Source organism: Pseudomonas sp. LF-5, from assembly GCF_037626295.1.
In the GTDB taxonomy this organism is placed as follows: Bacteria; Pseudomonadota; Gammaproteobacteria; order Pseudomonadales; family Pseudomonadaceae; genus Aquipseudomonas; species Aquipseudomonas monsensis.
Window position 1 is genome coordinate 285,437 of the sequence record NZ_JARKMT010000001.1, and the last position, 111,188, is coordinate 396,624.

Consider the following 111,188-nt stretch of genomic DNA (forward strand, 5'->3'; position numbering starts at 1 on the left):
TCATACCAGAGACCGCCAAACAGGCGCAGCAGGTAGCGACACGAGCCGACCACATAGCCTCGCGTACCCGTGGTGCTGGTGGTGCTGGTTTTGAATGACATGGTGAAGTCAGCGTCCGGTGTCGGCCACTCCAGCAGGTTTGCGTTGATCTGTTCAATTTTTTCCAGTTCGGCGTCGGCAAAAAACCAGCCCGCCTGATACTCGTAAACGGTCGACGGGGTCAGGCTGGAGATGGCGAACACACCGGTCATGTCGAAGTTCGGCGACAGTTTGTTGAAGAGCGGATCCGACCATTTCTGGCCGCCGAGCTTGCGCCAGCGTACAACGCCGAAAGCGCGCCGCAGACCGTGCGCGTCCCGCTCGAGTTCGCCACGCAGAAACAAACGTGTCTGACTGGGGTCGGTGAATCCGACGATAGGCCCCACGGTGGGCAGGTTGATTTTCATTTTTCACGCTCGCTGATAGTGATTGTCGAGAGTTTCAATCAGGCACAGGAAATCGCGGGGGAACCCCAAAACGTTGGCAGCAGGGCTGAGGGCGATAGGGAACAGTGGTTCCAGCAAAGGCGTCCATGGGTGCTGCGCTCCAGTGAGCTGACTGGCGGGTTTTGCGCACACACTCTCATCCTTGCAACGCTGTGAAGAGCGTTATTCCGGACTGCTGACGACCACGGAGAATGGGGAGAGGTACGGTTTAAGCTAGCCCGGATTCCTGCCGTTGCCAGTGGCAAGGGCAGAAAATTTCATCGCTGGCCGGTACCTCTCGCTGATTCAGAAACGCGCAAGCCTGTAGGGCGAGAGGGCGGGTAAATCATTCACCTGATTCAGCGCTGTCGATAACGCCATCTCGACGACCATCTCCGCCGTCACCGCCGCCTGCGTCAGCCCCAAATGCTGATGCCCGAACGCAAGCAACACTTTGCCATCGCAGACCTGGTCAATTACCGGCAGCGAATCCGGCAGCGACGGTCGAAAGCCCATCCACGGCGTGGCGGCTTCAGCGCTCAGATCCTTGCGAAACAAGCCCTGACTCAAGCGATGCAACTGCCACGCACGGGCCATGCTCGCCGGGCGTTCCAGGCCGGCGAACTCGACGGTGCCGGCCAGCCGCAAGCCTTCGGATATCGGCGTCATGATGAACTTGCGTTCCAGCGAGGTGACCGCGAAGGGCAGTCGATTGTGCTCCGTCGGCAGCATCAGGTGGTAGCCGCGTTCGGTGTCCAGTGGCACTGTCCTGCCTGTCAACGCGGCGGTGAGTTTCGCCGAGTGTGCACCGCAGGCAATCAATACGCGGCGCGCGCTCAGGCTACCCGATGCGGTGGCCAGCGATACACCGTGTTCCAGCACAGCGCCGCCCTGTACCTGTTGTTTGACGAAACTCACGCCGCAGGCTTTCGCTGCTTCGACCAGTTCGCCCACCACCCGATACGGATCGATAAAGTGGCCGGTGCGCGGGAAGAATAAACCGCCCTGAATCTGTTCGCTAAGCTGCGGCGCCGCGTCCTGAATCGCGCCGGCGTGCCAGAAATCCACCGGCACTTGCTGCTGACGCAGGCGCGCCTGAAGCGCTTCGATGGCCTGGCGTGATTCACCTCGTTCGAATACCAGCAAGGAACCGTCGACTTTCAGCAGGTCGGGGCGCTCGATCTCCGTGAGCAAGCGTTGCCAGGCATCGAGGCTGGACTCATTGAGCGCACGCAATCCAGCGACGGTTCGCCGAAACGGCTCCGGGCGCAGATTCAGCAGCAGTCGCGTGAACCACGGCAGCGCACGCGGCAGGTATTTCCAGTCCAGCCGCAGCGGCCCCATCGGGTCCATCAACATGGCCGGCAAGCGTTTGAGGATCGACACATCGGCAATCGGAAACACCTGCTCGGTGGCCAGATGCCCGGCATTGCCGAACGAGGCACCGTGACCGGGTTCCTGTTGGTCGATGACCACCACGCGCTGGCCCTGGCGCGCCAGACGCAGGGCGCAGGTGACGCCGATGATGCCGGCGCCGACCACGGCGATGTCATGGGAGACGTTATTCGGCATGGATTGGCGCTTCCCTTTGGCCATCGAACAGCCGACGCAGATGCAGCGGATTGGCCTGTTTCAATGCGCTCGGCAACAGGCTGTCGGGGAAGTCCTGGTAACACACCGGACGCAGGAAACGCAGGATTGCCGCGGTGCCCACCGAGGTTGTGCGCGCGTCGGAGGTGGCCGGAAACGGGCCGCCATGCACCATCGCATCGCAGACTTCCACGCCGGTCGGCCAGCCGTTGACCAGCAGGCGGCCGGCCTTGCGTTCCAGGGTCGGCAGCAGTGAACGGGCGAGTTCAAGGTCGTCGTCATCCAGCTGCAGGGTCGTTGTCAATTGGCCTTCCAGATGTTCGATCACTCGGCGAATTTCAGCGTCACTGGCGCACTGCACAATCAACGACGCCGCGCCGAACACTTCCGCTTGCAGAGTGTGATCGGTGAGGAAATCGGCAGCATCGGTGACAAATACATGGGCCTGACACCCGTTCGGGCCACCGGCGATCTGACCGCTGGCGGCGATCCGGGCGCGACTGTTTTGCGCCAGTGCATTCACGCCAGCCTTGTACGCACTGCAGATGTCCGGTGTGAGCATGGTCTGTGCCGGGCTGTGCTGAAGGCGCTCGGCAACGCGGCCAACGAAGGCATCCAGCGCCGGCCCCTGGCGCGCAATCACCAGCCCGGGGTTGGTGCAGAACTGTCCGGCACCCAGGGTCAGCGAGGCGACAAAGCCTTCGGCCAAGGCCTGCGTGCGCTGGTGCAAGGCCGCCGGAAACAGCAGCACCGGGTTGATCGAACTCATTTCCGCATACACCGGAATCGGCTCGGGCCGTGCCTGCGCAGCCTGAATCAAGGCCAGACCGCCGCTGCGCGAACCGGTGAAGCCGACCGCTTTGATTCGTCGATCACTGACCAGCGCAATGCCCAATTCGCGACCGGAGCCGTATACCAACGAAAACACGCCTTCGGGCAGATCACACGCTTTAACCGCCCGAGCCACGGCGCGGCCAACCAGTTCGCTGGTGCCGGGATGCGCGCCGTGCGCCTTGACAATTACCGGGCAACCGGCCGCCAGCGCCGACGCCGTGTCCCCGCCGGCTACCGAGAATGCCAGCGGGAAGTTGCTCGCGCCGAACACCGCCACCGGTCCCAACGGGATCTGGCGCTGGCGCAGGTCCGAACGCGGCAACGGTTGACGCTGCGGCTGAGCCGGATCGACCCGCACATCGAGCCATTCACCGGCACGTACGGTGCGGGCGAACATCCGCAACTGCTGACAGGTGCGAGCGCGTTCGCCCAGCAACCGTGCACGCGGCAGACCGGTTTCGCTGCTGGCGCGGTCGATCAGTTCATCGCCCAGGCCTTCGATTTCCTCGGCGATGCGCTCAAGAAATTCGCCACGGGCACTCAGGGTCGTCTCGCGATAACGGTCCAGTGCGGCCCAGGCCAGTGCGCAAGCCTGTTCGACATGCTCGGCTGAACCGCCGAAATATGCCGGTTCCAGCGCGGTATCGGTGGCCGGGTCGAGGCCGCGAATGGCGTCGCGATTGCCCGCGACGGTGTGTTGCCCGATCAACATGTGGCCCGTCAGAGTCATGGTGTCTTCCTGATGAATAAGGTGAGGCCTGCCGTGAGGCGCAAGGCGTCACGGCAGGCGAGGGCGCCAGGTCAGGCGAAATGCTGCTCGGCCGACCAGTTCTCGTACCAGTGGCGGAACAGCGAATACTGGTTTTCCGCGTAACGCCGCTGGGCGTCGCTCAACGTGTCGGTCTCGTTGAAGTGCAGGGTGTATTCCTTGTCACCGTTGAGCACCATCAGGTGTTTGTAATACAGCACCAGATCGCAGCCCTCATCGAACGAGGACAGCACCGCCAGCGCCGATTCCAGCTCGCGTGCCTGGCGCCGCGCCTTGGCGTCACCCTTGGCCGCTTGCTTGCTCAGGGCGACCAGTTGCAGCACTTCACGGGGCAAGGCGTTGCCGATACCGGTGATCGCGCCCGTGGCGTTGCAGTTGACGAAACCGTGCACCACCTGGGTATCGACACCGACCATCAGGGTTACGTCGTCATCCTTGGAGGTGATGTTTTCGGCGGCATACCGCAGGTCGGCGCCGCCGCCGAACTCTTTGAAGCCGATCAGGTTCGGGTACTCGCGGCGCAGTTCGAAGAACAGCTCGGCGCGGGTGGCGAAGCCGTAGTAAGGGCTGTTGTAGATCACCGCCGGCAGGTTTGGCGCAGCTTGCAGGATTGCCGCGAAGTGGGCTTTTTGCGCCGCGGCCGAAGCACCACGGGACAGCACCCGCGGAATCACCATCAAGCCTTGTGCGCCGACGTTCGCCGCGTGGGCGGCGTGGGACACCGCTTCGCGAGTGTTCACCGCACCGGTGCCGACGATGGTCGGAATTCCTGCCGCGACCAGGCGTGCCACGCCCTCCTGACGCTCGGCTTCGGTGAGCAGCGGCCAGTCGCCCATCGAACCGCAATAGACCACGGCGCTCATGCCGATATCGATCAGCTCGCGACCTTTGGCCACCAGCTTGTCGAAGTCCGGTTTGCGCTGGGCGGTGCACGGGGTCATCAGGGCCGGCATGCAACCGGTGAAGATGTTGTCACTCATTGTTTTAACTCCTTGGCACATCATTCAAAGGGAGGTGAATAGTCAACGCGGCGGCTCAGATGCCCCACGCGAACGGGTCTTGTTCGTCGATCAGCAGGGTGCTGTCAGCGGTTATAAAAGCGCGGCCGGTGATGAACGGGCGGATGCGTTCGCCTTCCCATTCGAAGCGGCCTTCGAACTGGCTGCCGGTGATGCTGGCCTGCACCCAGCGTGCGCCGGGTTGCAGCTTGTCGTCGGCGGCCAGGCAGGCGAGTTTGGCGCTGGTGCCGGTGCCGCAGGGCGAGCGGTCGTAGGCCTTGCCCGGGCACATGACAAAGTTGCGGCTGTCGGCGTGGGCATCGTCAGCGAACAGTTCGATGTGGTCGATGACCGCACCGTCTTCGCCGTGAATGCCTTGTTCTTCGAGGGCTTTGAGCATCGCCCAGGTGTAGGCGGTGAGGTGCTCGACGTTGTCCATGCTCAGGGTCTGGCCATGCTCGGAGACGAGGAAGAACCAATTGCCGCCATAGGCAATATCACCGCACACGCGGCCGAAACCGGGCACGTCCACCGATACCTGTTTGCGGTAGCGGTAGGCGGGCACGTTGCCCAGGGTCACGTTGCCGTCGTCATGCAACGTGGCGCTGACCGGGCCGACCGGTGTGTCGATCTTGTGCACGCCAGGCTTGATGTGCCCCAGAAACTGCAACGAGTTGATCAGGCCGATGGTGCCGTGGCCGCACATGCCGAGGTAACCGGCGTTGTTGAAGAAAATCACTCCGCACGTGGCGTCCGCCGACACCGGCTCGCAATACAGTGCGCCGACCAGCACGTCGTTGCCGCGGGGTTCGAGCAGGCAGGCGCGGCGCCAGGCATCGTGCTGAGTGCGCAGAGCCTCGCGTTTCTCCACCATGGTGTCGCCGGACAGGGCGGGGAAACCGTGCATCACCAGACGCGTGGGCTCACCGCCGGTGTGGGAATCAATGACGTGTATGCGTTTCATGAAGGTGTCCCGTTGAGTGATTTCAGTAGGCGCCGGCAGGGCGCGCATGCACGGTGGAAGCGGTGTCGGCGACTTCACTTTCCTCGTCGTCCGCTTCAAGGCGCAGCAAGTGGGCCGGTACGCCGGTGGCGGCGCCCCAGTAGTAAATGCCGGTGGCGCAAACGGCGACGACGAGGGTGTCGAAAGGGTGGGCGAGGATGCCCAGGCCGCCGAAGGTGCCGAGTTTCGACAGCACGATGGTCACCGCGTAGAAGGCGATCAGCCACGCCGACGAGCGCACCTGACGGCTCAGGCTCAGGTGCGCGGTTGGCACGAAACGAGCGCACAGCAAGTAGACGACGAACATCAGAATCTGCAGGCCGAGCAGCCACGACACGGTGTTCCAGCCGGACCAGTAGACGATCAGCGCGGCGATGATGAACGACACCGGCCCGAGCACGCCCATGCACTTGACCCGGAAGGGACGCGGCATGTCCGGCGCGCTGCGGCGTAACGCGGCGACCGACACCGGGGCCACGGCGTAGCTCAACACCAGGGCAGCGGAAACCACGTTGATCAGCGCTTCCCACGACGGGAACGGCAGGGTCCAGAACACCGACAGGGCGAAGGTCAGCCACAGCGCCGGACGCGGGATGCCGGACTTCTCGTCGATGTGGGTGAAGACCTTGAAGAAGGTGCCGGTCTGCGCCCAGCCGTAGATCACGCGCGGGGTAGCGTTCATATAAATGTTGCCGCAACCGCTCGGCGAGATCACCGCGTCGGCCACCACCAGATACGCCAGCCAGCCCACACCCAGTGCCAGGGCGATGTCGCGGTATGGCAGGGCGAATGCCTTGTTGATGCCGGCCCAGCCGTCGGCGAGCATTTCCGTTGGAATGCCGCCGAGGAACGCGGTTTGCAGCAATACGTAAATGGCGGTCGACAACAGCACCGAGAGGATCAGTGCAATCGGAATGGTGCGTTGGGGATTCTTCACTTCGCTGGCCACCGAGATGATCGGTGTCAGGCCCAGGTAAGCAAAGATCACCCCGCCTGCCGACACCGCCATCTCGATGCCCGACAGGCCGAACGGCGCGAAACCCTGAATCTGAAAGTTTTCCGGTTTGAAGAAGGTGAACAGCACCCCGATCACCAGCAGCGGCACGATGAATTTGAACACGCTGACCAGGTTGTTGGCCTTGGCGAAGGTCTTCACGCTGCGGTAGTTGAGCAGGAAAAACACGCAGAGCAGGGCGAACTGCACCAGCCAACCGAGGATCGTCGGATCGCCGCTGCCCGCTTTGGTCAGGCCGGGAAACCACGCCGCGGCGTATTGGCGCGAGGCAACCACTTCAATCGCCACCAGACTGGAAAACGCGATCAGGGTGATGAAACCCATCAGGTAACCGAGCAGTGGCCCGTGGGAGTAAACCGGGTAGCGCACCACACCGCCGGCTCGGGGTAATGCCGCGCCCAGTTCGCAGTAAACGATACCCAGCAACAACACGGCGAACCCGCCCAGCAGCCAGGAAAAAATCCCCGCCGGGCCGGCAATGGCCGACACATGACTGGCCGCGAACAACCAGCCGGAACCGAAGATCGCACCGAGCCCGATAAATGTGAGGTCGATCAATGAAAGCTGTTTTTTGAACTTGCCTTGGCCTGACATGGCATCGCCTTCTTGTGAGTTATTGGATAGGCAGTTGTGTCACTGGGACGGCCAGACTTTGAACTGATCGACCTTGCGGCGATTGATGTTTTGCACCGGGTTGGATGACGAAATCGGCACAGTCGCGCAGAGCAACGCTGCTGCTCGACAGGCTTTCGGCGATGCTGCAATCTGCGTGCGAACGCCTTGGGCGAGCACTGGCCTGAAGCACCAACGGGGGAGAACTCTTCGATGCAGAGTGCGTTTTCGATGTTGTCGCAAGGCCGCCCGCAAACCTTGGAAGAACTGGTAGCCGGCGCCGCGCTGCTGTTGCCGATGCTCGACGTGATCCCCAGTGCGGCGATTTTCATCAAGGATCTGCAGGCGCGTTATGTCCTCGCCAATCGCACATTGGTGCAGCGCTGTGGCTTGAAGGATTTACGCCCGTTGCTGGGAAAAACCAGCGCGCAGGTGTTCCCCGCGCAACTCGGGCCGGGGTACACCGAGCAGGATCGCAAGGTGCTGGAGGAGGGCTTTGTGCTGGAGGATCAGCTGGAACTGCACCTGTACGGCAGTCGTGAACCGGGTTGGTGCCTGACCCACAAGCACCCGTTGTACAACCGCGACGGGCTGATCATCGGGCTGGCGGGTATCTCGGTCGATCTGCAATCGGCCAGTGAAACGCATCCGGCATTCGAACGCCTGGCCGCAGTCGACGAGCATATACGCAGCCACTTCAATCGCCGCGTCACGTTGGGCGAACTGACGCGAATCGCCGGTATTTCGGTGGCGCAACTGGAGCGCTACTGCAAGCGCGTCTTTCACCTGACGCCACGACAGATGATTCAGAAGGTGCGCCTGGAACACGCCCATCGCTTGCTGCACACCGATTTGCCGATCACCGACGTGGCGCTGCAATGCGGTTACACCGACCACAGTGCCTTCACCCGCCAGTTCAAGGCCTCCACCGGCTTCACCCCCCGCGAATATCGCCAGGCGACATCGCGCTGAAATCACCGCCTGCATTCCCATGCAGCCCCAACCGTAAGAAATCCAACCTGTGGTGAGGGGGTTTCTCCCCGCTGGGCTGCGCAGCAGCCCCAAAACCTGCCCACTCATTCCTTCAGGCATACCGAGTATTCAGATTTACGACTGCTGCGCAGCCGAACGGGGATAAATCCCTCGCCACAGGTGCTTGCCTGACTTCAGGTCAGCCCGCTCAGAGCAGGACCGTCAGCCAGGCGGAAAGCAGCAGCAACAGCGCCAATACCGCATTCATGCGCTTGAACGCCTGTGGGCTGCCGAACAGCCGTGCACTGCCGACGCCAAGCAGCGCCCAGAACGTCATGCACGGCAACGACACCAGCAGAAATGCCAGCGACAGCACCAGCAAGCGCACGGTCTTGTCACCACCACCGACAAACACACTGACCACTGCCACGGCCATCATCCACACCTTGGGATTGACCAGTTGCAACATCGCCGCACCGAGTACGCTGAACCCTTCATCCTGTGCTTCGGTCGAGTCCAGGGCCGGGGGCGCACTGCGGAAGATCTGCCACGCCAGCCAGCTCAACCAGAGCACGCCCGCCCAGGCCATGGCTTGTTGGACGCGGGGCAAACGCGACAGGGTTTCGCCGGCGCCGAGCCCGACCACCAACACGATCAATGCCGCCGCCGCGCAGGCCCCGAAAATGATCGGCAATGTCGCGCCCAGTCCCCGACGCGAACTGTGGCTCAACACCAGAATATTGGTCGGCCCCGGAGTAATCGAAGCCACGAAAGCAAACAGTAGAAAGGGCAGCAATGACGCCATGATTCGGATTCCTGAATGTGAACACAGGTCTCCATGATCGTCAGCTGGCGTGCGTCAGTCTGGAAGGTTTGAGCAGCGCTTGCGGTAGTCCGCTGGCGTCAGTTGGTAGGCGCGCTTGAACCAGCGGCCCAGGTGGCTTTGATCGGCAAAGCCGAGCACGCTGGCGACCTGCGCCGGCGACTCGCCACGGGCCAGCAACTGACGCGCCTTGGCCAGGCGCAACTGGATCAGATAAGCGTGGGGCGCCAGCCCAAAAGCGGCCTTGAAGGCGCGGGTCAAACGGAAGCGATCGACCTTGCAGGCGTCGGCCAGTTGATCCAGGCCGATGTCATCAAAGGCGTGGGCATGCAGGTAATCCCGGGCCACTTGGGCCACCAGCGGCAGGCGCGGATCGAAATCCTGGCGCTTGCGCCAGTCGAGATGGCGGGTGAGCGAAGCCAACAGGCTGTCGATGGCTGTCTGGCGGACGATGCGCAAGTCGCCGTCATGCAGGGCGTGGAAGGCCTGATTGATCGCCGTGGACAGGCGCGGGTCCTGGCTCAAGGTATCGGCAAAACCGGGTTGAGTGTTGGCCGGGGCGTCTTCGAACAACGCGTGCAGTTCGCGCTCCAGCCAGTGCGGATCAAGGTACAGCATCGAGTAGGTGAACCCGTCGTCCGTGGGGGCCTGACCGTCGTGGATTTCCCCCGGTTCCAGCAAAAAGACCTGGCCCGGCGTACTGCGGTGGCGCACGCGGCGGCAATTGAATTGCTGCACACCTTGCTCGGTCACGCCGACCAGAAAACTGTCATGCCAGTGCGGGTCATAGGCATGCCCCTGAAAATGGGCACGAATCGATTCAATCCCGGTGTCGACATCCTGGGACAGCTCGATCCAGTTGCGTTTATCCACGGCAGGCTCCAGAGATCAGCATGAACGGTGCGGCCCGATAAAATACCGCGCAATGACGACCGGCGTTTAGAAGATTTGTGCAGGTCGACAACGGCGAACGGCTAGACTCGGCAGACTGACGACCTCCTTGCGACAGGTAAAACGCAATGCGCAAAACACGTTTGCCCCGATGCCGCGGGTGGGTCTTGCCGACCCTGATCATCGTCAGCCTGGCGCTGGGCACGGGGTGTTCCAGCCGCAAACACTATCCACCTTCGGGCATCGGCGACAGTTGCTACGCCAAAGCGGTGCCGACGGTGGGCGAAGGCGGTCTGGCGTGGGGTTCGAGCCTAAATATGGCGCGGCAGAAGTCGATGAACAATTGCATCCGGTATGCCGGGCGTTCCGGTGGCACACCGGACACCTGTCGGGTGGTGCTGGCCAAGTGCAGGTAGGGCATTGACATGATTGCTAAAGGCAAATATATAGTTGCCTTAGGCAATCATTCGAGCATGGGTCATGTCCAGCACCGATCTGTTCCAGCACGCCGACATCGTGCGCAGTTTCAACCGCTTCTATACCCAGCAGATCGGCGTGCTGCAGGAGCATCTGCTGCAGAGCGAATACTCGCTGACCGAGCTGCGCATCCTTTATGAACTGGCTTCGCGTGGTGACCTGACCAGCGCCGACCTGCGCCAGATGCTGAGCCTGGATGCCGGCTACATGAGCCGCCTGATCAGCGGTTTCGAGAAGAAGGGCCTGATCCAGAAAGTCCCTTCGCCCACCGATGCCCGCGCAGCTCTACTGCACCTCACCGAGCTGGGCCGTGAAATCCTCGTCCCCCTCGAACAAGCCTCCCGCGAACAAGTGGTCGCCATGCTTGAGCGCCTGACCGAGCCGCAGCAACAACAATTGCTCGGCGCCATGACACTGATCCAGACGCTTTTGCAGAACCACCCGGACTCGACCTACGTGCTGCGTGATCCGCAACCCGGCGACATGGGCACGGTCATGCAGCAGCAGGCCGCCCTCTATAGCCGTGAGTACGGCTGGAACTCGGAATTCGAAGCGTTGGTGGCCGAGGTCATCGCGAAATACCTGCGTGACTTCGACCCGGCTTGCGAGCGCTGCTGGATCGCCGAGAAGGACGGCAAGGTCATCGGTTCGGTATTCGTCGTGCGACAGGATGAAACCACCGCGAAACTGCGCATGCTCTACGTTGACGCCAGTGCCAGGGGACTGGGCATCGGCCGTCGCCTGGTTGATGAGTGCCTGCGCTTTGCCCGGCAGATCGGTTACACACGAATGACCCTGTGGACCACCAGCAACCTGACGGCGGCGCGCCAGATTTATCAGAAGGCGGGGTTTGAATTGGTGGAAGAGGAGGCGATCAACCGTTTCGGCAAGGCACTGGTCAGCCAGACGTGGGCACGTGATTTGTAGGGGCCGATGGCAAACAGCCTGACCGTTCAGGTCGCTTGCGCGACGATGGCCATGTCCGGTTTCAAGCGACGATGGCCGTACAGCGCAACGCCGAGCACGATCAGGCCGGCGACCAGCGCGACGATCGCCCCCTGGCGGGCGCCGAATTCATCCACGACTTGACCTGTTGCCGCTGCGCCCAGCGCGACGCCCACGCCAAGCCCTGAAATCAACCAGGTCAATGCTTCGGTCAGACGCTCGGGCGCAACCATCTGTTCGGCAAGGGTCATTGCCACGATCAGGGTCGGGGCAAAAAACACCCCCGCAACCAGTACGGCCAGTGACAACCCGAGCACATTGCTGGCCCATAACAACGGCACAGTCGTGATGGCCGTCGCCAGCCCGCACAGCAAAAACAGGCGCGATAAAGGCACTTGCAATTTCATCGCCCCGAACGTCAGGCCGGCGACGCAGGAGCCCAGGGCATATGCCGACAACACGATACTGGCGGCGACGGGCTGGCCTTGAGACTGGGCAAAGGCCACGCTGACCACATCAATGGTGCCAACAATCATGCCCATGGCCACCATCAACAGTGCAAGGATGCGAATGCCACCCACGCGAATCATCGACGTCTGTGGCGCCCCGGAGGTCGCCCGAACGGGTGGTTCGCTACCCCGCTGACTGACGAAGGCATACACCCCGATGGCCAGCAACAACGCCGTCACCAGTGGTCCAGCCTCGGGGAACAGCGCCACACTCAGACCCACCGCCAGTGGCGGGCCGACAATAAAAGTGACTTCGTCCAGCACCGATTCCAGGGCGTAGGCAGTGTTCAGTTTCGCTGTGCCGCGGTAAATCAGTGTCCAGCGCGCCCGGGACATCGCGGACATGCTGGGCATGAAGCCCGACATTACGGCACCCACGAACAGGGTCCAGTCCGGCAACTGCCAGTAGGCACAGGCCGGCAGTGCAAGCAGGCCGGTGCAACTGATTGCCGCAGCGCCCGGGAGTACCTGGCGTTGCCCGAAGCGGTCGACCAGCCGCGAGATCTGTGGCGCCAGCACCGCGAGCGTCAGGGCGAACGTGGCCGCCACGGCGCCGGCCAGCGCGTAATTGTCCCGCATCATCGCCAGCATGGTGATGATGCCGATACCGGCCATGGCCAGCGGAAAACGGGCCACCAGACCCGCCAGGGCAAAACCGTGAGTGCCAGGTTGGGTGAACAGTTCACGGTAAGACTTGACCATCAGCGCACACTCTCCTGGGCCGATTGACTTGCCTGCAATGGCTTCAGCGCTGAAAATGCATACGCTGCGTATGTGAGGGAATTTATTGACGTACGCGACGTATGTCAAATGATTTGAGGAGTGCCTGATGGTTCGTCGAAACCGTGCCGAAATGATCGAAGATACCCGTGCCAGGTTGCTTGCGGCCGGCCGCGAGGCCTTTACGCGGCTGGGTTACGCCCAGGCGTCGATGGATGATTTCACGGCCGGAGCCGGACTGACGCGGGGGGCGCTTTATCACCACTTCGGTGACAAAAAAGGCTTGCTGGCGGCGGTGGTGGAGCAGATCGATGCCGAGATGGAGGCGCGCCTCTCGGCGATTTCCGATGCCGCGCCCGATCAATGGGAAGGTTTTTGGGGGCGCTGCCGGGCGTTTCTGCAAATGGCCCAGGAAAAAGATATTCAGCGCATCGTCTTACAGGAAGCGCCCGCCGTGCTTGGGGCGGTGTCGGTGGAAGAGCAACAGCATTGCATCGCTTCGATGCGCGACATTCTGCGACGCTTGCAACTCAAGGGCGTGGTGCGCGAGTTGGACGCGGAGGCGTTGGCACGCCTGGTTTACGGTGCGCTGACCGAGGCTTCGCTGTGGATTGCGAGGGCCGAAGAGGGGACCGAACGCCTGACCCAGTCACTGCAGACACTGGAGTTGATGTTGCAAGGGGTTCGTGTCGATCCCGACCGCTAACGGGCGGTACTGCCAGAACCGATCCTCTCGATGTGACGCAAGGTCACTCGAGAGAGAAAACACTTCCCTGACCTCCGTCATCAGGCTGACAAGTCTGTCGGCCCTTCGCCAAACCCTTCGCTCATTTGCCTGACGGCCGTCACTGCCGAGTACGACTGTGGGTGAGTCGATAGAGCAATTGCGCTGCTGCACCCCGAGGGGTGATTGTTTTAACGAAAGTTCTGGAGTTTATTCGGCGGGCGAAGTATGAGCGCGCGCGAACATTATTGGGCGAGTGCGGAAACAAATTTAGTTACATGTTGGAAATAAAAAGAAATATTTGTTTTTTAGCGAAAATGAAATTTTGTGCTTCTGCGTAATGTAATAATTTGAAATAACTACAGATTGGACAATAATCCTGCTCGCCATTAACTTCGCCGCGACTTCGAAGTTCACTAAGTTGTATGAAAAGTGTGGAAATCACGATGTCGATGCCGCGGGCTTTAATGCTCGATTTTGTACCGGATAGTTAAACTAACCGCTTCGTTAATCGAGCGTTTTGTTGCAGTAAATATTTGGTCGATAGCCTCGTTGTTAAAGGTGGCAGGACAATTTAGTTGCTCTCTTAGTCTTTTGCGTCGAACTTTGATAAGGAATATCAGGCATGACGAAAGCTCCCATCCAAGGTGTCCTACCGGTCGCCATTCTTCCCTACAACACTGACCTTTCTCTGGACACTTCGGCCCTGCGTCTGCAAATCGAACACATCTTGCACACGGGGTGCGACGGCGTGGTCATCGGGCAGATTTCCGAGGTCTCGCGCCTGACGGCCGGCGAGCGTTTCAAACTCGCAGAATTGATCGCTGAACAAACCGGTGATAAAGGCTTGGCAATCATGAGCACGGGGGGCGAAAGTATCGCCCAGGCCGTGGAATATTCGCGCCAGGCCGAGCAGGCGGGTTGTGATGCACTGCTGGTCATGCACCCGTCAATGTGGGCGCTCGATGACGAACAGATGTATGTGTATTTCGCCAATGTGATCGAAAGCGTGCGCATTCCGGTGCTGGTGCATCATGCCAAGTCGCTGGCCAAACGGCCGATGTCGATCGCGGTTCAGGCGCGTTTGCTCGAGACCTTCGGCCCGCAAAAAGTGCAGTTCAAGCCGGAGTCTGCGCCAACCGCCCCGAAAGTGTCGCTGCTGCGTGACGCGACTGCGGGTCAGGCACGTATTTTCGAAGGCGACGGCGGCATGATGCTCGTCGACACCTATCAACGCGGGCTGGCGGGCGTGATTCCGGCCACGGAAATCGCCGAAATCACCGTGGCGCTGTGGAACGCATTGAAAGTTGGCGATGACAAACTCGCCAGAGCCATAGGCTACCCGCTGTCCTATTTGATGTGCCATATGATGGCCAGTATCGACTGTTACTTGCAGTTGTCGAAGCACCTGCTCAAACGTCGTCGATTGATGAGTAACACATTGATCCGCCCACCAGTGGATTTCAGCATGGACCCGGAAACCCTTCGCGAAGTCGAAAAGGTTTATGACCAATTACTTGAATTCGTCACCCAGTAATAAGGAAGTTACTCATGAAGCGTTTTGGTTTTTCCATTCAGTTGACCAGTAAAGAAGCCGTTGAGTTGTATAAGAAGTTGCATCGTCAAGTACCGGAGCAAATTGCCGGCGACCACGGTGTACTTCGCGAAATTGGTTTGCAACGCATGTCGATTTACCTGTTGCCGCCGAACACACTGTTCATGCAGGTTGAAGCCCACGAGCAATTCGACCCGCTGCGTGACTTCAGCCATGCCTTGTCTTTCCACCCGGCGGTGCAGGCATGGGATGACCAGATGCACGGCGAACAGAATCCGCTGTTGAAGCGCATTGCCGGTAACGACACCGAACTCAACTGGTGGCGTCTGGAGCAGGTCTACGACTGGACCGTCGATACGGCAGGCAACCAAAAATGACCGATCGGAGACAGTCATTCGCGTTAATGGATTGCACCTTCCGTGACGGCGGGTTCCAGACCGACTGGCGGTTTTCCGATGCCATGGCCCGGCAGTACTTCGGTACTTGCCTGGCCACCGGCGTGGACATCGTCGAACTGGGTTACCTGAACCTCGATCCGGGTGCCACTACCTCATGTACCGGTTCTTACAAGGCGTTGCCCGAGTCTTTGACGGCGCAGCAACGCGAACTGATCAACCCCGGCGCGATGAAAGTGACGGTGATGATCGACGCCGGGCAAATCGTCGGACAATCGCCACAGGCGGCTGCCCGGCTGATAGTGGCGGCCGTTCGGCGCACGCCGTTCCGCATTGATATTTTGCGCATCGCCGCCAAGAGCAATGAGGTGCAAGCGAGTCTGGCGCTGGCGCAGGCGCTGGCCGGGCATGGACTGGAAGTGATGCTCAATCTGATGCAGATCGGTGAGTTGCCGGCGGATGAGCTGGCGCGGATCCTGCGCCGTCTCGACGGCGAGCCGCTTGCCGCGCTGTATTTTGCCGACAGTTTCGGGCGCCTGTTGCCGGATCAGGTTCACCGCTTGTTCCGGCAGGCGGCAGAGATGACGGCTTTGCCACTGGGCTTTCACGCCCATGACAACTACGGGCTGGCCGTGGCGAACACGCACGCAGCGCTCGGGGCAGGGGCCAGGTTTGCCGACGGCACCTTCGCCGGTTTGGGCCGGGGTGCAGGGAACGCGCCTACCGAGACCCTGGCACTGCTCAAGTCTGAAGCGCACGCGATGGACGCCTGCGAGCGTTTTCTGGCCGAGCATATCGAGCCGTTGCGAGCGGTGGCGAACTGGGGGTATTCACCGACCTATCGCTGCCAGGCGCGCCACAATGTTCATCCGACTTATGCGCAGAAACTGTTCGAAGGCGCGCCACTGACGTGCCTCGAACGCAACGACATCATCGGCAGGATTGCCGGGCATGTCGGCTCGCACAAATTCGATCTGAACATTCTCAACCAATACACGTGAGCACAGGACAGGCTTATGACCACGTTCAAGCTTGGCGATGTGATGGCGGGCAAGAAGCTGGTGTTCTTCGATTGCGACGGCGTATTGCTCGACTCCAATGGCGTGAAGCTGGCGGCTGTCGATCATGCGCTGGCGCATTATCCGCAGGCGCTGCGCGACCGCTGCAAGGAAAGCTTCAGGCTCAACTTCGGGCGTGCGCGACACTGGCACTTCGAGGCGTTCGAGCGCCTGATCGCCCCTCGCGGGCCGGCCGCCAGAGACTTCGTGGCCGCGAGCATTGCACGTTATGAAGACTACTTGCGCAGCCATTACCGCTGTTCTGCGGTGGTCGCCGGAGCACCGCAGTTATTGGCGTTGCTGCAAGAGCAGGGCGTGACCTGTTTCGTAGTGAGCGGCGGCAAGGAAGAGGAAATTACCGAGGCGTTGGGTGTCAGTGGGATTGATCGCTACATGGCGCGCATTATCGGTTCGCCGACCGCCAAGATAGCCGCGATCAACGCCTTGCTCGAACAGCATGATTGCGCGGCAGCGCAGGCAGTGTTTCTCGGCGACGCGATCGCTGATGCCGAGGCCGCCATCGCCTGCAAAGTGCCTTTCATCTTTGTCAGCGGTCATGCCCTGGTTGACCGTTCTACCCTGAGTGCCCGATGGCCTGCGGGTCATTGGGCGGTTGAGGTGCCTGATCTGCGGCCGGACAACCCGGTTGTGCATTTCGGTGCAGCCTGTCAGACAGTCAAGGAGGATTATTGAATATGAACACCCGCAAACCGTTAAGGATCGCCATCACTGGCGTCAGTCGAGGATTGGGCAAAGCCCTGAGTCATGCGCTGGCTTCACGCGGGCATCAGGTCTACGGATGCCAGTTGGCCGTTGACGCAACAACCGGCGCACAGGGCAATCCGGTGCTGTTCAACGCGTCGGTCACCGAGCCAGGCGAGATGCAGCAGTTCGCCCACGCGGTCGGTCGCGAAGGCCCGGTGGACATCGTTGTCTGCAACGCCGGCGTGATCACCGAGCGCAAGCCGGCATGGGAAATCGCCGTGGAAGACTGGCAGCGCGTAATGGACGTCAATGTGCTCGGCGTGGTGAATACCCTGCACGCGTTCCTGCCTGCGATGCTCGACCGCCGGCAGGGTCTGTTTATCGCCATCAGTTCGGGTTGGGGACGCTCGGCCTCCTGGGGTCTGGGCCCGTACTGTGCCAGCAAATTCGCGGTTGAAGGGCTGATCGGCTCGCTCATCGCCGACATGCCCGAAGGGGTGGGCGCCGTTGCCCTCGATCCGGGCAATGGGGTGAACACCCAGATGCTGTCCATGTGTCTGCCGGATGAACACGAGCAATACATCTCGCCAGAAAACTGGGCAGAACATGCGGCCGATTACATCGTCGAGCATCTGTATCGGAAGAACATTTCCGGCAGCTGCACGGTTCCGCATCCAGGCCTCTGACGGCCGGCTTCTTACAGGTACGTAGATCATGCTGAACAAAAAACGGGTTGTTGTAACCGGTGGCGGTCGCGATTTCGGCCAGGCCGTGTCGGTCTGGCTGGCGCGTGAAGGTGCTCATGTCGATTTGTGTGCGCGCCAGTTGGCCAGCGCTCAGGCAACGTGCGAGATCATTCAGGGCGAGGGCGGTTCTGCCCGCGCCTACCAGTGTGATATCGCCGACGCGGCATCGGTACGCGCCTTCGCCCAGAGCCTGCAGGTAGACGAGCGTCCGATCGACATCCTCGTGCTCAGTGCGGCGCAGTGGCTCGAAGGGATGCTGGGCGAGGCTGACAGCGACGAAGAAATCACCTCGACCATCAACTCCGGCCTGACCGGCTCGATCACCCTGACCCGGGCGCTGTTACCGAGCCTGCGGCGCTCGGATGCCGCTGACATCATGGCAATGGTGTCGGTCTGTGGCGTCCCGCAATTCACCCAGTCCATCGCCCACCCGGCGTTCTTTGCCGCCAAGCATGGCCTGAGCGGTTTTTGCCAGAACATGGCGCATCATCTGGCCAGCGAGCAGATCCGCGTTACCGGGTTCTATCCGCCGGATTTTGAAGTGACCGGGCTGGATGAAACGGTCGACCCTCGCGGCAAGTTGCTCAACGGCCGTTCGATCTGGGAAACCATGCGCTTTGTGCTGACCCAGCCGCGCAGCTGTCACATCGACGCGGTGCATTTCCGCGGCCCGACCCGAGAGAGCCTGCAATGATGCGCATGGTCCCAGCGCGCAGGCAGGCAGCGACGGGTTATCGCCTGGCCGTCGATGACGCGCAACTGCAGCAGACGATGCCAGCCAACATCGCCGCCGGCTTTTTTGCGGCGCACTGCCACCCGGCGGCGTTCTACGATAAATGCGTGCAGCATCTGGCGGTCAGCAGCCTGGCCCCGGATCTGGCGTTCGATGGGCGGCAACTGGCTTCACTCAATCAGTTGCCGGCCGACGACGGGCGCGGCTGGGTGGTGCGCCCGGCAGTGTCGCCGTGCTCGCGGGGCTCGGCGGTGCTGGTGTGGGGCGAGGGCATCAGTGCCAGCGAGGCGGCTGCACTGTTGCGCGAGTCGCCGGGGCCGTTCCAGATTCATGTGCACGAACAGGGTTACCCGGTATTCATCAACGGTGTGTTCGACGCTGGCCGGTTCGAGGTCAGTGATGTCTGGCGCTGCCACACCCAGGACCTGGACGGGCGGCGGCACCTCACCGCCGTCACCAGCCTGAGCCTGGCGGCATTACCCGTCGAGCTGGTGCCGCGCCTGGCAACGCTGGCCAGTCAATTGGGTCTGGTGCACGGGCCGTTGCACGCCGAAGTGCTGATCACACCCGCCGGCCCGCGCCTGGTCAAGCTGTCGCCACGCCTGGCGAGCACCCCCTTGCCAGAGCTGTGCCGTCTGGGTGGCTGGCCCAGCCAGGAGGAGGTGTGGCAACAATGGCCGGGGCATCGGCAGGCAACTCAGTCGCCGGCAGCGGCGGTGGCGGATTACTCGTTTCTGATTACCCGCCCAGGGCGCATCAAGGCCCTGCGCTTCGATCGCGAAGTCCGTGCGCTGGCGAGTTTCAGTCACTACTTCGCCGAGCCGTTGCTGGGGCAGCACGTGGCGATGACCACCGACGGCACCACTTACGGCTGTACGGTGTTTTTACGCAATCCTGACGCCGCCGCGCTCGACGAAGACATCGCCAGGCTTCAGGCGCTCAACCGCCAGGGTGCCTTTGAGTTCGAGTAACACTTAGCCGAACCGGCAATACCTATAAAAAACGCCCAGGGGCTGTCGTCGTGTGATGACCTTCCTGCGGCCTCGCTCAGCCTGAAATTCTGTAGAAAGGGAGTTCACATGAGTTTTGCAACCGATTTGACCAGAAGCCCTTGCAAACAAAAAATCCATGACGTGGTGGGCATCGGTTTCGGCCCCTCGAACATTTCGCTCGCCATTGCCTTGCTGGAAATGGCCCCAGAACTGGAGGTCGCTTTCGTCGACAGTGCGCCCGGATTCGGTTGGCACAAGGGCATGCTGTTCAAGAACGCGACCATGCAGGTGTCCTTTCTCAAGGATCTTGCCAGTTTTCGCAATCCGCGCAGCCATTTCACCTTCGTCAATTACTTGCACACCAAGGGACGCATCGCTGCATTCTCGAATAAAAAAGACTTCTTTCCGGGGCGCCTGGAGTTCCACGATTACCTGAGCTGGTGCGCAGCAGAGTTCAGCGATCAGGTGTTCTACGGCCACCGGGTGGTCAATATCAGTGAAGGTGGGGTGGACGGCGACGGTTCACCGTTGTTCAGGGTCGAGATGCAGGTCGGCGACACCACGACTTCGCTACTCGCGCGTTCGCTGGTGCATTCGCTGGGCCTTGAGCCACAGTTGCCGGGTAACGTTCAGGCCGGTGAGCGCATCACCCACGTTCATCATTTGCTGGCGCACCTGCAAGACACACCGCTGAAACCCGACGGCCACTGCGTTGTGGTGGGCGGAGGGCAGAGCGCGGCTGAAGCGGTGGAATATCTGCTGGAGACGCATCCGGCAATGCGCGTGACGGCGATCATGGCGCGCTACGGTTATACGCCGGCCGATGACAGCCCGTTCGTCAACGAAATCTTCAATGCCGACGTGGTCGATGATTTCCATGCGGCCGCGCCGCATGTACGCAAACATATTCTGCGCACGCACGCATCCACCAATTACTCCGCCGTGGACATGGCGCTGATCGAAAAGCTCTACCGCAACTGGTATGACGATGAGGTCAGCGGCCAGCAGCGCCTGGTGCTCGAACGCATGAGCCGGCTGCAGTCGGCGCAGGTCCAGGACACGCAGGTGCAGGTGACGTTTGCCCGGCAGATGAGTAACGAGGTGCAGACCCTCGCTTGCGATTACCTGGTGTGCGCCACGGGGTTTCGGCCACGCAGCATTGCCAGCGTGTTGAGCCCGGCACTGGCGGCCCGGTTGATCCGCGATGAGGGCATGACCCGCGTTTCGCGTCATTACCGCCTGGCCTTTCAGGGCGACGCCGCGCCGCTGCTGTACTCCACCGGCGTTGCCGAAGACTCCCATGGGCTGAGCGCCACGCTGATTTCCAACATGGCCATTCGGGCCGGAGAGATCGTTGACGACCTCAAAGTCGCGCTGAAGCGGAGGCACTATGAGCAAGCCATTTGATGTGATCATCGTCGGTGCCGGCATCATCGGGGCGACGTGCTTCCAGGTCCTGAGCCAGGCCGGCCAGCGCTGTCTGTTGCTTGATGACAGGCAACTGGGCAGCGGCGTGACAGGGGCGTCCGGTTGCATCGTGCGGGTGGCGCACGCCTCGTTGCAGGCGACCCGTGCTGCAGCGCAGGGTTACCACTTTTACCGGCGTCTGGCACAGGACTCCCAAGGCCAGGTGCCCTTTGCGCAGACCGGTTATCTGCACTTCGCCGAGCCGCATGCCCTGGCGCAAATGCAAGGCTGGCTCGAGCAGGAAGACATTGAAGCGCAACTGCTCGATGCTGCGGCCCTGGCAAAGCGCTATCCGGACTTGCCGATCGCCGCCGGGCAGGCCTTGTTCGAACCCCGGTCTGGCTATATGGAAGCCAGGCCAACGCTGCACTATCTGGTGCGCTCGGCCATCGAGCAGGGCGGCGTGTACCACGATGCGGTGCAGGTTCAGGCAATCCGCGTCGACGCTGCGAGCCGGCGGGCTGTCGGTGTACTGACCTCCAATGGCAACTACGATGCGACCCGGGTCATCGTCGCGATGGGCAATGGCACCAGCGAGTTTCTCATCCGCCAGTTCGGTCATTCGTTCGGCCTCTGGAACCAGCACATCCAGGTCACCCGCTTCAAGGGCGCGGCCGCGCTGCCGACGGCGCCCTGTTTCATCGACGACACCCACCAGCTCAACGGGCGCTGGTGCCCGCTGACCGGAGGCTTCTATGTCGGTTACCCCACCGGGCAGCGAGTGCCGGCCAGTCAGGGCTATGCGGCGCTGGACCAGCGTCACGCGCAATTGACCCGCGAGCAGGGCCAATCCCGGTTCCCCTGGTTGCAGACGGCGTCGGTGGCCGGCGCGTTATGTCACAGCGACTGCTACAGCGAACAACCGATCGGATTGATTGGCGAGCAACCTGGCCTGCCAGGCGGCGTACTGGTGGCCTCCGGCTTCAGTGGCGGTGGTTTCAAGATGGCCCCTTACGTCGCCATGCAACTGGCCGACGCCATTACTCAGGGATAGAGAGACAGCACAATGAAAAAAATCAATATGTTTTCCCCGGCCAAGCGTTTCTACAACGTTGATTCGCGCGTCGTCGAGTTGCCGGGAACCGCGCTCAATCTGATGGGCTGCACATTGGCCCCGGGCCAGGAAAGCCAGCCGCACAACCATTTTGAAGATGAACTGTTCATCTTCACCGAAGGGCACGGTCTGGTCCGGACCGCGCAGGAAACCCTTGAGGTCAACGCCGGCGATGCGGTGCATTGCGCGCGATTCGAGTCGCACACCATCCGCAACCTGAGTGATCGCCAGCCGCTGCACTTTCACTCGCTGTATTGGGACGCGGGACAGTTGCAACCGAGCGAAGCGGAGCCGCCTGTGGACACCCTGATTTTTTCCACGCCGCCCACGCCCAACGGGGATTTGCATCTGGGCCACCTGTCGGGGCCTTACATCGCCGGCGATGTGCTCAAGCGCGTGTTGAGCAACAGCGGCGCCAAGGTCTTTTATGGCAGTGGCCGTGACGACAATCAGACGTACGTGCTGACGTGCGCAGCCAAGGAAAACACCTCGCCCAAGGCCTGCGCCGACCATTATGCCCAGGCGATTCGCGAGACCTGGCAGGGCTTTGGCATCGACATGGACCTGTTCATCACACCGGACAACCAAGGCGAATACGCCGACTTTGCGCATCATTACTTGCAGCGCCTGCACGATCAGGGCCTGATTTACGCCAAGGACACCCCGGTGTTCGTCGATGACCAGGGCAATGCGCTGCACGAAGCCTTTCTCAACGGCGGCTGCCCGCACTGTGGCGAAAGCAGCGACGGTAATGCCTGCGAAGCCTGCGGCCAGCCGAACCAATGCACCGACCTGACCCAGCCACGGGTCAAACGCGACGGTCGTCAGCCACAGTTGCGCATTGAGACACGCTTGTTTTTCCGCCTGAGTGCCTTTGCTGACGATCTGTCCAAGTACGTGCAGACAGCGAATATGCCGGCGCACGTCTATCAGCTCTGTCACACCATGTTGACCCAGGGGCTGCCGGATATCTGCATCAGCCATCGCAGTGACTGGGGCATTCGCCACCGCTTGCCGTCGATGCAGGATCAGGTGATGTACGTCTGGTTCGAAATGGCCTTCGGGTATCTTTGGGGAGCCAGTGATCTGCCGGTCGCCGGTGCCGATCGCTTCGCCAGAGCGGCCCATTGTTATTCGGGCAGCATGGACATCGTCCACTGCTATGGCTTCGACAACGCTTACTACCACACGCTGTTGTTCCCGGCGGTCTATCTGGCACTGGGCCTGACGCCACCGCGCCACCATGTGGTCAACGAACTGCTGGACCTCGACGGCAGCAAGTTTTCCACCAGCCGGCGCCACCTCATCTGGGGCAAGGATTTTCTCGCCGAAACCGGTAGCGACTACGCGCGCATGGCCTTGATGCTCACCCGTCCTGAAGGCATGCGCAGCAATTTCACCGTGGCCCGGATCTGCGCCCGGATCAATGAGTTGTTCCCGGAAAAACTGAGTGCCTGGATGCAGCGTCTGCAAGCACGCCTGGCCGAGCACGGCGGCAAGATCCCCGAGCCTGGTGCCTGGCTGAGCGACCAGAAAAACTACCATGACGAGCTGCGCCAATGGATCGAGGGCTACCGGCAAGCAGCCTCGACGTCGACCTTTTCGCCACTGCGGATGGCCGAGCAGGTCGCGCAGGTCATCGACCGGGTCTCGCGTTTCAGTGCCGCGCAGGATTATCTGCTGAGTGCACCCGGGCAACCGCTGTCCAACCATGCCCGCACGTCGTTGGCATTGCAGGCGCTGACCGCGCGTTGGCTGGCCTATGCCACCTATCCGTTGATGCCGGGCCTCAGCGAGCAACTGACTGACCTGCTCAATCTGGCCGAGCGCGAGTGCGATCCACAGCAGGCGAGTGCATTCTTCGCCGCAGGCCATGCGCCGGCGCTGCATCTACGGCTTGAACTGCCGCGATTGTCGGCAGAAGCCTTGGCGCGACTGATGCCGGGCCAGACTGGATGAGCCGCGTCATTGCACCACGGCCGGTCGGTATCGTCGGCCCGCTCACCGGGCCGCGTGCGGCCTACGGCGAGTGGTTGCGCCGGGCGGCGCAGGGTAGTGCGCTGCCATTGGTGTGGGCGGACGATGCGGCCGATCCGGTTGCTGCGGTCGATGCGGCGCATCGTCTGCTGGCCGCCGGTGCCGAGGTGGTCATCGGCCATTTCAACAGCGAATGTGCCCGGGCGGCGGGGGCGCTTTACCGCGCCGCCGGGGTTCCATTGCTGCTGCCGGCAGCCACTGCTGCTGATCTGTGCCAGAGCGTGGGGGCATTCCGCCTGTGCGCCAGCGAGGCGCGCCAGGTGATCGTCATGCGCGATTATCTGATGCGCCATTCTCTGCGCATCGCCGACATCTGGAGCGACGGTTCGGCCTACGGCGAACGTCTGGCGGCGGCGTTACGCCCGCACTCGACGCCCGCCACAGCAGAGGTGGCCATCTGCGCGTTGATGGGCTCGCATGTCGCGGTCGCAGGCGAGATCCGTCGACGCGCACGGCCGGGAGCGCTTTACCTGGTGCCCGACGATTGCGTGGTCGACGAGTTCGACGCACTGCTTGCCGGCACCGGGGCGAGCACCTTGTGCCCGCATGCCACCCCGGATTTTGGCCAGTGCGTGGGCCTGGCGCTGGAGCTTGTCGCGGCTGCCTTTTCACGTGGCGAGCCAGTGGCCGCGTACCTGGACAGGCACGCCGATTTTGCTCACCGACAATACCGACCCGCCGACTACACGCTGGTCCGGCGTCATTACCCCGCACTCTGCGAAAACGATACAAGGACGTAATCATGGCTCTGCAATTTTCTGGCGCTGCGCCTGGACTGCCCGGCATCGGCGAGGGCGCTATGGCCCCCGACGATCTCGACCTCATGTTGGCGGCACTGCGCCAGGCCTTGACCCGACCACGGGGAGCGCTGGCCGCGCCCGCCGAGGCGGAACAGATTGCCGAGGCCGCCGAACGAGCGGTGGGGCAGTCGATCTGTGAGGCCGGGATTGGTCTGTCTCAAGCGCTTGATGTGTATGCCGGTCTGCTCAGCCAGCAAGGCGTTGCCACTGACCATCCGGGTTATCTGGCCTACATCGGGGCTGCGCCGACCCCGGCCGCCGCGTTGATGGACGGCTTGCTGTCGGCCAGCGGCATGATCGGTTCGGGATGGCTCGGCGGGGCGGGGCTGATCTGGGCGGAAAACCAGGCATTGCGCTGGCTGTCCGATCTGGCCGGTCTGCCGGCCGCCGCCTCGGGCTGTTTTGTCAGCGGCGGCACCGCCGGCAATTTTTCCGCATTGGTGGCGGCGCGGCAGCGTTATCGAGATCGCGTGGGCATGCGTCCGGGGCTGTTGCTGGTGGCGGACGGTGCTCACTCGTCAATCATCGTCAGTGCCCGCTTACTCGATCTGCACGTCGTGGTTGTCGCCTCCGATGAGACGGGCCGTCTGACGGCGACGGCGTTGGCGCGCACGTTGGCAGAGCTTGAAGCCGACGACCGACTGCAACAGGTGGTGGCGGTGGTGGCGGTGGCCGGTTCGACCAATGCGGGGCTGATCGACGACCTGGCCGGGGTCGGCCAGCTCGCCCGGCGGCACGACATTTGGTTCCATGTCGATGCGGCCTACGGCGGCGCGTTTCTGTGCGTCCCGAGTGTGCGAGCGACATTTGCCGGCATCGAACTGGCCGACTCGCTGATCATCGACCCACACAAGGGCCTGTTCGTGCCGTATGACTGTTGTGCGCTGCTCTATGCCAATCCGGGCCCGGTCACAGCGGCGTTTACCCAGGACGCGTCGTATCTGGAGCAGATCAACCAATCGCAGCAATGCAATCCGATGCACTACGCCTTTCACCTGTCGCGCCGGGCGCGGGGCGTGCCGCTGTGGTTTTCGCTGGCGGTGTATGGCAGCGGCGCCTACCGGCACACCCTGGAGCAAATACTCGACCTGAGTGACCGTCTGCGCACGCGAATTGCCTGTCACCCAAGGCTGACGCTGATTCCGGCGTGCGGGTTGAGCGTGATCCTGTTCCGGCGCGAGGGCTGGCAGGCGCGCGATTACGATGACTGGGCGCAGCGCTGTCTGCGTGATGGCATTGCGCTGGTGGTGCCTTCAAGCTGGCAAGGCGAAACGGTGATGCGCCTCTGCATCATGAACACCCGGCTGGATGAGCAACGCTGCGAGGCGTTACTCGCCGACCTGTGAAAGCGGTCGAGGTGATCAGGTCGAACGTTGCATTGATGGCGTCAATAACAACCATTAATTCAATGAAGTTCTCATATGAAGAGCGCAGCGTAAGATCGGCTCCACACCCAACCACTGCAACGGAGCACATGATCATGAAACGCCAAACCCTGCTTGGCATCGCTTTCTCGCTTTTCGCACTGAACGCGTTCGCCGCTACCGAAACCGATCCACTGTTCAGCGATGCAGTAGCCGCTGCGACCCAAACCGACCCGCTGTTCAGCGATGCCGTCGCCGCCGATGGTTCGGATCATCTGCAGGGCAACCGCGTAGCGGAAGGTGGCGCAGACCGTCTGCTCGAACGCCGCTCGAATGTCTGAGTCGATCGCTGTAACCAACAAAACCCGGCCTCGACAACCGGGTTTTTTTACGCCTGCTCGCGCCACCTATGGCTTCTAGCGGGGGACGTGCCTTAAACAGCAGGCGACGGGACGCCCGTGCGGGTCTGATGGCGCCGTCCGGTTAATCGCTGGTGTCCATGTTGACCATGGTAGCCATGAGCGTCGGGTATTGGCCGGCCTGCTGTTTGCCGATGTACTTCATGGCTGAGCGCAGGTCCTTGTTGCCTTCGACCCGACCCTCTCGTGTGTGATCCTTCATCGACTGCCCGTAAGTCTTGTCGCGTGACATCGCCATCAAGCCATTGACGACAATGTCATTGTCGTCGTGCTTGTGCTTTGACGTCTCTTGACTGGGGTAAGGGAAGTGCCAGAACACCGGCGTGTTATCCAACAGAATGTCGTTCAAAAACGGACTGCAGGTGCCGCACGGTTGCCGCTCGGTATAAACCGCGTGGATCACGGTGCCATCGAGTGCCTGGGCCTGTGCGGGGGTCAGCCGGGCCAATCCCGCTGCGTTGCCCTGGCCGACCATCCAGTTGGGGATACTGAAACGGTTTAACGACTGAACGCCGCGTATCGCGATCCACACTTGTTTTTCCGAGTGGCACGCGGCGCTCGGCTGCGTGATGATGAACGGGCCCGGAATGCCGCCGTTAAAGGGGTTGGGGACAGTAAAAAAGAAGGTCGCGTAATTGACCAGGGTGAAGTCGGCATTCGCCCCGCGCATGGCGCGCGCGGCCGCCGACCAAGGACTGTTGAGATACGCCTGCACCAGACTTGGGTATCCGTCATAACCGAGCCAAACCGAATTGAAGGCCAAGGTGAATTCCTTTTCACTAACGGGTAACAGGGCACCATCGCTCCGCTCCAGCTAAGTCGAGGAATCTTGAGCTGTCAATCAGGCCCCGTTCATTGCGAAAGGGTTGCCGACGTTTTCATTCGCCCACCGGTTGCCTAGGTACTCTCCGCCGGCTTCGCCAGCGCAATCCCCGCCGCCCCCAGTCGCTTCAGCACCTCGAACAGCAGATCGCTTTTGGTCACCCCGACAATCCTCGGGCTGGCGACGTACCCGGTCACCGTCAAGGTGATGCCGTCCGGCGTCAGCTTGCTGAAGCGCACAAACGGCGCCGGTTTTTCGAGGACGGTTTCGTTCTCGCAGTAGGCGTTGAGCAGCAGGTCCTTCACCTCTTCCGGGTCGATATCCAGCGGAAACACCAACTCCAGAGACGCCACGCCCTGGGCACTGCCACCGAGCGTGACGTTGCGCAGGTTCTGCGAGATCAGTTGCGAGTTCGGCACGATCACGATCGAGCGGTCACTGAGCTGGATTTCCGTGGCGCGCACGTTGATGCGGCGGATGTCGCCCTCGACGCCGCTGATGCTGATCAGATCGCCGACTTTCACCGGCCGCTCGGTCAGCAGAATCAGGCCCGACACGAAGTTCTTCACGATCTCCTGCAAACCGAAACCGATGCCCACCGACAGCGCACTGACGATCCACGCCAGGTTGGTCCACTTCACGCCCAGCGACGACAGGGTCAGCAGGATCACGAAGGCATAACCGATGTTGGAAAACAGCGTGCTCAGCGACGCACACATGCCGGGGTCCATGTCGGTCTTGGGCAGAAATTCGTTGTCGAGCCAGCGGCGCAGGGCGCGGATCAGCCAGATGCCGATCATCAGCGCCAGCACCGCGTTGAGCAAATGGCCGGGAACGATGTTCAGCTTGCGCAACCCGGCGCCGCCAAGAATCGCCATGATATTGCTCGCCAGCTGCCCCAGCGTGGTGCCGATGCCGCCGACAAACAGCGCGATCACCGCCAGCAGCAACAGCCCGGCACGACTGAAACCGGACAACAGAATCGACATCTGATCGAGGCGTCGATCACCTACCCCGAGCAACTGTTTCAGCGCTTTGCCGCTGGCGTGTCTGGGCGAAAATACATGCTCGCAGGCGTCCTTGATCACCTGGATCAACAGGTAGAACCCGGACAGGACGATATACGACCACACCAGTTCATAGGTGATGAACCGCGCCAGCGACACGTACCCGGTGAGCAGCGCCATCGCCGCCACGAAAATCGACAGACTGGCGACGGTGAAAATCACACCGGAGAACGTGCTGCCCGCCGCCGACGCATCATTGGCGGCGATCATCGCCTTGCGTGCCTTGCTCACCTGCAACAGCATCGTCACCACAATCGCCAGCACCACCATGGCAATCACGCCGCGCCCGGCGAGCACAATCTGACTGCTCATGCCCGTGGCATTGCTGACTTGCACCAGCGTCACCAGCACCAGCAACGCGCAGGACAGAATCCGTGGGAACGGCTTCAGCGCCAGCGCCACCGGATCGGCAATCGCCGGCAGGCGCCACGACGGATGTTGCGTCGACAGCAAGGCTCGGCTCAGCCCGGTGATCAGCACGCAGGCATACACGACTTTTTCGAACTCATCGGAAAACGTCGCCAGCACCGGCGTCAGCGGCGCGTGGCGGGTGAGGGCGTAAAACAGCACATGCAGGGCGATGGCGGTGGTGGCAATGGTCGCAAGGGCTGAAGCGAACGCCAGCGCGCTGCGGCGCAGACGCCCCTCCGGCATGCGATGAATGCAGACCCAGGTCAGCCCGCGTTCGGCCAACCGCCTTCCGTACGTCCAGATCAGCAGCGCCAGCATCACCAACAGCACCGTATAAACGTGCTGCCCTGGCGCCCACACCGTGGCCCAGGTTTCTTCGATCTGCTGCACGAAAAAGCTTAGCCTTTGGCGATCATCCGGCGAAGGGTTGATCAGCGGCGACCAGAAATCCGGGTTCAGCACACTGTCCGTACCCAGGGTCAGCTCGCTCTCCAGCAGCGTGCGCCGGATACCGGCAATCTGCGTGATCAGATCCGCCGCACTCTGCTTCAACGCCGCGAGGCTCTTGAGCGTCGCATCGACCTTGTTCTTCTGCTCCGTCAGCGACGCCCGCTGCGCGATGATATCCGCCTGCTCCGAGGCAATTCCGGTATCCGGCGCCGCCCCCAACACCCCCAGTTGCACCGTCAGTTGCGCCTGCTGCGGCAACAACGCCGTCGACAACTTATCGACATCCAGAATGAACGCCTGCACGCGATCCTGCGGGCCCTCAAGCTGGTTGTAATTGTTCGCGGCAGAAATCTGCTGTTTCAGTGCATCGAGGCGTTGTTGCAGGGCTTGCAGATCACTCTGGGAAATCACCGGCAGCGGCGCGGCGGTGGTCGCCGACGGCGCCGGCAACTCCGCCGCCCACAGCGACGGACTGCCGGGGATGAGCAGGATCAGTACGGTCAACCACAAACACTGCAATGCGTTGCGCATGGGGGCGACGGGCTCGAATGGAACACACAGCCTATGAGGTTAGGTGATTGGGGGAGATGGGGAGGAAAAGTTTCACGGCAGAAGGTGGATCAACTCGGGTTCAAGCGCGGTGCGGCTGGCGTCGAGCAAGGCAAGCGTGACCGGGAGTTTGAAGCGGCGGCGTCCGGCACTGCCGGGGTTCAGGTAGAGACAGTTTCCGCGCCATTCGATCAGCGGCTTGTGGGAGTGGCCGGTGATCACCAGTTTGATGGCGCTGGTGAGCAGGGCGGGCACGTCGGCGATGTCGTGGGTCAGCAGGGTTGGCCAGCCGTTGAGGTCGAAACTGAGGTGGTCGGGCAGGGCGGCGGCCCAGGGCAGGTCGAGGTCGTTGTTGCCGCGCACGGCGTGCAGTGGGGCAATGGCGGCGAGCTGGCTGAGGATTTCCGGGGCGCCGATGTCGCCGGCGTGGATGATCAGGTCGCTGCCCTCAAGGGCGGCGAGGGCTTCGGGGCGTAGCAGGCCGTGGGTGTCGGAGATAATGGCGGTTTTCATGAGGGGGAGCGTAGCAGGCGCGGTTCGGTTTGGGTTGAGGGCCTGCGTTCGGGCAGACACACCGTGTTGCGCTGCGCTGACGATCTTTGGCGTCAGATCGACTCCGGCAGGCCTTGCTGCGCTTTGGCCCGGGCGATGGAAAACGCCTTCGGCAGGCTGGCGCCATTCTTCGCTGCAAGAATCTCGGCCATCACACTGACGGCGATTTCTGCCGGCGTCTTGCTGCCGATGTAGAGGCCGATCGGCCCGTGCAGACGCTCAAGTGACGCTTGAGTCTCACCAAAATGCTCGATCAGCCGTTCGCGGCGCAGCTGGCTGTTGCGCCGCGAGCCGATGGCGCCGATGTAGAACGCCGGGCTGTGGAGCGCTTCGAGCAGAGCCAGATCGTCGAGTTTGGGGTCATGGCTCAAGGCGACGATGCAGGTGCGCAGATCGACCGCGAAGTCGCGGACCACGTCATCGGGCATGCCGACGATACGTTCCACGCCGTCCACCGCCCAGGTCTCGATGTACTCGGGACGCGGATCGCACACCGCCACCTTGAACCCGTTGAACAACGCCATGGTCGCGAGGTACTCGGCCAGCGCCCCGGCACCGATCATGAGCATTCGATAGCCCGGCCCCAGGGTGTTGAGCATCTGCGTGCCATCGAAGCTGAATTGTTCGGGCGTCGCCGTGGCTTCGAGCGTGACCTGGCCGGAGGCCAACGCCAGGCGCCGGCGAACCAGTTGCCCGGCGTCCAGTTGCACCAGCAATGCATCGAGTGACTGCCACGCCGGGTTGAATTCGAGGATCAGCTCAAGCGTGCCACCGCAGGGCAAGCCGAAGCGATGCGCCTCGTCGGCGCTGACGCCATAGCGCACCACTTGCGCTGCGCTGTCATTGAAAGCGTTGCCGCCGTGGGCCGTGGTATAGCGGTGGATCAGGTCATCCTCGATGCAGCCGCCGGACACGCTGCCCACCACACGACCGTCGTCGCGCAGGGCCATCATCGAACCTGTCGGGCGCGGTGAAGAACCCCAGGTGCGCGCCACCGTGGCGAGCAACACCCGCTCGCCGGCGGCGAGCCAGTCCCGCGCGGTGCGCAGGACCAGCAAGTCGATGCTTTCCATCAGCGTCTCCTCTTAGCGCATCTGCAGGATGATCGGGCTGCTGCTGGCCGGGTCGGTGTGCTCGCGCAGTTTGCCAACTGCTTGCGCATCCACGGCACCGCCCTGATTGCCCCAAGTGGTGCGCATGAAGGTCAGCACGTCGGCGATCTGCTGATCCGACAATTGCTCACGGAAGGCCGGCATGCGATAGGCGTCCGGGACACCGGCCGCCACGACCCGCTGCGAACCGTTGAGGGTGATGTTGATCGCCGAGGCGCTTTCCCTGGCCAGTGCGGAGGTGGCACCGGCCAGTGGCGGCATCCATTCGGCCTGGCCCTTGCCGTCCAGGCCGTGGCACGAGGCGCAGCGTGTCACGTAGGTATGCGCACCGGGTGCGTCCAGACGCGTCGCAGCCGAAACCGCTTGATACTGCCAGGGCTGGCCGTCGCGCTGGGGATCGCCCGGCAACGACTTGAGGTAACGGGCAATCGCCGTCAGATCGTCGTCGGTCATGAACTGCGTGGAGTTGTTGAAGGCCTCGGTCATCGAACCGTAGACCACCGCGTGTTTATTGCGACCGGTCTTGAGGAACTGCACGATTTCCGCTTCGCTCCAGCGCCCAAGCCCGGTGTTGTGGTCATCGCGCAGGCTCGGTGCGTACCAGCCGTCGAGCAAGGCGCCGGCGAGGTACGGCTTGCCGGACTCATCCAGTGCCTTCTCGTTGAACGCCAAGCCTCGGGGTGAATGGCAACTGCCGCAGTGCCCGGCGCCCTGGACGAGATACGCGCCGCGGTTCCACACCTCATCCTGCGAGGCTTTGGCCGCGTAAGGTTCGGCGTCGACAAACACACCGTTCCACAGTGCAATCGGCCAGCGCAGATTCAACGGAAAGGGAATTGCACTCGGGATGTTCGCCTGTTTCACCGGCGCCACGCCTTTCATGAAAAACGCATACAGCGCACGCACGTCGTCATCACTGAGCTTGGCGTAAGACGGGTAGGGCATCGCCGGATACAGACGGCGACTGTCGGGTGCCACGCCGTGGCGCACCGCTCGGTCGAAGTCTGCAAGGCTGTAGTGGCCGATGCCGGTTTCGGTGTCCGGGGTGATATTGGTTGCGTGGATTGAGCCCAGCGGCGTGGCCATTTCCAGGCCGCCGGCGAACGGCGCGCCGCCCGGCACGCTGTGACAGGCCACGCAATCGCTGAGCCGGGCGACGTATTCACCACGGGCGACCAGCGCCGGGTCGATGTCGGCCACGGCGATTTGATGGGTTTCAAGGCGCGAGACGGGCTCGCGTGTGACATACCAGGCCAGCAGGCCTGCCGCGACCAGGCACGGCACTGCCAGCCAGCCAGCGGTTCTTGCGAATCGGCTGTTATTCATGGACGCTCCGGCGCTGATCAAGTGAAGGTGTGTCGGCTCATGGGCAGGCTGCGCACCCGTTGCCCGGTCAGCGTTGCCACTGCATTGGCGACGGCCGGCGCGACGGCGGGCAGCGGCGGTTCACCGATGCCGCCCATTTTTTCTCCGCTCTCGATGACACGCACGTGAACCCGTGCCATCCGCGCCGGCGGCAGGATCGGGTACAGGTCGTAGTTGCGCGCCCGGGGCTTGCCATTCACCCACACAGCCTCTTCCACCAGCGTCTGCGACAGCCCCAGCGCCACCGCGCCATTGACCTGAGCCTCGACAATTGCCGGGTTGACGATGCTGCCCGGGTCAATCGCCTGCCAAATGTCGTGGACCTTGACCTGGCCGTGCTCGATGGACACCTCGGCGATCACCGCCGTCTCGGTACCGAACGGCGAAGCCATGGCCACGCCGCGCGCACGTTTGCTGCCGTCCTCGGCGGTAAACGGCCCGCGCTTCCAGCCGCCCGAGAGTTCACCCACCGCCTGCAGCAGCGTGGTCAGCCGTTGATTGTCGCGCAGCAGATGCAGGCGCAGTTCGAACGGGTCCTTGCCACCCTTGTCCGCCAGTTCGTCGAGGAACGATTCATAGAAAAAGTCGTTGAGCGAATTGCCCACCGAACGCCAGTAACCGAGCATCGCCGGACCTTTGGCGTAGATCTGCGCGATCCGCTTGTTGGCGATCGCGTAGGACTTGCCCGACAACCCTTCAAGCGCCGTCGGGTCGAGTTTCTCGCCTTGCTTGCCGGCGAGGGCTTCGGTCGGGCCTTCGGTGGCGCTGACCGCTTCGATTGCCAGCGGCCAGCCGTCGTTGTCCAGCGCCGCGCGGAAATTCACCGCCGCCACCGGACGCAGCACGTCACGCAGGAACTCCTCCTCACGGCTCCAGATCAATTTGACCGGGCGGCCAACCGCTTTGGCCAGCGCGATTGCCTGGGGATACGGACTGGCCGAGTCGTAGAGGAAGTGCCGACCGAAGAACCCGCCCAGCAATGGCGAATGCAGCGTGATGCGCGACGGATCCAGCCCCGTGCGTTTGGCGATGTCCGCGCGGAACATGTCCGGCGCCTGGTTGGGCAGCCAGACCTCCAGCGAACCGTCCGGATTGAATCGGGCCAGCGCAGAAGGTGGCTCGAGTTGCCCGTGGTTCAGGTATTGGTTGTGGTAAGTGGCGTCGATCCGGTTTTTCGCACTCGCTAGAATGCCGGCTACGTCCCCTTGGTTTTCATCATCCCTGGCGGGGCCTTTGTCTTCAGCCAGTCGCTTGAACCAGGCATCGCTGGAAAAGTCGGCGGGCATCGGTCGCACCTGGCTGTCTGCGGCAGGTTCCTGCCAGTCGACCTGGATGGCTTCCACTGCACGTTTTGCGTGCCACCAACGCTCGGCGACCACCGCCACGGCACCCGGCAGGCGATGCACGGAATGCACGCCTTTCATGGCCTTGACCTGATCCTCGTTGCGCAGGTTGCCCACGGTCATCCCCAGGCGCGGTGCATGCTGGACGGCGGCATGCAGCATGTCGTCGACCTTCAGATCAATGCTGTAGAGCGCTTTACCCGTGGACTTGTCATAGGCATCGAGGCGCTTCACGGGTTTGCCGATCCAGCGGAACTGACTCGGGTCACGCAGCTTCACAGAGGCCGGATCGGGAACCGGCAGATCCATCGCCTGCCCGGCCAGTTCACCGTAGGCCAGCGAGCGGCCCGACTTGGCGTGCACAACCTTGCCAGGCTCGGTGCTCAATTCGCTCACCGGCACTCCCAGCTTTTGTGCGCCGGCCTGCAACAGCATGGCGCGGGCGAGGGCGCCGAGGCGGCGCATGACCGGGTAACTCAGGCGCACCGACATGCTGCCGCCGGTGATGCGCATGCCGTTTTCCAACACCACGTAGGCTTCGCCGGGCGGTGCGGCTTCGACCAGGAAGGTCGACGGGTCGGCATCCAGCTCTTCACCGACAATCTGTGCCATCGCGGTGAACGTACCTTGCCCGCCCTCCATGAACGGGCAGAGCAGGCGCACGCGATTGTCCGGGCGAATTTCGAGAAACGCCGGGACCTGCGTGCCGCGTTCGGCGGTCGCCGCCGCTGCCGCCGCTTGCACGCGGGTGGCACCCAGCGGCAGGCCGAAGCCGAGCACCAGGGCACCGACGGCGGTGCCGGTGAGGAAACGTCGGCGCGACAGATTGACCGGATCGTGCAGAGCCAGGGCCGATGCTTCCAGGGACGGATCAATACGAACGGTCATCAGGCGTCTCCCTTGCCGGCCAGCTCATGCACGGCGGCATGAATGGCGTTGTAGGTACCGCAACGGCACAGATTGACCATCGCCGCTTCGATCTGTGCGTCACTCGGCCTGGGGTTCTGTTTGAGCAGTGCGGTGGCGGCCATCACCTGCCCGGACTGGCAATAGCCGCACTGGGCGACCTGCAGATCGACCCAGGTCGAGACGACCCGTTTGCCCACTTCATCGGCCTCGATGGCCTCAATGGTGGTGACCTCGCGGCCGACCACGCCGGCCACCGGTGTGACGCACGAGCGCACCACATTGCCGTCCACCAGCACCGAACAGGCGCCGCATTGCGCCAGGCCGCAGCCGTACTTGGTGCCGGTCATGCCCAGGTCATCGCGGATCACCCACAGCAAGGGCGTATCGGCGTCGGCATCGACCTGATAGGTCTTCTGGTTGATTCGTAGTTCCATGGCTCACCCGCTTGATCATCGGTTGACGTGCGTTGTTATAAGCAGTGACACGCAGCGAGGCGTATCACCGGAAAAGTGTGTCGTTCGCTCAACTCGCCGCACTGCCGAGCGTCTCCGCCTCGAAAGGCTGGCCACGCAGCAACGAGATGTCACGGCTGGGCGCGGTGCCGAACAAGCGGCCGTATTCGCGGCTGAACTGCGAGGGGCTTTCATACCCGACGGCAAACGCTGCGCGCGACACGTCCAGACGCTCCATCAACATCAGCCGCCGGGCCTCGTTGAGCCGCAGCCATTTCTGGTATTGCAGCGGACTCATACCGGTGAGCTGGCGGAAATGATGGTGAAAGGTGGGTGCGCTCATTTGCACCCGCGCCGCCAGTTCATCAATGCGCAGGGCAGCGCTGAAGTTGACCTTGAGCCAGTCGATGGCCTTGGCAATGCGATAACCCTGGCCATCGACGGCGGTGATCTGCCGCAGCCGTGCGCCTTGGTCGGTGTGGAGCAGCCGATAGTGGATCTCCCGCAGGATCAGTGGCGCCAGCACCGGGATCGCCTCGGGTTCATCGAGCAATGCCAGTAAGCGATCGAGCGCACCTTCCAGGGTGGATGACATGTTGCCAATCGCGGCGCCTGACGCTGTGGAGGGCTGCCGCTTCGCCGGCAAGCCCACCTTGGTGATGACCTCGGCGAGCATGCTGACATCCAGTTTCAGCACCAGCCCGACGCAGGGCTGTGCAGGGCTGGCACGCAGCACTTCGGAGTTGGCGGGCAAGTCCAGCGAGGTGACCAGAAACCGCGAATGGTCGTAGCAATAGCCCTCGCCACCGACCCACAAACGCTTTTCCCCGCGACCCACCAGGATCAGGCTCGGTTCGACCATGCACACGACCGGGGGCGCCGGCTGATCACGACGAAACAGCGACAGCCCGGGGATGGCCGTGGCGAAGTCGCCCGGTGCGCTCACGCGCGGGTCAATGTTCAACGCCAATGGAGATTCATGGCGCAGCGGTGTGTCGATCATGGCGGCTCACTCCTGTTGAGCGAACTGTAATCCGCTGCCGAGGCGTTTCCTATCCATCACCCTGCATCCTCAGAGGATCAGGCAAGCATTCAAGAGGAATGCACTAGGGCAGAGGTGGATCGACCGGGAGAATGTGTCGAACTGTTACGGGGGAAGTGCTCATGTGAGCGATCAATTGCTCGCCCCCTGCGCATCACCCCCTCATGTTTTTTGCACCACAGGTAGTTCCCATGACTGTTCTCTCTACAGAAAAACGCGGCTGGAGCGCCGTGCTGGCGATGTCGCTGGCCGCATTCGCCCTGGTCGCTTCCGAGTTCATGCCCGTCAGCCTGCTAACGCCGATTGCCGCTGAACTGCACATCACGGAAGGCCAGGCCGGGCAGGGTATTTCCGTGTCCGGAGCATTTGCCCTGATCACCAGCCTGGTGATTGCCGCAGTCGCCGCGCGTGTCGAGCGCAAGAAGCTGTTGCTGTCCCTGACCTTGTTGATGATCGTCTCGGGGACGATCGTCGCGTTCGCGCCGGGCTACCCCTCATTCATGTTCGGGCGTGCCCTGATCGGCATCGCCATCGGCGGTTTCTGGTCACTGTCGGCGGCGACCGCGATGCGCCTGGTGCCGTCCGATCAGGTGTCCCGCGCGCTGGCCATTGTCAATGGCGGTAACGCGCTGGCGACGGTCATCGCCGCACCTGCCGGCAGCTTCCTCGGCTCGTTGATAGGCTGGCGCGGCGCATTTTTCTGCGTGGTTCCGGTCGCCGCGCTGGCGGCCGTGTGGCTGCTGATCAGCCTTCCGTCTTTCAAGGCCGAGCGCCAGGCCGGCAGCGGTAACGCCCTGCGCCTGATGACACGGTTGCCGGTGGCGCTGGGAATGATCGCCGTCAGCGTATTTTTCATGGGCCAGTTCATGCTGTTCACTTACCTGCGTCCGTTTCTTGAAGGAGTCACCGGCGTCAGTGTTTCAACCTTGTCGTTAATGCTGTTGGGGCTGGGACTGGCGGGCTTCATCGGGACCTTTGTGATCGAAAGGTTCATCGGCAACGGCCTCTATCGCACACTGACGATCATCCCGCTGATCATGGCGGCCATCGCACTGGCGCTGGTGAACTTCGGCGCATCGCCGTTGCTGACCGCCGTCCTCCTCGGACTGTGGGGGCTGGTCGCGACTGCCGCGCCGGTTGGATGGTGGACATGGCTGGCGCAAACGCTCCCGGATGATGCCGAAGCCGGCGGCGGCTTGCTCGTGGCCATCGTGCAACTGGCGATCGCCGCCGGGGCAATCATCGGCGGCCTGGCCTTTGATCTGAGCGGCTACAAAGCCACCTTCGAACTCAGCGCAACCGTATTGGTCGCCGCCGCCGTATTCGCCTGGCTGGCGGGGCGCAGCGCCACTGAAGTGCATCTGCCCGAATCGAACGCGACAGCCTGAGGCGATCAGCCTCGCTCAGCGGTTCGGCCGGAAGCCGCCGTGCGCGGTTTCGCGCTGTATGCGCCACGGGGCAATCCGGTGGTGTACTACCGAAACTTACAGCGCTCAGGGGAGCTTGTTCACTCGCGGCGGTTTGTTTCAGAGAGCGAGCGACGGGCGGCGGTGGAAGGGGAGGTTGAGGCGTCTGCAGGCACGCGAGTGATGGTGCGACACCGCCCTTATTGAGCCAATGAGCGAAGCTTGTACGATCAGCTAATCTTTGAGCACTGTCGGCGCTTATGGCGATTCAAGTGAATGAAAATGAGCTTCAGGGATGACCTCGTCTGTTCAATGGTTTTGGTGGCGCTTGTTCTGGCATACGCCTCAGGTGCCGGGAACACGCTCCACTTAGGCTACTGGTACCTCACGCTGGTGCCAGTGGTGACCTTGCTTCCAGGCCTGATTCTACGTGCCCGGGCCCTGTTCCTAGCGGGAGCGACAGCCGCAGCGGCTGTTACGCTTCTGGTCTATATGGAGATCATATCCAGCTCGGGCCGTGATGGCGGCCTCGTTGGGCTGGGGCATTTGTTTTCTGTCCCGGGACTGGTCGTCGGCACCAGTGTATCTGCTTGGTTATTGAGATTCCGTGTGAATGCGACATTGCCATGGGTCGTCGCGGGCATCGCATTTTTGGGAGCCGGCTTCGGTTTCATCATTGCCCAAACTATTGTGTGCACCACCGCTGTAGACTGCGGTGCATTGTCGATGAGGGTGTGGAATTAGGAAGGGGGCTCCAAAGAGTGGCTTTCAGAGAGCGAAGATTTTGCACTCTCGGCCTGTTTAGATCCTCATTTTCCGGGTTTGGTGTTCTTGCACGTCTACTTGGGTTCAACGTCAGATGACGACTGCGACTGGCAAATAAATGGATCTTTGTTGGTCCTCCCTAGCCAGGTTGAGCGCTTTGCAAAAGACTTGTCCGCAATTTAACGGTGCGGTCGGACTCAAGTCGTTGAACCGCAAATCTACAAACGGGCGTGTGGGTTGCTAGCGTTTTTTAGCGGCAGTTTTCGGCCGAGGCTGTGTAAAAACGTTTTTCAGCGCGACAGGTACTCAAGCCCGGACTGAGAATCGCGCTTCTACGTAAAATCCGCACCTGCTGACGTGCCGATAAATTTCAGATTCGACGTAAACGCGCACACTCCAATTTTGGCGACGCGTTTTTACACACTCTGGGCCAGAAGCAGTCGTACGCACAGGTATAGGTATATTTCAGGTACCAGATTGCGGGAGCATCAACTGCCAACGGATTGGAGGGGGGCGTTTTACAAGTCGTCCCCACGACTAATCCACAATGAACAACTTCGCCCCGATCGTGGTGAATGAACGATGTCCCTCAGCATTATTGCCTACCTGATAGCTCATACCTGGCGTCAGTGAGAACTGACGACCATCTTCCAGTTCTGTATGCAACTGACCCTCCAGGCACAACAGTATGTGCCCCCTCCAACACCAGTGATCAGCCAAATATCCGGGGCTGTATTCGACCATCCGCACACGCGTTGATCCAAACTGGCAGGTACGCCAATAGGCTGTGCCTGTCTGACCGGCATGTGCCACCGGCTCTATCGTTGACCAATCGGTGATACCAAATGGGATTGCAGTGAGATCCATTTTTGCCTCGTCGATATGCAATAAATGCAGACCGTATCATTCGGGCGATGCTGCCGACAGATACAGACGGCCCGCATTTATGGGATACAGGGAGGGGGAAACTGCCTTGGGATAGAAGGGAACGGATTTGATTTCTCGACTCAAAACGTCCGCTCTTGCCGATAGCGTACGCCCACTTAAGTCTGCTTCCGGCCAGAAGCAGACGATCGCAGGAACGCTCCAGGCTTGATGCTTTTCCGATCATGCTGAAATGAGCATCGTCTCTGTGCAGGAGGAGCGGTGGAGGCTCGATACGTCTTAGGATGTCGCTGCTTTGAGGTCTGAATCCCTCCCGACCTTTCAATAACACTCGATGCGGTTGCGCCCGGCACGCTTTGCGCAATAGAGCGCCTTGTCGCTGCGTGAGAGGCTAGCCTCAGCGCTGACATCGGTTGAATGGAGGGAGGCGATACCTACACTCACCGCCAAGGTTAGACTTTCGTCTCCGTGGTCCAGTGGCGCGCTGGCCAGCTCATCCTGGACTCGTTGGGCGAATATTTTGGCTTCGTTGACGGAAGCATCGCTCAACACCACGGCGAACTCTTCGCCGCCCATGCGACCGGCGGCATCGGTTCTGCGCAGCTGCCTGCAGAGAATGGCCGAGAAGTGCTGCAGCGCGAGATCACCTACCGAATGGCCCCAGCGATCATTAATGGCTTTGAAGTGGTCAAGGTCGAACATCAGGATTACCGCAGGGTAGCCGGCAGAGCGCTGCACCCGCGCCAACTCGCTTTCGAGGTGCTGCATGAAATGGCGACGATTGGAGAGTTGCGTCAGGGAATCCGTGCTGGCGAGCACATGCAGCTCGGCTTCGATTAGCTTGCGCTCGGTGATATTGGTGATGATGCCGTGCCAGAGCACGCTGCCGTCCGCCAGTGCCCTGGGACGCGCAGCACCATGACGCCAAGCGGCGCCCCCACCGGGCAGCACTACCCGGTATTCAAGGCTCCAGGGCTTGAGATCCCTCGCGGACGCCTCCAGGGATCCGAGGTAGGCAGACAGATCGTCCGGGTGGATGATCAGGTGCAGAATGTCGGCATCCTGCATCAGTTGCTCCGGCGTCACTCCGTAAATGTCGCGGGCCCCGATGCTGACGAAGGAAAAACTGTACTGTCCATGCACCTGCCGCAGATTCTGGAAAACCATGCCGGGGACTTCGTTGGTCAAGTCGGTCAGCAGCGCGGCCTTCAGCTGTATCTGTTCCGACAGGGCGTACATGGCAGTGACGTCGGTGGTGGCTCCGACCATGCGCACGGGGTTGCCGGCGCCGTCATATTCCACCACCTTGCCGCGACTGCAGACCCACTTGTAACTGCCGTCCCGGCAGCGTAGTCGGTGCTCCACTTCGAAAATCTCGGTGCGCCCGTCGATGGCCTCCTGGTAGACAGCCAGCACGTAGGCGAAGTCGGCGGGATGGATGCGGGTGTAGGCCTCCGCGACGTCGTCGCCGACCTCGTTGTTGGTGTACCCCAGCATGGCCTTCCAACTATCGGAATAGTTGACTTTGCCGGTGAGCATGTTTCGGTCCCAAACACCGGTGCCGCTGGTGACGATGGCCAGCGCTTTACGTCGCTCGCTTTCGCTAGGAAGCTCAAACTCCGCTCGATCCGACTCCTTCAGCAGCAGCGCCCCTGCTGCCAATTGAGCGAACTCCTGCAACCCTTTCTGTTGTTCGGCATCGAGCTCGCGGGGTTGGTCGTGAAGCAGGCAGAGCAGGCCGAGTTGCCCTCCATCTGGCGCCTGCAAAGGGCAGGCAGCGAGAAAGCGCAGCGAGGGAAACGTTTTTGTCAGCTGGTGATTGCGCAGATGCTCGTCGCGGCTGATATCCGGCACCAGCAGCAATGTATGGCCATTGGCATCGGAGGGAAGCGGCATGCGGAGGTCTGGCAGTGTGTCGCGCACAATCGGGCCGGCGCCAGCGCAAAAACGCTGGAGATCCTGGGCGCCGGTTGTCAGCAGGACGGCCAAGACACCGAACTGCCTCCTAACCATATGGAGCAGGCCGTCGAAGCGCTCGTCTCGGGACCCTGCTGGCGACGTGGATTTGCTGGACAACATTCGGATTTTTCCACTCCGGGTTGCGAGTTGTGCCTCTTGGTGCTTATCGGCTTGGATGTGAAAAACTTAATAATAATAGCTTTCTGCCGTCACAATTTCGTTACGCGTACTGTTCCACCGTGACGAACTGGCTGACAGCCACTACCGTTGCCCCGTGGGAATCGAAAGGGGACGGACTCGAGTCACCCATATTGGCAGGCGATGGCCAGCCCCCATGTGGTGAATAAATAGCTCTGATGTACCTAACTTCCGTCAACCTGACTCGTGCCATAGACGGCCATCTGCTGATTACAGACTTATGTTTACGATTTGATTGACTGCTGCTGGAGGTAATGGGCCGAGTCGAATACGACGGGTATCTATTAGCCGTTTTCTGCCTCATGCGACGGGCAGCTTTGGGTCGAAAGCGGTCAGTCGCGACCGTCCGCTTCTGGCCGATAGCAGTCCTTAGGAAGTGCGGGCGCTGGACAAGCATGCGGGTACCACTATGGCCAAGCTACTTCGCAATGATCAGATCCGGTCCGTTGTTCCGAGCGTTCCCAGCGGCATTGTCGACCTGAACGACTCGAGCACCTCTGACTGCTCACTTTGGTGAAGCATCATCTGCTCCGCGAGCTCCTTTGGCGTGGCCGGGTTAAACCATTCCTTTGTGGCTGTATGTTGCAAAAATGTTCATGGCTTATCCTCCGCGTTGAGTGAGAGCGAGGCTGGATAAGTGCGAAGCGGGCTTGCGCTGGTTCCGCGTTTTCATTGCTCGATGGGTTGATTGTATCGATCCTGGATGCGCTCCAGCTCGCCCGAGTGGCGCAGTTGCTCCAGGGCGTGGGCCCAGGAGGCTACCAATTCGTCGTCACAGTCGCGGCTGAAGGCGATGTACAGCGATGAGCGATAGAGCTCGATGGGAATCTGCCGCAGCGTGCCGGGGGCGATGTTCAACTGGCGGCTGTAGTAAGCCACCCCCGCATCGGTGTCGCCGATGATGATATCGGTGCGCCCGGCTAGCAGCATGCGATAGAGTTGCAGGCTCTCGGTTGCAGTTTTTTCGAGGTTGTTGAAGCCCCGCGACTGCAGAGTCTCGGGTATCAGGCCGGCATGTCTCGTCGTAATTTTGGGGGCGTGCAGTAGCTGCTCCAAGGAATTCAAAGGCTGCTGCGCATTGGCTAACTGATAGGGGTGAATGGACTCTTCCACGATCGGTCCGACCCACTTGTATAACGATTCTCGCTCTGCCGTGCGAAATAGTGAATACATGATGGTCTTGGGCCGGGTCTTCAATGCACGGGCGCTTCGCATACTGGGCAGCAGCACCACCTCAAAGTCATCCCCGGTCAGCGCCATTATGCCTCGAACGATCTCCGTGGCCATGCCGGTGAGCTGATTGTTCTCCCGGTAGTTGTACGGCGCCCACTCTTCAGTAACGACCTGATACTGCTCGGCCCTGACGGGAGTGCCAAGTAATAGGCAGAGCAGCGCGACAGTAAGTGTCGAATGTTTCACGTGTTCTGCCTGGTGGGCTGTGCGGTGATCAAGGGTGGATCTGATTAAAAGGGCGAAATTAGTATAGACCCTGACACACGTCAAACGCCTGATGCAGTCCCGTAAACCGTCACCACGGCGATTGATACATACGAACCAGTACGCATGGCGCAGGTTTCTCAAGAGCGTTTAGCGGATTGCCTCTTATCGGTATCGGTTGGGACACGTAGTGACCGTCCGGTTCTGGCCGAAAGCAGTCACTCGCAAGTGCCTTCCTGCTCATGCTGAAACCTTTTTGATTAGCACCTGCCGCAGATAATGGGCAATCACCACAACGGTGGCCAGGCCCTCTTAAGCATCAGTCATGCACGGGCGTTCCCTGTTCGAAGAAGTGGTTCGAATGCATCGACCAGAGAATCAGGCAATGGTAGACAGATCCGGGGGGCTTAGTTTAGACGCCGCGAAAAAAGCCCCCACACCGTGGCCAGGTGTGGGAGCCGATTGAACATAGGTTGAAAATTGCCGCACAGATACTGGCGGTTTGCTTCAATGACCGGCGCTTTGGCCTCCATCGACGTGCAGGATTTCGCCAGTGACGAAGTTGGCGCTGTCCAAGTACAGCACCGCTGCGACGATGTCTTGCACTTCGCCCATGTGGCCGACCGGATGCAGGCTGCCTAGAGCGGCGTGGCTTTCCTCTCCATGCATCGGGGTCTTGATGATGCCTGGCGATACAGCGTTAACGCGAATACCGCGCTTGGCGTACTCGATCGCCAGGGATTTGGTCGCGGCGTTCATGCCGCCTTTGGTAAGCGATGCGAGCACCGATGGCACGCCCTCGATAGCGTGATCGACCAGCGTAGTGGTGATGCTGACCACATGCCCACCCTCACCTTGTTTCTCCATCTGGGCAATCGCCTGTTGCGACATATGGAAGAAGCTGCCCATGTTGGTGGCCACGGTGTTTACATACTCTTCACGGGTATAGGCCGTGAAAGGTTTGGCCAGGAAGATCCCGGCGTTGTTCACCAGAGTGTCAATGCGGCCGAAACGCGCTACGCCTTCGCGGATGATTTTCTCGGCAGTAGCCGGATCGGCAATGTCACCTGCGACGGTCAGGATGTCCGGGTCCGATGACGGTTTGATGGAGCGAGAAGTCGCAACCACTTGATAGCCGAGTTTACGAAAACCTTCGACGATTCCTGCGCCCAGACCTTGGGATGCGCCAGTAACCACAACGACTTTTTTTGAATGGCTCATGATAATTCCTCGATAGTTTATGAAAGTTGTTTCAATAGATAAGTAGGGCCATCAGGCTGGCGCCGACTCTCGCGCCATTTGTCTGAGGATCTGTTCGTATTCCTCGACTGACTGCGATCCGGACACCAGATGACCACCGTTCAGCACCATGGCCGGGACCGAGTTGATACCGCGTTGAAGGTAAAAATCTTCTAGCTCACGGATTTCCGTGGCGAACTCGTCGGTGTCCAGTATCTGCCGGGCGCGAGCGGTGCAAAGTCCCGCTTCACCGGCCAGGCGCACCAGCGTTTCGGGGGCACTGGGGTTCTGGCCGTCGGTGAAATACGCCTTGAACAGGATGTTCTTCAGCGCGAGCTGTTGACCGTCTTGCGCCGCCCAGAACAGCAGCCTGTGAGCATCGAAGGTGTTGTAGAAATGGCTGCGTTTTGCCAGGTCAAACTCAAAACCGATGGCTTTGCCACGAACGATCACTGAGTCATTGCGCGAGGCAATTTGCTCGGCGCTGCGGCCATACTTGCGCATCATGTGCCTGACTGCGTGTTCACCCTCGGCGGGCATGCCCGGGTTGAGTTCGAAGGGTTTGAACGTCAGCACGACGACAACTTCGTCGGTCACATTGGCAATGGCCTGTTGCAAGGCCGTGGCGCCAAGCGCACACCAGGGGCACACGACATCCGACACAAAGTCGACTCTGATGAGCCTCATTACTTGGGCTCCACCAGCGACTTGCGGTACTCGGTTGTGGTTATTCCAGCGTAGCCCCAGTTATCGGTATCCACTTCCTCGATCACGATATGCGTCAGGTGCGGATCCTTGTTGAGCACCGTCTCCATGGTTTTGGTGATCTCGGCGATGACCTGAGCTTTCTGTTCTTTGGTAACACCGTCACGGGTAATACGAACGCTGATGAAAGGCATGGGAGAGTCTCCAGTTCGCTCCCCATCGATATGATGAGGCGGCAAGTGGAATGAACTCTAGAAGGTTGCCTTGGATGAATAAATGCGGGTCTGGTCACTTCATTTATGACACAGTGTAATGAATTGAGTCGTTGCCAACCCTTGCAGACCATGACTCGGGCATTCCACTGTTCGGAGGCTGATTCACTAGCATCCACCTCTGCTTCATAAAACGATTCCGGTGGAACAGCTCCCTGAAATCAACTGCTCGCCACTGCATGATCGACATCGGTATGCTTTCGCGACGTTGCCCAATACTCAGTGTGATTAATATGAAGCGCCATTTTGATGACCTGCAGCTAGGAAGCATCGAGCTATTTTGCCTCGCCTCGGAAACGGGCAGTTTTACTGCAGCAGCGCAAGTAGCAGGTGTGACGCCTGCGGCAGTAAGCCGCTCGATTTTGCGACTTGAGGAGCGTTTGGGATCACGCCTGTTCGTGAGAACCACGCGCAGCATCCGGATGACTGAGCCGGGGCGAGTGTTCTACGAACAATGCCGACAAGCCCTGACTCAACTGGTGGAAGCGCAGCAAGAAGTCATGGGCGCTCAATCGACACCTTCAGGGCGGCTGCGTATCAGTCTTCCGACCACCTACGGGCATCACCGGATCTTGCCGCTTCTGCCGAAGTTTCGAGCGCTTTATCCAGACGTCAGCGTGGATATCCACTTGGGTAACCGAAATATCGACTTTGTAGCGGAGGGCTATGATCTGGCGATTCGGGTCCGGGCTCAACCTGACTCGACGCTGATTGCCCGCTTGCTCGAAGACGCACAACTGGTCGTGGTCGCGACACCTGAATACCTGACCAAAACCGGCACCCCAACGACGCTGGATGACCTTGTCGCTCACGAGTGCATTCAATTTGAACTGCCCAGCAGCGGTCGAAGCATCTCATGGCTGTTCGACGTCGAGGGGAAACACCGTGAGATCTTCACTGAGGGTAGATATTGCTGTTCAGATGATGTGCTGGGCGGCGTTACCCTGGCCAAACACAGTGCTGGTCTGTTCCAGACTTACAAATTCATTGTCGAGCGCGAATTGGCCGATGGAAGCCTCGTCGAGGTGCTCCAGCCCTACAACGGACGCTCCAGGCCCTACACCCTTCTGTACCCCCATGGACGCTACGTTCCTCAGCGGGTCAGGGCATTCGTCGACTTTCTGCTGCAGTATCGAGCCGACTGGGCGGCGAATTGAACGATGGAGTGTCAGCCTGCGCTGCCGATTGATCGACCATCTGGCTTGATCACTGGTGATATCGAGGGGTTCAAGCAAACCGAATTTCAAACGCGTGATTCCTGGCAGATCGCCCAAATTGATTGCGAGGATCGTTGTTTGTCGGGATGTTCATCACCTGCTCGGACAGCCGTGTTGTGCCCGAACTCCTGACGCAGCGCGAACCCGGCGAACTGTTCGTGATTCGCAACGCCGGCAACATTGTGCCGGCGTAAGGCCCTGAACCGGGCGGCGTCTCGGCCAGCGTCGAATATGCGGTCGCAGTGTTCGGCGTATAGGACATCGTGATCTGCGGTCACTCGGACTGCGAGGCGATGGGCGCGATTTCACGCTGCACCCGCTTGGATCATCTTCGGCGGTAGCCAGTTGGCTACGGCACTCAGACGCCGCGAAAGAGATTAACGCCGCCCACAACCTTAGAAATGCAGGTATAAAAAAGCCCGTCAAGGGGGGACGGGCTGTGAAAAGTCATGAGATACGGTAAAAAGTTTATACCACCACAAGCATTCTGCTTGGAAACCGACACCAAAGTTCACGCATAACGGGCTTCAGTTAAAGGAGCGTTTGGTCGGTACTCTTCAGATAACGAATTACCAACTCAGACTCAACTGGGACAGCCGGTGCCCATGACTTGATATTGCAGAACGTGGCGCTCGCCATGGAAATCTTCTTAGGTCATCTGCACCGGTACAGGGGCACATTCGTTGGCCAGTTCGGTGATAAAGGTAACGTGTTCGATATCCATATTTGTCGAAGAGCTGTAGGTCTCGACCGGGAGATTCGCCGCGTCCGACTTATCGGCATAAGCGTGCGCACCGAAACTGCCCAACAGTAAATCCGGTGCAATTTTCTTAAAGTTCATAATGTTCACCGTCTCGTTGAGAACCGTATTTGTTCGCGGGTTGGAGACGATGCTAAGGGTAGGAGCGGCGAGGAAATATCGGCGGGCTGGACAAATACTGTTGCTTAATCTCGTATGAATCAGAGTAATGGATGTCCTTGGCGCTTAACGATGCGTATCCCACGCCAGATGCTCATTCCCTGCAGGAATGTAGCCTATAAAATTACGCCATTTTCCTTATCTCTGCCCCCGGGGTAGCGTGCTCCCAAGACAAGGAGAATCGCCATGCCCTCGACCCCGACCCAATCCGCAGACAAATTCGACACTTCCCGCGCCAACGAATACGCCAGACAAAGTCGCATCGCCCTGGCCGGTTACGATGCCTGTCACGATCTGGCTGCGTGCATGTTGGCGGCCACTTTGGGGCCGTTGCGTGGCGCCAAGGTGTTGGTGGTTGGCGCGGGCGGTACGGCGCAGGAAATCATCGCAATGGCCGCGCTTGAGCCGGACTGGCGTTTCACTGCGGTCGATCCTTCGGCACCGATGTTGGAGGCTGCGACGCAGCAGTTGCAGGCCAATGATTTGCTCGGCAGGACAGACGTGCATCTCGGGCATGTCGAGGACTTGCCGGCGCAGGCATCGTTCGACGCGGCCACATTGATCGGTGTGCTGCACCACTTGAATGGCGATGACGCCAAGCGACAGATCCTGCGCTCGGTTCAGGCGCGGCTGAAACCGGGTGCGCCGCTGATTGTGGCGGGCAATCACTACGCCTATGCCAGCCAGCCGTTATTGCTGCAAGCCTGGGGGCAGCGTTGGCGGCAGCAGGGCGCGAGTGCCGAGGAGGTGAGGGCGAAACTCGGGAAGATTTTGCAGGGCGCCGATCCGCCGCATTCCGAGGCGGCGGTTCAGGCGTTGTTGCACGAGGCCGGATTTGGTGAGGCGACGCGGTTCTTCAGCAGCCTTTTCTGGGGCGCGTGGCTGGCGTGTAAAACGCGCTGAGCGGGTTGTGTTCGATCCAGTGAACGTCTTGCAAAACCTGCGATCAGGGCTTGTCAGTCGAACTTGACCAGGTCCTTGAAGATCAGTGGCCCCCAGCTTTTTTCTCGCGGCGGCACCAGCCCACACAAATCCAACTACGATCAAGCAACGACAGGCAAGGCGGTCGCTTTTCATCATGGCGAAGTCACTGGAGCGTTAGTGTTATGGACTTCATCGCTGACTTCTTGATCAACGAGCTGGCTCATCGGGTCGGTGTTTGCGTGCTGCGCCTGCTCAGTGGCGGCCGCTTCAAGGGCGAAAGCGGTTTTGCCTGGGGCTGGGCCGTCGCCGTCGGTGGCCTGGTGCTGTTCGCCCCTGTTGTGGCTTTCATCGCCTGGTTGATCTACTCCGGGGGCTGATGAGGGGCGGGCGCTTATGAAGATACCTCTGCGGCAGACCCGACAGGGATCGTAATGTCAGCGATTTAATATACCCATGACAATTCTTTGATTGTATTGATTTGCCAGTCCTACGATGAGCCTCGACCATCCGCACCGAGGCTCATCATGCACGTCGCCATCCTGACCTTTGAAGGGTTCAACGAACTCGATTCGCTCATCGCCTTCGGCATCCTCAATCGGGTGCCCGGCTGGCGCGTGTCGATTGCCAGCCCCACGGACAAGGTGCGGTCAATGAACGGACTTACCGTCGAGGCGCAGGTGTCGCTGGAGGAGGCCGGGGTCGCGGTGCTCAATCAACCGTTCGCGGCCAACGGCAATGTCGCCACCGCCGGCGGATGTCTGGCTTCGCAGTATCTGGCAGCCTGGTTTATCGCGCGCCTTGCCGGTGTGGACGCCGCGTGCGATGCGTTGCGGTACGTGGTGCCGGTGGGGGAGCAGGAGCTCTACATCACGCGGGCGCTGGCGAACATTTCGCCATTTCTATAAAACTGGCCGGGATCAGCTCTCGGTAGTTTCAACCGGTTCTACCGGCGCCTCGGCGGCCATCTTCAAGCGATCGGCCTTGCTGATGTACTTGGGCTTTTTCGGCGCCAGTTTGGCGCTGGCCTTTTTGGCCTTTTCCTTGAACAACTGCTGAAGTTTCTTTTGACGATTCATGGGGCTACCCGGCTTGTAGGTTTAAATATCGACTAGCGAAGGGCGTAGACGTGCCACGTTTGCCCTTGCGCTGAAAAAGGGTGGGATCCTGACGTATACGGCGGGTTCAGGCAATGTCGAATCCTCACCGAATCCAATCGTGTGTCAATCACCCCCGACAATGCAGTGGCTTGCAGAATCAAACCACTCGAAAGGATCCATCCGCACATTGCGCAGGCCCACTGTTTGCAGATGCGCGGCGTACAGCGGTTCGGCAAAGTAATTGATCAGGATGGAACGTCGGCGCAAGCCCGCCACGTTGCGGCTGCCAGCATGCAGCAGGTCCACGTCGAACAGCAGAATATCTCCGGCGCTGCCGGAAAGCTGCACGGCTTTCGACTCATCGTTAGCGTCGAGTGGCGGTTCTCCAGGCAGGGGGCGATGGCTGGCGGGGACGATGCGCGTAGCACCGTTCTGTGGGCCGTAATCGTCGAAAAACGCCAGGGCAACCACGCTGTCGCCGGGTCGTTGCGCCGACAGGTCGCGGTGCAAGGGTTGATGTCCGCCACCCGGAAGGGGTTCACGACCCTCCACCTGCGCAAGGAAGAAGCGTTCGCCGATCAGTTCGCCTACCACTTCCAGCACCTGTGGCAAACGGCACACCGCGCGCACCGTCGGGTCATCATCGAGCAGCGAGTGACGCCAGTCCTGACCGCGGGGCACCGGCCACTGATCGGACGGCAGGACACCTGCATCGAACACACGGCGCAACTCATCCAGCCATTCGGCGGGTATGGCGTGGCGGAGCAGGGCGTAGCCATTAAACAGGGATGCCTGTGCAGGCGGCGATCTTTTGCTCTGAACACGGCGGCGGTCGGTCATGGCGTCCTCGATGCTGTGCAATCGTCCGGGGTGGTACCAATGTGGATCATGGCGGCACTTACCGTGTGGTCGTTGCCATAGGCCCAATCAAGGGGCCCGCCATACGCCACCAGATCATAGATCTCGCTCTCACCCAGTACGCGGCCATTACGAAGGTCATACAGGCGAAAAAACGCCGGGCTCTCCCAGGAGACAAACCAGCTGCGCTCCATCGCATCGTCCGGCGGCGTCTGTGGATGAAGAAAACCCGGCAACACCCAGAACGGCCGAAACGTCTGGACCTGAAAGCAACCGTCGGGGCTGATGCTAGCGGTACCGTAGGGCTTGGCCAGCGCCTTCTCCCACCACTCGGAGGCTGTCCACAGTGCTGCGTAGAAGACCAGCAGGCCGAGGACAATCGAGACGATTCGCTGTTGACGTGTCATGACAAGCGCATACCCATTTCTACCGCACGGCGCTCGAAACCAAACTCCGCGTACATCCGTGCCGCCCGTTCATTGAACGGCCAGACCGTCAGGCGCAAGTCCTGCGCATCGTGCGCAAGGGCCCAGTCCTTGATGCGCTGGATCAGTGCGCGGCCAATGCCTTTACCCCAGAACCGTTCGGCGACACACACGGAGCCGATGCGCACGACATTCTGCGGCTGCATTAACGGCCCGACACTGGCCGACAGGCTGGCGGTAATGAACGCCACGACCTGGTCGCCCGCGCTGGCGAGCCACACGACCTGGCCCGGCTTCTCGAAAACGCCGGACCAGTGCGGCAAGTCGCGAGAGAAATCTTCGGTCGCAGCCGCGTAAATGTCCGGGCGAGCGGCGTGGTGCACGGCGTTGAGCAGTTGGCCCAGTTCGCACATCGCCAGGGCATCGTCAGCCGTGGCGGTGCGGTAGGTGATGGTTGCTTCCATGATGGTTGAACGCTCCTTGTGTGGGGGACGTGTAGTGCTGATGACTTCCGTTTCGAGTTGCGAATGCTGAAAGCTGAAAATGAATGCCTGGAGAATTGGACTGCCGCGCCCATCAGAATCGGCCGGGGCGGCAGTTGCCAAGGTCGACTGAGGCAATGCCGCTGACAATCTCTTCACTGGCGAGGCGCCCGACGATCGCCGCCAGGGTCACTCCGGGATGCATTGCGCAAACATACACTCCGCCCACCGTCGGTAGATAGCCGACAACGGGGACGCCGTCGACAGGCACGGGCCGCAAGCCGACGCATGCGCTTTGCAGTTCAATGGAGGTTACCCCGTGCAGTTCGTGTTGAATGACTTGTGCGGTTCGCCGTGCGATCTCGTCCGGTTGATTGTGCGGGGCATTTCCCAAGTAGTCTTCCGCTGCCAACAACGTCCCGTCTGCATTTTGCCGCACTTCCATCTCGGAGCTGGAGATGATGCCGTTCAACCGATCCGGTTGAGTCTTGAAACGGATGAAAATGGCCGGGGAGGCGTCTATTGGCAGTGAAACGTCGAGCATCTCTGCCAGCTGCACGGTGCCCGTTCCGGCTGCCAGAACGATCACGTCAGCAGCCAAGGGCCCCGCCGTCGTCTCAATGCCCGTAACGTCTGCGCCGCTGAAGGTGAAGCCGCTTACGCGTGTCTGCGTGAACACTGTTGCGCCGTGGGCCTGTGCCCCGACAACCAATGCGCGGGTGGTCTGTACCGCATCGAGGGCGCCTTCTTCGGCGTTATACGATGCTTGGCGTGGAGGGTGGCGCAGGTTCGGCTCGCGTTCGAGGATCTCGGCGCGTGACAGCCATGTCGGCGAAGAGGGCTCGTCCTCTGCGCCGGTACCCCAGGACAATGCCCCTGACCAGCGTATCTGCAATTCAGGCAGCTCCGCTTCCAGCCGGCGATAGTCTTCGATGGCCGCGCCACGCAATCGGGCGATCGGATCGTTCCCGGCATGGGCCGTATTGATCCAGGCGAACGAGCGCGCCGTGACCCCCGAGGCGAGTTCTGCGGCCTCGACCAGCGTCACCTGTGCCCCCTTGCGCGCAAGGTGATACGCCAGCGAAGCGCCCACAATACCCGCGCCGACCACCACCACGCGCTTGCCTGTCCTGTCACCCATATCAACCTCCCTGTTGTTGACCGGTACACGGTACTACATCCCGACGAAGGCGTGACTGGCGTCCACAAAAAAGCCCGACTGATGTCGGGCTTCCCTTCATTCGCAAGGCCTTACGCTGCCACGTCCTTCCTGCTACTGGCCTTCATGGCTTGCATTTGCACGCCGGGTTCTTCGAGTTTGTCCTTGCCCGGCAACTGATCAGCAGAAGACTAAGATGCCGACCGCTGAGTGACTTGTTTCGGCCCCGCCAGCGCCCAGGCAATCAGGCCGAACAACGGCACAAACACGATCAGCACGATCCACACGCCTTTGTTGCTGGATTTCCCCTCGCTTTTGCGCACCCGGTTGATGGCCCAAAGTTCGATGAGCAGAAGAACTGCCGCCAGTACGATCCACACGGTTTCGATTTGCATTGGCTACCTCCTGATGGTCTTAGGGTTAGGTGATCGGTGCGGTGGCGGGTTCATTTATTTTTTTGCAGGGTGTTGAGTTGTCGGGCCAGTTCGAGTGCCACGCGACCGCTGGCTACGGTGGGCAACAGCTGGGTGAAGGGGATAACGATCAGGCGGTTTTCGCGCACCGCACGCAGTTGCGACAGCACCGGGTCGTGGGTCAACAGGTAGCGCTTGCGGCTGGCGGGCGACCAGTCGGCATCGGCCAGCAGAATCACGTCCGGGTCGCTGACCAGCAGGGTTTCGCGGCTCACGGTGACCCGGTATTGATTGATCTCGGCGAACAGGTTTTTCGCGCCCGCAGCGTCCAGCAACGTGCTGACAAAACCGCGCCGTCCTTCGCTGTCGAGGCCTTTGACTTCGCTGTCCAGGTAAAACACTGACAGCGGTTTCTGCGTGCCGGCCAAGGCTCGGGCATTGGCGAGGTCGGCCTCCATCGCGGCCAGCAGTGCCTTGGCTTCCGGTTGTTTGTGCAGCAACGCGCCGAGGTTCAGCAGGTCATTGCGCACATGCCCGAAGTAATCCAGCGAATGCCCGTTGCACGCCGATTCCAGCAGGTAGGAACCGATGCCGTTGCGCGCCAGCGCCGAGCGTGAAGTGACGCCGTCACCGAACGCCGTGGCGAACCCGCCGATCACCAGATCCGGCTGTTGCGCGTACAACACTTCGCTGGATGGGTACTGACGTGCGATCACTGGCACGCCGAAATATGCGGTCGGGCGCTGGCCGGCATCGGTGTCGTCCAGATACGCGACGCCCACCAGCGATGATCCGGCATCAAGCGCCAGCACGAGGTCAGCTGCGTGCTGATTCAGCGCGACGATGCGTGCGGGCGGCGAAGCGGAAACCTGCCAGTGCTCGCCGCAGTTGCGCACGTTGTCAGCCATAGCCGCCGATGAGCAGAGCAGGGCGCCCAGTGCACACCACAAGGGCTTCATGTGCGCCCCCGGATCAGCAAATCCTCGACCACTTCACCGCCCAGCAGATGCTCCTCGACCAGGCGCTGCACCTGCTGCCGGTTGTGCACGCCGTACCAGCAGCGTTCCGGATACACGGTCACGATCGGTCCGAGATTGCATGGAAACTGGCAATGAGTGCGGGCCAGTAACACGCCGCCCGGTGTCTCGATGCGATCGTGCGCCAGCAGATGCCGGCGCAGGCTTTTCCATAACTGCAAGGCGCCGCGCTGAGTACAGCGCGGGCCGGTGCAGAGGAACACATGGCGCGCGTGATCGGGCACTTGCGACCAGTCCGGATGAGTATCGACGCCGTCGACCTTGGTGATTTCACTCATCAGAAGCGGTACGTGTAGCGAATTTCAGAGGTGAACGGCCGGCCGAGATTATCGACATTGTTCGAACGGCTGGTGATGTAGTCGCGGTCGAACAGGTTTTCCATCAGCAGGCTTACACGGTGCTGATGCGCGTGGTCGAGGTAGCGATAAGCATCGGCATCGACCACCGAATAGTTGCCGTACTGCACCTGCTTCGAACTCTTGATATCGCGTATGTAGCGGATCGCACCCCCGGCTCCCCACATACGATTTTCCGACTCATAACCGACCCTTGAGCGGGCGAAGAACCCCGGGATGTCGTTGATGCTCACGCCGCTGCGCGACTCGGTGAGATTGCGCGTCAGGTCCGCTTGCAGGCTCCATCGCTGGGTGAGCGCCAGTTTCGCGTCGGCCTCGAAACCGCGCATGCGGATCTGCCCCTCACCGTTGACCCACTGCATGCCGTCGAGGGTAATCAGGTCGTCGATCTTGCGTTTGAACAGGCTGACGCTGGCGCTGAATTCGCGCTCGAGCAGAAAGCCCTGGTAGTCGACACCGAGTTCGACGTTGCGGCTTTTCTCCGGCTTGAGGTTGCGGTTGCCGATCTCGTCGCCCGGCTCGTTGACGAACAGCTGCTCGGCATTCGGCAGTTTGTAGGCGCTGCCGTACTGACCGCGCACGGCCCAGTTATCGTTGAGGTCGTACAGCGAGGTGAGCATGCCGACCGTGGCGCCATCGCCGCCGCTCATGGCTTCGTGACGAATGCCGAGGCTCGGGTGCCAGTCGGGCAGGGCGGCGATCTGCGGGCGCAACTGCGTGTAGATCGCGTGGGCTTCGGCCTTGTCGTTGTCGATGACCAGCACATCGTCCTGACCCTTGAACCACTGGTTGTCGGTGCCGAACACCAGCACATGACCGCCGGGCAATAGCGCCTTGCCTTCGGCCTGTACGCCCCAATCGGTGAAGCCCCAGTAGTCGTTGTGGTTGATGACCTTGGTACCGCCGCCATCCACGTTGTTGACGCGGGTGTAGCGGGTGTCCCAGTCGTTGATGTGGCCTTTGACGAAGTAGCTCACGCGCTCGTTGACGGTCTGTTCGAAGGTCGCCGTGGCGATCTGCTGCACACGGTCGTTGGTGGTGTTGTGGTTGTTCAGCGGGCGGGCGAAATCGAGGTTGGCGTCGGCGTACTGATAGAACAGTTCCAGCCGCGCGTCATCGGCGAACGATTGAATCGCCTTGCCGCCGAAGGTGGTGACTTCGTAGGCACGGTTTTTCTCGCTGACGTTCTTCATGTCGCGGTTGCGATACGGCTGGTAACCGTCGGAGACGTTGTGGCTGGCATAGGCGAGCAAACCCAGTTCGCCGAAACCGTTGCTGAAGATGTTTTCGATCCGGACGTCTTCGGTCGTGCCGCCAAAGCTGTCCACGCCCAGATTCACTTCGCCGGCGGCTTTGCGCGATTGCGGGCTGCGGGTGACGATGTTGATCACCCCCGAGACCGCCTGGGTGCCGAACAGCAGGCTTTGCCCGCCCTTGAGCACTTCGATGCGTTCGATGGCGTTGGCCGGCAGGGTGTCCAGGTACAGGCCGCCGTACAGACGATTGTTCAGGCGCACACCGTCGAGCAGGATCAGCGTGTCGTCGTTGCGGCCGCCGAGCAACGAATAGGTGCCGTAGTCGAACGGGCCGTTTTTCGGCGCCACGTACAGGCCGGGAATGAACATCTGCAGGACGCGGCTGACATCGGCACCGGGGCCGGCACGTTCGATTTGTTCGCGGGAAACCCTCTCGATTTTGCTGCCGTACTTCGCCATGTCGGCGACGGTGGTGGATTCCACTGACGGCGCGGAAACGATTTGCTGATCGAGTTGCAGTGGCGTGTCGTCGGCCAGCAGCAAAGGGCTGAGCAGGCAGCCGAACAGCAGGGTTGGTGCAGAAGTGTTGAAAGGTCGAATCATTGTCTTCTCGAAAAGGATCTTCGCAGAAGAGCATGCAGGAGAAGGCATCGCGCACAGCCAATACCGGCCCATGCCCGCCCACCGCAGGATTTTGCCAAACGCATTTCAGGCCGGTCTCCGGGCTCGCGCGTATCGAGGCTTTCACCTTCCCATGGCCGTCTGGCCACAGTGGTCTGTCGAAAGCATCACGCGCCTACCGTTGCGGGGGCAGCACCGGACTTGTTCGTAATGAACGTACCGGTTTCCCGTTTCACCCCAAGCACGGCGGCAGGGGGCACCTGAAACAGGCCCGCATCTGAACACTCGCAACAGCGTTCGTCAACTTTTCGCGGGACTTCTGCTCACATCGGTTTCAGCGCCGCAAACTGGCTGCTCAGCCACGTATAGAGCTGTGACACGGCCGGGGTGATCTGCTTGCGATGCGGGCATACCAGGCTCAACGGTGAGGTCTCGCCGGGTTGCTCCGGCAGCAATACAAGCAGGCGACCTGACGCGATGTCGGCGCTGACATCCAGCCAGGATTTGTAGGCGATCCCTTCGCCGTCCAGCGCCCAGCGCCGCACCACGTCGGCGTCGTCGCTGAACAGCGGCCCTGAGACTTGCACGGTCTGATTGCCCAGGTTCCATTTGTCGTAGACCCGGCCAGTCTGCAAATAGAGCAGGCACTGATGATCCAGAAGTTCATCCGGGGTCTGCGGCTGGCCGTGGCGTTGCACGTATTCAGGCGAGGCGACCAGCACCCGCCGGTTCCACGGTGCCAGCGGCAGCGCTACGTAGTTGGCATCCACGTTGGCGCCATAACGAATCGCCACGTCCACCGGGTCGCGAAACAGATCGACCATCTGATCCGATAGCACCAATCGCAAGGTCAGCTCCGGGTGCTGGCGGCGGAACTGCGTCAGCCACGGCAGCAGGATATTGCGTCCCAGATCCGACGGCGCAGTGACTTGCAACACGCCGCGCAGGGTGGCGTTTTCCCCCCGCAAATTGTCCTCGCCCTGCTTGAGGGCTTCGAGCACCGCGTGGGCGGTGGGCAAGTACTGCTCGCCTTCGGCGGTCAGGCGCAGGCTGCGGGTGGTGCGGGCGAACAGGCGCACATCCAGTTCGCGTTCCAGCCGCTTGATCGCGGCAGCGACCTGGCCGGGCAGTAAATCAGACTCCAGCGCAGCAGCGGTAAAACTGCCCAGCGCGGCGCTGCGGGTGAATAAACCGAGATCGTCGATGCGGATCATTTTCACGCCTGCAGTGAAAGTGTTGGCGCATTCTGCCGGTTTTTCTTTGCCCGAGGGAAGCCGAAGATGGCGGCCAGTGACTGCCACAGCCCTTCAGAATCAGAGATCCCATGAAAGCCATCACCTTTACCCAACACGCCTTGCCCATCGAAGATCCGCAATCGTTGCAGGACACCGACATCCCCGAGCCCACGCCTGGCCCGCGAGACCTGCTGGTGGAAGTGCGCGCAGTGGCGGTCAACCCGGTCGATACCAAAGTCCGCGCCGGCACTTTCACCAAGGAACCGAAAATCCTTGGCTGGGACGCCGTCGGTGTTGTCCGTGCAATCGGCGCCGACGTGACGCTGTTTCAGCCCGGCGATGAAGTGTTCTATGCCGGCTCGATTGCCCGCACCGGCAGCTACAGCGAACGGCATCTGGTGGACGAGCGGATTGTCGGGCACAAGCCGCGCTCGTTGAGTGCCGCCGATGCTGCAGCGTTGCCATTGACCTCGATTACCGCCTGGGAATTGCTGTTCGATCGGCTCGGTGTCGCCGAGGGCGCAGGGCAGGGTCAAAGCCTGCTGATCACCGGCGCAGCGGGTGGCGTCGGTTCGATGCTGGTGCAACTGGCGCGGCGTTTGACCGGGCTCACCGTCATTGGCACCGCTTCGCGCCCGGAAACCGCTGACTGGGTGCGCCAGCTGGGCGCCCATCACGTCATTGATCATAGCCAGCCGATGCTCGCGCAACTGCAGGCGCTGGGCGTGGCCGAGGTCGATTACGTCGCCAGCCTGACGCACACCACGCAGCACTTTGCGCAATTGATCGAAGTGCTGCGTCCGCAGGGGCGTCTGGCGGTGATTGACGATCCCGACAGCCTCGACGTCATGCCGCTCAAGCGCAAATCGTTGTCGCTGCACTGGGAACTGATGTTTACCCGTTCGCTGTACGAAACCGACGACATGATCAACCAGCATCATTTGCTCAACCGGGTCGCGGGGCTGATTGACCAGGGCGTATTGCAAACCACGGTGGGCCAGCACTTCGGGGCGATCAATGCGGCCAACATGCGCCGCGCCCATGCCTTGGTCGAAAGCGGCAAGGCCCGGGGCAAGATGGTGCTTGAAGGATTCTGAATATTCGAACGGGCCATGACGGCCCAGCGAGGAACACATGATGCGCATGAACAAACTGCCCGCGATGTTAGCCATTGCCTCGACTTTGAGCATGCCTTTGGCCCACGCCATCAGCGCTATCCCGTTGCCGCTGAATACGCCGGCCGACAGGGCTTTTGGCACGCTTGAACAAGTCCACGCGTTCTACGACGCCATGCCCACCGGCGTGACGGTCAGCGAAACCGGGCGAGTCTTTGTCAACTTCCCGCGTTGGGGCGACGACGTGCCGTTCACCGTCGGCGAAATCCGCGACGGCAAGGTGGTTGCGTACCCGAACGCGGCGATCAATCAGGAGAATCCGCGCGACCCGAGCGATGGCTTGATCAGCGTGCAAAGCGTGGTCGCCGACGGGCAGGGCCGGGTCTGGCTGCTTGACACCGCCGCGCCAGGGTTTGCCGAACCGAAAGCCAGAGGCGCGAAACTGCTGGCGGTGGATCTGGCCAACAACCGCATCGTCAAACGCCTGGTGTTTCCGGACAACGTCATGTTGCCGAGCACCTACGTCAACGACATGCGCTTCGACTTCCGCACCGGGGCCGAAGGCACGGTGTACGTCACCGACTCGTCGCTGCGTGGCCCGGGCGCAATCATCGTCATGGACATCGCCACTGGCCGCGCCCAGCGCCGGTTGAGCGGAGTGCCGGCAACATCGGTCGACCCGGATTTCATGCCGGTGGTCGAAGGTCTGCCGCTGACCGTCGCGGGCGCGGACGGCAAGCGCACACCGTTGGGCGTGGCGTCGGACGGCATTGCGCTGTCGGCGGACGGCAAGACCCTGTACTTCACGCCGCTGTCCAGCCGCCATCTGTACTCGGTTGCCACCGCGCTGTTGCGTGACGCCAGCGTCAGCGAACAGCAACTGGCCGCTGCCGTTCAGGACCTGGGCGAGAAGGGCGCGTCCGATGGCATGGAAGCCGATGCCGCCGGGGCGGTCTATGCCGGTGACTACGAACACAACGCGATCCGCAAACGCCTGCCGGACGGCCAGTGGCAAACCCTTGTCCACGACCCGCGTCTGCTTTGGCCCGACACCCTGTCGATCGGTCCCGACGGCTATCTGTATTTCATCGCCAACCAGTTGCACCGTCAGCCCGGCTTCCGTGGCGGGCAGGATCAACGGCAAAAACCCTATAGCCTGATGCGTCTGAAAATCGACGCGGCGCCGGCACCGACTCGCTGATCACTCAGCCTTGAATCTGGAGAAATGATGATGACCACGTCCACTGAAATGCTGGTGTCGATCGCCGTGCTCAAGGCCAGGCCTGGCCAGGAGCAGGCGCTGAAAGAGGGGCTGCTGGCACTGGTCGAGCCAACTCGCGCGGAACCGGGCAACCTCGACTATGTGTTGTTTGAACTGCGCGACCAGCGCGGCACGTTCTACATGCGCGAGGCCTTCATGCATCAGGCGGCGCTGGATGCGCATTTTGCGATGCCTTACTTCCAGCGCTTTGCCGCCACGGCGGACGACCTGCTGGAAGAACCGTTGCAACTGATCTTTCTTGAACAAGTCTCGAGCTGATCGCGCTGTTCCCTTTGGCATCCTTGTAGCGCCCGTTGGCCGTTGAAGCAGCGCAGGCTCCAGGTAACCGGCATGGCTTGCCGACGCCGGGCCCTATATCCTTCGCACTTTGCACGCGAAACGATTAGGGAAGAATTGCATGCCGTTCAGGGTGATGGTGGTCGGGGGCTACGGAAATTTCGGCAGTATTGTGTGCAGGCATCTGGCGCTGATGCCCGATGTGGCGTTGCTGCTCTCGGGCCGCGATCCGCGCAAGTTGCAGCGCAAGGTCGATGAGCTGAACAGTCGGGCGCACACAGCCTGCGAAGGCTGGTGCGGCGATGCGATGGGCAGCGAATTCCAGGCCGCATTGACTGCGCTGAACATTCAACTGGTGGTGCACACCGGCGGCCCGTTTCAGGGACAGTCGTATGCCGTGGCGCAAAGTTGCATTGCCGCTGGCGTGAACTACTGCGACCTGGCCGACTGCCGTACCTTCGTCAACGGCATTGACGTGCTCGACGCCCGCGCTAAAGAAGCCGGTGTGGCGATTCTCAGCGGCTGCAGTTCGGTGCCGACGCTGTCCTCGGCGATCATCGACGAGCAGCGCCAGCGCTTTTCGCGCATCGACTCGATCGAACATGGCATTTCTTCTTCGGCGAAAATGCCCGGCCTGTCGACGGTCGAGGGTGTGCTGGCGTACGCGGGTAAACCGATCAGGCAGCTGTGCAACGGCAAAGTCCATGAAGTGCCGGGATGGCAGGATCTGACCCTGCGCAAAATGCCGCAGCTGGGACGGCGCCTGCTGGCCAATGTCGATGTGCCGGACATGGATATTTTCGCCAGCCGCTATGGCGCGCACACCCTGCGTTTTCAGGCCGGCGCCGGACTCAAGCTCGGCGGCATCGCCAATGCGCTGCTGGCGCAGGCGCTGAAAATCGGCCTGGTTCGCGACCCAGGGGTGTGGGCGGCGAGACTGCATCGGTTGGGCACCCGCTTCGAACGCTTCGGCGATGGTAAAAGCGCGATGTACATCGACGTGCAAGGCCTCGGCGTTGATGGCCAGCCACTGAGCATGACCGCGCAACTGACCGCGCTCAACGACAAAGGCCCGGAAATCCCCAGCTGCGCCGCCGTGGCGCTGGCCGCGAAGATGGCTCAGGGTTACACGCCACAGCCCGGCGCCCGGCCGTGCGTGGGCGAAATCAGTGTCAAGGAATACATGGCCGCCATCAACGACCCGGACAACCTGAGCCTGTCCGTGCATTTCTGCGCCGGGCAGCGCTGAGCATGCTCTATCTGGGTCTGAAATACCTGCACGTGATTGCAGCGGTGTTCCTGTTCGGCTTCGGCATGGGTTCCTACCTCTATCTGATCGCCGCGAGCCGTACGCTCAACCCGCAAGTGATCGCCCACGTGGCGCGGATGGTCGTGCGCTTCGATGCCTGGATCACCACGCCGGCGGGGTTTGTGCAGATCATCAGCGGCTATCTGCTGATGAGGGTTTCGGGGTTGCCCATGACCACCGAGTGGCTGCTGACGTCGCTGATCATCTTCTTTTGTGTGGGGTCACTGTGGCTGCCGGTGCTGCTGCTGCAGAAGCGGCTCGAGATCATGGCATCGACTGCCGACGCGACCGGGCAGGGCTTGAGTGATGACTATCGCCGCGTGTACCGGCAGTGGTTCTGGATGGGCGTGATGGGTTTTGCCGGGATGTTCGTGATCGTGCTGATGATGGTGACCAAGATGACGCCGGTGCAGTTGCTCAGCGTTCTGGCGTAGGTGGCGTCATCTTCAAAAAGCGCTGTTCGTGATCCGCACTCGGCAGCAGGCAGGTGGCGTATTGACCGAACAGCCGATAACGATTCAGCGCGATACGGTCATAGCCCCAGTCGCGCAGTCCGCGAGGCAACACTCGCAGCAGTTGGAGCGGCTGCCAGCGGGTGGGCAATTGGCCAATGACTTCGAGGAACGCATCGGAGCGTTCCCAGACGTGGTGGTCACGGATCACTGCCATGGTGTCCAACTGATCCATCGGTAACCCCGCCCACGCCAGCAGCGCCTGCCCCTCGGGCGACTGCACCGCCGCCAGGCGAACGCGGCGCAGCCGGTCATGGCGAATCAGAAACCGTGCCCAGCCATTGCACAGTTTGCACACACCGTCGAACAGCACCACGGTTTCGCCGGGTTGGAGCAGGGGCGCGGGGGCGGGGCGGGTGTACGAGGCTGGCATCAGGGGCGGTCCAGGTGAGACGGGGTGCCCGGATCATACCCGTGGCGCCTCGATCACGTCTGCATCGGCGGAAAATCTGCTGTCGATGCCGCTCGTACTTCAGATTTTCCTGTCGATGACGACAACTAACCCACATTCCTTTGTCGCGAGTCGTTCATGAAGAAGATCGCTGTCCTGATGTTTGCCGTGCTGTTTTTGGCCGGCTGTGCCAACCAGAAATTCAAGCCCGAATACCGCACCCAGATCCACACAGTGAAGATTCTGCCGGTGGCGTGGAAGCCTAAGGAAATCACCTACATGGGCCGTGAACAGGCGTGGGGCGCCGCTGTGGGGGCTGGTGTCGGCACCGGCATCGGTTTGGCTTCCAGTGCGTCGAAAGCCGCGACCGCTGCATTGGGCGGCGTCGGTTTCGTCGCGGGGCTGAAGGCCGGTGACCTGGCGTCGATGTCGACGACCGATGCCATCGTCTACAACATGGAAACCTCTGACATCAATCTCGGCACCCTGGTCAAAAAGAGCTTCGAGGACCAGTTGGCCGCTTCCGGCCGTTTCAAGGTGGTCGGCGACAACGAACCGGCCGATGCGCAGATCGAACTGACGGTGATCAGCTGGGGTTTCTCGCTGACTCAGGGCTTCAGCAGCGTGGTCTACCCGACCATCGCCGTGAGCGGCGTGATGAAACGTGGCGATGAACTGATCTGGCAGCGCAACGAGCCAATCACCCCGTTCAACGGCGCCAACACCTATGGTTACGAGCCGTTGCGTTATCGCACCGAGCCGGAGTTGCTGCGCACGGCGTTGACCGGTGTGTCGCAGATTGTCGGCGGCTATCTGGTCAAGGATCTGAACGAATAGCCGCCGTGTGCGCGTTGATTCGGGCGCTGATCCACTGTCGACTGTAAGCCAGCACGCCTTGCGCGATGGCGGTGGGAAAGTGGATAAATCCGTGGGGCGACGCCGGTAATAAATACACCTCGACCGGCGCCGCTTGCTGCCAGCGTCTGGCGATGGCCAGCGTGTCGTCCCGCAACGGGTCCAGTTCGCCGGCCAACAGCAGCGCCGGCGGCAAGCCGCTGAAGTCGCCGTACAGCGGTGACAACGGTGGCTGGCGGCGCTCTTCGTCTGTGCGCTCTGGCGTGAGCATGCGCAACGCTTCGACCATGCCGGGGCCGTCCAGCACCAGTGTTTCCGGCGGCGCGTTGCATACGCTCGGCGTGCCGGTCAAATCGTACACGCCGTAATACAGCAACGCGCCGCTGATGCGCTGCAGCAAATCCGCTGAGGGTTGCAGCGCCAGCAACGTCGCTGCCGCCAGATGCGCCCCGGCTGACTCCCCGACTACCACAACCGGCAAACCGGCGAACTCGTCTTCGCTGAGCAACCAGCGTGTGGCGCTCAGACAGTCTTCCAGCAGGCCTTCAATCGGCGTCGACACCGCGAGCCGGTAATCGACCGATACCACCGTGACGTTGCAGGCATTCACGATGGCAACGTTGAAGTTGTCATTCATCTGCGCATTGCCGATGACCCAACCGCCGCCATGGAAATCCAGCACCACGCCTCTGGCCGGGCCTTTGGGCCGGATGATCCGCACGCCAGCGCCGCTCGCCAGGCGTTTGCCTTGCGCGCCGAGCCCCTGTTTGCGCAGCTTGCCGGCGCCCCCCAACTGACTGACCCGCAACAACGCCTGAATCAGCCGAGGCGTGAGGCGATTGCGGATCTTGAAGCGCGGCAACCAGGCGAGCTTCCGGTTGAAGGCGCGCACTTGCGCCAACTCTCGCTCGCCTTGCGGCCAGGGTGTTTTATTACCCAAATTGACGTTCGTCATCAGCGGTTCTTGAGCAGGATGGAAAAATTCAACGCAGCGGCTACACACAGCCACGCCAGGTAAGGAAACAGAATCAGACCGGTGATCAGGTCCAGTTGCAACGCCAGCACCACCATGGCCGCGACCACCAGCCACAGCAGCGTCAGGATCACCATTGCTGCCAACACCTGATGCGCGCCGAAGAACACCGGGGTCCACAGCGTGTTCAAGGCAATCTGCGCCGCCCACAACGCCAGCACGGTCTGACTGCCGGGGATCAGGCTCAAGCGATAGCCGGCCCAGGCCAGCAGCAGGTAAATCAGCGTCCAGGCCAGCGGAAAGGCCCAGTTTGGCGGGGTGAACCGTGGCTTGATCAAAGCGGCGTACCATTCGCCCGGTTTGAACATGATGCCGGTGGTGGCCGCTGCCGCGCAGGCCAGAAGGAAAATGAAAAAGGTCATTGCCAGTCCTTAGCTGAGGTCAGCTGGTTGGGTTTGCCGGGCCATGTCGGCCGTTTAAGAAGGGACGCCTGGCGTCGGTAAAAGTTTGACCGGATCACTGACATTCCCCGTTTTCGGGATGGCGTTGAACTTAAAAGCTGACTGGTGCGTCAGGATAAACAGCTGCCTTCTAATCACACCCACGGGATCCGACCATGCACAACTTTGTCCTCAAATACCTGTTCAATGGCAAGCCGCGTAGCCACGACCTCGAGATCAAGGAGGCCCGACTCGCCGAGCATGAGGCGGCGAGGCACCTGCTGGAACTGCATTACGGCGACGCGGAAAACGGCCTGATCATGCCCTCGGCAGACGCGACACCGGAGCAGATCCTCGAACAGGCCGAGCTGGTCGGCATTACGCAGATTGAGGTCGTTGGCCCGACTCGCTGAGATCAGCGCCGCCCGGCAGCGGGGATTTCGCGCAAGTCGTGATAAACCGCCAGTCCCCGTTGTCGGGCCAGTTCCACCATCTGATCCGCGCCTGCGGACTCACCACCGATGCGCAGTACCGCGTCGCAACGCTGTAACAGCGTTTTCGCGTAGTCGTGAAAATGCGCCTGATACACCTCATCCCCAACGTGCTGCGAGCCGGCCAGTTGTACCAGTGGCAGTGCTACCCATTCGGCCAGCAGTGGAAAATGCCCGGCCTGCAGCAACTCGGCGGCGCACGCCTGCATGGCCTGCAGATTGGCCGCGATGGCCGCGGGATCGTCGCCGGTGCCGGAGCGATAAGGGCCGGCCACCAGAATCATCAGCGCAGGTGAGGGCGGTATGACGGTCTTGAGGTATTGCAGGAGGATGATGGTTTTGCCGTCCATGATCCGCCCGTCATCGACCATCGCCAGCGCCTGATCAAACGGTAATTCCAGCACTTCGATGTCTTCGCCTTCGTCGGCCAGACCGCCGCCGTCGCTGATGCGGTCTTCGGGATGGTATTCGCCGACAAAGAAATGCAGACGCTCGGTCACTGAGCCCGGGCTCATGAACGCTTCATAGACCTTGCGCACCGAACGCACGCGGTAGCCGGTTTCTTCCTCCGCCTCCAGCCGAATGCGCTCTTCGGGGCTGGCGTTATCCAGCAGCCCGGCAGCGGTTTCGATCAGGTAACCGTCATGGTCGTTGACGAAGGTCGGGATGCGAAACTGGCGGATGAGGATGACCGAACGTTGCGCCAGGTTGTAGAGCGCGATCGTGGCGCCATTGCCACGGTCATACACCTCACGGCTCAGCGCTTGCCAGCTGCCGTCGCGGCGTTGCAGTTCGAAGTCGATTTTTTTCAGCAGATACCAGTTGTCCGAGAGCAGGTGCTGGGCGACGATTCGAACATTGCGGTGGTTCATGGGCACTGATCCTTGATGACGAGTCGGGAATTAATACCACACCACCGGCAACTCTTTGCTCAAGAGAAAAATTCTGCTCACCCTGCGCCGCGCACCAACGGACGATGCCTGACCCATGAAAACGCTTGTGACCCCGGCAGATCTGGATTACGCCCTGAACGTCATCCTGCAAGATACCCTGCATGACTTGGGTTGCCTGTGTCGGGACCTGCAGGTCACGCCTCGCGACCTGTTGAACCAAGTGGCCATAGCGATGGCCCGGCAGTTCCTGGCCGGCACCCGTGATTTCCACGCGTGCGATGAGGTCATGAATAGTCTGTTCAGCGACATTGTCGACCTGGGCGTGCGCGAAGAAATGCCCGAGCCCGCTTTCTCGATCTACCTCGCATTTGACGCGGGAGAGCATTGGCACACCGGCGACACCCGGGATGTGCTGCCTTGGGAGCGGTGGACGCGGCCTGAACTCGAACGGATTCTTGGTGCACTCGGTGACAATCAGCCCAGGCCTTGATAATCGGCGCAGGCGCTTTCGATTACACCGCCACCTCCAGCCTCAAAAACAACGCAAACAAAACACACCGAAGGACCAGGGGAAGGCTCCCCCCAACCCTGTAGAAGTTGCGTGCCCTGGATTCATGGACAAATCACGCACCCCACGGCCCATTCGCGCAGGCATTTGCGCACAAACCGAAACTGTCATATTCAGTATCACTCGCTTATCCATAGTCAGCAGCCCAACGCTTAATCCAATGAGGCTGCACTGTGTTTCAACGTCTTGTTTGTTCGCTGTCCATCCTGAGCCTGTCCATCGCTACCGCCCACGCCGCCGAGTCCGTGCCGCTCGATACGCCGCGCCTGCAAAGCATCGACAACTTCCGTGACATCGCCGGCATCACCACCGCGTATACCACGGCCCACGACGGCACCCTGCGCAGCGGCGTGTTTTACCGCTCCAACGCCATCACGCCATCGGCAGCGGACCTGGCGACCCTCAACAGCCTCGGCATCAAAGCCGTCTATGATCTGCGCACCCCCAGCGAAATCGCTGCTACCCCCGACACGATGCTGAGTGGCGCCAGCTACGAAAACATCGACATCATCGGCAGCACCACCTCCGGTTCGAACATCACCAATATCTCGTTCAAAAGCGCCGCCGACGCCATCGCCATGATGGAGCAGACCAACCGCGCCTTCGTCAGCGATGCCGGCATGCGCGGCCAGTTCGGCACGTTGTTCAACGAACTGGCCAGCGTCGACGCCGCCCAACTGTTCCACTGCACCGCAGGCAAGGACCGCACCGGCTGGACCGCCGCCGTGTTGCAGAGTATCGCCGGTGTCGACGACGCCACGATCATGGCCAACTACCTGGCGACCAACGACTACACCGCCGCCCGTGTCGCCGCGACCCTAAAAGCCTTGCCGGCAAGCATGGCCGCGATCTACGAACCACTGCTCGGCGTTCAGGCCAGTTATTTGCAGGCCGGTCTCGATGAGGTCAAAACCGAATACGGCAGCATGGACAACTACCTCAAACAAGGCCTCGGTCTGTCGCAGGAAACGATCTACGTCCTGCGCGGCAAACTGGTCGAATACCACAGCCTGCCGGGCCAGGCCGGGCTGATCGGCAACGCCGCAGCCGGCGCCGAATTGCTCCGGCAGTTACAGAATACTCAACTGTCCGGCACCTACAGCGCCTACAACTATTACCTGCAGTCGGCCATCGACGCCGGCACCCTCGGCGGTGTCGAATCCCAGGTCGGCGGTCAGGTCCACGCCGACGCCGCCAGTTACCTGCTGCGCGAAAACGCGATGATCGAACAAGCTGCCGCACCGTTCGCCAGCGGCAGCGACCTCAAAGTCGGCCGATATCGCCTGTGGAGCACCGCGCTCGCCAGTTACCTCGGCACCGACGGTTCGGCCCACGCCGAGAGCAGTAACGAACACAGCCAGGGCCTGATGGTCGGCATCACCCAGCGCTTCAGCGAACAACTGAGCGCCCGCGGCGGCTTCGGTTACAGCAAAGGCAGCATCGGCGGCGCGGGCGGCGAAGCCGACACCGACTTCAGCTTCCTCAACCTCGGCGCCCGCTACGGCTTTGCCAGCCTGGAACGCGGCTTGTTCGTCGACGCCAACGTCAGCGCCGGCTACGTCGACTACAACAGCAAACGCGACCTCGGCGGCGGCCTCGGCACTGCCAAAGGCGACACCCACGGCAACCTCAGTGGCGCGACGTTGGCGCTCGGCTACCGTGCCCCGGTCAACGGCATGACCTTCGAACCGAGCCTCGGCTTGCGTGTCAGCCACCTCGATCTGAACGGCTTCAAAGAGCAGGGCAGCGAACTCTCGCTCGATGTCGACGACAACAAGCAAACCCGCCGCAGCGCCGTCGCCAACCTCAACGTCGGTTTCGCCCCGCTGGCGATGGGCAACTGGCAACTGGTGCCCGGCGTGCAGGTCGGCTACGAACATGTACTCGGCGAGCATCAGGTCGAAAGCCAAAGCCAACTGCTGGGCCTCGACATCGAGCAACGCGCCGCCTTCGACAACCGCGACCAGTTCAGCGGCGGGGTCAACGTCATGGCCAGCCTCGGCGCCCTGAGCCTGGGCGCGCAAGTGGGTGCCAACGGCGGGGGCGACAGCCACGGCTACAGTGGCGGCCTCAAGGCCAGCTACGCGTTCTAAAAAAACACACACAAACTGCAGGAGCGAGCAGGCTCGCTCCTACAATTAGCTTTCCAGCTTATGAGCTGATTAATCCCGAACCCTGAACTCAGCGGGACTCACCCCATAAGCCCCCTGAAAATACCGACAAAACCGCCCGACATTACTAAACCCGAACCGCAACGCCACCTCCGTCACCGACGCCGAGCCGCGCTGCTTCAACACCTCATAAGCCCGTTCCAGCCGTACCTGCCGCTGATACGCCACAATCGACATCCCGACAAACCGCCGAAACCCTTCCTGCAACGCGCGCTGACTGACATGGCTCAACCGCGCCAGCTCCACACCACTGACCAACTGCTCCGGATGCGCCTGAATAAACGCCATCGCCAACTTCACATGCCGTGGCGCCACACTCGGCGCCGGCCGCCGCAACGCCTCGGAAAAATTGTGCGGCCACGCCTCCAGCACCGCATCAATCAACATCTCGCGCAATCGCGACGGCATCAATGTGCCGCTATTGATCAACAGATCAAACTCAGTGCCTGTGGCCAGATCGATCAGCGCCTTGATGCCCTGAAAGGCTGCGGTGTTCAGATCAACGCTGGGTTCAAAAGCGATCTTCTCCAGAATCGGTTTTTCCAACAGCGCCGAGAGCCGCTCGGTGAGCTGATGGCGATTGATCGACATGCCGTGATGCGCGTGATCATCGAAGAAACGCATAGAGCGAATGTCAGCCTTGTCGATTGCCAGGCCAACGTGCGACACCCCGATGGACTCGGTGGCGTGGTTGAACACGATCTTGCCCGCAGTGGGAATGACGAACGTGATCTCGTCCTGCGGATCGGGAAAAGAAACGCTGAAGTCGCCGTGGTAATGCATGCGCCGAAAACTGACACCGTCATGCCGACCATAGACGCCGCCGATGATGATTCTGGAGGGCGGGGGCGGAGTGTCGGCGTAGCGATTGCCGAAGAGTCTGGAGAAGAGGGCGCCGAAGTCGTCGGAACGGAGATTGTCGGAGCGCAGGATGATTTGTTGGCGAAGTGGGGTTGTGGACACCTTGGGGGGGCACCTTGGATTGGGGGCTCTTTGTTCGAAGCGAAAGGGTAGATGGTGATGAATGACATCTTTATTACGAACGACCTTACTAGAGGGAGGACGTGACGAGAGATAGACATGGTGGCATAGGGCCTGTATTTTGTGCGGCTTTTAGTGGTATGAAATAAAAACTTTAAATAAGGAGATAATTAATTATGGACGCTGGTGTCAATGAGGATACTTCAGATTCGCCGGGTTTTTTTTCAGATCCGGATTTGGTTAAGCTGATAAAAGTTGCCGTCGAGAAAATTAACAATATTTCTGACTCTGGCGCTGATGAGCGGCTTACACGTTTAAGGAGTTTTACACAGCGTAGTTTGGATTTTTTTTGGCAAAGCTATAATGTTGCAAATCAGAATTGCTTATATTGTATAGAAGAATTTGGCAATATTTTCAAGGAGGCTCTAAGAAAGTTTAACGTCGACGCTACTGGTGATGTCGGCGAGTTGGAACCCTTGGCGGTACTTTGCTATCAATTTCTATTGGAGTTGGAAATCGCCTATCAGTATGGTCTCCCCAGGTCATTGATTGGCTGGACTAGTTTCCTTAAAGAGTCCTATTTTTTGGATTATAGCAATAAGGTGGATTTTCAAGCTGCACGAAATCGAATAGTAATCGGCGTTTTGAGAAAATATCTCCATCGTAAAGAGTTGGTGACCTTGGCCGAGCTGCCGAGGGTTATTCAGCAAGGAGAGGACTTTAAAAAAAATCTTGAAAAGACCTTGGGGGATAAAAGCCAAGTTGTTGAAAAGCTAAAAGGAAATTTGGATGAGTATGAGCGGAGTTTTAACTTTTTAGGGTTGAATCGTGCGTTTCGCAGTATGCGGGCTTTGAAGAAAAAGGAAGCGACAAATACACTAAGGTTTTTGGTTTTCCTTGGGGTAATTATGATTGCTCCTCTTTTTGTTAAGGTTTTATTTGAGTTGTTCGATAGCTCCTCTGCTTCGGCTGTGAGTGAGGTCAGCGAGGTGAGGCCGGATGGTGGCGCTGCGGGTCCGAATCAGGCTACAGATCAAGCGTCAAGTGAAAGAACTAACGGAGCAGCCGCAACTTCTGTCAGTTTGTCCGAAAAGGTCAATGTTGTTAAAGAAAGCAAGGTCTTAGACGGGGAGCAGTCATCAAAATATTTTAAAAAGATAATGTCTTTTGTCACATTTTTTGGTTTTGAGTTGGTTTTATTGTACTTTTTTAAAGTGACTTTGCATAACTATCGGTCGTTGAAGTCGCAGTTGTTGCAAATTGATCTTAGAGTGGCTTTAACTCAATTTGTACTGAAGTACTCAGAGTTTGCGGGTAACTCGAAAGAAGCTGCTGCGGGTACATTTGAAAGATTTGAACAAGTGATATTCAGTGGGATTGTGGGTGGAGATAGTGAAATACCTTCTACTTTTGATGGGCTCGATCAGGTTGTAAAAGTTCTCGAAAAAGTTAGGCCTTCTTAGAAGGGAGGGTGAGGGCAGACCAATACATGAAGTGTGGTCTGATCCCTTTTCGAACCACTGAATAGCATCAAGCCACATCTTTCGCAGTCAAAATCAGTTGATTATCAATGAGTCAGAATTCATTCGCGGGCTTAAGTGCTCTCTACGCATGTGGTTGGGGGTGATTGTTACCATATATGTTGCCCTGCAGTATATCTAACCGTTTTGCATAAGTTTCGATGTCTGTCGGTGTTGTTGCAATTGAGTTGATGTTTGATCTTTGTTTTCTATGGTTTGCGATGTTTTGTTTTTGTTGTTTGTAAGATTTTCTATGTCTCGATAGTTACTGTAGTGCGCGTGGATATTGAAAAAATATTACCTGAGGTTTTGGGTGTTGTTCATAGGGGGGTTATGGGTTTTTCTGTTAGGGGTTTTGTTATATGGGTCAATGTTAAGAGTGAGTAATAGTGGAATTAAAGTCAAATATCTCATTGTGCGCCTGGCCGGGGTGGTGGTAAAAGACCGGACGTGGTGCGGATGTTTTTAATGAATTCCATTCCAATATTACTAGTGCAAATTTTTCTATCGCTAATCACTGGTGATATTGTTCCCATTGGCTCCAGTGATTCCCAAGGTTTTCCCAGCCAAGTTATTGATGAGAACCCGTTGAGGCGATGTCTCCGACAATCGTGTTTCCGCAGGTGCTATTGTCAGTTTGTCGTACGGTAGCTAAGCCATCGAAGAAAACATATGAGAACCAGAGGCTATTGGATTGATTTCATACCCAAGTAACGGGCAGGAAGTGGGATTGGTTAGGCGAGCGGCACGTTTGCCCGATATTTTAAAAAATTCTTGTGGAAATATCTTCAGGTGAAGTTGGCATAGAAGGTAATGTGCCAACCATGCAGGGTCGATATGGACCTTTTGGGGGCGAGGCTCTGAAACTGGATCTGGTTAATTCCTTACTGACAGTCAGAAACATGTCGTAACAGCATCGCGCCGCTTTTCAGAACACCCTGCTCGGCAGGCCATGGCCGACATGGCAATCTGCTCGCGCAATGACCCTGTTTGAAATGGCCTGAAAGGCTCTATACAAGTTTATTGGAGCGGTAATGCAACCCGATACGCGAACACTACCCATCACCTTGTCCCCGGAGCTCGATTTCGACCAGAACGCCGCCAGCGCGTTTGGCGAGTCGCTGTCCAGTCAATACACCCAGGCCACGCCATTCCCGCACATCGTCATCGACAATTTCCTGCACCAGGACGTCATTGCCAGTATCCGCACGCACTTCCCGGTCGAGCCGACCCACAACGAAATGATTTACGAGCGTGGCTACAAAGGCCAGCTCAAGCGCCAGATCAGTCCCAACGAATGCAGCCCCTATTTGAAGAGCGTATTCAACACCTTCAACTCTGCGCCGATGCTGCAGTTCCTTGAAAAGCTCACCGGCATCCAGGGCCTGATTCCCGATCCCTATTTCACTGGCGGCGGCCTGCACGAAACCAGGAGCGGCGGCTTCCTCGGTGTGCACTCGGACTTTCGGCTCAACAAAAAGCTTAATGTCGAGCGGCGGTTGAACGTGATCATCTACCTGACGCAAGACTGGCAGGAGGCGTACGGCGGTAATCTGGAGCTTTGGGATGTGGGGATGAAGAAATGCCTGAAAAAAATTCTGCCGGTCTATAACCGTTGCGTGATTTTCAACACGGACAAGGACAGCAATCACGGGCATCCGGAGCCGTTGACGACACCTGAAGGCATCACTCGTCGGTCGATTGCGCTTTATTACTACACCGCAAGCGGACAAGGGATTGATCCTTCGCAGAGGAACAAAACCCATTACAAGCCACGGCCGAAGGATCGCTGGAGTGTGAAGTACTACCTGAATAAATTGTTCAAGAAGAAGGGGTGAGATTGTTTTTGTTCAAGGCTAGCGCCAGTCTTTGCGCATCGGGCGGGTAGGGCTGAAGATCGTTTTGCTTTCGGCCAGAGCACGCGATCAATTCGGCTCGCTCGCCCCCTCGGCAGTTTTCGTTCCATCAAAAGGTTGATCCATGCCCAGAAGCGCCCGACTTCAAAAAAAACTCCATACACGGTATCTGATGGCGACCGCTGAAGCGGTGGTCGGAGACGACTGCCTTGTCGGAAAACTGTGGGCACTGAACCAAGGTGACAGGTTCGAGCTGAGTGCAGCCTCATTCCATTCTGGGGCTATTGGAAAATACCGCCTGCAATACGTGATAACGAGAGGCCCTGTTCCTGGGCACTGGTTGTACAAAAAGTTTGACCCGGAGGAACTTGTATTATTTTTTACGGCGAAAGACTTTGCCGGCATTTGTCATGGCTGGACGCTGTTCAAGGATTGAAAACATCAGATTTGGCGCTCTGACGGGCAGTTTTTGCACTAAGACCTGAGCAGGCGTTCGTGAACGCCTGCTTCGATCAATGAACCAGCATGATTGTTGGTGCAAACGCCTGCGCTGGCGATCAAGCCGCAGTTTCACCACCGCGCACTTGCCTGCCGCCATCCTTCACGCCACCCCTCAGTGCATGCCTGAGTTTCAACGCTGGCCTTTCGACGCAGTAATATGAAACGCCACTCAACAGGAACGACAGGCCCAGTATCTTGGCCACGGTGTAAGCATCGTATGAGCTAATCGGCCATAGACCGTGCAGGAAGTACATCACCGCATAGTGATTCAGAAACACCCCGTAGCTGATGTTCCCGAGGAATTCATCAGCCCGGTGATACTTGAGTTTCGTCAGCAGATACACCGCAGGTACGCCGAGTGCAATGCCTGCGGTCACTTCGGCATTGAACGGTTGGCGCTCGATCCAGCCGGCCATGATCGCGATGAAGATCAATGCCGCCGCCACGGCGGTGCCTGCCACGATGGCCAGGCTCTTCGCCTGCGGTTTGTACAGGTAGCTACCGCACAGAAAGATGAACAGCACCCCCGGCAACAAGCGGTAGCCATACACGTCAGTGTTGATCAGACCAAGGCACGCGGGGATGAACACGGCGACGGACAAGACGAAGGCAACACCCCGCGCTCGATAGAGGATCAGGAAAGGGATCACCAGGTAGAAGCACATTTCCAGTCCAAGCGACCAGGCCGGTGGCAGGATGCCGTTTCCGGTTGCGCCAAACATGTAGAAGCCCAGTGGCACCATTGCCAGGCTCGCAGCAATGTTTTTGAACGTCAGTTCGGCCTCTTGGGGCGAGCCGGGGAACAGGATGTAGAGCACCGCACTTGCCGCGAAGAAGTAGAGCAGGAACTGAGGGTAAAGGCGCAGGATCCTGTCGAGGTAGAACAGACCGAGTTTCCCAGGCGCCTGGTAGTTGCGCTCGATCAGCGAAGTCATCACGAAACCGCTGATGATCAAGAAAGGAATCACGGCGATCACGCCCGGGTTCAAGCCCATGAACGTCTTGCCCATATGCGAAACAGCGACCAGCACGGCCAATAGCAGTCGATAAGCGCCCACTTACATCCCCAAAACGACCTTGTAGTTATGGCGCGTAAATTACGAAGGTTCGCGGACGGAGAACAGGGTTTTTCTCCGGGATGGCGCGATAGCGGTCGGGCAGTCACGTTGCTGTCGGCTGGGCGGGCGCTATCGCGAGCAAAGCAATCACCGCGTATCAGGCCCCGATTTATTCACACAACGCATCTGCCACGCGATAACCGTCCACCATGGGGGCTTTGCTCACATCCAGTTCGATGCGGCAACTCTGTCCGGTCTTTTCGCCCCATTTCATTTGGAAGACCTTGCCTTCACCCACTGACAGCAACACTTGGCCGGCCTGGCCGACGACGCCGGCACTGGCGCCTTTTTCGTTGGTGATGGTGGTGCCGAACGGTGGTTGCTTGCCGTCCTTGAGGCGTACGTTGAGCAGCGCTTTTTCCGAGCGGCTGGCGGCGAAGCTGGCTTTGACCACGGCACCGCGACGCGGCACGACGTTGGTCACGCCTTCTTCGATGTCGATGTTGTTGTCCAGCTCGCCGGTGTCCAGTGCCACGCGGTTTTTACGGTAAGGCGTGACGTAGGGAACCAGGGCATACCCCTTGGCGTTGGTCAGCGTGCCGGGCGCGTTGAGGACGCCGACGTTCGGGGTGTCCTTGACTTCGACCAGGGCCACGGTTTCGCCGAGGGTCTGGCCGAATTCGAGGCCATCACTGTGACCGAGCACGGAGCCTGCGGCGCTCACCGAGGTCTGTCGGTAACCGCTGCCGACACTGACGCCGGCGCCGAGTTGGGCGAACGGCGCGCGGTAGCCGATCAGGGCCGAGCCGTTGTTGCCGCCGTTGTCGGAGCGGTTGGCGTTGACGTTGTAGTTGAGGTTGCCGTCGCGCCCGCTCAGGCCGGCACGCTGGTCGAGGCTGCCGTCGTTGTTGCGTGTAACCGTGTAGGTGCCGGTGCTGCGCGTCTGGCCGATGGGCATGGATACGCTGAACACCACTTGGTTGTTCTGGCCGAAGTTGTCGGTCAGGGTCTTGCTGGCGTAGATGCCGTAGGTCACGCCTTTGTATTGGGTGTTGAAGCCCAATTGCATCTGTTTGTCTTCACGCGAGGTGCCCCAGTAGTTCTGCTTGCTCATGTTCAGGTAGAACGAGCCGTAGCTGTCGAGGGCCTGGTTGATGCTGGCTTCGACTTTACTGCGCTTGGAGAACGTGTTGAATTCGTTCGGTTCTTGCAGGCGCACCGCTTCATCAAAGTCGCGATAGCCTTCGGTGGAATAGCGATAGCCGGCGAAGCGTACCGAAGTGCCAGTTTCGAATGCCTTGCCGTAGCGCACGCCAAAACTCTGGCCTTTCTCTTTGCCGGGCGCGACTCCGGAACCCCTCGGTACATCGGTATGGGCCTGGGTTACGTCCAGCGAAACGGCGCCCAGACTGCCGAGGCTTTTGCCCACGCCGACGACGCCAGCGCGATAGAAGTCAGCGCCCAACAGGCCGCCATACACCGTCAGATCGAACGGCAAACCGTAAGCCAGAGAGGCCTGGGCGAAGGCCGGGCGCTGGCCGCCGTCGACAGCGTTGTACTCACCGGCGGTGGCGCTGTAGCGCCAGGTTTTTTCCCGCAGCATGTTCGCCAGCGTGGCGTACGGTTGGGTGAAGCGCCGCTCGCGGCCGTCGGCTTCGGTGATGATCACTTCCAGGTCGCCACTGCCCGATGCCGCATTGAGATCGTCGATTTCGAACGCGCCGGGCGCCACATACGTGGTGTACAGCGAGTAGCCGTTCTGGCGCACTTCGACCTTGGCCTGGGTTTCGGCGATGCCGCGAATGATCGGCGCATAACCTTGCATCGAGTCCGGCAGCATGCCCATGTCGGACGCCACCTGGGCGCCGCGAAACGGAATGCTGTCAAACACATCACCCGGGGTGAAGCTTTCGCCCAGGGTCAGCGTGCCCTTGATCGCGGTCAGATCACGCTGTGCATAGGTGTTGCTGCGCTGCCAGTCCTGCTGGCCGTCTTCATCCTGACGGAACGAGGAACTGGAACGAAAACGCCAGTCGCCGAGGTTGAATCCGCCGTTGGCGTAGAGGTTGTATTGCGTGCCGTTGCCACGGGCGTCGGACTGCGTGTTGGCCGCCGAGAACTGATAGTTGAGCATCGCTGCGTTGATTCCGCGATCCCATTCCTGCGGAGCGACATAACCCGCGGCATCGCGGCGCAAGGCGATCTGCGGCACGCTGATGTCGAGGGCCAGGCGCCCGGCGTCGAAGCTCACCGATGCGCCTTCGATCAATTGGGCAAGGTCGATGCACGCGGGGAATGACTCACCCGGGGTCAGGAACGCATCGACCTTGACCCCGAGTTCCTTGAGGAACGCCTCGGACAGACAGGCGCGCACTTCAGCGCTTTTTTCGTCCTTGGCGAAAGTCATGTCGCGGCGGTCAAAAAAACTCTGGTTCAGGCGAATCACCACCGGGTAGGTGCCGGGGCCGATGCTGCCGCTGTTGGCGATGGCGTCCAGGTCGAGGTTGGGCCCGGCGCTGGCGCCACCGAAGGGCTGCATGAAGCTGGCATCAAATTTCGCCGGTTCGTCCGCGCTCGCCGAGCTGCCCATCAGCACCGTGAGAATGGCGACCGACAGATGCAATGGAACAAAAGGCACGGACTGACGATGACGGTTCAGGGCTTCGATTCGCATGACAATACTCAACACTCGGCCGTCACGCGGCATCGGCAGCGTGCAGGCGGGTTCGCAAGAAAAGGGGGCGGTGTTACGGGGCGCTGCTCAGCTCGACTTTTTTCGGCTCGCTGTAACCGCCGTAGTCATTGATGGCGGAGAACACCACTGCGCCGCTGCGAGCGCTGAAACCTGGCAGCGCATAACGCTGGCTGCTCATCGGCGCGACCATCTTCGGTTCATTGACTTCAATGACCTGCGCACCGGCCTCGACTTTTACGCCGATAAAGGACACGTGAAACGCCGACGGGTTGTTGACCACCAGCATCGGTTTTCCTTGTTCCTGCTGCAGACTCCAGCGCAGTTGCGGCGGCGCATCCATTGGGCTGCCCTTGAGGGTGGGCGGGCGATAGAAGACTTTGATCCGCGTGCGCATGGCGATCTTCAAGGTATTGGCGTCAGGCTTGCCGGCCAGCGGGATTTCCTGGGCGTTGAAGTAGAAGACCGATTCGCGGTCTTGCGGCAGATCGCCGGGTACTTTCTGGATGCGCACCATTTGCTCTTTGCGCGGATCGAGGCGAAACAGCGGCGGGGTGGCCACGAACGGGGTGGCGGTGGTGTTGTCGTCAGCCTCGGTGTTGATCCAGGCCTGCACCGCGTAGGCCTCGGCCGTGGTGTTGCTCACGGTGATCGAGGCATCGCGTTTGTTGCCGTCGTACACGATACGCGTGCCGCCGAGCATCACACCGGCCTGGCTGAAGCTGCTGAGCAACGTCGCGCTCAGTAACACAGCCAATGCCGATGCAGTTTTGAAGGGGGATATGACTGAGTTCATTGCGTTCATCCTCTTGTCGGCACGGCCACAAAACCGTGGCAAAGGGAAGGGCGCCCGGCGGCGGCAATCGCCGCCGGAGGCTGACCGGACTTACTGGTAGTCGACGGTAAAGGCGGCTTTGGCGTTCGCCGGACCGGAAGTGGCTGTGCCGGTTGCCACGTAGTTGGCGGTGAAGCGCAGCGGTTGGGTCAGGTCCAGATAAGGCGAGGATTCCAGACCCAGTTGCACGTCTTTGCCGGACGCATCCTTGATCTGCACGGCGACGTTGGTGGCCACGCCCGCTTCCGGCAGCAGGCCGATCCACTGGCCGCTGGAACCGGCGTTGCCGCTCAGCGAGAGAAACTTGACCACGGCTTTCTTGCCGGTGACGTTACAACCCGGTGCAGTGGTGTCGATGGTCAGGGTGAAAGCGCCGCCACCTGCCACTTGACCGGCAGAAGCCAGGGAGGTGGCCGGCACACTGCCCAGGCCGACGTCGCCGGCACCGGCCGAACCGTTGAGGTCGGAAACCACTACCGGACAGGTGTTGTCGGTCACGCTGCCGACGAAGTTGATTTCACCGTCGGCGGCCATTGCGGCTTGCGACGCGGCTGCCAGAATCAGGGCCAGGGACAAACCTTTGAGCGCAAAATTTTTCATGATCACTTCCAGATATTGAATAAATGTCCGCAAGCCCGAAGGCCCTGAGACGGATCGACGTCGCCATCCCGTCGGGGCAGAGCGTGGCGTCTGAGGCTCATTATCTGGACGTTGATGAGAGCGCTATGTAGGGAAAATCCCTTTGCTTGTAGGAAATTTCCCAGCGCTGCTGCGCGATCAATAAGTTGTCGCCAAAAAAAACGCCCCGCCTTTGGCACCGCACGGAATCGGCGATTGCAAAGGGGGAGCGTCGGCAAACACAGGTCGATTTTTTAGCCGGGTTCAGCGATAGGTCACGGTAAAACTCGCATGGCCATTGGCGGTACCGGGTTGCGGTGTCGGTCCATCGCCGGTCTGGATATAACGGGCCTTGAGCGGTACTGACGTCACGCCGTTGACGATGCGGTTGAGCTGCACGGGCTGCCCCAGATTCATCGGCGAGCCGTTGTCCTGCAACACCTGGATCGCCACGCCCTGAGCCGTCGAATCGGTCGACAGGCTCAAGACACCGTTGGCCGCGTCGAGGATGGTCGATGTCTTGTCGGCGTCGATCTGGATGTTGGCGAAGTTGCCATTGAAGTAGCCGTTGGTGTTGGACGGGTAGTTATTGCCGGCGATGCAGGCGTTGAGGGTAATGGCGAACGGCTGGGCCTGGGTGGTGGAGTTCTTGCCGTTGAATACGCGTTTTTCCCAAGTGCCCATCGGCACATTGATCTGGTTGCCCGGTGCGGCGGGCAGAGAGCAGCCGGCCAGGGTCACGGTGGCGGTGAAAGTCAGATCGAACATTGGCCCCATATCCGAAGTGCCAGTGGCGACCAGTTGGTTGATGGTGTGGGTACCGGGCGCGATGTCCCCGGTCTTGATCAGCGCATAACGCATCATCGCCTGGCTCATGTTCGCCTGGCTGGGGGCGGTGCGATTCATGTTGAAGGGAATGAATCGGTTGGGGTTACCCGGCGGCGGAATCCATGCGGCAGCGAAACCGGTCATGTAGATGGCCAGGCCAATACCGGGCACGTTGGTCTGCAGCAAGGCATTGGCCGGCACATCCAGCACGTCCACCGGAATGTTCACCGCCACCGGACCGACCAGTGCCGTGTTATAGGTCGCCGTGCCATAACAGAGCAAGGTGTCACCGAAATTCAGCTGACGCATCGTGCCATTGCTGTTCAACGTGGTGCCGATCGGCACGTCTCGCGGCGCGAACACTGCGCCGCCGGTGAGCGTCAACTGCTTGACCGTATTGTTGCCCGTCGCCCAGGTGCAAGCCGCCATCGCCGGTGCCGCCGTCAACATCAACGCCGTTGCGCCAAGCCCGCCCAGCATCCGTAACCCGATCTTCATGGTATGTGCCCTCCTGAGAAGAAAACGGCCATTCAATGCAGACTGACTGCATCTGGACGTTGTTGGCGTCGGCCAACGAAGGGCGGAATTATCAGGATCACGGGGCGCGCACCGAATAGCCGGCTTCCCGCTGGCGTGTAGGAAATTTCCCAGGGATTTGCTCTTGAACGTCGGGAGTCGATGGGCGTTTCGGTCAAATTACGTGATAACCACGCCCTGGGCTGGCTTTCCATTCAGCACCTGGCTAACCGGATCAATGACTTTGTCAGTGATTACCACGGGCGGCGTATCACCGGGCCGTTGCTTGAAGAAGCGAAACGCCAGAGCTGTTGACGCCGCCCCTTGGAATCAGCCCATATGCCCACATAACAGTAGTTCCCCCCACGCCTTCGAGAGGAACGCCAGACCATGACCACTCAAACCGAAACCGCCATTCTCGCCGGCGGCTGCTTCTGGGGCATGCAGGACTTGCTGCGGCGCTATCCCGGCGTGCTGCACACCCGCGTCGGTTATACCGGCGGCGATGTGCCGAATGCCACGTACCGCAACCATGGCGATCACGCCGAAGCCATCGAAATCGTCTTCGATCCTGCGGTGATCAGCTACCGGCAGATCCTTGAGTTCTTCTTCCAGATTCACGACCCGAGCACGCCCAACCGTCAGGGCAACGACCTTGGTCGCAGCTATCGTTCGGCGATTTATTACCTCAGCGAAGCACAACGCGCCATCGCCGAGGACACCACTGCCGACGTCGATGCTTCAAAACTGTGGCCGGGCCCGGCGGTCACCGAAATCGAACCGGCGGGGCCGTTCTGGGAGGCGGAACCGGAGCATCAGGATTACCTCGAGCGCATTCCCAATGGCTACACCTGCCATTTCATCCGGCCGAACTGGAAACTGCCCAAGCGCGCGTGAGCGGCGGGGCTGAAGCCCGTTGCAGCGAGAGCCACCGCCGGGGTGGCTCTTGACCGCTCAGCGATCTCGATCAGGATGACGTAGCATGGCGCCCTGAACCTTTGCCATTTCATCGCAAAGGGCAATCGAGCCTATGAAAGGGATTATCGTTGGCGACCTCATCACCTGTTCACACCCTGCGGGCCGTGGCCGATCTCGATTACTTTGATCGCCGGTCGGTTGTGCTGCCTGTCGAGCTCAGCGCACTTGATGCCTGGAACCACATGACCGCCGAGCCGGGGTTGTTCATGCGCCTGGCGTTTCGCGCGAGGGACGGGATTTCCTCGTTATTCGGGGTCAAGCGTATCGGCGGATTCTCAGGCGCCAGACGCGCAACCGTTGCCGTTGGCGATTCTCTGGATTTCTTTCGGGTGGAGCACTGTGCGCCGGACGTGTTGGTGCTGACCGAACGTGACCGGCACCTGGATGTGATGATTTGCCTTTCGATCGACGAGCGAGTGCTCACGGTCACCTCATCCGTCGTTACCCATAACGCCTTTGGGCGTCTGTACATGCTACCGGTGGGGCTGGCGCACAGAGTGATCGTCAATCGGGATCTGCGTCGGTTGAAGCGCACGCTTGAAGCGCAGTAGTGTGCTCGCTCGACCTGTGCCCGTGAGGGTGGCGCATTCACGGCTGCCCCCTAGCGCAGCAGATGGACGACCATCCCGGCAAGCGCACAGGCCAGCAACACCTGGATAACGCCGCGCTTGAAGCGGAACAAGGCAATCGCCGCCGCGATGGCGATCAGTGCCGAGGGCCAGTCGAGGTGGCCGCTGAATCCAGTTGGCCAGAGCACGTGGTAACCGAAGAAACACGCCAGATTGAGGATCACCCCGACGACGGCGGCCGTTATCGCGGTGAGCGGCGCGGTGAACTTGAGTTCGTTGTGGGTCGATTCCACCAGCGGGCCACCGGCGAGAATGAACAGGAACGAGGGCAGGAAGGTGAACCAGGTCACCAGGGCGGCGGCGACGGCGCCCGCGAGAAAAACCTGATCGGGCCCGAATACTTGCGAGACATACGCCCCGACAAAAGCCACGAACGCCACCACCATGATCAGTGGCCCGGGTGTGGTTTCCCCCAGTGCCAGGCCGTCGATCATCTGTGTCGGGGTCAGCCAGCCATAGTGGCTGACCGCGCCTTGGTAAACATAGGGCAGCACCGCGTAGGCACCGCCGAAGGTCAGCAGTGCGGCTTTGGTGAAGAACCAGCTCATCTGGGTCAGCGTGCCTTCCCAGCCAAAGAGCGTGGTCAGGATTGTCATTGGCAGCGCCCACAGTGCGGCGCCGGTCAAGGTAATTGCCAGCAGCTTCAGCCAGTTGAATCGGGCATGATCAGGTGGAGGCGTGTCGTCGTCGATCAACGCCGGGCCGTAGGATTTTTTTGCGGCGCTGTGGCCGCCGGCTCTGAACTTCTCGGGTGCCAGGCGCCCGCCGACGTAGCCGATCACTGCTGCGCCCAGGACGATCAGCGGAAACGGCACATTGAGCGCGAAGATCGCAGTAAATGAGGCTGCCGCAATCGCCCACAGCCAGTTGTTCTTCAATGCCCGCGAGCCGATGCGATGCGCTGCCTGGACCACAATCGCGGTCACGGCGGGTTTGATCCCGTAGAAAATCCCGGCCACCGCCGGCACTTCGCCGAAGGCGATGTACATCCATGACAGCGCGATCAGGATGAACAGCGAAGGCAGCACGAACAGTGCGCCTGCAATCACCCCGCCCCAGGTTCGGTGCATGAGCCAGCCGATGTAGGTCGCCAATTGCTGGGCTTCTGGCCCGGGCAGCAACATGCAGTAGTTCAGCGCATGCAGAAAGCGGCGCTCGGAAATCCAGCGCCGGCGCTCTACCAGTTCCTGATGCATGATCGAAATCTGCCCGGCCGGTCCGCCGAAGCTGATGAACCCCAGCTTCAGCCAGAACCAGAACGCCTCGCGCAGGCTGATCGGCTGGGGCGTCGACAATGGCTCGCCGGACGCGGGTACGCAAACCTTATTCATGGGGGCGCTTCTCCGTCACAAACCCGGCCATTTGCGCAATAAGGTCAGGGGTTCACCGCGAAAACGCAAACGCTTTCACGGCTGCCCAGTAACTTTTTGCATGACCGCGGATGGCCGTCGGGACGGCGTTGATCGCGTGTGCGGCGCTGTCCTGATCCTCAGTCGTCCATCGTGCTCAGCACTTCCCCGGTGGCAGCATCTTCGAGCCAGACTTTCAGACGATTGAGGCCCACGTATTTCGAGCGGGCCATGATTTTCTGCCCCGGCTTGCCGTCGAACTTCAAGTCCGCAAACAGAAATTGTCGCGGCAGGCGGTATTCCAGTTGAATGGTGTAGGTGCCCGGCTTGAGCACCGCGCGCTGCGGGGAGTCGTTCTTGTAGTAGTACGTGGAAAAGGGAATGTTGCCGACTTTTTCGTCGTTGATCCGGATGATGTTCAGGTCCGGCTGCAGATCAGCGAAGTGGCGCTGGGGACGGCCGGCATAAGTGTCGGTTTCGACGACGGTATAGCGCGATTCGTCGACCGCCGTGACAGCACCGACGTTGGAATACGCAGGCATTTCCGCACAACCTTGCAGGCATAGCAGGGCGGCGACGAGAGGAAGCAGGATTTTTTTCATCAATGGAACCCGATTGACTTTGATGTTGTACAACCAACAGTGATTTTGCCGGTCCGCTACAGGCGGGCCTAGGCGAAGAAAACGTCAACGACAGCGGCTGTCACGCCCGGCCAAAACCAAGGAATGACAGCAGTTTGTTGCCCGCTTTGCGTTCGTAGAAGGGTGTGGTTTGCGTGAGGAAGTACTCGCTCAGCCCCGTCTCGCCGGGACACACGCGACACAGATCAACGGCTTCGCCAGCCGGTGCCGTATCTGCCGCGACGTTCCCCGCTTCGCGCATGACCTGCTCGAAGTCGCCGTCGACCTCAATTCCCACGATCAGGTGCGGTTTTTCATCTAGCGAGGTGTCGTGCATCAGCGCGAGAAAAGCGCGCTTCACGTTGCGGTGTTTGGCCAGTAACTGCTTCAGCGAGCTGACCAGGGTTGACGGGTAATGCGCAGGCTGGCCGAGCAATACGCTGGTTTCTTTTTCGACAGTGCGCGAGGTGGCTTTCTGGCCGACTTCATCGCTGAGCAGATTGCGCACTTCTTCGGGGAAAAACTCTTTGCCATAAAGCGACTTGGGATTCAGGAACAGGTGCGCGCCCTGGGTCATCTCGAACAGGGCCCTGGCGGGCAACTCCAGATAACTTTCCTCGCCGTCGATTGATTGTTGCAGCGTTGCCAGCGACGAAAAGAACGGAATGACCGACGTGCCGTCCGCTTTCTGCCAATGGGCGATGCTGACGTTGCTGCCGGCCTCGAGATTGACCAGGCCATCCGCTGTGCCCGTCGTGCCGAGGATATAAACCGGTGAGTTCAACAAAGTCTTGAAGAACTCGGGACGATGCGCCGGTTCGTCGGCGGCCAGCCTGAGGCTCGTTTCGAGTGGGTTTTCTGACGGTGTGTCCATGATGTCTGTCCGTGACTCTCTGAAAAATGATCGGCAAAGCACAAGCCAAAGGAACGCAGTGTTACGCAGAGCTTGCCGGTGAGTCAGAGCAGATTCCACGACACGCCGAGGTAAACCCCCATGCCTTCACCCGGTGTCGAGCGCGCGGCGTCCAGTCCTTTATCGTCATATCCCGGCGTAACTGTAGCGGCGTAGTGTTGGTTGGTCAGATTGCGCATGTCCAGCCACGTCTGCCAGTCGCCCTTGGGCGCGTTATAGCCCAGCGTTGCGCCGAACAGCGCGTAGGGATCGGCGTAGTAACTGTTGGCGTAATCCACGGCGACTTTCGACACCAGTTGCGTATTGAGCGCCGCGAAGAAGCCCTGCGGCCAGTCATAGCGCAACTCACCCTGGTAGTAGTGCATTGGCAGCCCCGGCAAGCGGTTGTCGCCGAAACGATCATCATCGCGATAGTGGAAGTCGCTGAAGGTGTAGGCCTGGCGCAGGCTCAACCGGCGACCATCAGCGGCGGACCAGAGTTTGCTGTTCAGGCTTGCCTCGACCCCTTGGTGAACGGTAGGGCTGGCATTGAGTTCGTAAGGCGTGACGGCGTTGGCGTCAGGCAATACCGACAGCAATTCGTGGCGCACTTGCGCGTAGTACCACGCCAGACTCCACTCACCGGCGGCACTCTCGCCACGTCCGCCCAGTTCAAGGGTGGTGGCGGTCTGGTTCTGCAGTTTGATCGGGTCTTTTTGCGTGCCGGTCGCCGCGCCATTGCCGGCCGGGAAACGCACATTGGAGCTGTAGATCAGCGACCACGGGTGCGGCGCTTCGACCGAGCGGCTGAGGTTGCCGAACAGTTGCAAGTCCGGCGTGACCTGATAGCGCAGGCCGATGCGCGGCGCGTAATCCCAGTCGTTCATGCTGGTTTTGCCGCCGCTTTGCGGCAGGGTCACGGCGCTTTCGCGGCGGGTGTAGATTGCCGCGAGGCCAGTGGTCAGCCACAGGTCATCGGCGATTTCCAGGTCGTTGCCGGCGTGCAGAACGGTGTCCGAACCTTGATAGGTGAAGTTGCGCATGTGTGTGCCCGGTGCGTAACCGGCGGTGTTGCCAGTCGGTATGCGCACCAGTTCGCTGGCGCCGTCATTGGGTAGGTGTTTGGTCACGCGCAGGCCAACGGTGCTGCGGCTTTCCATGCCGAAAATCGTGTCACGAAGTTTGTAGTCGAACGTGCCGCTGACGTCGGTATAGGCGACTTTCAAGCGGTTCGGGCCTTCGCGCAAATCCATCGGGTAATCGTGGTAGACGAGGCCGGTCTGAATGCTCGAATCGTCGTCGATGTAGTAGGTAGTCTTGTTGCCGATGAAGGTGCTGCCCGGCTGCTTGCGGCTGTCGTCACGCGCCACATAGGACGGATTGGCCGCGCGAGGCGAGTGTTCGATGGAGTGCTTGGTCACGCGGCCGGCGAGGTCGTTGTCGGTTCCGCGGTAACGGATGTAGAAGCGCGTTTCCAGGTTCGGATTGAAGCGATAGCCGAAGTTGGCGATTACGCCTTTGCTCTCGCTGGCGGTGTGATCCTGATAGCCGTCAGCGTTGGCATCGGTCAGCGACACGTAGTAATCGAAATCGCCCAGCACTTGCCCGGAACTGACCTGGCGCTGCTGATAGCCGTGGCTGCCGGTGGCGTAGCGCACTTGCAGCTTCGGCGCGTCGTAGCCGGTGTGGCTGACGTAGTCGATGGCGCCGCCCAGCGCCAGAGAGCCCCGGTCAAAGCCGTTGGCACCGCGCAACACTTCAACGTGATCGACCCACAGCGGTTCGAGCAATTCGTAAGGCGTGCCACCGGGGCCCGTCAGCGGCAAGCCGTCGAGCATCGTGTACAGCCCCGACGCGTGTGCGCCCGGCGCCCGGTTGATGCCCGAACCGCGGATGGAAATCTTCACGCCTTCGTTGCCCGCCGACTGCGCATACACACCCGGCTGATACGCCAGCACATCCTGGTTGCTCGCCACGCGACCCTGCAAGGGCTGGCGCATGTCGACCACATTGGTGCCGCCGGGCACCTGTTCGAGGCGGGCCCTGGCCTCTTCAATCGAAGCGTCCGCAGCGTTTTGATCCTGCGCCGAAATCAGCACTTGCCCCAGTTCCAGACCTTGAGTCTCGGCCAGTGCCGGGCAGGCGAGGGCGAGGCCCAGCAGGGCGGCGGGCAGGGATTTGGACGCGGACATCGAGAAAACTCCAGGCAGACGGGAACGGGCAATGAACAGTGCGACGCAAGAAAGATCCAGGGAAACACATGGCGACTGTGCTTTTTTGCCAGGCCATGGCAAACGGCCGGTCATGAACTAACCTCACGTGTCTGGATTGCCCGGTCAATCAACATTTCATTGCGGTCGTGTTTCATGAGGGCTCGGTCATGGCAAAAGACAAAAAGAAGGCCGCCAAGGCGCCTGAACGTCCGAAGTTGAACAACAAGGACTACCTTGAGCAGTTGCGCAAGCTGCACGTCGAACTGGTCAAGTTGCAGGAGTGGGTCATTGCCAGCGGCGCCAAGGTCTGCATCGTGTTTGAAGGCCGCGACGGCGCCGGCAAGGGCGGGGTGATCAAGGCGATCACCGAGCGTGTCAGCCCGCGGGTCTTTCGTGTGGTGGCGTTGCCCGCGCCGACCGACCGTGAAAAGAGCCAGATGCACGTGCAGCGTTACCTGCCGCATTTACCGGCGGGTGGCGAAGTGGTGATTTTTGATCGCAGCTGGTACAACCGCGCCGGCGTCGAGCGGGTAATGGGGTTCTGCACCGAGGAGCAGGCCGACAAGTTTCTCAACTCCATCCCGTGGGTGGAGCACACGATCGTCCAGTCTGGCGTGATCCTGCTCAAGTACTGGCTGGAAGTCAGCCCCGAAGAACAGACCCGCCGGCTTGAGGCGCGGATCAACGACGGGCGCAAGATCTGGAAACTGACCCCAATGGATCTCAAGTCCTACAGCCGCTGGTACGACTACTCACGAGCGCGGGACGAAATGTTCAAGCGCTCCGACACCGAACACGCCCCGTGGCTGGTCGCCGATTCCAACGACAAGCGCCGGGCACGCCTGAACATCATCACCGATCTGCTCAGTCGCATTCCGTATGAAGACGTGAAGCGCGAGAAGGTGACGCTGCCCAAACGGCAGAAACCGGGCAACTACGAAGAACCGAACTATCCATACCGGCGGGTCGCAGAACCCTACTGAGAGGGGGGCCACTTGCCGGCGGTCAAGTGGCGCACTGGCTCAGACAACGCTGGCGCGGGTCAGGCTGCTGACGTGCCCGATGCCCGCCGCCTTCAATCGGTCGATCAGGTCATTGCGAGCATTTTGTCCGCCCGCCCGGATGTACTCCAGCTCTGCGGCGGTGATCAACATCACACTGACCAGCTTGACGGGCGATAACGGCATGTCATCGATTTGTGTGGAGAAATCCGCTTGCGGCGCACCGAGCAGCATTCCGGTCATGTCGTCCTCGGTGACGAAGCGGGCTGGCAACTGATCGCACATGTAGTCCGATTGACTGAAGCCTGGAATTTCGAATGACATCGAGCCGTATTTCTCCAGCCGGTGGGTAAGTCCACCGGCGTGCGCCACTTCTCTGGCCAGGTGTTTCAACAATTCGAAAGCCCAGCTGCGTGTCAGTGGATAAACGTCGCCCGTGGCACCGCGCGCATGTTCGGGGATATCTGCGGTTTCGATGAACAATTCCATTTCAAAACCGTTGCCCAGGCCTTCGACACCGTCGAACGGGTCCGACATGCCTTCGGTAGCGAGGATGATCGAATCGGCACGACGCACCACACGATACGCCTGCCGGGTCGATGGCCAGTCCGGGCCGCCCATCAAACTCGGGCTGATCGCGTAGCCCAGAACATCGCTTTCACTGACGCCGACGCTGTTCCAGTGCCGGTCCAGGCATTCCTGGCTGGCCTCTCGCAGGGCCAGGTTGGTCTTTTCTGCCTCGCTCAGGTCGTCATAAGAGAAGGTTTCGTGGGCTTCCTCTGTATGTTCCAGTGCTGGAGCAGATTCAGTGACCGGTGTTTTCCGTGAAGCGAAGAGTTTTTTAAAAAATTGCACAGGCGTTCCTTGCGTCATCGTGATGATTTTGCTGCATGGCGGGATCCGGCAGATTCTCGCATCGGATCACATGGATTGGCCAATTGCCTGTAATCAGCCGGTAGGCGGAATTCGCCACAAAGACGTCAAAATCCTTGGGCGCGATGTTGCTTGAAGCGCGTGGCGCAGAGAATTTGTCCGGCAGCGCTTCCATCCGTCGCCCGCGCTGAACCTCGGTGATCTCGCGTCTTTCTACCAAGGGAGTCCTTCACGAGAACACTTTTATGTTCGATCAGCAAAAACAGGCATCCCTCGCGGCATGGCGCAAACTGGCGACACAGGCGCAAATGCGCCTGGACCCGGAGCAGCAGTACGACGAGTTGCTCAAGGCAGCCGATGAAATGGAGGAGCAGGGGCTGATCACCAGTGCCGAGTGGCGGCAACTGGTGCGTGATGCCGGTAGCGTGTTCACTCGCAATACGCCGCGCACAGAGGGTTGAGCGCACACCTGCAGGGGCTGCGGTATTCGACAGACACAGTGAGTGGCCGCTCAGGTGACGCGGCCTTTTTTGTGGGCTGGCTGGTCTGTTCTGGACATTTGCAACAGCTGCGCAAACGCCACTTTGTCGATCGGCCGGCTCATGAAGTAACCCTGCACTTCATTGCATTGATCCTTGCCGAGTATCGCCAGTTGTTCCTCGGTCTCGACGCCTTCGGCGGTCACCGTCAGGCCCATGGCTTTGCCCAGGCCGATGATCGCCTGTACCACTGCGCGATCGTTGGCACCGCTGCTGATCGAGGCAATGAAACGCTTGTCGATCTTGATTCCGTCGAACGGATAGGCGCGCAGATAGCCGAGGGATGAGTAGCCGGTGCCGAAATCGTCCATGTTCAGGCGCACGCCCAGTTCCTTGAGCGCATTCATGGTGATCAACGCGCAGTCGGTGTCGTTGAGCATCACGTTTTCGGTGATCTCCAGTTCCAGGCGACTGGCCGGGAAGCGGGTTTCGACCAGTATTTCGCGGACATCCTCGACCACGTCGCTGACGGCAAACTGCGCCGGCGACAGGTTGACCGACAGCAGAATGTCCGGCGGCCAGGCCAGCGCGGTTTCGCAGGCTTCGCGCAAGACCCAGCGGCCAAGCGGGACGATCAGATCGGTCTGTTCCGCCAAGGCAATGAACACATCCGGTCCGAGCAACCCCTGAGTCGGGTGCTGCCAGCGCACCAGTGCCTCGACCGAGACGATCTGCTTGCCGTCGACCTTGTAGCGCGGCTGATAGTGCAGGACGAACTCGTTGTGTTTGAGCGCATGGCGCAGGTCATCTTCCATTTGCCGGCGGGTCTGGATCTGGTCGCTCATGTGCGCTTCGAAATAACACCAGGTGTTCTTGCCCTCGGACTTGGCCTGATACAGAGCGATGTCGGCGTAGCGGATCAGGTCGCCGGGCACGTATCCGTGGCGACGGCTGAGGGCGATGCCGATGCTGGCGCCGATGTGCAGCGGATGGTGTTCGAAGACCACCGGTTGATGCAGGCTGCCGATCAGGCGCGTGCAGAATTTGTCGATTTCAGCGTGGCTGTCCATGCCGTTGAGCACCACGACGAACTCGTCGCCACCGAGCCGGGCGACGATGTCATTGTCGCGGGTGCTTTCGCGCAGGCGCGTGGCGACCTCTTGCAGCACCGCATCGCCCGCCGGATGACCGAGTGAGTCGTTGATCGGCTTGAAGTTGTCGAGGTCGATCATCAGCAGCGACAGGGCCGGGGCGTGTTCCTTGAGCAGCAGCGCGTCATCCAGATAGCGCGCCAGTTTGTTGCGGTTGGGCAGGCCGGTCAGCGCATCGTGCAGGGACAGGTGCTGGATTTGCGCATGGGCGGCCACTTCGTCAGTGATGTCACTGGCGGTGCCGCGATACCCGACAACGACGTGCTGGTCGAAGATCGGCCGTGCGGAAAGTCGGCAATGACGTTGCTCGCCGGAGTGATCGCGGTAGGTGCAACGCAGGTCGCTGGTATTGGCTTGCTCGGTCAGTGCCCGCAGCCACAGTTCCAGCGGAGTGGTGTCGCAGAACAGCAGTTGGCCGATGTCCTGGCCTAGCCAAAAATCCTGCGGATAACCGGTCACTTCGCTGAACCGCGCCGATAGATAAGTCAGCGACAGCGCCCGGTCGACTTCCCAGATCCAGTCCGACGCGGCTTCCGCCACCGCCCGAAAACGTTCCTCACTGGCTTCCAGTCCGCGATTGGCGCTTTCCAGTGCGAGGTTCGAGGCTTGCATCACGGCAAAGCTTTGGTCGACATATTGCGAGGAGCGCAACGCATGGCGAAAGAAATACGCGGTGAGCAGCATCAGCACCAGCATGGTCACGCCGAGGGGGGGCAACAATGACCACAACAAGCGCTGACCGGGTTGCTCCAGATCGGCGATCAGGCTGTAACCGGTGTTGTCCAGCGCCACCCTGGGCCGATCGCGGGCCAGCGTTTCATCCGGGGCGAGGGTCAGATTGCTCAAGCCATAGCCGCTGCCGAGCGCGCGCAGTTTGGTCGGGGTGAGTTTGTCGACAAACACCAACACCGAGGTTTTCCGTGGATCGCCCAACGGCCGCGCATCATTGGGAATGATCGCCGCCGCCGACACCAGCGCCGGCCAGCCTTCGAACAACGAGTAAACGCTGACGGGAATGCTCAAGTCGCTCTGGCCCTGCACCTGTTCGACCAGCGCTGCGGCGGGGATTTGCAGAAACTCGGAGACGTCGCTGTCGAGCAATTGGCCGCGCACTACCGCATACCGGGTACGCTCGCGGTCGAGGACGAACACGCCGTCATAGCCGTCATTGGTGAACAGGGTTTTGCCGACGTTCTGCTCAATGAACGCCCAGTTGATATCCACCGGGTTGCTCAGATGTTCATAGGCGGTGGTCCAGTTGGCGTAACTGGAGATGTAGTTCTTCGACGCGGTCATGCGGTTTTCCAGGGCGCGGGCCGAGTAAAACCGGGTTTTGCTGATTTCTTCGGTGTCGAGACGATTGGCGATGCCGAGCAAGGCAACGCTCGCGGCGATCACGCCGGCGACGAACAGCGCGCCGACAGCGATGGCCAGGCGCCGGGTCACGGCGTTTTGCCGGGGTGGAAGGGGCGCCGCATAACTGGAAATATCCATGTGCTCGTCCTTGATCCGCAGTCTTCTGAATCTAGAACAATGGCGCGCACGCAATGTTCCGACTCTTCTACGCACTGTCCTCAAAAGCGTAGTGAAGACGGTGCAATTTGCCTCTTCAACAGCGGCTTGCCGATCAGCGGCGATTCCCGAAAGCACAAGACTTCCCGCGTAAAAACCGGATAATGGCCGCCATTCGTTTAGCCGTATTCTGGTAATCCCGCATGGAAATCAAGGTCAATTTTCTCGACAACCTTCGACTTGAAGCCAAGTTCGACGACTTCACGGTGATCGCCGATCAGCCCATTCGCTATAAGGGCGATGGCTCGGCACCGGGGCCGTTCGACTACTTTCTGGCGTCGTCGGCGTTGTGCGCGGCTTACTTCGTGAAGTTGTACTGCGACACGCGCAACATCCCCACGGAAAACATTCGCCTGTCGCAGAACAACATCGTCGACCCGGAAAACCGCTACAACCAGATATTCAAGATCCAGGTCGAGTTGCCGGCAGACATCTCCGAGAAGGATCGTCTGGGCATTCTGCGGTCGATCGACCGCTGCACAGTGAAGAAGGTCGTGCAGACCGGCCCCGAGTTCGTGATCGAGGAAGTCGAGAACCTCGACGCCGATGCCCAGGCCTTGCTGATGCCGCATGCGGGCTCCGAGGCCGGCACCTGCATTGCCGGCAAGGACCTGCCGCTGGAACAGACCATCGCCAACATGTCGGGCATCCTCGCCGACCTCGGGATGAAGATCGAAATCGCTTCGTGGCGCAACATCGTGCCCAACGTCTGGTCGCTGCATATCCGCGATGCGCATTCGCCGATGTGCTTCACCAACGGCAAGGGCGCGACCAAGGAAGGCGCCCTGGCGTCGGCACTGGGCGAATTCATCGAGCGCTTGAACTGCAATTTCTTCTACAACGACCAGTTCTGGGGCGAAGAGATCGCCAATGCCGAGTTCGTGCATTACCCGGACGAACAATGGTTCAAGCCTGGCCCGCAAGACGAGCTACCGGCCGAAATCCTCGACGAATACACCCTGAAGATTTACAACCGCGATGGCGAGTTGCGCGGTTCGCACCTGTACGACACCAACTCAGGCAACACCCAGCGTGGCATCTGCTCGCTGCCGTTTGTGCGTCAGTCGGACAATGAAGTGGTGTACTTCCCGTCCAACCTCATCGAAAACCTCTACCTCAGCAACGGCATGAGCGCTGGCAACACCCTTGCCGAAGCACAGGTGCAGTGCCTGTCGGAAATCTTTGAGCGCGCGGTCAAGCGCGAAATTCTTGAAGGCGAAATGGCCCTGCCAGATGTGCCGCAGGAAGTGCTGGAGAAATACCCGAGCATCCTCGCCGGCATCAAGGGCCTGGAAGAGCAGGGCTTCCCGGTGCTGGTCAAGGATGCGTCGCTGGGCGGTGAGTTCCCGGTGATGTGCGTGACCCTGATGAACCCGCGCACCGGCGGCGTGTTTGCCTCGTTCGGCGCACACCCGAGCCTGGAAGTGGCGCTGGAACGCAGCCTGACCGAGTTGCTGCAGGGCCGCAGTTTCGAAGGTTTGAACGACTTGCCGCAGCCGACCTTCTCCGGGCAGGCCGTGACCGAGCCGAACAACTTCGTCGAGCACTTCATCGACTCCAGCGGTGTGGTGTCGTGGCGCTTCTTCAGTGCTAAACCGGACTTCGAATTCGTCGAGTGGGACTTCTCAGGCGATGGCGAAAACACCAACGCCGAAGAAGCCGCGACCCTGTTCGGCATCCTCGAAGACATGGGCAAGGAAGTCTACATGGCCGTCTACGAGCACATCGGTGCCAAGGCCTGCCGTATTCTGGTGCCGGACTACTCGGAGATCTACCCGGTCGAAGACCTGATCTGGGACAACACCAACAAAGCCCTGCAATTTCGCGCCGACATCCTCAACCTGCACAACCTGAGCAAAGTCGGCCTGCGCAACCTCGCCCAAGGCCTGGAAAACAGCGAACAGGACGATTACACCGACATCACCACCCTGATCGGCATCGAGTTCGACGACAACACGCCGTGGGGCAAACTGACCATCCTCGAACTGCGCCTGCTGATCTACCTCGCCCTGCAGAAATTCGAACAGGCCAAGGATCTGGTCGAAGCCTTCCTGCAGTACAACGACAACACCGTCGAACGCGGCTTGTTCTATCAAGCCGTCAACGTCGTGCTGGAGATGGAACTGGACGAGGATCTGCAGCTGGAAGACTACGAAGCCAACTTCCGCCGCATGTTCGGTGATGAGCGCATGGACGCAGCGATTGGTTCGGTCAACGGCAGCGTGCGGTTCTACGGGTTGACGCCGACCAGCATGAAGCTGGAAGGGCTGGATCGGCATTTGCGTTTGATCGAGAGCTACAAGAAGCTGCATTCGGCGCGGGCGAATGTGGCAGGTCTAAGTGGATGACAGTTGTCATCCAGGCTTGAGCAGAAAACCTGTGACGAGGAGCTTGCCAGCTCGGCACAGGTTTGCGGCTTAACTGATCGCCTGAAGTCTGATTGGGTTCAACAAACGGTCACGCCGTGGTTGCTGTTCTCCCACGTTTTCTTAAATGACGCTCGCCGATCGCGAGCGTTGTGTAGTTGACGACAGCCTACTGTGGACGGTTCGCCAATACCGGCAGGTTTCGCCAGCTTTTATCGACCGTGCGCCGCGTTGGCCAATGCCCCCGTATCCACCCGCACAAACACTGAATCGCCCACCGCTGTCAGCACATCCCCCGCATACACCTCGCATATCACCCGGGTCTTGCGCCCGACGTCACCCTCGACTTTCGCTCGCAAACTCAGCGGTACGCCCATCGGTGTCGGCTTGATGAATTTGATGCCGAGGTTGCCGGTCACGCAGTCGATGCGCGGCAGGCTGCCGGGTTCGCGGTTTTCCGTGCGGTAGTGGTAGGCCATCGCCGTCCAGTTGGAATGGCAGTCGACCAGCATCGCAATCAATCCGCCGTAGACCAGGTCCGGCCAGCCGCAGTATCTGGCGTCCGGCACATGTTCGGCGAGCACGTGCACACCGTCTGCATGCCAGCGGCTTTTGATGTGCAGGCCGTGGGGATTGCGGTCACCGCAGCCGTAGCAGACGCCTTCGGGGGCCGCGAGGTCTTGCAGGGGGGTGTCGAGTTCAGACATGGGATTGCTCATCCAGGAGTGGGAAGCCCGGTCAGGCGCAGGCGATTGCGTCCGCCGCGTTTGGATTCGTAGAGTGCGGCGTCGCCTTGTTCGATCAGCGCGGTAAGGCTGGCGGGTGGCTGTTCGAACAGGTTGGCGCCGATGCTCAGCGTGACCGCCGCGGGCGTGGGGAAAGTCTGTGAAGTCATGCCGAGAAACTGTTCACGCAGGGCGTTGCCCAGTTCGACGACGCGTTCGCCGGAAGCATCATTTAGCAAAATGACGAACTCGTCGCCGCCCAGTCGCGCCGTCAGCGCATGGCGTGGCAGCAGCGAGCGGATCATCTCGCTCAAGGCGATCAGCAATCGGTCGCCGGCGGTGTGGCCGTACTGGTCGTTGACCAGTTTGAAGTTGTCGATGTCGATCAGCAGCAGGGCGCCGGGGCATTCGGGCGAGGCTTGCGTCAGCAGGCGCGGTGCGCGTTTTTCAAGGGCGCGGCGGTTGTACAGGGCGGTCAGCGGATCGCGCTCGGCCAGCCGGGCGATCTGTTTTTCCCGGCGGTAGCGCTCGGTGCCGGTCATCGACAGAGCGATCAACATGATCGCCATCGCGCCTTCGACCAGCGAAATCTGGATGATCTCGCCGCGAAACGCCGCCAGATCGATCAGCGTGCCGGGGATCACCACGGTCAACGCCTTGGCGACATAGAAAATCCCGTGAGCCAGCAGCACGTAACGCAGTTGCACCGCGCCAACGCTCAGTGATTTGCCGTGGGGGCGCAGGAGAAAACTGGCCTTGAGGGTCGAGAGCGCCACCAGCAGCGAGTTGGCCGCGAGCATGACCTTCGACCATAGCGGCCCCTCCGGCAGTAACAACATGACCAGCCAGGCGACGAAAATCAGCGACCAGGTGCGTGACAGCCGCGTCTGGGTGAAGCGTGCGACGCCGAGCAGGAACAGGAAATGCGCGGTCACCAGCAGGCCGTTGGCGAACCAGATGCCGATCAGCAAAAGGCCGTTGCTGCGCAGCAGGGCCAGAGTGGAACCCACGGTAATCGTGGCGAACCCGGCGCTCCAGAACAACAGGGAAGGTTCACGGATGCTGCGCCACTCGATCGCCATATACAGCGCTGCCGCCGCTGCCAGGGCAGTGGAGAGGGTCAACATCGTTGGTGGGTCGAGCGGCATTTCTGGACGAGCCTGTCTGATGGGCGAATAGACGGGCGATTGTAAGCGTTCGGGGCCGTTTTGGCAGGTGGGGAGGCGCGTGCGGTCGCGATCGCACGCACCGCTCGCTCATGACTTGGGCGCGAGCCAGGTATCCACCACCCGCCGATCCAGTTCTTCCCAATACGCCATGCCCAGCACTCGCGTGGTGTTCAGGCCGCGCAAGTAGCCGCGCAATTGATTGGCGGTGTCCTGAATAAGCTGCGGGTCGGCGACGGTCTTGTCCAGCAGGACGCTTTCGTACTGGACCAGGTATTCGGCCACACGCTCGCGAAAGTCGGGCAATACGGCGTCTCGGATCAGGTCAAACGTTCTCAAAGAGGGTTCCTCATGCATCTTTTTCTAGTTGTAGTGAGTGTGGATCAGTCTGCACGGCGCGCAACTATTGCTAGAAGTAATAGTGACCATCACGAAACGCAAGTTTTGCTTTGTCGGCAATGGGCGGAAAATCATCCCCATCGAACACGCCGCTCAAGGAATTTGCGCGATGAACACATTGACCCGACTGGTTTTGGTCGCCCTGCTGACGGGCGGAGCGGTTGCCGCTGCACCAGCGTTCGCAGACGACGGCCGGTCATGTCACTTGCAGTCCATTACCGGCAGCAGCGCCACGTTGCAGCACTCGCAAACCGTGGGCGTACTGTACAGCGAGAACACCCTGGACAATCTGCAATACCTCGAGCGCTACCACGACATGGCGCTCAACGGTGCCAAGGGTGCGCTGGACTCGCGGATTCGTGAAGCGTTCGTCGATAGCTCCGACCCGGAACTGGCGATTGACTGGCTGGTGAACTCGTTGCAGCAACAGTTTCTGTCAGTGACCGTCTACGACAGCCTCGATGAGCTGGTTCAGGCCCATCCGGACATCGTGGTTAAGCTCGACACCTTCAACCGTTTGATGACCCAACGCAGCAGCCTGGTCGAGGCGCGTTTTACCGCACGCTTCTATGACGCCGACCTGCAATACATCGGCAAGGCTGAAGGCGCCGTGGAAAAACAACTGCCCTCGGCCTGGGTGCATCACCAGGCGCCGCCGCAGATCGCCGCGCAGATCGAGAAGCAGCGAGACCTGCAACTCAATGCGTTGAAACAATTCGATGCATCACTCAAGGCGCTGGTGGCTTCGAGCTGAACCGCAAACCATAAATGGCAATGGCGGCGCGGTGGCGCTGCACCGTTGCCGGTTGAACCGACACTTTATTTTCAGGATTACACCCATGCGTTCTTTATTTGTTCCGGCCCTGGCGGTTTCTTCGTTGCTGCTCGCCGGTTGCGCCTCGGCGCCGAACGACCCGACCCTGACCCTGCAGACCGACAAGACGCCTGCGCAATACGCCGATTGCGTCGTGCCGAAACTGCGAGGCAGTGCGCTCAGCCCGACCGTTTCGCAGACCCAGCGCAGCTACCGCATCGTAGTGCCGAGCAAGGTTTCGGCGGACAACGTGCTGGAGGCCTACAAGGCCGGCAACGGCGGCAAGGTGTTCATTTATGAACGCCACTTGCTGGCCTCGAACTTCCTGCCTTCGAGTTTTGAACGGGCCGCTCAGGACTGCATCTGATTCCGCCCGATCGACGTTTTTGACAGAGCTCCTTTGGTTGGCCGCAACCAACCAATTTTTTGCCCCGTGCCTTCATTCGGTCGCGGGGCTTTTTTTTGCCGGCGGGTTTGCCTGAGGTAACATGCCGCCACCCACTTGTTACGAGCATTGAAAATGGATTCTCACTCGATTCTGGCCTTCACCCTGGTCGCTGCGATTGCCATCGCCAGCCCGGGTCCCGCGACGTTGATGGCAATCAACAACAGCCTGGCGCATGGACAGCGCAGCACCATCTGGTCTTCGCTGGGCAATGCCAGCGGTCTGTTCTGCCTGTCGGCAGCTGCGATGCTCGGGTTGGGCGCGCTGTTGGCCAGCTCGGAAATGCTGTTCAACGCAGTGAAGTTCATCGGCGCCGGTTACCTGTTCTATCTCGGGGTCAAGCAACTGCTCAAAAAGGGCCCGATGCTGGCGCAGGGCATTGAAGGCGAGGCCGGCAAGGCTCGGCCGACCCGCAGCAAACTCTACAAATCGGCCTTCCTGACCGCCGTGACCAACCCCAAGGCCACGATGTTTTTCACCGCGTTGTTCCCATAGTTCATTGATCAGAACGCGGCGCTGCTACCGCAATTTCTGATCCTGACCGCCATCTTCATGGCGTTGTCGGTGTCGTCGCTGAGTGTCTACGCCGCATTGGCCTCGCGGGCCAAAGGCGTGCTGACCCGACCGGCGCTGTCGCGTTGGGTCAGCCGGGTGGTGGGTACGACGTTCATTGGTTTTGGTGCGGTGATTCTGACCATGCGCCGCCAGACGGCGTAAGTGCGGACGGCGGTTCAGGCCCACTTGAAGCGCGCCGGGAATCGCGCCACGAAGCAGGTTCCCGCGTCGAGTGTCGAGCTGACCTGCAACGTCCCGTTGTGCGCCGTGGCAATCTGCGACGCGATATACAGCCCCAATCCGAGGCCTTCGCCGCGTTGCCCGGCTTCGGATCGCGAAAACGGTTCGAACAGCAGCGGCATCAGGGCGGCGGGAATCGGCACCCCCTGATTGGTCAGCGAGATCACGATCTCGTCGTTCTGCGCATAAGCCTTGAGGACGATCGGCGTGGCGGTCGAACCGTGCGTCACGGCATTGCCGAGCAGGTTCGACAGTAACTGACTGATGCGCAAGGCATCGCAATGAACACCTGCCGGCAGGTTCAGTGTCGACTCGAAGATGGCGAGGGGATGAGATGCCTGCACCTCGGCAAGGGTCTGTTGCAGGGTCTGCTGCAAGTCATCCACCAGGACGCGCTGTACCGGAATCCCGCCACCGAGCCGGCCGCGGGCAAAATCGAGGATGTTCTCGATCAGCACGCCCATGCGCGTCGAGCTGTTGCGGATCGCCGCTATCAGATTCAGCGAACGTTTTTCTTCGGTCCTGGTTTCCAGCAAGTCGGCACTCATGCGAATCGCGCTCAGCGGCGTGCGCAGGTCATGCCCGAGCACCGCGATGAACTGTTCGCGCAGGCGCCCCAGTTCGTTGGCGTTGTTCAGCTCGACCTTGGTCGCCTCAAGTCGCTTTTGCGTGTCGAGGTTGATCGCAATCAACTGGGCGAAAAGGGTCAGCGTTTTGGCGATGGCCGGTTCGTCGAGGTTCGCCGGTACGGAGTCGATGGCACACAGCGTGCCGAAAAATTCACCGTTGGCTTTGACGATGGGAATGGAGATGTAGCTCTCCAGTCCATAGGTTTTCGGTGTGTGGTGCTGGGAAAAAACCGGATGCGTGCTGGCCTGGCCGAAAATCACCGGTTGCTGGTGCTGGCGGATTTCGTGACAAATGGTCGACTCCAGCACCAGTTCGCCACCGGGTTTGAGGCCGAAATTGATGGAGTCGTCCACCGCGCAGGCCACCCAGTTTTTGTCAGTGACGCGCGCCACGGCGGCGAAGCGCATCCCGGTCAGGTGCTTGACCATGCTCAGGATCATGGGCACCGCGTCGATGCTGCTGATGGCTTCAACGTCGGATGAGAAGGCAGAGTCGGTCATGGCACGGTGCTTTTAAAGAAGGTCGAAACAGAGACTATCGCTTATTGGCGGCCATGACCAATGGCCGCCAAGGCGAATGTGCGGCGGTTGCACGACACGTTCGGATTCAGAACGTGTATCTGGCGATCAGCATGTAGCTGCGCGGATTGCCACAGTTGTTGATGGGAGCTCCCACTAGGTGTTGTAACCGATGGACGAGTCGTGTGGCTCAGTCGAGGTCGCTGGCCTGATGCCGCTCCGGCACCTGCGACGCTTCATCGCCCCAGGTACGGTTGACCCGTTGCCCACGCATCACTGCCGGCCGCTTGGCGATGTCTTCTGCCCAGCGTTGCACATGGGTGTACTCATGCGCCGCAAGGAATTCCGCCGCCGAATAGACATTGTTCCGCACCAGTTGCCCGTACCACGGCCAGACGGCGATGTCGGCGATGGTGTAGCTGTCGCCGGCCAGATAAGGGCTTTCCGCCAAACGGCGGTCGAGTACATCCAGCTGACGCTTGGCTTCCATGGTGAAGCGGTTGATCGGGTACTCCATTTTCTCCGGCGCGTAGGCATAGAAATGCCCGAAACCGCCGCCCAGATAGGGCGCCGAGCCCATCTGCCAGAACAGCCAGTTGAGGGTTTCGGTGCGGCCTGCCGGGTCCTTGGGCAGGAAGGCGTCGAACTTTTCCGCCAGATACAGCAGGATCGAGCCGGACTCGAATACGCGGATCGGCGGTTCAACGCTGCGGTCGAGCAGCGCCGGGATTTTCGAATTCGGATTGATCTCGACAAAGCCGCTGGAAAATTGATCGCCTTCGCCGATGCGGATCAGCCACGCGTCGTATTCGGCCGCGCTGTGCCCCAGTGCCAGCAGCTCCTCCAACAGGATGGTCACCTTGACGCCGTTGGGCGTGGCCAGTGAATACAGCTGCAACGGATGTTTGCCGACGGGCAAAGTCTTGTCGTGGGTCGGCCCGGCAATCGGGCGATTGATGCTGGCGAACTGGCCGCCGGACGGGGCTTCGTTTGTCCAGACTTGCGGCGGAACGTAGGGGGCTTTGCTCATGTGGGGGCCTCATCGTTGGCGGGCGGAAGTTATCGATAATAGACAGGTTTGATCAAGGTTTACGGCTGCTGTGGCCATTGATCCTTGATGTCAAACCACGGCGCCTTCGACGTCACCTCGACATGCTTCTGTTTTTCCGTAGTGAACGTCGTGTCCAGCGTCCCCAGCGCGACCGAGATCCAGTCGGCGAACTCACCCTGCTGGCGCGACCAGAACAGCGACGAGCCGCAGTGCAAACAGAACTGGCGCGAGACCGCTTCGGAAGACTGATAGGACTTGATCGCTTCGACGCCCTGTACCACTTGCAGATTCTCGCGTAACACGCTGCCATAACTGGCAAATGCCGCTCCGTGGCTTTTGCGGCACTGGCGGCAATGACAATGAGACAGCGCTTTGGGCCGCGAGCGGATCTGGTAATGGACCGCGCCGCACAGGCAACTGCCGCGAAAGGTCTGGGGGGAGGGCGTCAGCATGCGGGTTTTGGCTCCTTGTGAATCAGGGGAAGGTTTCAGCTGTCGGGTGACTGGGCCAGGAATTCACTGATCAACGAGATCACCTGTCGCTGGATCACCTCGCGGGGGCGATCGTTGCCATCGCCGCAGATAATGCCATCACCCGGCACGTCATCCTCAAGCAGCGCCACCGCGCCAGGTTTGCACACCGCCATAAAACTGAAATGGCTGGCATCGCTGATTTCCACGTAACGCGAAGATTTTGCCGGCAGGCGTTTGGCAAGGTCGGCAGACTCCAGCCGAGCAGGCAGCTCTGGTGACGGCACGCCGGCAGCAATCACCAGTGTCGGTACCGCCAGCGCCGCCAGACTTGCATCGGTCATGCCCCGTGACAGCCCCAGGTCCAGGGACACCACGGCAGTGACGCGTTTGTCGCGCAAGTCCGCCGCCAGCCGCGCCTTTGAGTCCTCAGTGCTGGCGGGGTTCATCTGTTGGTAAACGGTGCAACTGGCCAACTGCGGATGGACCTTGCAGTCTGCGGCAAAACGCTCGGGGTCGAACCGCGCTCCGGCGAGTTCCATGGCGGTCCAGCCGCCGAGAGAGTGTCCCACCACGGCAATTCGAGCCTGCGCGACCGCGCCAAACTTTTCCGGCTGCGCCGCGACGGCGTCGATGGCCCGGCTCAAATCGACCGGACGTTGCCACAACTGAGCCGCCGCTTGCGGGCTGCGGTCGCGGCTGGTTGTGCCGGGATGGTTGACCGCCGCCACGATGTAACCCTGATGGGCGAGTGCGCTGGCCAGCCAGGTCTGGTTGATCCAGTTGCCGCCGTAGCCGTGGGAGAGCACCACCAAGGGATGCTTGCCGCCGGCCGGTGGCGCATCGGGCACGGCCGGGGCGCCGACGAATACCGGGTTGTCGCCGAACAATCGGGTGGCCGCAGTAGTGGCCGCGGCGGGATACCAGACAACCATCTCCAGTGAACGCTGATGACGCGGGTCCGTCAGCGTGGCGGACTGAAAGCCGACAGGATGATCGTCAGCGAGTGCGTGGGGGATCAGGCAGGTCAGCAGCAGGGCGCCGAGCGCTGTTTTCATGGTTGTTTTCGTCCTTGATGCGTCTTATGGGCGAGCGGCACTTTGACTGAATTCGTGTCCTTGAGCGAGTTTCTTTAGCGGCCCTCCATCAGCGGCCAGTCGTGCAGGCTTCCTGGTGCTGTGATGGCGCTTCCGGCGTCTTCGCGAACCTGTTCGCGAATGGCCTCGCCACCGATCTGGCAGCTTACCCTGGCCCCGAAAAATCCTGGGTAGCACTGCTCGCTCGGGTCTGATCACTGGCAAATCCATCGAAACTTCGCCGCCGACAACACTGTCCAGACCTTTGCACCTTCCGGCCAATGTTCTGCCGGAACAGGCTTATGCACCGGAGAAAGGCGAGGGTCGAGATGTCGATGACAGTGGGAGATTTTCTGGTTGAGCGGCTCAGCCAATGGGGCGTCACGCGGATTTTTGGTTATCCGGGGGACGGCATCAACGGCGTGTTCGGCGCGCTTGCCCGGGCCAAGGGAAAAATCGAATTCGTGCAGGCGCGGCATGAAGAAATGGCCGCGTTCATGGCCTCGGCCCATGCCAAGTTCACGGGTGAGCTGGGTGTGTGCATCGCCACTTCCGGCCCGGGTGCCTCGCACCTGATCACCGGATTGTATGACGCGCGCATGGACCATATGCCCGTGCTGGCAATCGTCGGTCAGCAGGCGCGCACGGCGCTTGGCAGTCACTACCAACAGGAACTCGATCTGGTGTCGATGTTCAAGGACGTCGCCGGGGCATTTGTGCAGCAGGCATCGGCGCCTTCGCAAGTGCGGCATTTGCTCGACCGGGCGGTGCGCACGGCGGTGGGCGAACGCCGTGTGACGGCGATCATCCTGCCCAACGATTTGCAGCAACTCGAATACGAAGCACCGGCCCGCGCACACGGCACCGCGCATTCCGGTGTCGGCTACAGCAAGCCGAAAGTATTGCCTTACGAGGCTGACTTGCAGCGTGCCGCCGAGGTGTTGAACGCCGGGGACAAGGTTGCGATTCTGGTCGGCGCCGGCGCGTTGCAGGCGACCGATCAGGTCATCGCCGTGGCCGAAAAACTCGGTGCCGGGGTTGCCAAGGCACTGCTGGGCAAAGCCGCGTTGCCGGACGATTTGCCTTGGGTCACCGGCAGCATCGGCCTGCTCGGTACCGAGCCGAGCTACAAAATGATGAGCGAGTGCGACACCTTGCTGATGATCGGCTCGGGTTTCCCGTACTCGGAATTTTTGCCCAAGGAAGGTCAGGCGCGCGGCGTGCAGATCGACTTGCAGCCCGACATGCTCAGCCTGCGCTACCCGATGGAGGTCAATCTGCTCGGGGATGCCGCAGAAACCCTGGCGGCGTTGTTACCGCTGCTTGAACAGAAGACCTCACATAAATGGCGCAAGAAGATCGAGGGCTGGCGCGGCAGTTGGGAGAAAACCCTGGAAAGACGCGCCATGGCCAAAGCCGATCCGATCAATCCGCAGCGGGTGGTGTATGAGCTGTCGCCGCGTTTGCCGGAGCAGGCGATCATCACTAGCGATTCCGGCTCTTGCGCCAACTGGTACGCCCGCGACCTGAAAATCCGTCGCGGCATGCAGTGCTCGCTGTCCGGCGGCCTGGCCTCGATGGGCGCCGCCGTGCCTTACGCCATCGCTGCGAAATTCGCCCACCCGCAGCGCGCGGTGATTGCGCTGGTGGGCGACGGTGCGATGCAGATGAACAACATGGCCGAGCTGATCACCGTTGCCAAATACTGGCGGCAATGGGCGAGCCCGAAATGGATCTGCGCGGTGTTCAACAACGAGGACCTCAATCAGGTGACGTGGGAGCAGCGGGTGATGGAGGGCGACCCCAAGTTCGAGGCGTCGCAAAGCATTCCGGACGTGCCGTATCACTTGTTCGCCATCTCCATTGGCCTCAAAGGGATTTTTGTCGATCGTGACGAAGATGTCGCCGCCGCCTGGGAGCAGGCGCTGGCCTCGGAGGTGCCGGTGCTGATCGAATTCAAGACCGACCCGAACGTGCCGCCGCTGCCGCCGCACATCAAGCTGGAACAGGCGAAAAAATTCGCCACGACCTTGCTCAAGGGCGATCCGGATGAGGCCGGCATCATCGTGCAAGCCGCCAAACAAGTCTTGAGTTCGGTGCTGCCGGGCAAAAAATAAACGGATACACCCATAACGCTGATCCCCTGTGGCGAGGGAGCGTGCTCCCTCGCCACAGGCCGGGCTCAACCGAAGGACGTTTCATTGATCCGCAACTCCGCACACAGCCCACCCTGTGGCCGGTTGTACAACTGCAAGGTGCTGCCGATCTTGCTGACGATCATCTGCACAATTGCCAGGCCCAACCCGGCGCCGTTGGCATGGCCGTGACTATAAAAGCGCTCGAACAGTCGCGCGTAGTCGAGTTCGTTGATGCCGGGGCCAGCGTCTTCGACGCTGATGTACACCGCGCCGGAGTCTTGCGGCTGCACCTGCACGCGCACCTCGCTGCCGGGCGGGGCGAAGTTCAGCGCGTTGGTAACCAGGTTCTGCAGAGCAATGGCCAGGGCCACAGGGTCGGTTTCGACCGGGCAGTGGTGGTCGCTGTCGAGGATCAGTTCTATATCCTTTTCCAGCGCCAGCGGCGCCAGTTCGGCAAGCTCCTCGCGCACCAGTGCGGTGAGTTCCACGGGGCTTTTTTCCGGATGGGCCAAGCGCGGTTCGATCCGCGCCATGGTCAGCAACTGGCTGGCGATCCGCGTGGCGCGATCCACCGCGCTGACCAGAAATTCCAGCGCCTCCTCGCGTTGTTGCGAGGTGCCGGCGAGCTGCGCGTTTTGCGCATGGATGCGCAGGATCGCCAGTGGCGTGCGCAGTTCATGGGCGGCATCAGCGATAAAGCGTCGCTCCCGCGCCAGCAGATTGTCGATCTGCTGCAACAAGCGGTTGAGCGCGGTTTGCATCGGTTCGAGGTCGTGGGGCAGGGGGCTCAGGTTCAGCGGTTTGAGGGTTTCGGTGTCACGCCCGCGAATGGTTTGCGCCATCCTGCGCAAGGGCTGCAGTCCCCAGCCGATGGTCAGCCAGATCAACGCCGCCAGCGCCGGCACACCGATAACGCTCGGCCATAGTGTGTGGCCGACGATCCGCTCGATCAGGTCCTGACGAACGTCGTCGCGCTCGCCGACCCAGATCAACAACCCTTGCTGCGAGTCCTTGAGCAGAAACGCACACCAGTCGCGGCCGTTTTCCACCAGGTCGTGGGAACCGAGGGTGGTCGGCGGCGCATTCAGTTCCGGCGCTTCGGCCGAACGCATCAACAATTGCCCGTCACTGCGCCAGACCTGAAACGTCAGCCGCGTTTCGTACGGATGCGCCGCTTCGCCATCGCCGACCCGGCTCATCGCCTCGTCGAAGGCCTGATACAGGCGCTTCCAGTCGTTGTCGCCCGGCGCGCGTTGCGCCAGTACGCCTTGCAGCAGGCGCGCACTCTGCGCCAGTTGGGCGTCGTAGACTTCTTCGATTTCATGGTGGCTGTCGCGCAACACCAGCCAACTGATCAGCACATCGCCGATCAGCACCAGAATCAGTACGGGGACCAGAATTCGCGCGCGGATCGAAATCATGACTTGAGCTCCACGACATAACCGACGCCGCGCACGGTGCGGATCAGACCGGTCGAAAGCTTCTTGCGCAGGTTGTGAATCAGCACTTCCAGGGTGTTGCTCTCGACATGGTCCTGCCAGCCATATAGCGCCCGGGACAAGCGCTCGCGGGTGACCACCTTGCCGGGACGCGCCATCAGTTGATGGAGCAGTTGATATTCCATCGGTGTCACCACCACCTCGAGACCTTGCCAGGTGACTTGCTGGCTGACCGGGTCAAGGCATACGCCGGCATGTTCCAGCACCGGTTGGGCGCGGCCCTGACTGCGGCGCAGCAACGCACGAATGCGTGCCTTCAATTCATCGACGTCGAACGGTTTGATCAGGTAGTCGTCGGCCCCGGCATCGAGGCCGGCGATGCGTTCGGCGGTGCCATCGCGTGCGGTGAGAATCAGCACCGGCAGGTCCTGTTGTGCACCGCGCAGTTGTTGTAGCAGGGCCAGGCCATCAAGCCGTGGCAAGCCGAGGTCAAGCAGCAGCAGGTCGAAGCTTTCACTGTGCAGGGCATGCAAGGCGCTGACCCCGTCCTGCAACCAGTCGAGGGTGTAGCCCTCGCTGCTCAAGGCAACACGAATGCCTTGTCCGAGGGCTTGATCGTCTTCAACCAGCAGCAGGCGCATGGGCGGTTCTCAGTGGGCAACAGGGGCGTTGATGGGCGGCATCATGCCGTTGCACAGGGCGCCGTGGCAGTCCGGCCGACGGGAAAGATGTAACCACTCGTTGCCAACTAAGCTTTCACTAAGGTTGCTTTTGCACAGTGAGGCCTTCCTCATCGAGCGAGAGTGTTTCCATGCGCAAACTTCTGCTGTTGTCCCTGATTGCCGCCAGCCCTTTGGCCGTCGCCGGCCCGCAATGCACCACCGCCGAGCGTTCGCAATGGCAAGACCAGAACGCCTTCCAGGCGCAACTCAAAGCCCAGGGTTACCAGATCAGCAAGTTCAAGGTCACCGATGGCAACTGCTACGAGATCTACGGTTTCGACAAGGACAAGCGCAAGGTCGAGATCTACCACGACCCGGTCAGCGGCAAAGCGGTCAAGACCGAGATCAAAGGCTGATGCCGAGCGCGTCCCTGCGCCTGTGGGATCCGCTGGTGCGGCTGTTTCACCTGTCCATCGCCAGCGTCTTCGTCGCCAATTACTTCTTCAATGAGGCGGGTGACGACTGGCATGTCTGGCTTGGCTATTACGCCATGGGCTGGCTGTTGCTACGGATCGTGTGGGGCTTCATCGGGCCGCGCAGTGCGCGTTGGGCGGACTTCTGGCCGACGCCGGCGCGCCTGTTGGCGCACGGGCGGTCGCTGATCGCCGGGCGGCCGGAACATCGCCTCGGGCATTCGCCGATCGGTGCGCTGGTGATGATTCTGATGTTGCTGGCATTGTCGACCCTGGGCCTCAGCGGCTGGGCGATGGAAGAAGTCGATGCCCTGTGGGGCGCCGACTGGCCGTTGCAGGTCCACGAAACCGCTGCCGACGGCCTGCTGGTGCTGGTCTGCATCCATGTTGCGGCGGCGCTGTTTGAAAGCATTCTGGTGCGCGACAACTTGCCGTTGTCGATGCTTACCGGACGCCGTCGCCGATTGCCCGACGATGCTGCGCGCTGACAAGGATGTCTGCCAATTGTTAATCCTCTTGTCCTTGCCGCGAGTCCACTATGCGTGCGTTGTCCTTTCGCTTGACATTCATACTCGGCAGCCTGGCCGTGGGCCTGATTTTTCTGGCTGCGTGGCGCAGTCATCCGAGCCATGTGCTGGCACCGTTCGCGCTGGCGACACCGCCGGTTGACGCCGGGCTGCAAGCCCCCGAACCGATGTACAGCAGCCGCTTCGTGTCCTCGGAACTCGACGACTTCGTGCACTCGTCTTCGGTCACCGCGCTGCCCGGTGGTGACCTGATGGCGGTGTGGTTCGCCGGCTCGCGCGAAGGCGCTGCCGATGTGCAGATCCGCACTGCGCGATACGACGCCAAAACCGCGGAGTGGGGCGCCGAACACGTGCTGGCCACCCGTGAATCGACCCGCGACGGCACCCGGCGCTATATCCGCAAGCTTGGTAATCCGGTGATCGCGCTGGCACCGGACCAACGGCTGTGGATGTTTTACGTGTCGGTGTCCGTGGGTGGCTGGGCCACCAGCGCGATCAATGTGATGGTCTCCGATGACTTCGGGCGCAACTGGTCGACGCCACGTCAATTAGTGACCTCGCCGTTTTTCAACATCAGCACGCTGGTGCGCGCCGCGCCGGTGTTCCATGCCGACGGTTCGATCGGCTTGCCGGTGTATCACGAGCTCATGGGCAAGTTCGCCGAGTACCTGTACCTGAGTGCGGACGGCGCGGTGATCGACAAATTCCGCATCAGCCGTGGCAAGCATTCGTTGCAGCCGACCATTGTGCCGCTGGACGGACACCGCGCCGTGGCCATGTTGCGTTATGCCGGCGACACCCACCACCGCGTGCTCGCCAGCCGCACCGACGACGCCGGGCAGACCTGGAGCGAACCCTATCCGCTGGAACCGGCCAACCCCAACTCTTCGCTGGCGGCGGTGGGCACGGCTGACGACGGTTTGCTGGTGGCGCTCAATGACCTGCGGGACGGGCGTTTCAAGCTCAGCCTGTACGGCACCGATGCCAATCTCAATGACTGGCGCAGCGTCATCGAACTCGATCAGTCGCCCGATCCGCTCGGCCAGCCGTTCGCCCCCGAAGCCTACAAAGCGATCATCGGCGAAGGCTTTCGCGCCTCCAGCGGTGCGCGGCGCCTGCCGCTGGAGCAACGCTTTCTGAGCAATCTCGATTACCGCGTGTGCAAGCCGCAAGGCTGTGACTTCGAGTACGAGTATCCGTACTTCAGCCGTGGCTCGGACGGCCTCTATCACCTGGTGTACTCGTGGAATAACACCTTTATCAAACATGTCAGCTTCAACGATGCCTGGCTGGCGGAGCGCCTGTGATGCTGTTTCTGTGGCAAGCCCATTTGAGTTTTATCCTGCTCGGTTTTGTGCTGCTGAGCGCATTGGCGTTGACCCGACGCTGGCGCCCGTGGCTGTTGCCGGTGTTGGCGGCGCTCGGTTTTATCCCGGTCAATGATCTGCCGCTGGCGGCGTATGTGCGCAGTTACACCGATGACCTGGCAATCACCACGCTGGTGTTGCTCGCTTGGGTCAGCCTGCAGCGCCTGGGCGTGGTTCAGCCGTTGCCGACAGTCAGGCGTGTGCAAGTGCTGGTGCTGTTTGCCGGGTTGGCGGCGGTGCTTTACCCGGCAACTCTGGGGCTGACCTATGTCGACCCTTATCGCTGGGGCTTCAATCCACGGCCAATGATTGTGTTGGTCGGTCTGACGGCGCTGGCGCTGTTGTGGCTGCGCAACACCCTCGGCGTGGCGATGCTGGCACTCGGCACGCTGGCTTTCGCCCTGCGGCTCAAGGCCTCGGAAAACTATTGGGATTACCTGATCGATCCGCTGCTGGCGGGTTATTGCCTGGTGGCCGGCGCCGCGCTGTGCGTGCGAGAAGTGTGGCGTCTGCTGCGCCCGCTACCCGCTGTACCGACATCTTCAATCTGAATCAGGACACTGAGGTCAATGATGGGCTGGATGCAATCGCGGCGTCTGCGCTATGGCGTGGGTGCGGCAGGTTTGGTGTTTTTACTGCTGGCTTTGCTGCGGCTGGTGTTTGTGCTGGGATTCTCCGGAATCGACATCAGCGAGTTTGTCGACAACCCCCAACTGCGGGAAACCCTTGGCATCGGCTTGCGCTTCGACCTGCGTCTGGCCGTGCTGCTGATGTTGCCGCTGGCGCTGCTGGCCTGGCTGCCGCGCTGGAACCTGACGCGCGTTGCGTTACTGCGCCGCGTGGCAAGGGGCTATTGGCTGTTGGTGCTGGGCGTTGTCGGGCTGGTGTACATCATCGACTTTGGCCATTACGCCTACCTCGGGGTGCGGATCAACGCCACGGTCTTGCGCTACCTGGAGGACGCGCAGATCTCGCAGCAAATGGTCTGGGAAACCTACCCGGTGCTGTGGATTGCCCTGGGCTGGCTGGCGGTGTCGGGGCTGTGGTTCTACGGATTCCTGCGCCTGGAGCGGGCGACGCTGGCGCAGAAACCTCGGACGATCCGCCGCACTTCGCTGGTCTTGGGCGGTGGGTTGGGGCTGGTCGTGGTGTTGCTGGCGCTGCTTGGCCGCGTCGAAAACCTCAACCTGGAAAACCCGGTGCCGTTGCGCTGGAGCGATGCGTTTTTCTCCGGCAATGGCCAGATTGCCGCGCTGGGCCTGAACCCGGTGCTGTTTCTGTATGACACGCTCAAGGCCGGGCAGGCGCAGTTCGATGAAGCGCAAGTGCGTGCGCATTACCCGGCGGTGGCACGTTATCTGGGCGTGGATCGGCCGGATGTGCAGACGTTGAACTTTGATCGCCAGCAAGCTGTGCAGCCATATCGCGTTGCCCGGACGCCGAACGTGATGTTCGTCATGCTCGAATCCCTGGGCACCAGCGCGGTGGGCGCCTATGGCAACCCGCTGAATCCGACGCCGAATCTCGATCGGCTGGCGAGCCAAAGCTGGTTTTTCCGGCACTTTTACGTGCCGGTCACCGGCACGGCAAAAACCGTCTGGGCCAGCATCACCGGGGTGCCGGACGTCACCCGCCAGGCCACCGCGACACGCCACCCGTTGATCACCCGCCAGCATACCCTGATCAACGCGTTCACCGACTATCAGAAGCTGTACATGATTGGCGGCAATGCCGGGTGGGCCAATATCAATGCGCTGATCCAGCAGAGCATCGAGGGTGTGAAGCTTTATCAGGAGCGTGACTGGCGGTCGCCGTTGGTGGACGTGTGGGGGATTTCCGATCTGGATCTGTTCAAGGAAAGCGACCGCATCCTGCGTGAACTGCCCAAGGACCGGCCGTTTTTCGCCTACGTGCAAACCTCAGGCAATCATCGGCCGTTCACCATTCCCAAGGACAATGACGGCTTTCAGATCAGCCAGCTCTCACTGGAACAGGTGCAGGCCGCCGGTTCGCGCAGTGTCGAGCAATACAACGCCGTGCGCCTGCTGGATTTCAATATCGGCAAGTTGATGGAACTG

At 60.6% G+C, this 111,188-nt stretch carries 109 protein-coding genes, 2 pseudogenes and 1 riboswitch (2 of these 112 running past the window's edge); of the genes and pseudogenes, 51 read left to right on the forward strand and 60 right to left on the reverse strand.

Annotation, left to right across the window (positions count from 1 at the left end):
• The 6 genes from PseuLF5_RS01240 to PseuLF5_RS01265 all read right to left on the reverse strand — a co-directional run.
• Window positions 1-446, reverse strand: the start of a protein-coding gene (locus tag PseuLF5_RS01240) for an alkaline phosphatase D family protein (RefSeq protein WP_340132729.1). The gene continues 973 nt to the left of window position 1, outside the view; only the first 446 of its 1,419 coding nucleotides appear in the window; it begins with the start codon at window positions 444-446; its stop codon lies off the left edge, out of view.
• A 324-nt stretch (window positions 447-770) separates the two neighbouring features.
• Window positions 771-2,036, reverse strand: coding sequence for an NAD(P)/FAD-dependent oxidoreductase (locus tag PseuLF5_RS01245; protein WP_340132730.1), 1,266 nt, complete (start codon window positions 2,034-2,036; stop codon window positions 771-773).
• The gene (locus PseuLF5_RS01250; RefSeq protein ID WP_340132731.1) at window positions 2,026-3,618 is read right to left on the reverse strand and encodes an aldehyde dehydrogenase (NADP(+)); all 1,593 of its coding nucleotides are present in this window, start codon (window positions 3,616-3,618) and stop codon (window positions 2,026-2,028) included. The genes PseuLF5_RS01245 and PseuLF5_RS01250 overlap by 11 nt, the downstream gene beginning before the upstream one ends.
• 71 nt (window positions 3,619-3,689) lie before the next feature.
• On the reverse strand, window positions 3,690-4,637 hold the full coding sequence (locus tag PseuLF5_RS01255) for a dihydrodipicolinate synthase family protein (RefSeq protein ID WP_123462877.1): 948 nt from the start codon (window positions 4,635-4,637) through the stop codon (window positions 3,690-3,692).
• Between the two features lie 55 nt (window positions 4,638-4,692).
• Complete coding sequence (locus tag PseuLF5_RS01260) at window positions 4,693-5,619, reverse strand: 4-hydroxyproline epimerase (RefSeq protein ID WP_336346457.1); 927 nt, start codon at window positions 5,617-5,619, stop codon at window positions 4,693-4,695.
• Window positions 5,620-5,641: 22 nt separating this feature from the next.
• Window positions 5,642-7,267, reverse strand: a complete 1,626-nt coding sequence (locus PseuLF5_RS01265) for an APC family permease (RefSeq protein ID WP_340132732.1) — start codon at window positions 7,265-7,267, stop codon at window positions 5,642-5,644.
• A 231-nt stretch (window positions 7,268-7,498) separates the two neighbouring features.
• Between PseuLF5_RS01265 and PseuLF5_RS01270 the strand changes: the two genes are divergently transcribed.
• Window positions 7,499-8,257 (forward strand): AraC family transcriptional regulator, encoded by a 759-nt coding sequence (locus PseuLF5_RS01270; protein ID WP_123462881.1) that lies wholly within the window; start codon window positions 7,499-7,501, stop codon window positions 8,255-8,257.
• 208 nt (window positions 8,258-8,465) lie between these two features.
• On the opposite strand, the gene PseuLF5_RS01275 is transcribed toward PseuLF5_RS01270, so the two are convergent.
• Entirely contained in the window at window positions 8,466-9,062 is a 597-nt protein-coding gene (locus tag PseuLF5_RS01275; RefSeq protein ID WP_123462883.1) for a LysE family translocator, read from the reverse strand.
• A gap of 54 nt (window positions 9,063-9,116) precedes the next feature.
• Window positions 9,117-9,953 (reverse strand): AraC family transcriptional regulator, encoded by an 837-nt coding sequence (locus PseuLF5_RS01280; protein ID WP_123462885.1) that lies wholly within the window; start codon window positions 9,951-9,953, stop codon window positions 9,117-9,119.
• 146 nt (window positions 9,954-10,099) lie between these two features.
• Here PseuLF5_RS01280 and PseuLF5_RS01285 point away from each other — a divergent pair, with 146 nt between their 5' ends.
• Window positions 10,100-10,387 (forward strand): hypothetical protein, encoded by a 288-nt coding sequence (locus PseuLF5_RS01285; protein ID WP_340132733.1) that lies wholly within the window; start codon window positions 10,100-10,102, stop codon window positions 10,385-10,387.
• A gap of 64 nt (window positions 10,388-10,451) precedes the next feature.
• On the forward strand, window positions 10,452-11,375 hold the full coding sequence (locus tag PseuLF5_RS01290) for a bifunctional helix-turn-helix transcriptional regulator/GNAT family N-acetyltransferase (protein WP_267800789.1): 924 nt from the start codon (window positions 10,452-10,454) through the stop codon (window positions 11,373-11,375).
• A 26-nt stretch (window positions 11,376-11,401) separates the two neighbouring features.
• On the opposite strand, the gene PseuLF5_RS01295 is transcribed toward PseuLF5_RS01290, so the two are convergent.
• Window positions 11,402-12,604: an MFS transporter gene (locus tag PseuLF5_RS01295; RefSeq protein ID WP_123462891.1), complete on the reverse strand. Its 1,203-nt coding sequence runs from the start codon at window positions 12,602-12,604 to the stop codon at window positions 11,402-11,404.
• A gap of 127 nt (window positions 12,605-12,731) precedes the next feature.
• Between PseuLF5_RS01295 and PseuLF5_RS01300 the strand changes: the two genes are divergently transcribed.
• The 14 genes from PseuLF5_RS01300 (at window position 12,732) to PseuLF5_RS01365 (ending at window position 26,593) form a co-directional block, all read left to right on the forward strand.
• Window positions 12,732-13,328, forward strand: a complete 597-nt coding sequence (locus PseuLF5_RS01300; RefSeq protein WP_222832701.1) for a TetR/AcrR family transcriptional regulator — start codon at window positions 12,732-12,734, stop codon at window positions 13,326-13,328.
• Between the two features lie 643 nt (window positions 13,329-13,971).
• The gene (locus PseuLF5_RS01305) at window positions 13,972-14,883 is read left to right on the forward strand and encodes a dihydrodipicolinate synthase family protein (protein ID WP_123462895.1); all 912 of its coding nucleotides are present in this window, start codon (window positions 13,972-13,974) and stop codon (window positions 14,881-14,883) included.
• A gap of 14 nt (window positions 14,884-14,897) precedes the next feature.
• Complete coding sequence (locus PseuLF5_RS01310) at window positions 14,898-15,278, forward strand: L-rhamnose mutarotase (protein WP_128616192.1); 381 nt, start codon at window positions 14,898-14,900, stop codon at window positions 15,276-15,278.
• Window positions 15,275-16,297 (forward strand): homocitrate synthase, encoded by a 1,023-nt coding sequence (locus tag PseuLF5_RS01315; RefSeq protein ID WP_336346460.1) that lies wholly within the window; start codon window positions 15,275-15,277, stop codon window positions 16,295-16,297. Before PseuLF5_RS01310 ends, PseuLF5_RS01315 begins: the two co-directional genes overlap by 4 nt.
• A 15-nt stretch (window positions 16,298-16,312) precedes the next feature.
• Window positions 16,313-17,047: an HAD family hydrolase gene (locus PseuLF5_RS01320; RefSeq protein ID WP_123462901.1), complete on the forward strand. Its 735-nt coding sequence runs from the start codon at window positions 16,313-16,315 to the stop codon at window positions 17,045-17,047.
• 2 nt (window positions 17,048-17,049) lie between these two features.
• Complete coding sequence (locus PseuLF5_RS01325; protein WP_259741288.1) at window positions 17,050-17,745, forward strand: SDR family oxidoreductase; 696 nt, start codon at window positions 17,050-17,052, stop codon at window positions 17,743-17,745.
• Window positions 17,746-17,773: 28 nt separating this feature from the next.
• A complete protein-coding gene (locus PseuLF5_RS01330; RefSeq protein ID WP_340132734.1) occupies window positions 17,774-18,499 on the forward strand; it encodes an SDR family oxidoreductase in 726 nt (241 codons plus the stop codon).
• Window positions 18,496-19,509, forward strand: a complete 1,014-nt coding sequence (locus PseuLF5_RS01335; RefSeq protein ID WP_340132735.1) for a hypothetical protein — start codon at window positions 18,496-18,498, stop codon at window positions 19,507-19,509. Before PseuLF5_RS01330 ends, PseuLF5_RS01335 begins: the two co-directional genes overlap by 4 nt.
• A 108-nt stretch (window positions 19,510-19,617) precedes the next feature.
• Window positions 19,618-20,937, forward strand: a complete 1,320-nt coding sequence (locus tag PseuLF5_RS01340) for a lysine N(6)-hydroxylase/L-ornithine N(5)-oxygenase family protein (RefSeq protein WP_128616186.1) — start codon at window positions 19,618-19,620, stop codon at window positions 20,935-20,937.
• The gene (locus tag PseuLF5_RS01345) at window positions 20,921-21,991 is read left to right on the forward strand and encodes an NAD(P)/FAD-dependent oxidoreductase (protein WP_123462912.1); all 1,071 of its coding nucleotides are present in this window, start codon (window positions 20,921-20,923) and stop codon (window positions 21,989-21,991) included. Before PseuLF5_RS01340 ends, PseuLF5_RS01345 begins: the two co-directional genes overlap by 17 nt.
• A gap of 12 nt (window positions 21,992-22,003) precedes the next feature.
• The gene (locus PseuLF5_RS01350) at window positions 22,004-24,010 is read left to right on the forward strand and encodes a class I tRNA ligase family protein (RefSeq protein WP_256591861.1); all 2,007 of its coding nucleotides are present in this window, start codon (window positions 22,004-22,006) and stop codon (window positions 24,008-24,010) included.
• A complete protein-coding gene (locus PseuLF5_RS01355) occupies window positions 24,007-24,828 on the forward strand; it encodes an ABC transporter substrate-binding protein (RefSeq protein ID WP_336346462.1) in 822 nt (273 codons plus the stop codon). Before PseuLF5_RS01350 ends, PseuLF5_RS01355 begins: the two co-directional genes overlap by 4 nt.
• A 2-nt stretch (window positions 24,829-24,830) precedes the next feature.
• A complete protein-coding gene (locus tag PseuLF5_RS01360) occupies window positions 24,831-26,234 on the forward strand; it encodes a pyridoxal phosphate-dependent decarboxylase family protein (protein ID WP_340132736.1) in 1,404 nt (467 codons plus the stop codon).
• A gap of 134 nt (window positions 26,235-26,368) precedes the next feature.
• Window positions 26,369-26,593, forward strand: coding sequence for a hypothetical protein (locus PseuLF5_RS01365; protein WP_123462919.1), 225 nt, complete (start codon window positions 26,369-26,371; stop codon window positions 26,591-26,593).
• A 142-nt stretch (window positions 26,594-26,735) separates the two neighbouring features.
• Here PseuLF5_RS01365 and PseuLF5_RS01370 read toward each other — a convergent pair whose 3' ends face one another.
• The 8 genes from PseuLF5_RS01370 to PseuLF5_RS01405 form a co-directional block, all read right to left on the reverse strand.
• Window positions 26,736-27,434 carry a hypothetical protein gene (locus PseuLF5_RS01370; protein WP_123462921.1) on the reverse strand — a complete coding sequence of 233 codons (699 nt, stop codon included), beginning with the start codon at window positions 27,432-27,434 and terminating at the stop codon, window positions 26,736-26,738.
• A gap of 134 nt (window positions 27,435-27,568) precedes the next feature.
• The gene (locus tag PseuLF5_RS01375) at window positions 27,569-29,953 is read right to left on the reverse strand and encodes a DUF3772 domain-containing protein (RefSeq protein WP_340132737.1); all 2,385 of its coding nucleotides are present in this window, start codon (window positions 29,951-29,953) and stop codon (window positions 27,569-27,571) included.
• 72 nt (window positions 29,954-30,025) lie between these two features.
• Window positions 30,026-30,484, reverse strand: coding sequence for a metallophosphoesterase family protein (locus PseuLF5_RS01380; RefSeq protein ID WP_340132738.1), 459 nt, complete (start codon window positions 30,482-30,484; stop codon window positions 30,026-30,028).
• A 92-nt stretch (window positions 30,485-30,576) separates the two neighbouring features.
• The gene (locus tag PseuLF5_RS01385) at window positions 30,577-31,596 is read right to left on the reverse strand and encodes an XdhC family protein (protein ID WP_322374860.1); all 1,020 of its coding nucleotides are present in this window, start codon (window positions 31,594-31,596) and stop codon (window positions 30,577-30,579) included.
• A 12-nt stretch (window positions 31,597-31,608) separates the two neighbouring features.
• The gene (locus PseuLF5_RS01390) at window positions 31,609-32,961 is read right to left on the reverse strand and encodes a c-type cytochrome (RefSeq protein WP_340132739.1); all 1,353 of its coding nucleotides are present in this window, start codon (window positions 32,959-32,961) and stop codon (window positions 31,609-31,611) included.
• A gap of 17 nt (window positions 32,962-32,978) precedes the next feature.
• Entirely contained in the window at window positions 32,979-35,231 is a 2,253-nt protein-coding gene (locus PseuLF5_RS01395; RefSeq protein WP_340132740.1) for a xanthine dehydrogenase family protein molybdopterin-binding subunit, read from the reverse strand.
• Window positions 35,231-35,686 carry a (2Fe-2S)-binding protein gene (locus tag PseuLF5_RS01400; RefSeq protein WP_123462932.1) on the reverse strand — a complete coding sequence of 152 codons (456 nt, stop codon included), beginning with the start codon at window positions 35,684-35,686 and terminating at the stop codon, window positions 35,231-35,233. Before PseuLF5_RS01400 ends, PseuLF5_RS01395 begins: the two co-directional genes overlap by 1 nt.
• An 88-nt stretch (window positions 35,687-35,774) precedes the next feature.
• Complete coding sequence (locus tag PseuLF5_RS01405) at window positions 35,775-36,707, reverse strand: AraC family transcriptional regulator (protein ID WP_186748168.1); 933 nt, start codon at window positions 36,705-36,707, stop codon at window positions 35,775-35,777.
• A gap of 230 nt (window positions 36,708-36,937) precedes the next feature.
• Between PseuLF5_RS01405 and PseuLF5_RS01410 the strand changes: the two genes are divergently transcribed.
• Complete coding sequence (locus PseuLF5_RS01410) at window positions 36,938-38,134, forward strand: MFS transporter (protein ID WP_340132741.1); 1,197 nt, start codon at window positions 36,938-36,940, stop codon at window positions 38,132-38,134.
• A 294-nt stretch (window positions 38,135-38,428) separates the two neighbouring features.
• Complete coding sequence (locus PseuLF5_RS01415) at window positions 38,429-38,896, forward strand: hypothetical protein (RefSeq protein WP_340132742.1); 468 nt, start codon at window positions 38,429-38,431, stop codon at window positions 38,894-38,896.
• 558 nt (window positions 38,897-39,454) lie between these two features.
• On the opposite strand, the gene PseuLF5_RS01420 is transcribed toward PseuLF5_RS01415, so the two are convergent.
• From PseuLF5_RS01420 to PseuLF5_RS01445, 6 genes are all read right to left on the reverse strand, one after another.
• Window positions 39,455-39,784: a DHCW motif cupin fold protein gene (locus PseuLF5_RS01420; protein ID WP_340132743.1), complete on the reverse strand. Its 330-nt coding sequence runs from the start codon at window positions 39,782-39,784 to the stop codon at window positions 39,455-39,457.
• A gap of 339 nt (window positions 39,785-40,123) precedes the next feature.
• Window positions 40,124-41,881, reverse strand: a complete 1,758-nt coding sequence (locus tag PseuLF5_RS01425) for a sensor domain-containing diguanylate cyclase (protein WP_267800823.1) — start codon at window positions 41,879-41,881, stop codon at window positions 40,124-40,126.
• A gap of 747 nt (window positions 41,882-42,628) precedes the next feature.
• A complete protein-coding gene (locus PseuLF5_RS01430) occupies window positions 42,629-43,378 on the reverse strand; it encodes a substrate-binding periplasmic protein (RefSeq protein WP_340132744.1) in 750 nt (249 codons plus the stop codon).
• 525 nt (window positions 43,379-43,903) lie between these two features.
• The gene (locus PseuLF5_RS01435; RefSeq protein WP_123464157.1) at window positions 43,904-44,617 is read right to left on the reverse strand and encodes an SDR family NAD(P)-dependent oxidoreductase; all 714 of its coding nucleotides are present in this window, start codon (window positions 44,615-44,617) and stop codon (window positions 43,904-43,906) included.
• Between the two features lie 51 nt (window positions 44,618-44,668).
• The gene (locus PseuLF5_RS01440) at window positions 44,669-45,322 is read right to left on the reverse strand and encodes a DsbA family oxidoreductase (RefSeq protein WP_340132745.1); all 654 of its coding nucleotides are present in this window, start codon (window positions 45,320-45,322) and stop codon (window positions 44,669-44,671) included.
• Window positions 45,322-45,534, reverse strand: a complete 213-nt coding sequence (locus PseuLF5_RS01445) for a tautomerase family protein (protein ID WP_123464161.1) — start codon at window positions 45,532-45,534, stop codon at window positions 45,322-45,324. The genes PseuLF5_RS01440 and PseuLF5_RS01445 overlap by 1 nt, the downstream gene beginning before the upstream one ends.
• Window positions 45,535-45,845: 311 nt before the next feature.
• Between PseuLF5_RS01445 and PseuLF5_RS01450 the strand changes: the two genes are divergently transcribed.
• Together PseuLF5_RS01450 and PseuLF5_RS01455 are read left to right on the forward strand one after the other, a co-directional pair.
• Window positions 45,846-46,769, forward strand: coding sequence for a LysR family transcriptional regulator (locus tag PseuLF5_RS01450; protein WP_340133258.1), 924 nt, complete (start codon window positions 45,846-45,848; stop codon window positions 46,767-46,769).
• A gap of 146 nt (window positions 46,770-46,915) precedes the next feature.
• Window positions 46,916-47,220: pseudogene (locus tag PseuLF5_RS01455) on the forward strand (carbonic anhydrase); the annotation flags it as partial.
• Window positions 47,221-47,478: 258 nt separating this feature from the next.
• On the opposite strand, the gene PseuLF5_RS01460 reads toward PseuLF5_RS01455, so the two are convergent.
• On the reverse strand, window positions 47,479-47,670 hold the full coding sequence (locus PseuLF5_RS01460; RefSeq protein ID WP_445262402.1) for a DUF2790 domain-containing protein: 192 nt from the start codon (window positions 47,668-47,670) through the stop codon (window positions 47,479-47,481).
• Window positions 47,671-47,934: 264 nt separating this feature from the next.
• Between PseuLF5_RS01460 and PseuLF5_RS01465 the strand changes: the two genes are divergently transcribed.
• The 3 genes from PseuLF5_RS01465 (at window position 47,935) to PseuLF5_RS01475 (ending at window position 49,577) form a co-directional block, all read left to right on the forward strand.
• Window positions 47,935-48,651: an SAM-dependent methyltransferase gene (locus PseuLF5_RS01465; protein WP_340132746.1), complete on the forward strand. Its 717-nt coding sequence runs from the start codon at window positions 47,935-47,937 to the stop codon at window positions 48,649-48,651.
• Window positions 48,652-48,854: 203 nt separating this feature from the next.
• Window positions 48,855-49,049 (forward strand): hypothetical protein, encoded by a 195-nt coding sequence (locus PseuLF5_RS01470; RefSeq protein ID WP_222832723.1) that lies wholly within the window; start codon window positions 48,855-48,857, stop codon window positions 49,047-49,049.
• 147 nt (window positions 49,050-49,196) lie between these two features.
• Window positions 49,197-49,577 (forward strand): hypothetical protein, encoded by a 381-nt coding sequence (locus tag PseuLF5_RS01475; RefSeq protein WP_340132747.1) that lies wholly within the window; start codon window positions 49,197-49,199, stop codon window positions 49,575-49,577.
• A 12-nt stretch (window positions 49,578-49,589) separates the two neighbouring features.
• On the opposite strand, the gene PseuLF5_RS01480 is transcribed toward PseuLF5_RS01475, so the two are convergent.
• From PseuLF5_RS01480 to PseuLF5_RS01525, 10 genes are all read right to left on the reverse strand, one after another.
• Window positions 49,590-49,748 (reverse strand): DUF2986 domain-containing protein, encoded by a 159-nt coding sequence (locus tag PseuLF5_RS01480; protein ID WP_123464171.1) that lies wholly within the window; start codon window positions 49,746-49,748, stop codon window positions 49,590-49,592.
• Between the two features lie 144 nt (window positions 49,749-49,892).
• Window positions 49,893-50,609 (reverse strand): phytanoyl-CoA dioxygenase family protein, encoded by a 717-nt coding sequence (locus PseuLF5_RS01485; protein ID WP_186748175.1) that lies wholly within the window; start codon window positions 50,607-50,609, stop codon window positions 49,893-49,895.
• A complete protein-coding gene (locus tag PseuLF5_RS01490) occupies window positions 50,606-51,034 on the reverse strand; it encodes a hypothetical protein (protein WP_123464174.1) in 429 nt (142 codons plus the stop codon). Before PseuLF5_RS01490 ends, PseuLF5_RS01485 begins: the two co-directional genes overlap by 4 nt.
• On the reverse strand, window positions 51,031-51,516 hold the full coding sequence (locus PseuLF5_RS01495) for a GNAT family N-acetyltransferase (RefSeq protein ID WP_340132748.1): 486 nt from the start codon (window positions 51,514-51,516) through the stop codon (window positions 51,031-51,033). The genes PseuLF5_RS01490 and PseuLF5_RS01495 overlap by 4 nt, the downstream gene beginning before the upstream one ends.
• A 112-nt stretch (window positions 51,517-51,628) precedes the next feature.
• The gene (locus PseuLF5_RS01500) at window positions 51,629-52,675 is read right to left on the reverse strand and encodes an NAD(P)/FAD-dependent oxidoreductase (RefSeq protein WP_340132749.1); all 1,047 of its coding nucleotides are present in this window, start codon (window positions 52,673-52,675) and stop codon (window positions 51,629-51,631) included.
• Between the two features lie 209 nt (window positions 52,676-52,884).
• On the reverse strand, window positions 52,885-53,088 hold the full coding sequence (locus tag PseuLF5_RS01505; RefSeq protein WP_186748234.1) for a PLD nuclease N-terminal domain-containing protein: 204 nt from the start codon (window positions 53,086-53,088) through the stop codon (window positions 52,885-52,887).
• Between the two features lie 50 nt (window positions 53,089-53,138).
• Complete coding sequence (locus PseuLF5_RS01510; RefSeq protein WP_340132750.1) at window positions 53,139-54,065, reverse strand: ABC transporter substrate-binding protein; 927 nt, start codon at window positions 54,063-54,065, stop codon at window positions 53,139-53,141.
• Entirely contained in the window at window positions 54,062-54,421 is a 360-nt protein-coding gene (locus PseuLF5_RS01515) for a (2Fe-2S) ferredoxin domain-containing protein (RefSeq protein WP_340132751.1), read from the reverse strand. The genes PseuLF5_RS01510 and PseuLF5_RS01515 overlap by 4 nt, the downstream gene beginning before the upstream one ends.
• Entirely contained in the window at window positions 54,421-56,358 is a 1,938-nt protein-coding gene (locus tag PseuLF5_RS01520) for a TonB-dependent receptor plug domain-containing protein (RefSeq protein WP_340132752.1), read from the reverse strand. The genes PseuLF5_RS01515 and PseuLF5_RS01520 overlap by 1 nt, the downstream gene beginning before the upstream one ends.
• A 91-nt stretch (window positions 56,359-56,449) precedes the next feature.
• Window positions 56,450-56,655: riboswitch (cobalamin riboswitch) on the reverse strand.
• A 44-nt stretch (window positions 56,656-56,699) separates the two neighbouring features.
• The gene (locus tag PseuLF5_RS01525; RefSeq protein WP_340132753.1) at window positions 56,700-57,590 is read right to left on the reverse strand and encodes a LysR family transcriptional regulator; all 891 of its coding nucleotides are present in this window, start codon (window positions 57,588-57,590) and stop codon (window positions 56,700-56,702) included.
• A 110-nt stretch (window positions 57,591-57,700) separates the two neighbouring features.
• On the opposite strand from PseuLF5_RS01525, the gene PseuLF5_RS01530 reads away from it, so the two are divergent.
• From PseuLF5_RS01530 to PseuLF5_RS01550, 5 genes are all read left to right on the forward strand, one after another.
• Complete coding sequence (locus tag PseuLF5_RS01530) at window positions 57,701-58,708, forward strand: zinc-binding alcohol dehydrogenase family protein (protein ID WP_186748238.1); 1,008 nt, start codon at window positions 57,701-57,703, stop codon at window positions 58,706-58,708.
• Between the two features lie 40 nt (window positions 58,709-58,748).
• Window positions 58,749-59,927, forward strand: a complete 1,179-nt coding sequence (locus PseuLF5_RS01535) for an L-dopachrome tautomerase-related protein (protein ID WP_340133259.1) — start codon at window positions 58,749-58,751, stop codon at window positions 59,925-59,927.
• Window positions 59,928-59,957: 30 nt separating this feature from the next.
• Complete coding sequence (locus tag PseuLF5_RS01540) at window positions 59,958-60,266, forward strand: putative quinol monooxygenase (protein WP_123464377.1); 309 nt, start codon at window positions 59,958-59,960, stop codon at window positions 60,264-60,266.
• 139 nt (window positions 60,267-60,405) lie between these two features.
• Complete coding sequence (locus PseuLF5_RS01545) at window positions 60,406-61,533, forward strand: saccharopine dehydrogenase family protein (protein WP_340132754.1); 1,128 nt, start codon at window positions 60,406-60,408, stop codon at window positions 61,531-61,533.
• A gap of 2 nt (window positions 61,534-61,535) precedes the next feature.
• Window positions 61,536-62,027 carry a DUF2269 family protein gene (locus tag PseuLF5_RS01550; protein WP_340132755.1) on the forward strand — a complete coding sequence of 164 codons (492 nt, stop codon included), beginning with the start codon at window positions 61,536-61,538 and terminating at the stop codon, window positions 62,025-62,027.
• Here PseuLF5_RS01550 and PseuLF5_RS01555 read toward each other — a convergent pair.
• Window positions 62,011-62,478, reverse strand: coding sequence for a thiol-disulfide oxidoreductase DCC family protein (locus tag PseuLF5_RS01555; protein WP_340132756.1), 468 nt, complete (start codon window positions 62,476-62,478; stop codon window positions 62,011-62,013). The genes PseuLF5_RS01550 and PseuLF5_RS01555 overlap by 17 nt on opposite strands.
• Window positions 62,479-62,634: 156 nt before the next feature.
• Between PseuLF5_RS01555 and PseuLF5_RS01560 the strand changes: the two genes are divergently transcribed.
• Entirely contained in the window at window positions 62,635-63,333 is a 699-nt protein-coding gene (locus PseuLF5_RS01560; protein WP_128614302.1) for a hypothetical protein, read from the forward strand.
• Here the strand turns inward: PseuLF5_RS01560 and PseuLF5_RS01565 are convergent.
• Together PseuLF5_RS01565 and tspO are read right to left on the reverse strand one after the other, a co-directional pair.
• Window positions 63,314-64,306 carry an alpha/beta hydrolase gene (locus PseuLF5_RS01565; RefSeq protein ID WP_340132757.1) on the reverse strand — a complete coding sequence of 331 codons (993 nt, stop codon included), beginning with the start codon at window positions 64,304-64,306 and terminating at the stop codon, window positions 63,314-63,316. The genes PseuLF5_RS01560 and PseuLF5_RS01565 overlap by 20 nt on opposite strands.
• Entirely contained in the window at window positions 64,306-64,746 is a 441-nt protein-coding gene (gene tspO, locus PseuLF5_RS01570; RefSeq protein WP_123464204.1) for a tryptophan-rich sensory protein TspO, read from the reverse strand. The genes PseuLF5_RS01565 and tspO overlap by 1 nt, the downstream gene beginning before the upstream one ends.
• A gap of 194 nt (window positions 64,747-64,940) precedes the next feature.
• Here tspO and PseuLF5_RS01575 point away from each other — a divergent pair, with 194 nt between their 5' ends.
• Window positions 64,941-65,177 (forward strand): hypothetical protein, encoded by a 237-nt coding sequence (locus tag PseuLF5_RS01575; RefSeq protein ID WP_123464205.1) that lies wholly within the window; start codon window positions 64,941-64,943, stop codon window positions 65,175-65,177.
• A gap of 2 nt (window positions 65,178-65,179) precedes the next feature.
• Here PseuLF5_RS01575 and PseuLF5_RS01580 read toward each other — a convergent pair whose 3' ends face one another.
• A complete protein-coding gene (locus PseuLF5_RS01580; RefSeq protein WP_322374828.1) occupies window positions 65,180-66,127 on the reverse strand; it encodes an NUDIX domain-containing protein in 948 nt (315 codons plus the stop codon).
• Between the two features lie 115 nt (window positions 66,128-66,242).
• Here PseuLF5_RS01580 and PseuLF5_RS01585 point away from each other — a divergent pair, with 115 nt between their 5' ends.
• Both PseuLF5_RS01585 and PseuLF5_RS01590 read left to right on the forward strand, forming a co-directional pair.
• Window positions 66,243-66,638: a hypothetical protein gene (locus PseuLF5_RS01585; protein WP_222832738.1), complete on the forward strand. Its 396-nt coding sequence runs from the start codon at window positions 66,243-66,245 to the stop codon at window positions 66,636-66,638.
• A 251-nt stretch (window positions 66,639-66,889) separates the two neighbouring features.
• Complete coding sequence (locus PseuLF5_RS01590) at window positions 66,890-68,809, forward strand: tyrosine-protein phosphatase (protein ID WP_340132758.1); 1,920 nt, start codon at window positions 66,890-66,892, stop codon at window positions 68,807-68,809.
• 69 nt (window positions 68,810-68,878) lie between these two features.
• Here PseuLF5_RS01590 and PseuLF5_RS01595 read toward each other — a convergent pair whose 3' ends face one another.
• Window positions 68,879-69,850: an AraC family transcriptional regulator gene (locus PseuLF5_RS01595; protein ID WP_340132759.1), complete on the reverse strand. Its 972-nt coding sequence runs from the start codon at window positions 69,848-69,850 to the stop codon at window positions 68,879-68,881.
• A 194-nt stretch (window positions 69,851-70,044) separates the two neighbouring features.
• Between PseuLF5_RS01595 and PseuLF5_RS01600 the strand changes: the two genes are divergently transcribed.
• The 3 genes from PseuLF5_RS01600 to PseuLF5_RS01610 all read left to right on the forward strand — a co-directional run bounded on the left by PseuLF5_RS01600 (window position 70,045) and on the right by PseuLF5_RS01610 (window position 73,680).
• A complete protein-coding gene (locus tag PseuLF5_RS01600) occupies window positions 70,045-71,331 on the forward strand; it encodes a hypothetical protein (RefSeq protein WP_340132760.1) in 1,287 nt (428 codons plus the stop codon).
• Window positions 71,332-72,422: 1,091 nt separating this feature from the next.
• The gene (locus PseuLF5_RS01605; RefSeq protein WP_340132761.1) at window positions 72,423-73,226 is read left to right on the forward strand and encodes a 2OG-Fe(II) oxygenase; all 804 of its coding nucleotides are present in this window, start codon (window positions 72,423-72,425) and stop codon (window positions 73,224-73,226) included.
• Window positions 73,227-73,368: 142 nt separating this feature from the next.
• Entirely contained in the window at window positions 73,369-73,680 is a 312-nt protein-coding gene (locus tag PseuLF5_RS01610) for a hypothetical protein (protein ID WP_340132762.1), read from the forward strand.
• Between the two features lie 121 nt (window positions 73,681-73,801).
• Here the strand turns inward: PseuLF5_RS01610 and PseuLF5_RS01615 are convergent, their stop codons facing one another.
• From PseuLF5_RS01615 to PseuLF5_RS01635, 5 genes are all read right to left on the reverse strand, one after another.
• Complete coding sequence (locus PseuLF5_RS01615) at window positions 73,802-74,803, reverse strand: acyltransferase family protein (protein WP_340132763.1); 1,002 nt, start codon at window positions 74,801-74,803, stop codon at window positions 73,802-73,804.
• Between the two features lie 169 nt (window positions 74,804-74,972).
• Window positions 74,973-77,477 (reverse strand): fimbria/pilus outer membrane usher protein, encoded by a 2,505-nt coding sequence (locus tag PseuLF5_RS01620; RefSeq protein ID WP_340132764.1) that lies wholly within the window; start codon window positions 77,475-77,477, stop codon window positions 74,973-74,975.
• Between the two features lie 73 nt (window positions 77,478-77,550).
• Window positions 77,551-78,291 carry a fimbrial biogenesis chaperone gene (locus PseuLF5_RS01625; protein WP_340132765.1) on the reverse strand — a complete coding sequence of 247 codons (741 nt, stop codon included), beginning with the start codon at window positions 78,289-78,291 and terminating at the stop codon, window positions 77,551-77,553.
• A gap of 90 nt (window positions 78,292-78,381) precedes the next feature.
• The gene (locus PseuLF5_RS01630; protein WP_340132766.1) at window positions 78,382-78,930 is read right to left on the reverse strand and encodes a fimbrial protein; all 549 of its coding nucleotides are present in this window, start codon (window positions 78,928-78,930) and stop codon (window positions 78,382-78,384) included.
• A 282-nt stretch (window positions 78,931-79,212) separates the two neighbouring features.
• Window positions 79,213-80,274, reverse strand: a complete 1,062-nt coding sequence (locus tag PseuLF5_RS01635) for a fimbrial protein (protein ID WP_267800875.1) — start codon at window positions 80,272-80,274, stop codon at window positions 79,213-79,215.
• A 180-nt stretch (window positions 80,275-80,454) separates the two neighbouring features.
• Here PseuLF5_RS01635 and PseuLF5_RS01640 point away from each other — a divergent pair, with 180 nt between their 5' ends.
• The 3 genes from PseuLF5_RS01640 to PseuLF5_RS01650 all read left to right on the forward strand — a co-directional run bounded on the left by PseuLF5_RS01640 (window position 80,455) and on the right by PseuLF5_RS01650 (window position 81,821).
• On the forward strand, window positions 80,455-80,607 hold the full coding sequence (locus PseuLF5_RS01640) for a hypothetical protein (RefSeq protein WP_186748256.1): 153 nt from the start codon (window positions 80,455-80,457) through the stop codon (window positions 80,605-80,607).
• Between the two features lie 75 nt (window positions 80,608-80,682).
• Complete coding sequence (gene msrA, locus PseuLF5_RS01645; protein WP_123464229.1) at window positions 80,683-81,189, forward strand: peptide-methionine (S)-S-oxide reductase MsrA; 507 nt, start codon at window positions 80,683-80,685, stop codon at window positions 81,187-81,189.
• 149 nt (window positions 81,190-81,338) lie between these two features.
• The gene (locus tag PseuLF5_RS01650) at window positions 81,339-81,821 is read left to right on the forward strand and encodes a DUF2867 domain-containing protein (protein ID WP_340132767.1); all 483 of its coding nucleotides are present in this window, start codon (window positions 81,339-81,341) and stop codon (window positions 81,819-81,821) included.
• Between the two features lie 50 nt (window positions 81,822-81,871).
• Here PseuLF5_RS01650 and chrA read toward each other — a convergent pair whose 3' ends face one another.
• The 4 genes from chrA to PseuLF5_RS01670 all read right to left on the reverse strand — a co-directional run bounded on the left by chrA (window position 81,872) and on the right by PseuLF5_RS01670 (window position 86,952).
• A complete protein-coding gene (chrA, locus tag PseuLF5_RS01655) occupies window positions 81,872-83,230 on the reverse strand; it encodes a chromate efflux transporter (protein WP_340132768.1) in 1,359 nt (452 codons plus the stop codon).
• 158 nt (window positions 83,231-83,388) lie between these two features.
• Window positions 83,389-83,790: a hypothetical protein gene (locus PseuLF5_RS01660; protein WP_336346496.1), complete on the reverse strand. Its 402-nt coding sequence runs from the start codon at window positions 83,788-83,790 to the stop codon at window positions 83,389-83,391.
• A 160-nt stretch (window positions 83,791-83,950) separates the two neighbouring features.
• Complete coding sequence (gene sseB / locus PseuLF5_RS01665; protein ID WP_340132769.1) at window positions 83,951-84,742, reverse strand: enhanced serine sensitivity protein SseB; 792 nt, start codon at window positions 84,740-84,742, stop codon at window positions 83,951-83,953.
• Window positions 84,743-84,825: 83 nt separating this feature from the next.
• Window positions 84,826-86,952 (reverse strand): TonB-dependent receptor family protein, encoded by a 2,127-nt coding sequence (locus PseuLF5_RS01670; RefSeq protein WP_340132770.1) that lies wholly within the window; start codon window positions 86,950-86,952, stop codon window positions 84,826-84,828.
• A 188-nt stretch (window positions 86,953-87,140) separates the two neighbouring features.
• Here PseuLF5_RS01670 and ppk2 point away from each other — a divergent pair, with 188 nt between their 5' ends.
• Window positions 87,141-87,956 carry a polyphosphate kinase 2 gene (gene ppk2, locus PseuLF5_RS01675; protein WP_222832752.1) on the forward strand — a complete coding sequence of 272 codons (816 nt, stop codon included), beginning with the start codon at window positions 87,141-87,143 and terminating at the stop codon, window positions 87,954-87,956.
• Window positions 87,957-87,995: 39 nt separating this feature from the next.
• On the opposite strand, the gene PseuLF5_RS01680 is transcribed toward ppk2, so the two are convergent.
• Complete coding sequence (locus tag PseuLF5_RS01680; protein ID WP_340132771.1) at window positions 87,996-88,829, reverse strand: suppressor of fused domain protein; 834 nt, start codon at window positions 88,827-88,829, stop codon at window positions 87,996-87,998.
• Window positions 88,816-89,022, reverse strand: a complete 207-nt coding sequence (locus PseuLF5_RS01685; protein WP_340132772.1) for a hypothetical protein — start codon at window positions 89,020-89,022, stop codon at window positions 88,816-88,818. Before PseuLF5_RS01685 ends, PseuLF5_RS01680 begins: the two co-directional genes overlap by 14 nt.
• Before the next feature lie 70 nt (window positions 89,023-89,092).
• Between PseuLF5_RS01685 and PseuLF5_RS01690 the strand changes: the two genes are divergently transcribed.
• Window positions 89,093-89,308, forward strand: a complete 216-nt coding sequence (locus PseuLF5_RS01690) for a hypothetical protein (RefSeq protein WP_123464244.1) — start codon at window positions 89,093-89,095, stop codon at window positions 89,306-89,308.
• A gap of 50 nt (window positions 89,309-89,358) precedes the next feature.
• Here PseuLF5_RS01690 and PseuLF5_RS01695 read toward each other — a convergent pair whose 3' ends face one another.
• On the reverse strand, window positions 89,359-91,971 hold the full coding sequence (locus PseuLF5_RS01695) for a bifunctional diguanylate cyclase/phosphodiesterase (protein ID WP_340132773.1): 2,613 nt from the start codon (window positions 91,969-91,971) through the stop codon (window positions 89,359-89,361).
• A 221-nt stretch (window positions 91,972-92,192) separates the two neighbouring features.
• On the opposite strand from PseuLF5_RS01695, the gene PseuLF5_RS01700 reads away from it, so the two are divergent.
• Window positions 92,193-94,397 carry an OsmC domain/YcaO domain-containing protein gene (locus PseuLF5_RS01700; RefSeq protein WP_340132774.1) on the forward strand — a complete coding sequence of 735 codons (2,205 nt, stop codon included), beginning with the start codon at window positions 92,193-92,195 and terminating at the stop codon, window positions 94,395-94,397.
• A gap of 230 nt (window positions 94,398-94,627) precedes the next feature.
• Here the strand turns inward: PseuLF5_RS01700 and PseuLF5_RS01705 are convergent, their stop codons facing one another.
• The 3 genes from PseuLF5_RS01705 to PseuLF5_RS01715 all read right to left on the reverse strand — a co-directional run bounded on the left by PseuLF5_RS01705 (window position 94,628) and on the right by PseuLF5_RS01715 (window position 96,645).
• Complete coding sequence (locus PseuLF5_RS01705; protein WP_128615103.1) at window positions 94,628-95,122, reverse strand: PaaI family thioesterase; 495 nt, start codon at window positions 95,120-95,122, stop codon at window positions 94,628-94,630.
• A gap of 8 nt (window positions 95,123-95,130) precedes the next feature.
• Window positions 95,131-96,288: a GGDEF domain-containing protein gene (locus PseuLF5_RS01710; RefSeq protein ID WP_340132775.1), complete on the reverse strand. Its 1,158-nt coding sequence runs from the start codon at window positions 96,286-96,288 to the stop codon at window positions 95,131-95,133.
• A 108-nt stretch (window positions 96,289-96,396) separates the two neighbouring features.
• A complete protein-coding gene (locus tag PseuLF5_RS01715) occupies window positions 96,397-96,645 on the reverse strand; it encodes a hypothetical protein (RefSeq protein WP_128615102.1) in 249 nt (82 codons plus the stop codon).
• Between the two features lie 169 nt (window positions 96,646-96,814).
• Here PseuLF5_RS01715 and PseuLF5_RS01720 point away from each other — a divergent pair, with 169 nt between their 5' ends.
• The 3 genes and pseudogenes from PseuLF5_RS01720 to PseuLF5_RS01730 all read left to right on the forward strand — a co-directional run bounded on the left by PseuLF5_RS01720 (window position 96,815) and on the right by PseuLF5_RS01730 (window position 98,681).
• Window positions 96,815-97,459 carry an ATPase gene (locus tag PseuLF5_RS01720; protein ID WP_340132776.1) on the forward strand — a complete coding sequence of 215 codons (645 nt, stop codon included), beginning with the start codon at window positions 96,815-96,817 and terminating at the stop codon, window positions 97,457-97,459.
• A gap of 85 nt (window positions 97,460-97,544) precedes the next feature.
• Window positions 97,545-97,886: a hypothetical protein gene (locus PseuLF5_RS01725; RefSeq protein WP_123464260.1), complete on the forward strand. Its 342-nt coding sequence runs from the start codon at window positions 97,545-97,547 to the stop codon at window positions 97,884-97,886.
• 153 nt (window positions 97,887-98,039) lie between these two features.
• Window positions 98,040-98,681, forward strand: a pseudogene (locus PseuLF5_RS01730) (LysE family translocator).
• A gap of 14 nt (window positions 98,682-98,695) precedes the next feature.
• On the opposite strand, the gene PseuLF5_RS01735 reads toward PseuLF5_RS01730, so the two are convergent.
• The 4 genes from PseuLF5_RS01735 to PseuLF5_RS01750 form a co-directional block, all read right to left on the reverse strand.
• A complete protein-coding gene (locus PseuLF5_RS01735) occupies window positions 98,696-99,889 on the reverse strand; it encodes a GAF domain-containing sensor histidine kinase (RefSeq protein WP_123464264.1) in 1,194 nt (397 codons plus the stop codon).
• Window positions 99,890-100,097: 208 nt separating this feature from the next.
• On the reverse strand, window positions 100,098-100,937 hold the full coding sequence (gene yghU / locus PseuLF5_RS01740; RefSeq protein WP_340132777.1) for a glutathione-dependent disulfide-bond oxidoreductase: 840 nt from the start codon (window positions 100,935-100,937) through the stop codon (window positions 100,098-100,100).
• Between the two features lie 59 nt (window positions 100,938-100,996).
• Complete coding sequence (locus PseuLF5_RS01745; RefSeq protein WP_123464268.1) at window positions 100,997-101,410, reverse strand: GFA family protein; 414 nt, start codon at window positions 101,408-101,410, stop codon at window positions 100,997-100,999.
• Window positions 101,411-101,445: 35 nt separating this feature from the next.
• Window positions 101,446-102,486: an alpha/beta hydrolase family protein gene (locus PseuLF5_RS01750; protein WP_340132778.1), complete on the reverse strand. Its 1,041-nt coding sequence runs from the start codon at window positions 102,484-102,486 to the stop codon at window positions 101,446-101,448.
• A gap of 347 nt (window positions 102,487-102,833) precedes the next feature.
• Here PseuLF5_RS01750 and PseuLF5_RS01755 point away from each other — a divergent pair, with 347 nt between their 5' ends.
• On the forward strand, window positions 102,834-104,621 hold the full coding sequence (locus PseuLF5_RS01755; RefSeq protein ID WP_340132779.1) for a thiamine pyrophosphate-requiring protein: 1,788 nt from the start codon (window positions 102,834-102,836) through the stop codon (window positions 104,619-104,621).
• Between the two features lie 65 nt (window positions 104,622-104,686).
• Here PseuLF5_RS01755 and PseuLF5_RS01760 read toward each other — a convergent pair whose 3' ends face one another.
• Both PseuLF5_RS01760 and PseuLF5_RS01765 read right to left on the reverse strand, forming a co-directional pair.
• Window positions 104,687-106,063, reverse strand: coding sequence for an ATP-binding protein (locus PseuLF5_RS01760; RefSeq protein ID WP_340132780.1), 1,377 nt, complete (start codon window positions 106,061-106,063; stop codon window positions 104,687-104,689).
• On the reverse strand, window positions 106,060-106,722 hold the full coding sequence (locus PseuLF5_RS01765; protein WP_123464275.1) for a response regulator: 663 nt from the start codon (window positions 106,720-106,722) through the stop codon (window positions 106,060-106,062). The genes PseuLF5_RS01760 and PseuLF5_RS01765 overlap by 4 nt, the downstream gene beginning before the upstream one ends.
• Window positions 106,723-106,892: 170 nt before the next feature.
• Here PseuLF5_RS01765 and PseuLF5_RS01770 point away from each other — a divergent pair, with 170 nt between their 5' ends.
• The 5 genes in view from PseuLF5_RS01770 to PseuLF5_RS01790 are tightly spaced (at most 50 nt apart) and all read left to right on the forward strand, a layout consistent with a single transcriptional unit that may run on beyond the window.
• On the forward strand, window positions 106,893-107,159 hold the full coding sequence (locus PseuLF5_RS01770; RefSeq protein ID WP_123464277.1) for a PepSY domain-containing protein: 267 nt from the start codon (window positions 106,893-106,895) through the stop codon (window positions 107,157-107,159).
• Window positions 107,159-107,704: a cytochrome b/b6 domain-containing protein gene (locus tag PseuLF5_RS01775; protein WP_340132781.1), complete on the forward strand. Its 546-nt coding sequence runs from the start codon at window positions 107,159-107,161 to the stop codon at window positions 107,702-107,704. Before PseuLF5_RS01770 ends, PseuLF5_RS01775 begins: the two co-directional genes overlap by 1 nt.
• A gap of 50 nt (window positions 107,705-107,754) precedes the next feature.
• Window positions 107,755-109,050, forward strand: a complete 1,296-nt coding sequence (locus tag PseuLF5_RS01780) for a sialidase family protein (protein ID WP_123464281.1) — start codon at window positions 107,755-107,757, stop codon at window positions 109,048-109,050.
• Window positions 109,050-109,661 (forward strand): hypothetical protein, encoded by a 612-nt coding sequence (locus PseuLF5_RS01785; RefSeq protein WP_340132782.1) that lies wholly within the window; start codon window positions 109,050-109,052, stop codon window positions 109,659-109,661. Before PseuLF5_RS01780 ends, PseuLF5_RS01785 begins: the two co-directional genes overlap by 1 nt.
• Before the next feature lie 21 nt (window positions 109,662-109,682).
• On the forward strand, window positions 109,683-111,188 hold the 5' portion of the coding sequence (locus tag PseuLF5_RS01790) for an LTA synthase family protein (protein ID WP_340133260.1). It continues 522 nt past the right edge of the window; the window shows 1,506 of its 2,028 coding nt (coding positions 1-1,506); the start codon lies at window positions 109,683-109,685; the stop codon falls past the right edge of the window.

Coding starts and splice junctions, on each gene's coding strand:
- PseuLF5_RS01605 (WP_340132761.1), top strand. CDS start 72,423: ATGCAACCCGATACGCGAACACTACCCATCACCTTGTCCCCGGAGCTC.
- PseuLF5_RS01265 (WP_340132732.1), bottom strand. CDS start 7,267: ATGTCAGGCCAAGGCAAGTTCAAAAAACAGCTTTCATTGATCGACCTC.
- PseuLF5_RS01785 (WP_340132782.1), top strand. CDS start 109,050: ATGCTGTTTCTGTGGCAAGCCCATTTGAGTTTTATCCTGCTCGGTTTT.
- PseuLF5_RS01765 (WP_123464275.1), bottom strand. CDS start 106,722: ATGCGCCTGCTGCTGGTTGAAGACGATCAAGCCCTCGGACAAGGCATT.
- PseuLF5_RS01465 (WP_340132746.1), top strand. CDS start 47,935: ATGCCCTCGACCCCGACCCAATCCGCAGACAAATTCGACACTTCCCGC.
- ppk2 (WP_222832752.1), top strand. CDS start 87,141: ATGGCAAAAGACAAAAAGAAGGCCGCCAAGGCGCCTGAACGTCCGAAG.
- PseuLF5_RS01710 (WP_340132775.1), bottom strand. CDS start 96,288: ATGCCGCTCGACCCACCAACGATGTTGACCCTCTCCACTGCCCTGGCA.
- PseuLF5_RS01310 (WP_128616192.1), top strand. CDS start 14,898: ATGAAGCGTTTTGGTTTTTCCATTCAGTTGACCAGTAAAGAAGCCGTT.
- PseuLF5_RS01705 (WP_128615103.1), bottom strand. CDS start 95,122: ATGTCTGAACTCGACACCCCCCTGCAAGACCTCGCGGCCCCCGAAGGC.
- PseuLF5_RS01480 (WP_123464171.1), bottom strand. CDS start 49,748: ATGAATCGTCAAAAGAAACTTCAGCAGTTGTTCAAGGAAAAGGCCAAA.
- yghU (WP_340132777.1), bottom strand. CDS start 100,937: ATGAGCAAAGCCCCCTACGTTCCGCCGCAAGTCTGGACAAACGAAGCC.
- PseuLF5_RS01510 (WP_340132750.1), bottom strand. CDS start 54,065: ATGAAGCCCTTGTGGTGTGCACTGGGCGCCCTGCTCTGCTCATCGGCG.
- PseuLF5_RS01305 (WP_123462895.1), top strand. CDS start 13,972: ATGACGAAAGCTCCCATCCAAGGTGTCCTACCGGTCGCCATTCTTCCC.
- PseuLF5_RS01380 (WP_340132738.1), bottom strand. CDS start 30,484: ATGAAAACCGCCATTATCTCCGACACCCACGGCCTGCTACGCCCCGAA.
- PseuLF5_RS01560 (WP_128614302.1), top strand. CDS start 62,635: ATGAAGAAGATCGCTGTCCTGATGTTTGCCGTGCTGTTTTTGGCCGGC.
- sseB (WP_340132769.1), bottom strand. CDS start 84,742: ATGGACACACCGTCAGAAAACCCACTCGAAACGAGCCTCAGGCTGGCC.
- msrA (WP_123464229.1), top strand. CDS start 80,683: ATGACCACTCAAACCGAAACCGCCATTCTCGCCGGCGGCTGCTTCTGG.
- PseuLF5_RS01450 (WP_340133258.1), top strand. CDS start 45,846: ATGAAGCGCCATTTTGATGACCTGCAGCTAGGAAGCATCGAGCTATTT.
- PseuLF5_RS01505 (WP_186748234.1), bottom strand. CDS start 53,088: ATGCAAATCGAAACCGTGTGGATCGTACTGGCGGCAGTTCTTCTGCTC.
- tspO (WP_123464204.1), bottom strand. CDS start 64,746: ATGACCTTTTTCATTTTCCTTCTGGCCTGCGCGGCAGCGGCCACCACC.
- PseuLF5_RS01640 (WP_186748256.1), top strand. CDS start 80,455: ATGGGCGTTTCGGTCAAATTACGTGATAACCACGCCCTGGGCTGGCTT.
- PseuLF5_RS01600 (WP_340132760.1), top strand. CDS start 70,045: ATGGACGCTGGTGTCAATGAGGATACTTCAGATTCGCCGGGTTTTTTT.
- PseuLF5_RS01780 (WP_123464281.1), top strand. CDS start 107,755: ATGCGTGCGTTGTCCTTTCGCTTGACATTCATACTCGGCAGCCTGGCC.
- PseuLF5_RS01355 (WP_336346462.1), top strand. CDS start 24,007: ATGAGCCGCGTCATTGCACCACGGCCGGTCGGTATCGTCGGCCCGCTC.
- PseuLF5_RS01610 (WP_340132762.1), top strand. CDS start 73,369: ATGCCCAGAAGCGCCCGACTTCAAAAAAAACTCCATACACGGTATCTG.
- PseuLF5_RS01625 (WP_340132765.1), bottom strand. CDS start 78,291: ATGAACTCAGTCATATCCCCCTTCAAAACTGCATCGGCATTGGCTGTG.
- PseuLF5_RS01330 (WP_340132734.1), top strand. CDS start 17,774: ATGCTGAACAAAAAACGGGTTGTTGTAACCGGTGGCGGTCGCGATTTC.
- PseuLF5_RS01775 (WP_340132781.1), top strand. CDS start 107,159: ATGCCGAGCGCGTCCCTGCGCCTGTGGGATCCGCTGGTGCGGCTGTTT.
- PseuLF5_RS01270 (WP_123462881.1), top strand. CDS start 7,499: ATGCAGAGTGCGTTTTCGATGTTGTCGCAAGGCCGCCCGCAAACCTTG.
- PseuLF5_RS01540 (WP_123464377.1), top strand. CDS start 59,958: ATGACCACGTCCACTGAAATGCTGGTGTCGATCGCCGTGCTCAAGGCC.
- PseuLF5_RS01445 (WP_123464161.1), bottom strand. CDS start 45,534: ATGCCTTTCATCAGCGTTCGTATTACCCGTGACGGTGTTACCAAAGAA.
- PseuLF5_RS01690 (WP_123464244.1), top strand. CDS start 89,093: ATGTTCGATCAGCAAAAACAGGCATCCCTCGCGGCATGGCGCAAACTG.
- PseuLF5_RS01255 (WP_123462877.1), bottom strand. CDS start 4,637: ATGAGTGACAACATCTTCACCGGTTGCATGCCGGCCCTGATGACCCCG.
- PseuLF5_RS01630 (WP_340132766.1), bottom strand. CDS start 78,930: ATGAAAAATTTTGCGCTCAAAGGTTTGTCCCTGGCCCTGATTCTGGCA.
- PseuLF5_RS01585 (WP_222832738.1), top strand. CDS start 66,243: ATGAAAACGCTTGTGACCCCGGCAGATCTGGATTACGCCCTGAACGTC.
- PseuLF5_RS01695 (WP_340132773.1), bottom strand. CDS start 91,971: ATGGATATTTCCAGTTATGCGGCGCCCCTTCCACCCCGGCAAAACGCC.
- PseuLF5_RS01275 (WP_123462883.1), bottom strand. CDS start 9,062: ATGGCGTCATTGCTGCCCTTTCTACTGTTTGCTTTCGTGGCTTCGATT.
- PseuLF5_RS01725 (WP_123464260.1), top strand. CDS start 97,545: ATGCGTTCTTTATTTGTTCCGGCCCTGGCGGTTTCTTCGTTGCTGCTC.
- PseuLF5_RS01300 (WP_222832701.1), top strand. CDS start 12,732: ATGGTTCGTCGAAACCGTGCCGAAATGATCGAAGATACCCGTGCCAGG.
- PseuLF5_RS01520 (WP_340132752.1), bottom strand. CDS start 56,358: ATGATTCGACCTTTCAACACTTCTGCACCAACCCTGCTGTTCGGCTGC.
- PseuLF5_RS01760 (WP_340132780.1), bottom strand. CDS start 106,063: ATGATTTCGATCCGCGCGCGAATTCTGGTCCCCGTACTGATTCTGGTG.
- PseuLF5_RS01495 (WP_340132748.1), bottom strand. CDS start 51,516: ATGGAAGCAACCATCACCTACCGCACCGCCACGGCTGACGATGCCCTG.
- PseuLF5_RS01295 (WP_123462891.1), bottom strand. CDS start 12,604: ATGGTCAAGTCTTACCGTGAACTGTTCACCCAACCTGGCACTCACGGT.
- PseuLF5_RS01475 (WP_340132747.1), top strand. CDS start 49,197: ATGCACGTCGCCATCCTGACCTTTGAAGGGTTCAACGAACTCGATTCG.
- PseuLF5_RS01365 (WP_123462919.1), top strand. CDS start 26,369: ATGAAACGCCAAACCCTGCTTGGCATCGCTTTCTCGCTTTTCGCACTG.
- PseuLF5_RS01545 (WP_340132754.1), top strand. CDS start 60,406: ATGCCGTTCAGGGTGATGGTGGTCGGGGGCTACGGAAATTTCGGCAGT.
- PseuLF5_RS01530 (WP_186748238.1), top strand. CDS start 57,701: ATGAAAGCCATCACCTTTACCCAACACGCCTTGCCCATCGAAGATCCG.
- PseuLF5_RS01460 (WP_445262402.1), bottom strand. CDS start 47,670: ATGAACTTTAAGAAAATTGCACCGGATTTACTGTTGGGCAGTTTCGGT.
- PseuLF5_RS01535 (WP_340133259.1), top strand. CDS start 58,749: ATGCGCATGAACAAACTGCCCGCGATGTTAGCCATTGCCTCGACTTTG.
- PseuLF5_RS01345 (WP_123462912.1), top strand. CDS start 20,921: ATGAGCAAGCCATTTGATGTGATCATCGTCGGTGCCGGCATCATCGGG.
- PseuLF5_RS01410 (WP_340132741.1), top strand. CDS start 36,938: ATGACTGTTCTCTCTACAGAAAAACGCGGCTGGAGCGCCGTGCTGGCG.
- PseuLF5_RS01555 (WP_340132756.1), bottom strand. CDS start 62,478: ATGCCAGCCTCGTACACCCGCCCCGCCCCCGCGCCCCTGCTCCAACCC.
- PseuLF5_RS01290 (WP_267800789.1), top strand. CDS start 10,452: ATGTCCAGCACCGATCTGTTCCAGCACGCCGACATCGTGCGCAGTTTC.
- PseuLF5_RS01340 (WP_128616186.1), top strand. CDS start 19,618: ATGAGTTTTGCAACCGATTTGACCAGAAGCCCTTGCAAACAAAAAATC.
- PseuLF5_RS01470 (WP_222832723.1), top strand. CDS start 48,855: ATGGACTTCATCGCTGACTTCTTGATCAACGAGCTGGCTCATCGGGTC.
- PseuLF5_RS01770 (WP_123464277.1), top strand. CDS start 106,893: ATGCGCAAACTTCTGCTGTTGTCCCTGATTGCCGCCAGCCCTTTGGCC.
- PseuLF5_RS01755 (WP_340132779.1), top strand. CDS start 102,834: ATGTCGATGACAGTGGGAGATTTTCTGGTTGAGCGGCTCAGCCAATGG.
- PseuLF5_RS01425 (WP_267800823.1), bottom strand. CDS start 41,881: ATGTTGTCCAGCAAATCCACGTCGCCAGCAGGGTCCCGAGACGAGCGC.
- chrA (WP_340132768.1), bottom strand. CDS start 83,230: ATGAATAAGGTTTGCGTACCCGCGTCCGGCGAGCCATTGTCGACGCCC.
- PseuLF5_RS01390 (WP_340132739.1), bottom strand. CDS start 32,961: ATGAATAACAGCCGATTCGCAAGAACCGCTGGCTGGCTGGCAGTGCCG.
- PseuLF5_RS01440 (WP_340132745.1), bottom strand. CDS start 45,322: ATGAGGCTCATCAGAGTCGACTTTGTGTCGGATGTCGTGTGCCCCTGG.
- PseuLF5_RS01260 (WP_336346457.1), bottom strand. CDS start 5,619: ATGAAACGCATACACGTCATTGATTCCCACACCGGCGGTGAGCCCACG.
- PseuLF5_RS01420 (WP_340132743.1), bottom strand. CDS start 39,784: ATGGATCTCACTGCAATCCCATTTGGTATCACCGATTGGTCAACGATA.
- PseuLF5_RS01325 (WP_259741288.1), top strand. CDS start 17,050: ATGAACACCCGCAAACCGTTAAGGATCGCCATCACTGGCGTCAGTCGA.
- PseuLF5_RS01635 (WP_267800875.1), bottom strand. CDS start 80,274: ATGAAGATCGGGTTACGGATGCTGGGCGGGCTTGGCGCAACGGCGTTG.
- PseuLF5_RS01670 (WP_340132770.1), bottom strand. CDS start 86,952: ATGTCCGCGTCCAAATCCCTGCCCGCCGCCCTGCTGGGCCTCGCCCTC.
- PseuLF5_RS01320 (WP_123462901.1), top strand. CDS start 16,313: ATGACCACGTTCAAGCTTGGCGATGTGATGGCGGGCAAGAAGCTGGTG.
- PseuLF5_RS01575 (WP_123464205.1), top strand. CDS start 64,941: ATGCACAACTTTGTCCTCAAATACCTGTTCAATGGCAAGCCGCGTAGC.
- PseuLF5_RS01250 (WP_340132731.1), bottom strand. CDS start 3,618: ATGACTCTGACGGGCCACATGTTGATCGGGCAACACACCGTCGCGGGC.
- PseuLF5_RS01400 (WP_123462932.1), bottom strand. CDS start 35,686: ATGGAACTACGAATCAACCAGAAGACCTATCAGGTCGATGCCGACGCC.
- PseuLF5_RS01735 (WP_123464264.1), bottom strand. CDS start 99,889: ATGACCGACTCTGCCTTCTCATCCGACGTTGAAGCCATCAGCAGCATC.
- PseuLF5_RS01435 (WP_123464157.1), bottom strand. CDS start 44,617: ATGAGCCATTCAAAAAAAGTCGTTGTGGTTACTGGCGCATCCCAAGGT.
- PseuLF5_RS01315 (WP_336346460.1), top strand. CDS start 15,275: ATGACCGATCGGAGACAGTCATTCGCGTTAATGGATTGCACCTTCCGT.
- PseuLF5_RS01285 (WP_340132733.1), top strand. CDS start 10,100: ATGCGCAAAACACGTTTGCCCCGATGCCGCGGGTGGGTCTTGCCGACC.
- PseuLF5_RS01500 (WP_340132749.1), bottom strand. CDS start 52,675: ATGGGTGACAGGACAGGCAAGCGCGTGGTGGTGGTCGGCGCGGGTATT.
- PseuLF5_RS01385 (WP_322374860.1), bottom strand. CDS start 31,596: ATGGAAAGCATCGACTTGCTGGTCCTGCGCACCGCGCGGGACTGGCTC.
- PseuLF5_RS01490 (WP_123464174.1), bottom strand. CDS start 51,034: ATGACACGTCAACAGCGAATCGTCTCGATTGTCCTCGGCCTGCTGGTC.
- PseuLF5_RS01550 (WP_340132755.1), top strand. CDS start 61,536: ATGCTCTATCTGGGTCTGAAATACCTGCACGTGATTGCAGCGGTGTTC.
- PseuLF5_RS01375 (WP_340132737.1), bottom strand. CDS start 29,953: ATGCGCAACGCATTGCAGTGTTTGTGGTTGACCGTACTGATCCTGCTC.
- PseuLF5_RS01750 (WP_340132778.1), bottom strand. CDS start 102,486: ATGAAAACAGCGCTCGGCGCCCTGCTGCTGACCTGCCTGATCCCCCAC.
- PseuLF5_RS01565 (WP_340132757.1), bottom strand. CDS start 64,306: ATGACGAACGTCAATTTGGGTAATAAAACACCCTGGCCGCAAGGCGAG.
- PseuLF5_RS01245 (WP_340132730.1), bottom strand. CDS start 2,036: ATGCCGAATAACGTCTCCCATGACATCGCCGTGGTCGGCGCCGGCATC.
- PseuLF5_RS01485 (WP_186748175.1), bottom strand. CDS start 50,609: ATGACCGACCGCCGCCGTGTTCAGAGCAAAAGATCGCCGCCTGCACAG.
- PseuLF5_RS01685 (WP_340132772.1), bottom strand. CDS start 89,022: ATGGAAGCGCTGCCGGACAAATTCTCTGCGCCACGCGCTTCAAGCAAC.
- PseuLF5_RS01515 (WP_340132751.1), bottom strand. CDS start 54,421: ATGAGTGAAATCACCAAGGTCGACGGCGTCGATACTCATCCGGACTGG.
- PseuLF5_RS01395 (WP_340132740.1), bottom strand. CDS start 35,231: ATGACCGTTCGTATTGATCCGTCCCTGGAAGCATCGGCCCTGGCTCTG.
- PseuLF5_RS01700 (WP_340132774.1), top strand. CDS start 92,193: ATGGAAATCAAGGTCAATTTTCTCGACAACCTTCGACTTGAAGCCAAG.
- PseuLF5_RS01620 (WP_340132764.1), bottom strand. CDS start 77,477: ATGCGAATCGAAGCCCTGAACCGTCATCGTCAGTCCGTGCCTTTTGTT.
- PseuLF5_RS01660 (WP_336346496.1), bottom strand. CDS start 83,790: ATGCCTGCGTATTCCAACGTCGGTGCTGTCACGGCGGTCGACGAATCG.
- PseuLF5_RS01360 (WP_340132736.1), top strand. CDS start 24,831: ATGGCTCTGCAATTTTCTGGCGCTGCGCCTGGACTGCCCGGCATCGGC.
- PseuLF5_RS01745 (WP_123464268.1), bottom strand. CDS start 101,410: ATGCTGACGCCCTCCCCCCAGACCTTTCGCGGCAGTTGCCTGTGCGGC.
- PseuLF5_RS01580 (WP_322374828.1), bottom strand. CDS start 66,127: ATGAACCACCGCAATGTTCGAATCGTCGCCCAGCACCTGCTCTCGGAC.
- PseuLF5_RS01405 (WP_186748168.1), bottom strand. CDS start 36,707: ATGATCGACACACCGCTGCGCCATGAATCTCCATTGGCGTTGAACATT.
- PseuLF5_RS01415 (WP_340132742.1), top strand. CDS start 38,429: ATGAAAATGAGCTTCAGGGATGACCTCGTCTGTTCAATGGTTTTGGTG.
- PseuLF5_RS01720 (WP_340132776.1), top strand. CDS start 96,815: ATGAACACATTGACCCGACTGGTTTTGGTCGCCCTGCTGACGGGCGGA.
- PseuLF5_RS01350 (WP_256591861.1), top strand. CDS start 22,004: ATGAAAAAAATCAATATGTTTTCCCCGGCCAAGCGTTTCTACAACGTT.
- PseuLF5_RS01525 (WP_340132753.1), bottom strand. CDS start 57,590: ATGATCCGCATCGACGATCTCGGTTTATTCACCCGCAGCGCCGCGCTG.
- PseuLF5_RS01335 (WP_340132735.1), top strand. CDS start 18,496: ATGATGCGCATGGTCCCAGCGCGCAGGCAGGCAGCGACGGGTTATCGC.